General features: G+C 60.7%; 97 protein-coding genes and 1 other RNA gene (2 of these 98 cut by a window edge). 57 read left to right on the top strand and 41 right to left on the bottom strand.

The window, feature by feature from the left end:
* From OHL13_RS10930 to OHL13_RS10920, 3 genes are all read left to right on the top strand, one after another.
* Positions 1-200, top strand: partial view of a DUF2059 domain-containing protein gene (locus OHL13_RS10930; RefSeq protein ID WP_263410161.1) — the 3' portion only. 337 nt of this gene lie to the left of the window's left edge; the window shows 200 of its 537 coding nt (coding positions 338-537); its start codon lies beyond the left edge, outside the window; it ends in the stop codon at positions 198-200.
* Between the two features lie 305 nt (positions 201-505).
* Complete coding sequence (locus OHL13_RS10925; protein ID WP_263410160.1) at positions 506-913, top strand: energy transducer TonB; 408 nt, start codon at positions 506-508, stop codon at positions 911-913.
* A gap of 67 nt (positions 914-980) precedes the next feature.
* Positions 981-1,367 (top strand): energy transducer TonB, encoded by a 387-nt coding sequence (locus OHL13_RS10920; protein ID WP_263410159.1) that lies wholly within the window; start codon positions 981-983, stop codon positions 1,365-1,367.
* 15 nt (positions 1,368-1,382) lie between these two features.
* Here OHL13_RS10920 and hemG read toward each other — a convergent pair whose 3' ends face one another.
* Complete coding sequence (gene hemG, locus OHL13_RS10915) at positions 1,383-2,843, bottom strand: protoporphyrinogen oxidase (protein WP_317889920.1); 1,461 nt, start codon at positions 2,841-2,843, stop codon at positions 1,383-1,385.
* Between hemG and OHL13_RS10910 the strand changes: the two genes are divergently transcribed.
* Positions 2,842-3,621 carry a DUF6454 family protein gene (locus tag OHL13_RS10910; protein WP_263410158.1) on the top strand — a complete coding sequence of 260 codons (780 nt, stop codon included), beginning with the start codon at positions 2,842-2,844 and terminating at the stop codon, positions 3,619-3,621. The two genes, hemG and OHL13_RS10910, sit on opposite strands and share 2 nt — an antisense overlap.
* Before the next feature lie 334 nt (positions 3,622-3,955).
* On the opposite strand, the gene OHL13_RS10905 is transcribed toward OHL13_RS10910, so the two are convergent.
* From OHL13_RS10905 to OHL13_RS10895, 3 genes are all read right to left on the bottom strand, one after another.
* Positions 3,956-4,456, bottom strand: a complete 501-nt coding sequence (locus tag OHL13_RS10905; RefSeq protein WP_263410157.1) for a YybH family protein — start codon at positions 4,454-4,456, stop codon at positions 3,956-3,958.
* Positions 4,457-4,533: 77 nt separating this feature from the next.
* The gene (locus OHL13_RS10900; protein ID WP_263410156.1) at positions 4,534-4,929 is read right to left on the bottom strand and encodes a VOC family protein; all 396 of its coding nucleotides are present in this window, start codon (positions 4,927-4,929) and stop codon (positions 4,534-4,536) included.
* A gap of 162 nt (positions 4,930-5,091) precedes the next feature.
* Positions 5,092-5,820, bottom strand: coding sequence for a hypothetical protein (locus OHL13_RS10895; protein WP_263410155.1), 729 nt, complete (start codon positions 5,818-5,820; stop codon positions 5,092-5,094).
* A gap of 68 nt (positions 5,821-5,888) precedes the next feature.
* Here OHL13_RS10895 and trpE point away from each other — a divergent pair, with 68 nt between their 5' ends.
* The gene (gene trpE / locus OHL13_RS10890) at positions 5,889-7,385 is read left to right on the top strand and encodes an anthranilate synthase component I (RefSeq protein ID WP_263410154.1); all 1,497 of its coding nucleotides are present in this window, start codon (positions 5,889-5,891) and stop codon (positions 7,383-7,385) included.
* A 61-nt stretch (positions 7,386-7,446) separates the two neighbouring features.
* Here the strand turns inward: trpE and OHL13_RS10885 are convergent, their stop codons facing one another.
* The 3 genes from OHL13_RS10885 to OHL13_RS10875 form a co-directional block, all read right to left on the bottom strand.
* Entirely contained in the window at positions 7,447-7,761 is a 315-nt protein-coding gene (locus OHL13_RS10885) for a hypothetical protein (RefSeq protein ID WP_263410153.1), read from the bottom strand.
* Entirely contained in the window at positions 7,762-8,409 is a 648-nt protein-coding gene (locus tag OHL13_RS10880; RefSeq protein ID WP_263410152.1) for an RNA polymerase sigma factor, read from the bottom strand.
* Positions 8,410-8,642: 233 nt separating this feature from the next.
* A complete protein-coding gene (locus OHL13_RS10875) occupies positions 8,643-9,686 on the bottom strand; it encodes a ThiF family adenylyltransferase (RefSeq protein WP_263410151.1) in 1,044 nt (347 codons plus the stop codon).
* A 218-nt stretch (positions 9,687-9,904) separates the two neighbouring features.
* Between OHL13_RS10875 and OHL13_RS10870 the strand changes: the two genes are divergently transcribed.
* The 5 genes from OHL13_RS10870 to OHL13_RS10850 all read left to right on the top strand — a co-directional run bounded on the left by OHL13_RS10870 (position 9,905) and on the right by OHL13_RS10850 (position 19,884).
* Positions 9,905-13,033, top strand: coding sequence for a POTRA domain-containing protein (locus OHL13_RS10870; RefSeq protein WP_263410150.1), 3,129 nt, complete (start codon positions 9,905-9,907; stop codon positions 13,031-13,033).
* A complete protein-coding gene (locus OHL13_RS10865) occupies positions 13,033-13,764 on the top strand; it encodes a SurA N-terminal domain-containing protein (protein WP_263410149.1) in 732 nt (243 codons plus the stop codon). The genes OHL13_RS10870 and OHL13_RS10865 overlap by 1 nt, the downstream gene beginning before the upstream one ends.
* A complete protein-coding gene (locus tag OHL13_RS10860; protein ID WP_263410148.1) occupies positions 13,761-18,128 on the top strand; it encodes a translocation/assembly module TamB domain-containing protein in 4,368 nt (1,455 codons plus the stop codon). The genes OHL13_RS10865 and OHL13_RS10860 overlap by 4 nt, the downstream gene beginning before the upstream one ends.
* A gap of 70 nt (positions 18,129-18,198) precedes the next feature.
* Positions 18,199-18,993 (top strand): BON domain-containing protein, encoded by a 795-nt coding sequence (locus OHL13_RS10855; protein WP_263410147.1) that lies wholly within the window; start codon positions 18,199-18,201, stop codon positions 18,991-18,993.
* Positions 18,994-19,020: 27 nt separating this feature from the next.
* Positions 19,021-19,884, top strand: coding sequence for a UbiA-like polyprenyltransferase (locus OHL13_RS10850; RefSeq protein ID WP_263410146.1), 864 nt, complete (start codon positions 19,021-19,023; stop codon positions 19,882-19,884).
* 119 nt (positions 19,885-20,003) lie between these two features.
* Here the strand turns inward: OHL13_RS10850 and OHL13_RS10845 are convergent, their stop codons facing one another.
* Genes OHL13_RS10845 through OHL13_RS10835 form a run of 3 tightly spaced genes read right to left on the bottom strand, consistent with a single transcriptional unit; the run spans position 20,004 to position 20,770 of the window.
* Positions 20,004-20,354, bottom strand: coding sequence for a CsbD family protein (locus OHL13_RS10845; RefSeq protein WP_263410145.1), 351 nt, complete (start codon positions 20,352-20,354; stop codon positions 20,004-20,006).
* A gap of 54 nt (positions 20,355-20,408) precedes the next feature.
* The gene (locus OHL13_RS10840; RefSeq protein ID WP_263410144.1) at positions 20,409-20,558 is read right to left on the bottom strand and encodes a lmo0937 family membrane protein; all 150 of its coding nucleotides are present in this window, start codon (positions 20,556-20,558) and stop codon (positions 20,409-20,411) included.
* A 59-nt stretch (positions 20,559-20,617) separates the two neighbouring features.
* Positions 20,618-20,770, bottom strand: coding sequence for a lmo0937 family membrane protein (locus tag OHL13_RS10835; RefSeq protein ID WP_263410143.1), 153 nt, complete (start codon positions 20,768-20,770; stop codon positions 20,618-20,620).
* 149 nt (positions 20,771-20,919) lie between these two features.
* Between OHL13_RS10835 and OHL13_RS10830 the strand changes: the two genes are divergently transcribed.
* The gene (locus tag OHL13_RS10830; protein WP_263410142.1) at positions 20,920-21,753 is read left to right on the top strand and encodes a prephenate dehydratase; all 834 of its coding nucleotides are present in this window, start codon (positions 20,920-20,922) and stop codon (positions 21,751-21,753) included.
* Between the two features lie 25 nt (positions 21,754-21,778).
* On the opposite strand, the gene OHL13_RS10825 is transcribed toward OHL13_RS10830, so the two are convergent.
* A complete protein-coding gene (locus tag OHL13_RS10825; RefSeq protein ID WP_399255610.1) occupies positions 21,779-22,558 on the bottom strand; it encodes a TIGR03435 family protein in 780 nt (259 codons plus the stop codon).
* 138 nt (positions 22,559-22,696) lie between these two features.
* Here OHL13_RS10825 and lon point away from each other — a divergent pair, with 138 nt between their 5' ends.
* The 18 genes from lon (at position 22,697) to OHL13_RS10735 (ending at position 42,815) form a co-directional block, all read left to right on the top strand.
* A complete protein-coding gene (gene lon, locus OHL13_RS10820) occupies positions 22,697-25,144 on the top strand; it encodes an endopeptidase La (RefSeq protein ID WP_263410140.1) in 2,448 nt (815 codons plus the stop codon).
* A gap of 177 nt (positions 25,145-25,321) precedes the next feature.
* The gene (locus OHL13_RS10815) at positions 25,322-25,555 is read left to right on the top strand and encodes a MoaD/ThiS family protein (protein WP_263410139.1); all 234 of its coding nucleotides are present in this window, start codon (positions 25,322-25,324) and stop codon (positions 25,553-25,555) included.
* A gap of 124 nt (positions 25,556-25,679) precedes the next feature.
* On the top strand, positions 25,680-26,117 hold the full coding sequence (locus tag OHL13_RS10810) for a molybdenum cofactor biosynthesis protein MoaE (RefSeq protein ID WP_263410138.1): 438 nt from the start codon (positions 25,680-25,682) through the stop codon (positions 26,115-26,117).
* Positions 26,114-27,037, top strand: a complete 924-nt coding sequence (locus tag OHL13_RS10805; RefSeq protein ID WP_263410137.1) for a VWA domain-containing protein — start codon at positions 26,114-26,116, stop codon at positions 27,035-27,037. The genes OHL13_RS10810 and OHL13_RS10805 overlap by 4 nt, the downstream gene beginning before the upstream one ends.
* Before the next feature lie 56 nt (positions 27,038-27,093).
* Positions 27,094-27,378, top strand: coding sequence for an RNA chaperone Hfq (locus OHL13_RS10800; RefSeq protein WP_263410136.1), 285 nt, complete (start codon positions 27,094-27,096; stop codon positions 27,376-27,378).
* Positions 27,378-28,247 carry an inositol monophosphatase family protein gene (locus tag OHL13_RS10795; RefSeq protein WP_263410135.1) on the top strand — a complete coding sequence of 290 codons (870 nt, stop codon included), beginning with the start codon at positions 27,378-27,380 and terminating at the stop codon, positions 28,245-28,247. The genes OHL13_RS10800 and OHL13_RS10795 overlap by 1 nt, the downstream gene beginning before the upstream one ends.
* A 105-nt stretch (positions 28,248-28,352) precedes the next feature.
* Positions 28,353-28,613 (top strand): 4Fe-4S dicluster domain-containing protein, encoded by a 261-nt coding sequence (locus OHL13_RS10790; RefSeq protein WP_263410134.1) that lies wholly within the window; start codon positions 28,353-28,355, stop codon positions 28,611-28,613.
* Positions 28,614-28,798: 185 nt separating this feature from the next.
* Entirely contained in the window at positions 28,799-29,539 is a 741-nt protein-coding gene (recO, locus tag OHL13_RS10785; RefSeq protein WP_263410133.1) for a DNA repair protein RecO, read from the top strand.
* A gap of 93 nt (positions 29,540-29,632) precedes the next feature.
* Entirely contained in the window at positions 29,633-30,223 is a 591-nt protein-coding gene (locus OHL13_RS10780; RefSeq protein ID WP_263410132.1) for a YciE/YciF ferroxidase family protein, read from the top strand.
* Positions 30,224-30,304: 81 nt separating this feature from the next.
* A complete protein-coding gene (locus OHL13_RS10775) occupies positions 30,305-31,261 on the top strand; it encodes a glycine--tRNA ligase subunit alpha (RefSeq protein ID WP_263410131.1) in 957 nt (318 codons plus the stop codon).
* A complete protein-coding gene (gene glyS, locus OHL13_RS10770; RefSeq protein ID WP_263410130.1) occupies positions 31,261-33,348 on the top strand; it encodes a glycine--tRNA ligase subunit beta in 2,088 nt (695 codons plus the stop codon). Before OHL13_RS10775 ends, glyS begins: the two co-directional genes overlap by 1 nt.
* A gap of 241 nt (positions 33,349-33,589) precedes the next feature.
* Entirely contained in the window at positions 33,590-34,171 is a 582-nt protein-coding gene (locus tag OHL13_RS10765; protein ID WP_263410129.1) for a ribosome maturation factor RimP, read from the top strand.
* A 65-nt stretch (positions 34,172-34,236) separates the two neighbouring features.
* A complete protein-coding gene (gene nusA / locus OHL13_RS10760; protein WP_263410128.1) occupies positions 34,237-35,826 on the top strand; it encodes a transcription termination factor NusA in 1,590 nt (529 codons plus the stop codon).
* Positions 35,827-35,952: 126 nt separating this feature from the next.
* Positions 35,953-39,102: a translation initiation factor IF-2 gene (gene infB, locus OHL13_RS10755; RefSeq protein ID WP_263410127.1), complete on the top strand. Its 3,150-nt coding sequence runs from the start codon at positions 35,953-35,955 to the stop codon at positions 39,100-39,102.
* A gap of 82 nt (positions 39,103-39,184) precedes the next feature.
* On the top strand, positions 39,185-39,694 hold the full coding sequence (locus tag OHL13_RS10750) for a hypothetical protein (RefSeq protein ID WP_263410126.1): 510 nt from the start codon (positions 39,185-39,187) through the stop codon (positions 39,692-39,694).
* A complete protein-coding gene (locus OHL13_RS10745) occupies positions 39,694-40,899 on the top strand; it encodes a cation:proton antiporter (RefSeq protein ID WP_263410125.1) in 1,206 nt (401 codons plus the stop codon). The genes OHL13_RS10750 and OHL13_RS10745 overlap by 1 nt, the downstream gene beginning before the upstream one ends.
* Before the next feature lie 101 nt (positions 40,900-41,000).
* Positions 41,001-42,248, top strand: coding sequence for an FAD-dependent oxidoreductase (locus tag OHL13_RS10740; protein ID WP_263410124.1), 1,248 nt, complete (start codon positions 41,001-41,003; stop codon positions 42,246-42,248).
* Between the two features lie 36 nt (positions 42,249-42,284).
* Positions 42,285-42,815 (top strand): DUF2911 domain-containing protein, encoded by a 531-nt coding sequence (locus OHL13_RS10735; RefSeq protein WP_263410123.1) that lies wholly within the window; start codon positions 42,285-42,287, stop codon positions 42,813-42,815.
* Positions 42,816-42,872: 57 nt separating this feature from the next.
* On the opposite strand, the gene aqpZ is transcribed toward OHL13_RS10735, so the two are convergent.
* The gene (gene aqpZ / locus OHL13_RS10730; RefSeq protein ID WP_263410122.1) at positions 42,873-43,577 is read right to left on the bottom strand and encodes an aquaporin Z; all 705 of its coding nucleotides are present in this window, start codon (positions 43,575-43,577) and stop codon (positions 42,873-42,875) included.
* 154 nt (positions 43,578-43,731) lie between these two features.
* Here aqpZ and OHL13_RS10725 point away from each other — a divergent pair, with 154 nt between their 5' ends.
* The gene (locus OHL13_RS10725; protein WP_263410121.1) at positions 43,732-44,904 is read left to right on the top strand and encodes a M24 family metallopeptidase; all 1,173 of its coding nucleotides are present in this window, start codon (positions 43,732-43,734) and stop codon (positions 44,902-44,904) included.
* Here the strand turns inward: OHL13_RS10725 and OHL13_RS10720 are convergent.
* From OHL13_RS10720 to rbfA, 7 genes are all read right to left on the bottom strand, one after another.
* Complete coding sequence (locus OHL13_RS10720) at positions 44,901-45,464, bottom strand: DUF2238 domain-containing protein (protein WP_263410120.1); 564 nt, start codon at positions 45,462-45,464, stop codon at positions 44,901-44,903. The two genes, OHL13_RS10725 and OHL13_RS10720, sit on opposite strands and share 4 nt — an antisense overlap.
* A 67-nt stretch (positions 45,465-45,531) precedes the next feature.
* Positions 45,532-45,708: a hypothetical protein gene (locus OHL13_RS10715; RefSeq protein ID WP_263410119.1), complete on the bottom strand. Its 177-nt coding sequence runs from the start codon at positions 45,706-45,708 to the stop codon at positions 45,532-45,534.
* Entirely contained in the window at positions 45,705-46,112 is a 408-nt protein-coding gene (locus tag OHL13_RS10710; protein WP_263410118.1) for a DUF6677 family protein, read from the bottom strand. Before OHL13_RS10710 ends, OHL13_RS10715 begins: the two co-directional genes overlap by 4 nt.
* 24 nt (positions 46,113-46,136) lie before the next feature.
* Positions 46,137-47,123 (bottom strand): GNAT family N-acetyltransferase, encoded by a 987-nt coding sequence (locus OHL13_RS10705; RefSeq protein ID WP_263410117.1) that lies wholly within the window; start codon positions 47,121-47,123, stop codon positions 46,137-46,139.
* Between the two features lie 37 nt (positions 47,124-47,160).
* Positions 47,161-49,062: an ArnT family glycosyltransferase gene (locus tag OHL13_RS10700; protein ID WP_263410116.1), complete on the bottom strand. Its 1,902-nt coding sequence runs from the start codon at positions 49,060-49,062 to the stop codon at positions 47,161-47,163.
* An 11-nt stretch (positions 49,063-49,073) separates the two neighbouring features.
* Positions 49,074-50,048 carry a DHH family phosphoesterase gene (locus OHL13_RS10695; protein WP_263410115.1) on the bottom strand — a complete coding sequence of 325 codons (975 nt, stop codon included), beginning with the start codon at positions 50,046-50,048 and terminating at the stop codon, positions 49,074-49,076.
* Positions 50,045-50,422 carry a 30S ribosome-binding factor RbfA gene (gene rbfA, locus OHL13_RS10690; protein WP_263410114.1) on the bottom strand — a complete coding sequence of 126 codons (378 nt, stop codon included), beginning with the start codon at positions 50,420-50,422 and terminating at the stop codon, positions 50,045-50,047. The genes OHL13_RS10695 and rbfA overlap by 4 nt, the downstream gene beginning before the upstream one ends.
* 158 nt (positions 50,423-50,580) lie before the next feature.
* On the opposite strand from rbfA, the gene OHL13_RS10685 reads away from it, so the two are divergent.
* The 5 genes from OHL13_RS10685 to OHL13_RS10665 are packed head-to-tail and all read left to right on the top strand — an operon-like array spanning position 50,581 to position 56,226.
* A complete protein-coding gene (locus OHL13_RS10685) occupies positions 50,581-52,428 on the top strand; it encodes a heavy metal translocating P-type ATPase (protein WP_263410113.1) in 1,848 nt (615 codons plus the stop codon).
* A gap of 45 nt (positions 52,429-52,473) precedes the next feature.
* Positions 52,474-53,064, top strand: coding sequence for a TetR/AcrR family transcriptional regulator (locus OHL13_RS10680; protein WP_263410112.1), 591 nt, complete (start codon positions 52,474-52,476; stop codon positions 53,062-53,064).
* Positions 53,061-54,188 carry an HlyD family secretion protein gene (locus OHL13_RS10675; RefSeq protein WP_263410111.1) on the top strand — a complete coding sequence of 376 codons (1,128 nt, stop codon included), beginning with the start codon at positions 53,061-53,063 and terminating at the stop codon, positions 54,186-54,188. The genes OHL13_RS10680 and OHL13_RS10675 overlap by 4 nt, the downstream gene beginning before the upstream one ends.
* Positions 54,185-55,114 carry an ABC transporter ATP-binding protein gene (locus OHL13_RS10670; RefSeq protein WP_263410110.1) on the top strand — a complete coding sequence of 310 codons (930 nt, stop codon included), beginning with the start codon at positions 54,185-54,187 and terminating at the stop codon, positions 55,112-55,114. The genes OHL13_RS10675 and OHL13_RS10670 overlap by 4 nt, the downstream gene beginning before the upstream one ends.
* Positions 55,111-56,226, top strand: coding sequence for an ABC transporter permease (locus OHL13_RS10665; RefSeq protein WP_263410109.1), 1,116 nt, complete (start codon positions 55,111-55,113; stop codon positions 56,224-56,226). Before OHL13_RS10670 ends, OHL13_RS10665 begins: the two co-directional genes overlap by 4 nt.
* A 49-nt stretch (positions 56,227-56,275) precedes the next feature.
* On the opposite strand, the gene OHL13_RS10660 is transcribed toward OHL13_RS10665, so the two are convergent.
* Together OHL13_RS10660 and OHL13_RS10655 are read right to left on the bottom strand one after the other, a co-directional pair.
* Positions 56,276-57,292 carry a YncE family protein gene (locus OHL13_RS10660; protein WP_263410108.1) on the bottom strand — a complete coding sequence of 339 codons (1,017 nt, stop codon included), beginning with the start codon at positions 57,290-57,292 and terminating at the stop codon, positions 56,276-56,278.
* Positions 57,293-57,533: 241 nt separating this feature from the next.
* On the bottom strand, positions 57,534-58,754 hold the full coding sequence (locus tag OHL13_RS10655) for a pyridoxal phosphate-dependent aminotransferase (protein ID WP_263410107.1): 1,221 nt from the start codon (positions 58,752-58,754) through the stop codon (positions 57,534-57,536).
* A 540-nt stretch (positions 58,755-59,294) separates the two neighbouring features.
* Between OHL13_RS10655 and OHL13_RS10650 the strand changes: the two genes are divergently transcribed.
* The 6 genes from OHL13_RS10650 to OHL13_RS10625 all read left to right on the top strand — a co-directional run bounded on the left by OHL13_RS10650 (position 59,295) and on the right by OHL13_RS10625 (position 69,932).
* On the top strand, positions 59,295-62,783 hold the full coding sequence (locus tag OHL13_RS10650) for a TonB-dependent receptor (RefSeq protein WP_263410106.1): 3,489 nt from the start codon (positions 59,295-59,297) through the stop codon (positions 62,781-62,783).
* Between the two features lie 78 nt (positions 62,784-62,861).
* Positions 62,862-64,241, top strand: a complete 1,380-nt coding sequence (gene murC / locus OHL13_RS10645) for a UDP-N-acetylmuramate--L-alanine ligase (protein WP_263410105.1) — start codon at positions 62,862-62,864, stop codon at positions 64,239-64,241.
* A 112-nt stretch (positions 64,242-64,353) separates the two neighbouring features.
* Entirely contained in the window at positions 64,354-65,694 is a 1,341-nt protein-coding gene (locus OHL13_RS10640; protein WP_263410104.1) for a cell division protein FtsQ/DivIB, read from the top strand.
* Positions 65,691-66,920, top strand: a complete 1,230-nt coding sequence (ftsA, locus tag OHL13_RS10635) for a cell division protein FtsA (RefSeq protein WP_263410103.1) — start codon at positions 65,691-65,693, stop codon at positions 66,918-66,920. Before OHL13_RS10640 ends, ftsA begins: the two co-directional genes overlap by 4 nt.
* A 126-nt stretch (positions 66,921-67,046) precedes the next feature.
* Entirely contained in the window at positions 67,047-68,438 is a 1,392-nt protein-coding gene (gene ftsZ / locus OHL13_RS10630; RefSeq protein WP_263410102.1) for a cell division protein FtsZ, read from the top strand.
* 138 nt (positions 68,439-68,576) lie between these two features.
* Positions 68,577-69,932 (top strand): penicillin-binding transpeptidase domain-containing protein, encoded by a 1,356-nt coding sequence (locus tag OHL13_RS10625; RefSeq protein ID WP_263411645.1) that lies wholly within the window; start codon positions 68,577-68,579, stop codon positions 69,930-69,932.
* A gap of 4 nt (positions 69,933-69,936) precedes the next feature.
* Here the strand turns inward: OHL13_RS10625 and OHL13_RS10620 are convergent, their stop codons facing one another.
* Positions 69,937-70,476 (bottom strand): hypothetical protein, encoded by a 540-nt coding sequence (locus OHL13_RS10620; RefSeq protein WP_263410101.1) that lies wholly within the window; start codon positions 70,474-70,476, stop codon positions 69,937-69,939.
* A gap of 67 nt (positions 70,477-70,543) precedes the next feature.
* On the opposite strand from OHL13_RS10620, the gene OHL13_RS10615 reads away from it, so the two are divergent.
* The gene (locus OHL13_RS10615) at positions 70,544-71,200 is read left to right on the top strand and encodes an energy transducer TonB (protein ID WP_263410100.1); all 657 of its coding nucleotides are present in this window, start codon (positions 70,544-70,546) and stop codon (positions 71,198-71,200) included.
* 89 nt (positions 71,201-71,289) lie between these two features.
* Here the strand turns inward: OHL13_RS10615 and tsaE are convergent, their stop codons facing one another.
* The 5 genes from tsaE to OHL13_RS10590 all read right to left on the bottom strand — a co-directional run bounded on the left by tsaE (position 71,290) and on the right by OHL13_RS10590 (position 76,759).
* A complete protein-coding gene (gene tsaE / locus OHL13_RS10610; RefSeq protein ID WP_263410099.1) occupies positions 71,290-71,727 on the bottom strand; it encodes a tRNA (adenosine(37)-N6)-threonylcarbamoyltransferase complex ATPase subunit type 1 TsaE in 438 nt (145 codons plus the stop codon).
* Positions 71,728-71,730: 3 nt separating this feature from the next.
* Positions 71,731-73,287 carry an NAD(P)H-hydrate dehydratase gene (locus tag OHL13_RS10605; protein WP_263410098.1) on the bottom strand — a complete coding sequence of 519 codons (1,557 nt, stop codon included), beginning with the start codon at positions 73,285-73,287 and terminating at the stop codon, positions 71,731-71,733.
* 60 nt (positions 73,288-73,347) lie between these two features.
* The gene (locus tag OHL13_RS10600) at positions 73,348-74,298 is read right to left on the bottom strand and encodes an aldo/keto reductase (protein WP_263410097.1); all 951 of its coding nucleotides are present in this window, start codon (positions 74,296-74,298) and stop codon (positions 73,348-73,350) included.
* A 35-nt stretch (positions 74,299-74,333) separates the two neighbouring features.
* Positions 74,334-75,386 carry an aminopeptidase gene (locus OHL13_RS10595; RefSeq protein ID WP_263410096.1) on the bottom strand — a complete coding sequence of 351 codons (1,053 nt, stop codon included), beginning with the start codon at positions 75,384-75,386 and terminating at the stop codon, positions 74,334-74,336.
* Between the two features lie 107 nt (positions 75,387-75,493).
* Positions 75,494-76,759, bottom strand: coding sequence for a pyridoxal phosphate-dependent aminotransferase (locus tag OHL13_RS10590; RefSeq protein WP_263410095.1), 1,266 nt, complete (start codon positions 76,757-76,759; stop codon positions 75,494-75,496).
* Here OHL13_RS10590 and OHL13_RS10585 point away from each other — a divergent pair.
* Positions 76,758-77,006: a hypothetical protein gene (locus tag OHL13_RS10585; protein ID WP_263410094.1), complete on the top strand. Its 249-nt coding sequence runs from the start codon at positions 76,758-76,760 to the stop codon at positions 77,004-77,006. The genes OHL13_RS10590 and OHL13_RS10585 overlap by 2 nt on opposite strands.
* A 13-nt stretch (positions 77,007-77,019) precedes the next feature.
* Here the strand turns inward: OHL13_RS10585 and OHL13_RS10580 are convergent, their stop codons facing one another.
* The 4 genes from OHL13_RS10580 to OHL13_RS10565 all read right to left on the bottom strand — a co-directional run bounded on the left by OHL13_RS10580 (position 77,020) and on the right by OHL13_RS10565 (position 80,856).
* A complete protein-coding gene (locus OHL13_RS10580) occupies positions 77,020-78,123 on the bottom strand; it encodes a carboxylate-amine ligase (RefSeq protein WP_263410093.1) in 1,104 nt (367 codons plus the stop codon).
* Positions 78,124-78,172: 49 nt separating this feature from the next.
* Positions 78,173-78,505 (bottom strand): DUF6572 domain-containing protein, encoded by a 333-nt coding sequence (locus OHL13_RS10575; RefSeq protein ID WP_263410092.1) that lies wholly within the window; start codon positions 78,503-78,505, stop codon positions 78,173-78,175.
* Between the two features lie 3 nt (positions 78,506-78,508).
* Positions 78,509-79,513 carry an ATP-grasp domain-containing protein gene (locus OHL13_RS10570; RefSeq protein WP_263410091.1) on the bottom strand — a complete coding sequence of 335 codons (1,005 nt, stop codon included), beginning with the start codon at positions 79,511-79,513 and terminating at the stop codon, positions 78,509-78,511.
* 62 nt (positions 79,514-79,575) lie between these two features.
* Entirely contained in the window at positions 79,576-80,856 is a 1,281-nt protein-coding gene (locus OHL13_RS10565) for a pentapeptide repeat-containing protein (protein ID WP_263410090.1), read from the bottom strand.
* A gap of 151 nt (positions 80,857-81,007) precedes the next feature.
* Here OHL13_RS10565 and OHL13_RS10560 point away from each other — a divergent pair, with 151 nt between their 5' ends.
* Positions 81,008-81,511, top strand: coding sequence for an OmpA family protein (locus OHL13_RS10560; RefSeq protein WP_263410089.1), 504 nt, complete (start codon positions 81,008-81,010; stop codon positions 81,509-81,511).
* Positions 81,512-81,549: 38 nt separating this feature from the next.
* Here the strand turns inward: OHL13_RS10560 and OHL13_RS10555 are convergent, their stop codons facing one another.
* Both OHL13_RS10555 and OHL13_RS10550 read right to left on the bottom strand, forming a co-directional pair.
* Positions 81,550-82,899, bottom strand: a complete 1,350-nt coding sequence (locus OHL13_RS10555; RefSeq protein ID WP_263410088.1) for a vWA domain-containing protein — start codon at positions 82,897-82,899, stop codon at positions 81,550-81,552.
* Positions 82,900-82,996: 97 nt separating this feature from the next.
* The gene (locus OHL13_RS10550) at positions 82,997-83,314 is read right to left on the bottom strand and encodes a hypothetical protein (protein ID WP_263410087.1); all 318 of its coding nucleotides are present in this window, start codon (positions 83,312-83,314) and stop codon (positions 82,997-82,999) included.
* Positions 83,315-84,429: 1,115 nt separating this feature from the next.
* On the opposite strand from OHL13_RS10550, the gene OHL13_RS10545 reads away from it, so the two are divergent.
* The 7 genes from OHL13_RS10545 to OHL13_RS10515 all read left to right on the top strand — a co-directional run bounded on the left by OHL13_RS10545 (position 84,430) and on the right by OHL13_RS10515 (position 100,627).
* Positions 84,430-86,247 carry an ABC transporter ATP-binding protein gene (locus OHL13_RS10545; protein WP_263410086.1) on the top strand — a complete coding sequence of 606 codons (1,818 nt, stop codon included), beginning with the start codon at positions 84,430-84,432 and terminating at the stop codon, positions 86,245-86,247.
* A gap of 14 nt (positions 86,248-86,261) precedes the next feature.
* Positions 86,262-90,719, top strand: a complete 4,458-nt coding sequence (locus OHL13_RS10540) for a glucoamylase family protein (RefSeq protein WP_263410085.1) — start codon at positions 86,262-86,264, stop codon at positions 90,717-90,719.
* Between the two features lie 42 nt (positions 90,720-90,761).
* The gene (locus tag OHL13_RS10535; protein WP_399256076.1) at positions 90,762-91,205 is read left to right on the top strand and encodes a DUF2946 family protein; all 444 of its coding nucleotides are present in this window, start codon (positions 90,762-90,764) and stop codon (positions 91,203-91,205) included.
* 93 nt (positions 91,206-91,298) lie between these two features.
* On the top strand, positions 91,299-94,157 hold the full coding sequence (locus OHL13_RS10530) for a TonB-dependent receptor (protein WP_263410083.1): 2,859 nt from the start codon (positions 91,299-91,301) through the stop codon (positions 94,155-94,157).
* A 94-nt stretch (positions 94,158-94,251) separates the two neighbouring features.
* The gene (locus OHL13_RS10525; RefSeq protein WP_263410082.1) at positions 94,252-95,193 is read left to right on the top strand and encodes a DUF1175 domain-containing protein; all 942 of its coding nucleotides are present in this window, start codon (positions 94,252-94,254) and stop codon (positions 95,191-95,193) included.
* Positions 95,190-99,872 carry an alpha-2-macroglobulin family protein gene (locus OHL13_RS10520; protein ID WP_263410081.1) on the top strand — a complete coding sequence of 1,561 codons (4,683 nt, stop codon included), beginning with the start codon at positions 95,190-95,192 and terminating at the stop codon, positions 99,870-99,872. Before OHL13_RS10525 ends, OHL13_RS10520 begins: the two co-directional genes overlap by 4 nt.
* Positions 99,869-100,627 carry a hypothetical protein gene (locus OHL13_RS10515; protein ID WP_263410080.1) on the top strand — a complete coding sequence of 253 codons (759 nt, stop codon included), beginning with the start codon at positions 99,869-99,871 and terminating at the stop codon, positions 100,625-100,627. The genes OHL13_RS10520 and OHL13_RS10515 overlap by 4 nt, the downstream gene beginning before the upstream one ends.
* Here OHL13_RS10515 and OHL13_RS10510 read toward each other — a convergent pair.
* The 4 genes from OHL13_RS10510 to OHL13_RS10495 all read right to left on the bottom strand — a co-directional run bounded on the left by OHL13_RS10510 (position 100,567) and on the right by OHL13_RS10495 (position 105,843).
* Positions 100,567-102,243, bottom strand: a complete 1,677-nt coding sequence (locus OHL13_RS10510; protein ID WP_263410079.1) for a SpoIID/LytB domain-containing protein — start codon at positions 102,241-102,243, stop codon at positions 100,567-100,569. The two genes, OHL13_RS10515 and OHL13_RS10510, sit on opposite strands and share 61 nt — an antisense overlap.
* Positions 102,240-103,031: a penicillin-binding transpeptidase domain-containing protein gene (locus OHL13_RS10505; protein WP_263410078.1), complete on the bottom strand. Its 792-nt coding sequence runs from the start codon at positions 103,029-103,031 to the stop codon at positions 102,240-102,242. The genes OHL13_RS10510 and OHL13_RS10505 overlap by 4 nt, the downstream gene beginning before the upstream one ends.
* A gap of 5 nt (positions 103,032-103,036) precedes the next feature.
* On the bottom strand, positions 103,037-105,049 hold the full coding sequence (locus OHL13_RS10500) for an ATP-binding protein (RefSeq protein WP_263410077.1): 2,013 nt from the start codon (positions 105,047-105,049) through the stop codon (positions 103,037-103,039).
* Positions 105,050-105,132: 83 nt separating this feature from the next.
* Positions 105,133-105,843 (bottom strand): esterase family protein, encoded by a 711-nt coding sequence (locus tag OHL13_RS10495; protein WP_263410076.1) that lies wholly within the window; start codon positions 105,841-105,843, stop codon positions 105,133-105,135.
* Between the two features lie 48 nt (positions 105,844-105,891).
* Between OHL13_RS10495 and OHL13_RS10490 the strand changes: the two genes are divergently transcribed.
* The 3 genes from OHL13_RS10490 to OHL13_RS10480 all read left to right on the top strand — a co-directional run bounded on the left by OHL13_RS10490 (position 105,892) and on the right by OHL13_RS10480 (position 107,699).
* Positions 105,892-106,719 (top strand): alpha/beta hydrolase, encoded by an 828-nt coding sequence (locus tag OHL13_RS10490; RefSeq protein ID WP_263410075.1) that lies wholly within the window; start codon positions 105,892-105,894, stop codon positions 106,717-106,719.
* A gap of 145 nt (positions 106,720-106,864) precedes the next feature.
* A complete protein-coding gene (gene rpsP / locus OHL13_RS10485; RefSeq protein WP_263410074.1) occupies positions 106,865-107,113 on the top strand; it encodes a 30S ribosomal protein S16 in 249 nt (82 codons plus the stop codon).
* Positions 107,114-107,396: 283 nt separating this feature from the next.
* A complete protein-coding gene (locus OHL13_RS10480; RefSeq protein WP_263410073.1) occupies positions 107,397-107,699 on the top strand; it encodes a KH domain-containing protein in 303 nt (100 codons plus the stop codon).
* Between the two features lie 316 nt (positions 107,700-108,015).
* On the opposite strand, the gene OHL13_RS10475 is transcribed toward OHL13_RS10480, so the two are convergent.
* Positions 108,016-109,830 carry an ABC-F family ATP-binding cassette domain-containing protein gene (locus tag OHL13_RS10475; protein WP_263410072.1) on the bottom strand — a complete coding sequence of 605 codons (1,815 nt, stop codon included), beginning with the start codon at positions 109,828-109,830 and terminating at the stop codon, positions 108,016-108,018.
* Between the two features lie 176 nt (positions 109,831-110,006).
* A complete protein-coding gene (locus tag OHL13_RS10470; RefSeq protein WP_263410071.1) occupies positions 110,007-111,287 on the bottom strand; it encodes a hypothetical protein in 1,281 nt (426 codons plus the stop codon).
* A gap of 198 nt (positions 111,288-111,485) precedes the next feature.
* Between OHL13_RS10470 and ssrA the strand changes: the two genes are divergently transcribed.
* Positions 111,486-111,835, top strand: a transfer-messenger RNA (tmRNA) gene (gene ssrA / locus OHL13_RS10465).
* Positions 111,836-112,155: 320 nt separating this feature from the next.
* Here the strand turns inward: ssrA and OHL13_RS10460 are convergent.
* Positions 112,156-113,415 carry an acyltransferase family protein gene (locus OHL13_RS10460; protein ID WP_263410070.1) on the bottom strand — a complete coding sequence of 420 codons (1,260 nt, stop codon included), beginning with the start codon at positions 113,413-113,415 and terminating at the stop codon, positions 112,156-112,158.
* A gap of 512 nt (positions 113,416-113,927) precedes the next feature.
* On the opposite strand from OHL13_RS10460, the gene OHL13_RS10455 reads away from it, so the two are divergent.
* Positions 113,928-114,155 (top strand): hypothetical protein, encoded by a 228-nt coding sequence (locus tag OHL13_RS10455; protein ID WP_263410069.1) that lies wholly within the window; start codon positions 113,928-113,930, stop codon positions 114,153-114,155.
* Positions 114,156-114,308: 153 nt separating this feature from the next.
* Here OHL13_RS10455 and OHL13_RS10450 read toward each other — a convergent pair whose 3' ends face one another.
* Positions 114,309-114,746: a RidA family protein gene (locus OHL13_RS10450; protein ID WP_263410068.1), complete on the bottom strand. Its 438-nt coding sequence runs from the start codon at positions 114,744-114,746 to the stop codon at positions 114,309-114,311.
* Between the two features lie 185 nt (positions 114,747-114,931).
* Between OHL13_RS10450 and OHL13_RS10445 the strand changes: the two genes are divergently transcribed.
* On the top strand, positions 114,932-115,343 hold the beginning of the coding sequence (locus OHL13_RS10445; protein WP_263410067.1) for a Gfo/Idh/MocA family protein. The gene runs 902 nt beyond the window's last position; only the first 412 of its 1,314 coding nucleotides appear in the window; the start codon lies at positions 114,932-114,934; the stop codon falls past the right edge of the window.

The following is a 115,343-nucleotide window of genomic DNA, read 5'->3' as shown; positions in this document are numbered from 1 at the left end:
TAGACGGCATTCTGGCTTTCTACAAGTCGCCCGCAGGGCAGGCCATGATCGAAAAGACCCCGGAGATCATTGCGAAGTCGTCCGCAATTGCCCAGGGGCATTTCCAGCAGATGCAGCCCAAGCTGCAGACTCTGTTCATGGAGTTCAAGACCGAGGTTGAGGCGGCGCACACGCCTGCTGTCGCCAAGCCGAAGCCGTAACCCATCGACAAAAGCGCACCAAAAGCCTCGAACGCACCGTGCGCTCGAGGCTTTTGTATGTTTGGGCGGCCTACGGGTGCGCTTATGGCTCCCGAGAGGTCTGACCACTGGATTTTAATGTTCTTAAGCAGACGTATGGTGTTGAGAAAGCCGTAGTCGGCGCAGTTCCTGCTGTTTCGTAAGTGATTGATTTCAGGTGTAAATGAAACGTTTCAAATTTATTTTGAAAAATTAGTTGACAACAGTATCGCTTCTATATCATTCTGGTTTCGGCAACCAACAACCTTTTATCAGGAGTCAGTACAATGAAGAAGCTCATCGCCGCCAGCATCGCCCTCGTTTCCGTCGCCGCCAACGCCCAGTTGATGCCGATTTCGGGAGGTTTTCTGGCCCGTGTCGCTGCTCCTGAAGCCATTGCCGCGGTTACGGGCGTAGCCAAGCCGGTCACCGCCGCCATCGCCCTGGTTCCCCCGGTTCGTCAGAACCAGCTGGACGCCGCAAAGGTTGCGGCCCTGCCCGCCGCCGGTGTGGTGACGGTGCACTTCACGGTCGACACCAACGGTGTGCCGCAGAACATCTCCCTGGAGCGCTCGGTCAGCCCCTCGGCTGACGCCAAGATCATCGAAGCTGTTTCGGCTCTGCGCTATGCGCCGGGTTCGCTGCACGGTGAAAAGGTCGCGTTTCCTGTCGCTCTCTCGCTGAACCTGAAGTAAGCCGGGCCCCTGTAAGCCGGGTTCTTGTCCACCCTCAACCTTCACACCTAACCTCTTCAAGGAGATTATGATGCGTAAGCTTATTGCAGTTAGCCTGTTCGTTCTTCCCACTCTCATGCACGCCCAGCAGAGCTCGGTTCGTGCCGAGACTCCGAAGATGATGGCCGCTGCAGCGGTGGCCCCGAAGGTGCATACCTTCAGCGGAATCATCGCGCCGAAGCGCATCACGGATATCGACCGCTCGATCTTCGTCGGCCTTACCTCCGCCCAGCCGGTGGTTGCCAAGTTCACGGTGGACGAGAAGGGCATTCCGCAGAACGTCGCAGTCGAGGGCGCCAGCGCGAATGTTTCGGCCAAGGTTGCCGATGCTGTCTCCAAGCTGCGCTACCAGCCCGGTCTGCTGAACGGCGAAGCCTACTCCTTCCCGATGGTGCTGAAGATCGACCTGCGCTAAACCCAGGTTCTCTTTTCAGACAGAGGCTGCCCATTGGGCAGCCTCGTCTGCTTGGCGCACAAGATCCGGCAGTCCGACCCCGTGATAGCCGTTGCCGAGAAGCCGTAGCACGCCCAGCGTGGCAACCTTTGCTTCCAGCGTGGCGATCCGTTCGCGGTGACCAACCTCATACTGCGGCAGCGAGTCAGGCCAGCGGCGGACGAGGCTGATGGCTGGTTCCGGCAGCGGCTGGCCGAGAATCGAAGAAAGCTCGTTCAGCCCAAGCCGCACCAGCACGGAGTCCGGCAGGTCCATCATGTCCTGGTCGGCGAAAAATGCGCGCAGAACACGGCCATTGGCGGGCGCGCGGCTGGGGAACTTCTGGTCGACGAAGGTGGCGGCCAGTAAACGGCTTTCGCTGGAGCCTTCAGGCACCAGGAAACCGAAACCGTGCGGCAGGGGAAAGGGATCGCGAAAGGCGAGCGCGATGATGATGGCCGAGCTTGCGTGCTGCGGCAGGAGATGCCGGCTTTCCGGCAGCACGGGGGCGAGTAGTGATGCCGCCTGCCGGGGCGGCGTGGCCAGCAGAAGGGCGTCAAAAAGCTCTTCGGAATGCGCGGTTTTGATGCTCCACAGGGGCCCTTTCTGCTCCATTTCGAGCACTTTTTCGCGAAGTTTGATGCTCTTCTCGGGGAGCGTTGCGGCCATGCGTTCGACGATGCTGCCGAGCCCGCTGCGCAGAGAAGCGAAAAGAGAAACACCTTTGCGCTGACGCGAGGCCAGGCCGGTGATCAGTGATCCGAACTCCTGTTCCAGTGCGACAAACGGCGCCATGACGGCGTTGACCGAGAGCTTGTGAATGCTGCCGCCGAAGACGCCGGAGAGCAGGGGAGCGGCGAGCTTGTCGGCCACCTCCTGCCCGAAGTGACGGGCGACGAAGCTGGCGACGGACTCGTCGTCGTGCGTATGGGCGGCAGCATAGGACTTCAGTTCGGCGGCGCGCGAGGGCTCGTTCAGATAGGCGCGCTTGGCCTCGTCGGTGAAGAGCGGCGACGCCAGAAGGGCGTCCATGCCGGGCTGCCCTTGCGGCACCATCATACGCATGTGCTCAGGCATGGGGACCAGCGTGCCGTTCTGCAGAACATAGGTGAGCCGGTTGTGGTCGTTGGAAGAGAGGATCTCGTCGCCAAGGCCCAGTTCGACGGCCAGTTCCCGGGCCCACGGCTTTTCCGCGACCCAGGAATCTGGGCCGCATTCGATGACGAAGCCATCTTCGCGGTGGGTTTCGACAATGCCGCCAAGGCGTGGGCCGGCTTCAAAGAGCGTGCAAGGAACTCCAAGACGATGCAGACGGTAGGCGGCGGTCAGGCCGGAGATGCCTCCGCCGATGATGGCAATCTTCTTCACCAGTCCATGATAGTGAGCCTTGCCGTTGGGGGGCGTGTCCGTGGTCACCTTTCGCAGGTTGTTACAGGCATGGCATAAGCTGGGGTGCATGATGTTTCGTCTGGTTGTTGCCCTTGGTTGGGTGGCTCTTTCTGTCCCGCAGTTGATTGCGCAAAACAGCCTGCAGGTTCAGGGCATGGAGCACGCAAAACTGGTGGAGACGGTGCCGCTGGATGGCACGCTGTACCACGTGCAGGGCGTGGATGTGGATGCGGAGCACATCTGGATCACGTCCGTGGACATGGTGGAGAAGCACGGCTACCTGCACCAGTTCAGTCGCGCGGGAAAGTTTGAGCGCCGCGTGGATCTGACCGATGGAGACCGTTATCACCCCGGTGGATTTTCCATTGCTGGCGATTCCATCTGGGTGCCGGTGGCAGAGTACAAGCCGCATAGCTCCGGTGTGCTGGTGGAGCTGGATAAAAAGACGCTGGCAGTGAAGCGAAGGATTGCGGTGGCGGATCATGTCGGCTGTGTCGCGGTCACGGGCAAGGAGCTGATTGCGGGTAACTGGGGCAGCCGCCAGTTGTATGTACTGGACATGCAGGGCAGGCAGATACGTGTGATTGACACGCCTTCACACAACCAGTACCAGGACATCAAGTTTGTGGATGGAATGCTGGTGGGCGGCGGCAACCTGACCAGGACGACTGGGGCTGTGGATTGGTATAGGTGGCCGCAGATGAAGCTGGTGCGCAGCGTCCAGTCCGGCATGACGGACCGTGGACGGTTATACAGCGCTGAGGGCATGGCGCTGAAGGGAAGTGACCTGTATCTTGCGCCGGAGGATGGGCCCAGCCGGGTGTTTCATTTTGTGGTGGGGCGATAGGTGAGAACGCAGGCCCTTTGTTTTCTTGCTTTGTCATCCTGAAAGGATCTGCTTCTAGAACCACTACAACCCCGGATGTCCTATTCATGCATGTAGCGGATGAGTGGGATCATCGCGCGGAAGCGCGGCCCGCTTCGTTAAGGGCACGGCTTCAGCCGTGCCGAATAAGTCCTCATAAAAAAGATTAACGCCGGCCTCGACGACCGGCGTCCTCTATCTTTGGTTGCCATCGATGACTCAAGCTTACAGAGTAAGTCAACACAAGCCGACTTCCCGTTACTAATCAATTCTCAGAACAAATCGACTGCGGAAGATGTTTGGAAGGGCGAGGGCGCTACTGAACTTTTGGAGGGACACTTTCCGTGATGCTCGTATTGTGTCCCTCGGCGATTAGCCAAATTCCACCTGCACCGTGCTTCACAAAGGTAAGCGTCAGGATATCGCTGACCGGGGGGACGGGCTTACCATCTGATCCCGTGTACCCGTCCGTCGCGCGAATCACCGTCGCGACGATTACATTGGGGGCGACTTCGTGGAATCCCAAAGTTGTGGGATCGTGAAGCAGCCGATTCTTGAAGATGGTCTTATGGTAGCGATCCAGGGTGCTCTGAAGTTGCGCCTTACCCTTCCACCACGCACCAACAACATTGACCCATTCCACATCATCAGTCATGTGCGAGGCGTAAGCAGCCATATCATGGCGGTTCCACTCGCCCTGCATGGTCATAATGGTCCCTCGGATGTCAGTTTCGTCCGCGGTCGTGTGCTGGGCGACGACGCGACCTGTCGCGACGAGTAATGACAGGGGTATCAGAGCGCTACGCAAAATATTCATCGAATTCTCCAAGTACCGTCTGTTTCTGTAAAGCGGCTCAATCATCCGCCCTGCCAGCTACATCCCAGACACGCTCATCACTTCGCAGGCGGGCGGACTTTCAACGCATCGTTGATTTCAATCCAATAGCCATCTGGATCTTTGACAAAGATTTGCTTCACACCGTCGAAGCGTACTGCTGGTTCCGGCTTACCTTCCATGCTTGCCCACAAAATGTGCTTTGCATCCAAAGATGCCGTCATGACAGTTATGTCGGAGCACGCAATCGAAAGGTGGTCCCATTTGGTGTTGGCGACGGACTCTTTCCTTCCCGCGACAATGTGCAACATGACCCCCTTGCCCATCGATAGCCATGCGGCGAATGTCACGGGCATTGGAACCCGTTCGAAGCCGAAGGTGTCTTTGTAGAAGGCAACTCTCCGCTCCAGATCCGAGACGTAGATCGCAACATGATCGATCTGCGGCTTGACCACTTCCTGGGCAGCGGTTCCCTTGATAAATCCGAAAGCCAGTAAAAGGCAAATCCACTACCGTGATCTGAGCATGAGAATCTCCATGGATTGGCACGAATTCTAGCACGATCCTCAGTCTTGGTACCGACAAACGCTCTTCTCGCCATCCCCCAACCACCTCACCTACCCCCGCACCAACTCCGCGAACCTCATCCACACCGGCGTCATCGCCAGCGGTATCCTTACCAGGAACAACGCCAGGGTCGCGACCGCCGGAATCCACGTGGCGCGGTGGATCTTCTTCAGCGTCACCAGGTCATAGATCATCATCAGCACCATGAAGCTGAACAGCACGCCCAGTTGACCCATGGGTGTGATGTGCGGCGCAATGGTGTAGGGGAAGCGCCCGATCGCCGCGTCCAGCAGGGTGATCGACGCCAGCATGATCAGCCGTTTGTGGATCTGTGGCTTGCGCCGCGCTGCGTAGCTCCATCCCGCCAGCACACTGAAGACCACCAGGTCTGACATGGGCACCACAAAGAAGGTCAGCGGACTCAGGCCTGACCCGGGAGGGGAAAAGCCTCGCCGCAGCGAGTCGCGGGAGGCCAGTGCTCCCAGCACTACCACCAGCGCCGCCAGCCCAAAACCCCACAGGCCCACCGACATATGCAGCTTCACCTTGCGCGCGCTCACCAGGCCGATCTGTACCGCCAGGGTCATCAGCCAGAGCGTGAAAACCACGGCATGGACATGCACAATCGGGCTAGGCAGGTGGGTCGTCATCATGCCCACCGCGTAATAGGTCTTGGAAAACCCAAGCCAGACTGTTAGGAGCATCAATCCGAGTAGCACAGGGAAGAAGACGCGGTCCGGGTTCACCGGCCGTTTCACACTGACGGCAGCAGTCGCCATGGCAGAGTCCTTAAGTTTTCGGGGATTTGCCGGACCCTTCCGGCGGGGCAGATTTACCATAACCCTTGATGCCGTCCGACGCTACAACTTTCCCGTCGCTGAAGGACTTCGCGAAGCTGGCGAAGTCGCACACCCTCGTCCCGGTCTACCGCACCGTCACCGCCGACCTCGAAACCCCGGTCTCGGCCTTCCTTCGCATCGCCGAGGAAGAGCCCGAAGCCTTCCTCCTCGAATCGGTCGAAGGCGGCGAGCGCATCGGCCGCTACACCTTCATCGGCATCCAGCCCTACCGCCGCATGACCTCACGCGGAACCTCCATCACCGTCACCGAGGGCAAGCGCACCCGTAACTTCTCCGGCGACATCTTCGAGGAACTCAAGAAAGCTCTCTCCGAACAGACGCCTGCCCGGCTTCCCGGCCTCCCGCCGTTTACCGCCGGCGCCGTCGGCTTCTTCAGCTATGACGTTGTCCGTCAGATCGAAAAGCTGCCCGAGCTTGCCGCCGACGAGCTGCACGTTCCCGACGCCTGCCTCATGTTCTTTGACCAGGTTCTGGCCTTTGACCACGTCAAGAAGGCCATCCACCTCATCGTGACCGCCGATGTCACAAAGCGGCAAACCTCTGCCACCTATAAGCGCGCAGTCTCGCGTCTCAATGCGCTCGAAAAGCGCTTAAATGGGCCGCTGAAGCGCACCAGGAAGCGCAAAATCGACACCAGACTTGAGATCAAACCGCGCACCACCAAGGCGAAATTCCTCAAGGCAGTCGAAAAGACACTGGAATACATCGCCGCCGGCGACATCTTCCAGTGCGTCCTCTCCCAGCGCTTTGACTGCATCCCCGGCGTCGACGCCTTCGATATCTACCGCTCTCTTCGGATTGTTAACCCCAGTCCTTACATGTACTTCCTGCGTTTCCCCATGGAAGACACACCCGCCTACATCGTTGGCTCCAGCCCCGAATTGCTGGTGCGCGTGCATGGCGAAAAAGTGGAGTACCGCCCCATTGCAGGCACCCAGCCGCGCTCGGAAAATCCAGCGGAAGACCTTTCTTTTGAATTACATATGCGGCAGGATCCGAAGGAAGTCGCCGAGCACGTCATGCTGGTCGACCTGGGCCGCAACGACGTGGGCCGCGTCTCCGAGTTTGGGTCGGTGAAGGTGACGGACCTTATGTTCGTCGAGCGCTACTCGCACGTCATGCACATGGTCAGCTCCATCGAAGGCACTCTCAGGAAAGAACTTAGCCCCATGGATGCCTTCAAGGCCTGCTTCCCGGCCGGAACGCTTTCCGGCGCTCCGAAGATCCGGGCGATGGAAGTGATTGAGGAGCTGGAGCCTGCACGCCGCGGTGTCTACGGCGGCAGTATCTTCTACGCCGATTTCTCCGGCAATCTGGACTCCTGTATCGCCATCCGTACTTTATTCATGCACGGCAAACAAGGCCATATCCAATCCGGCGCCGGCATCGTGGCCGACTCGGTGCCCGAGAAGGAGTTCCAGGAGTGCGTGAACAAATCACGCGCCGTGGTGCGGGCCATTGAGCGGGCTCGGACGCAGGGATAAATCCACCCAACAAAAGGGGCGCGACCTAGGTCGCGCCCCTTTTGTTATCAGAAGTCCAGACTTAATGAGGCGAACTGCCGTTGGGCTTGCCGCCGCCGCCGTTGTTCTCGCTGGTGGCGAGGGCGGACTGGATGTTGGACCATACGTCGTCTGAGGGCTCGGCTTCGCTGCCCGGGTCCAGCAGCAGGCGGGCCTGCTCGGCGATGTATTCCAGGTCACGGACCAGGGCAGAGCAGTTGTCGCAGGTCCGCAGATGTTCCGCGTAGATCGGGTTATCGGAGATCTTGCCGCCCTTGGCATTGGCAAAAAGTTCCGGCAACTGTTCCTGGAACTCCGCGCAGGAGATGGTTCGGATCGATTGTGTGGATTCAGACACTTAGGCAACCTCCTGCCGCGCGGTCAACTCGCTCTGTTTGAGGAGCTCACGAAGCTTGAGGCGGGCTTTATGCAACTGTGATTTGGAGTTGCCAGTGGAGCACTCAAGCATGGCAGCAATCTCATTATGTTCGTAGCCTTCAATGTCGTGCAGAACGAAGACCAGACGGTAGCCGGGGGGAAGGGTGGCGATGGCGCGCTCCAGGGCGACGCGGTCAACCGAGCCGGAGAGCTGGGGGTCGGCGGTGCCGAAGTCGCGCTTTGGCGCATCTTCTTCGCTGGGATTGATGGTCTCTTCAAGAGAAACCAGTTGCAAACCCTTCTTGCGAAGGTGCATCAGGACCAGGTTCACGGTCAGGCGGTGCAGCCATGTGGAAAAGGCGCTCTCGCCGCGGAAGCTGCCGAGCTTGCGGAACAGGTGCAGGAAGGCCTCCTGCGTCATATCTTCTGCTTCAGAAACATTGCCGAGCATGCGGAGACAAAGCGTATATACGCGGCGCTTATGCAGAGCGTAGAGCTTGGCAAATGCATCCGGATCGCCATTTTTAGCGCGCTCCAGCGCATCAGCCTCACCGGCGATGGGCGGATTGCGCTTAAACATGCCGGGCGTCGCGTTGGTCTGGGTCATCGTCCTGCCTTGAAGTTGCATAGGGTATGTTGGGGGCTTCGTGGAGCCGGGTTGGTCAGTGCGTAGAAGTATGCGTCAGGAAACCCATCGTACAGCAGCATAGGCAGATCGGATAGGAGTTGGCTGACGCCATCGTGTGGCTATAACAGAATTGGAAGCGATTCGAAGGCGTTGAGTTGCCTTGGCAGGAGCCTGCAAATAGACAAGCAGAGTCCTTCGCTACGGCTCAGGTGGACCAGGGGAAATGCTGGTGTTCAGGAGCCGATATAGCGCGCGTAGAGGGTGCGGGCCTGGACGGGGTCTGTGGTTCCCTGGATGAGGGCGCGGCCGTCGGGGAAGACGGTAATGGTGAACGGGGCGCGCTCAAACCGCAGCAGCAACTGGTTGCTGCGAACCGTTCCGTGCGGGGCGAGGCGAGCGGTAAGCTCGGCGAAGTCCACCGGGCGGTTGTGCTCGTGAATCTGGACGGAGTTCCGTCCGCAGAGGGTGATGTGGGGCCGCGCATCACCGGAAAGATGCACGAACTGGTGTTTCCCGCAGACCTCGCACTCCGGATCGGGCTTATGGGCGCGGATTTCGCTGCGCTCGTTGGTCCACAGATCGTAGGAGAGCAGGGTGCGGCGCATTGCGGCCAGGTCGCCGGTCAGGTATTTCAGCGTCTCCGTCACCTGCAGGGAGGCGGCAAAGTTGACGGCAGTATTCAGAATTCCGGCGGTGTCGCAGGTTTCCACCGTGCCCGAGGGCGGCTTGGGGAAAAGGCAGGCGAGGCAGGCCGTTTCTCCGGGCAGAATATTCATGCTGGCCGCATACGAAGCGATGGCCGCGGCGTAGATCCACGGGGTGTTCTGCTGGACGGCGTAATCGTTGACCAGGTAGCGGGTTTCGAAGTTGTCGGTGGCGTCCAGAATAATCTGCGCGCCTGCCAGCAACTGGTGGATATTGCCGGGAACAAGATCGGCGATGTGCGCATGGACGACGACATCGCTATTGAAGGCGGCGATGCGCCGGCGGGCGGCCTCTGCCTTTGGAGTGGCGTTCCGGGCATCCTCTTCTTCAAAGAGCACCTGGCGCTGCAGGTTGGACTCTTCGACGAAGTCGCGGTCGATCAGGGTAAGTGTGCCGACTCCGGCGCGGGCGAGCAGGGCAGCGGAGGCTGCTCCGGTGGCTCCGCAGCCCACAATGGCAACGTGCGCCGAGGCAAGCTTCTGCTGTCCGGAGGCGCCGATGGGCGCAAACAGGACCTGCCGGGAATAACGCTCGGCAATGGTCTCGGAAGTAACGGAAGATACGGGTGCCACAGACCTTAGTATAGGGAAAGTTCTATGGTCCCTGCCGGTTGACTGGTGGAGCGATGCTTGCATCCAACCTGAAAACTGTGAGCAGCAGCAGGTGGCCAGCAGGTAGTCTAAGGAGCGGACGCCAGGCGTGTCCTTCTGCGGCATCACAGGAAATGGATTGAAGGGAAGCAAGGGCGCGCGTGTTTTGGACCAGGAGCAGATTGCGGTGGGAGCGGAACGTGCTTGCGTGCCTGCTGCTGGCATGTGCTGGAGCATCTGCATCCGGGCAGGCGGGACAGGCTTTTGTCACCGCGGCGGAGGCTGACCAGTCTCCGCAGGCTCCCGCGCCTCCGACGGCTGCCAGTGGCATCTGGAGCCTGCGCGGCCTGCAGGTCGACAAAATTGAATTTGAAGGTGTGACGCTGGAGCAACAGCAGGGTCTGATTGCGGACCTGCCCGTGCATGAAGGGCAGGTGCTGGATCCGGCAGGCCTGCAGGAGACGACGCGCCGTCTGTATGCCTCAGGCCTGTACCGCAATATTGAATTGCGGGGTGTGCGCCATGGTGATGCGGTAACGCTGATTTTTTACGGGTCGGCGCGCTTCTTCGTGGGCAGAATTGAGATTCTTGGCGTCAGCAACGAGCGGCTGACCAGCATTCTGGAGTACGCAACGCAACTGCAGCCGGGAACTCCGTTCCAGCAGGCGAAGGTGGCGGCAGGCGCGGACGGAATTCGCCAGTCCCTGCAGCAGAACGGCTACTACACGCCGACGGTGACGCCCCAGACGAGGGTCATTGAGGCGGAAAAGCAGGTGGACGTCTCCTACACGGTGCAGATTGGACCGCAGGCGCGCGTCGGGCAGGTGGATCTGTCCGGAGAGCCGGGCATGACGCTGGAGGAGTTCCGCAAGCGCGGCAAGCTGAAGGAAAAGACCAAGGTCAACCGCGACACGGTGTCGAATGCCTTCACGAGGCTGAGGAAGCGTTACCAGAAGAATGATCGCCTGGAAGCGACGATCGCTCTTGAAGACTCCAAATACAACGAGCAGCGGAAGCAGCTGGACTATAAATTCAACGCCAACCAAGGCCCCCTGGTGAAGGTGGAGACGGTGGGCGATAAGCTCTCCACGCGACAGTTGAAGAAGCTGGTTCCGATTTATGAAGAGAGCGCGGTCGATAACGACCTGATCAATGAAGGCTCGCACAATATTAAGGAGTCGCTGCAGCGGAAGGGGTACTTCGATGCGGAGGTGACCTCCGTGCGTACCGGCGCCGGCACCCAGCAGGAGACGGTGACCTACACCATTCATAACAACCGCAAGCACAAGGTTATTGCCGTGGATATTACCGGCAACAAGTACTTTGACCTGGACACGCTGAAGGAGCGTATGCAGGTGGTGCATGCGGACGCTTACAACCGCGTGGGCCGCTATAGCCAGCAGTTGCTGGCGGCCGATGTTGCGGCGATCCAGGCGCTGTACCGTGCGAACGGATTCAGCCAGGCGGATGTGAAGACCGATGTGCAGGATGTGGAGCAGAACAAGAAGTCTGCGCAGATTCGTGTGAAGCTGACGGTGGTGGAAGGTCCTCAGCAGAAGTTCGGAGAGGTTGCGCTGAACGGCGTAGACCCGGCACGGAAGGACGAACTGCGGGGACTGATGAACGCGCAGCAGGGACAGCCGTATTCGTTGATTACGCTTTCGGGCGACCGCGATGCGGTGCTGGGGTACTACCTGAGCCATGGTTTTGACCAGGCGCGCGTGGATGTGCACCAGGCCAAAGCCAATGAGGATGGCAGCGAGGTGAATGTCTCGCTGGATGTGACCGAGGGCGAGCAGGTTTTTGTGGACAAGGTTCTGGTCTCCGGCGCGCTGCATACAAAAGCCGCGGTGGTGCAGCGGCAGATTGAGCTGCGGCCGAATGAGCCTCTGGATCAGAGCGCGTTGCTGAACACGCAGCGCAATCTCTATAACCTTGCCCTGTTCAGTGAAGTGAACACAGCGGTGCAGAACCCGGATGGCCGCGTCGACCGCAAGAACGTGCTGGTGCAGATGAAAGAGGCCAAGCGGTGGGATGTAACCTACGGCTTCGGTTTCGAAGTGCAGACCGGTACACCGCAGACGAATTGCAACGCGCAGCTTTCGCTGAATCCGAATGCGGATTGCCGGCAGGAAGGCAAGGCCGGCGTGAGTCCTCGCGTCAGCCTGGATGTCACCCGCATCAACCTGCGCGGCACCGATCAGTCGCTGACGATGCATGTGACGTATGGACTGCTGGAGCAGATTGCGACGGCGACCTTCTCGTTGCCGCACTTCCGCAACAAGCGCAGCCTGGATGCTTCGATCTCCGGCGGCTACAGCAATGTGCGGAACATTTCGACGTATGCGTCCAAACAGCTCCAGGGCTCCACGAAGCTGACGCAGCGGCTGAGCCGCGCCGATACGGTGATCTATGACTTTACCTACCGCCGCGTTACGGTGGACCAGTCCAGCCTGCAAATTACGGCGAACCTGATTCCGCTGCTGTCGCAGCCGGTGAAGGTAGGCGGCCCGGGGTTGACCTTTCTGCATGACACACGTCAGCCTTCGCCTCTGGATGCCAGCAAAGGTCTGTTCCTGTCGGTGCAGAACTTTTTCTCCAACCACGTCTTCGGTTCAGATGTGGACTTCAACCGGACCGATATTACGAATTCGACTTACTATGCGTTCGGTAAGAAGAGCCGCTACGTGTTTGCCCGCAACACACGCTTCGGGTTTATTTCGACGCTGGGACCGAATCCCCAGCTTGAGGGCAACAGCACCTGCGCCGGGCAGGGACAGGGGCAGGTTGTCACCGATCCGAGCTGCATCGCCGTGCCTCTGCCGGAACGTCTGTATGCGGGCGGAGCAACCTCGCATCGCGGCTTCCCGATCAACGGTGCGGGACCGCGCGATCTGACCACGGGATATCCGGTGGGTGGTGATGGTGTGTTCGTCAACACCTTTGAGCTGCGCATGCCCGGACCGGTGCTGCCGATTGTGAATGACAACCTGCAGGTGGTTCTGTTCCATGACATGGGCAATGCGTTCATCAACGTTTCCGATATCTGGAAGAGCTTTGGGCGCTTTCGTCAGCCGAACGAGAGCACGTGCAAAAATTTCAGCGTGACCAAGGGCGTGTGCGACTTCAATTACTTCTCGCATGCGCTTGGCATGGGCGCACGGTACAAGACCCCGGTAGGTCCGCTGCGCGTGGACTTCAGCTACAACCTGAATCCTCCGTATTACCCCGTGATCAACGACTACTCGCTGCCGTATCCGCTGGTGCATGGATACTCCGGCCGCGCGAGCCACTTCAACTTCTTCTTCAGCATTGGACAGACCTTCTGATGGCGACGCTCTGGATCAGGACGATGGGTGCGGTGGTGCTGGCGGCCGGTATGGCCGCCATGGCGCAGCAGACACCTGCGCCTGCTCCAGCTGTTCCCGCGCCGAAGCAGGGCGAGCTGCTGGACCATGTTGTCGCCATTGTGAACAAGCAGTTGATCCTGGAGAGCGATGTGAACGAGGAGATGCGGTTTGCGGAGATTCAGCCCTTCCGCACGGCTCGCGGGGACTCCTTGCATGAGCAGGCGCTGAACCGGCTGATTGATCGCACGCTGGTGTATCAGCAGGCGCGGGAACAGCAGTTGGACCCGGTGACCGATGACGAGGTGAAGGCAGAGCTGGAGCAGTTGAAGAAGCAGCTCTCCGAGTGCCAGATTTACAAGTGCAGCGCCTCCCCGGACGGCTGGAAAGAGTTTCTGTCGCAGTTCGGTATTACCGAGCAGGAGATGTTTGAGCACTGGCGCGAGCGCATGACGGTGCTGCGGTTTATTGAGCAGAGGTTCCGCTCCGGCGCCACCATTACCGAGCAGCAGATTGAGGACTACTACAACAACACGCTGACGCCGCAGGTGAAGGCGCGCGGTGGAACACCGCCGCCGCTGGAACGTATCTCCTCGCGTATTGAGGAGGTGCTGTTGCAACAGCAGGTTTCCGCCATGCTGCAGGACTGGCTGAAGAGCCTGCGTGACCAGGGCAGTGTGCGCATCTTCAAGCAGGGGGAGATGGCTCCATGAGCGAGATGCTTCCCCTGAACCAGTCGCCGGAGAAGAATGAGCCGGAGGTCGTCGAGAGCCCCCTGCACCGCAAGCTGATGCGTTCCGCGGCATGGATCTTTGCGGGCTTTGGTGTGCTGCTTGTGCTGTTGACCGGCGCTCTGACCTGGTACACGCATACGGAGGATTTTCAGCGCCGCGCGGCCAGCCAGGTGGTCTCCATTCTGGAGGACGCAACCGGCGGCCATGTTGAGATTGGCGCGGTGAAGTTCAACCTGTGGCACCTGGCAGCGGAGGTGGATCACCTGGTGATCCATGGCACAGAGGCCGCGGGCGAGGCTCCGTATCTTTCCGTGGACCGCGTCCTGGTGCGCATTACCATCGGCAACCTACTGGAGCGTGCGGCTGGCGGATTCGCGTCGAAGGTGCGCCTGGGGCTGCTGCGCGTGGAGCATCCGCAGTTTCACATGATTGTGAACGCTGACGGCTCAACGAACCAGCCGGTTCCTAAAACGAAGAGCACCAGCACGACACCGATCCAGGACACGCTGCTGGACCTGAAGGCGGCGACGGCGGAGGTGACGGACGGCGTTGTGTTGATGAACGACAAGCCGATTCCGTTTGACCTGGCGGCACGGCAGCTTGGCGTCAACCTGAAGTACCTTTCTTCGAGCGACCGCTATGGCATCTCCATCGGGCTGAACGACCTGACGACGAAGATGCAGAAGATGCCGGAGGCGAAGTCGCGTATTACAGCCGAGTTGGAGCTGGGCCGCAAGATGGTGGCGCTGAAGAGCCTGCACCTGGAGACGGGCGAGAGCTCGAAGCTGGATGTGACGGCGCAGCTTGAGAATTTCGATAAGCCGGTGTGGCAGGCGACGGTGAAGGGCAATATCGAGATCAAACAGATCTCTGTGCTGAGCGGTTTCCCGGGTCTGAATGCTGGCAATGCCGTGCTGGACGTGAGCGGGCATAGCTGCGCGGTGGCTCCTGAAGAGGCCCAGAAACGGCCGCGGTTCTGGCAGCGTTCGAATCCTTCGAAGAACAAAGCGACTGTGAAGGTGCTGCCGCCGGACCCCGAGTGCGAGAAAGGCTATCTGCTGGCGGGCACGGTGAAGGCGCGCAGCGCCGGGTACACCGATGAGTATGTACGTGTGCGTGGCGTCGACCTGGATACGAAGCTGCACATTACGCCGGCCGACTTGCTGTTGAATGCGCTGCTGATCGATCTGCCGGATGGCGGGCATATCGCCGGTGACATGCGTATCAACAACTGGCTTGGACAGATTCCGCAGGATGCCGCCGAGGCATCGCCGACGATTGCCGCCGGACAGAAGACCGCGAACACCACGGCAAAGGCCATCAATGCGAAGCCTCCTTTGGAAGGCGACCGCAAGCTGCCGAAGGTGGAGCCTTCGCACGCGTATGTGAATGTGACGCTGACGCGGGTGACGCTGCGCGCCATTGAAGAGATCACGCAGCCGCGAGGCTTCAGCGATCTTGGCCTGGATGTCGCGGTGAGCGGACCGGCGAAGGCGGAGTGGGGTGGCGACTTTGCGCATATCGAGGACTCGGTGATTGTGAGCGCCGACCTGAAGATGGCGCCGACAGGCCGCCAGGTCAAGGGCAGGCAGAATGTTCCGGTAAGCGGTTCGGTTGTGGCGGAATATCGTGGCCAGGGCGAGGTGGTGAATATTCAGCAAGTGACGGCCAAGACACCGTACACCACGCTGGAGGCCAGCGGCGTGCTGGGTGTTGCCAAGGGCGAAGCAGCCACGGCTCTGCGAGTGAATGTGGTGATGGGGAACCTTGCCGAACTGGATTCGGTGTTGACCGCCATTGGGTTTGATTCGCAGGAAAAGCGCGGCGCGAGCGCCCTGCCGGTGGACCTGCAGGGCGCTGCGACCTTCCGTGGCACGGCTTCTGGCGCGCTGGCGCAGCTGGATATCAAGGGACATCTTGAAGCGACCGGCGTGGAGGCGAAGATTTCGTCGGACTCGACGATTCTTGTGGATTCGCTGGTGGCGGATGCGGAGTACACGCCGCAGGGGCTGGCGGTGGCGGAGTCAACCATCAAGCGCGGCAACTCGGTACTGCATGCGCATGGAGCAGTGAAGGCGCATCGCGTTGCGGTGCGGCGCAGTGTGACGTACGAGTGGGACAAGGAGTCAGAGGTAGACGCGCAGGTGCAGCTGGTGGACGCCAGCGCGGCGGAAGCGCTGCAGATGGCGGGTCAGCAGAGCCTGCAGGTGACCGGAACACTGAACGTGAATGCGCACCTGAGGGGAACGATCGGGAACCTGAAGGGCGATGGCGTGGTGGCGCTGCGCGATGGTGTGGCGTATGGCGAACCCTTCCAACTGGTGCAGACCAACCTGAACGTTCATGACCAGACGATCGACGCCAACGACCTGCTGATCCGAGCGCACAATGTGCAGGTGCTGACCGGCAGCGCGGGATATGACATTGACACCAAGCAGGTGCATGCCCACCTGCAGGCGCGCGACCTGCGCCTCTCCGGCTTTGAGACGGTGAAGAGCAAAGGGCTTCCGGTGGATGGTGTGGTGTCCGCGGTGGTGGATGCGCAGGGAACGCTGGAGCAGCCCAACCTGAAGGCCAACCTGCGTGTGACCAATGTGACGCTGCAGGGCTCGCCGGTGGGCGAGCTGACGGCGGATGTCCACAGCCAGGGCTCGACCGTGTTTCTACAGGGCCGCTCCACACTGTTGAATGCCGGCATGAATATGGACGCGCAGGCGCAGCTTACCGGCAATTATGAGTCGCAGGGCAAGCTGGAGTTCAGCAACCTGAACGTGGACAACGTTCTGAAGTCGCTGGGCAACACGAAGCTGAAGGCGACCTCAAACCTGGCCGGGACGGTGAACTTTGCCGGTCCGCTGAAGACGCCGCAACAGTTGCGTGGCAATGCCGAGGTCCGCAATGTGGATGTGACGGTGGCGGGGCTTAGCTTCAAAACCGATGCCCCGGTTCGCGCGTCGCTGGACAACGGTATTGTGCGCCTGCAGCCGGTGCATGTGACGGGATCAGACACAGACCTGCGTGCCGAGGGAAGCGTGCAGGTGCTGGGTGTCACGGATCCGAAGGGTGGCAAGCTGGACGTGAAGGCCAGCGGCAGTGCCAACCTTGCCGTGCTGCACACGGTGCAGCCAAGCCTGCTCTCAAGCGGTGGCATTACCTTTACGGTGGGTGCTTCCGGAACGATGAGTTCGCCCTCGCTGACCGGACGCGTGGAGATGAAGAACGCCAACCTGGCGTATGAGGACATTCCCAACGGGTTGAGCAATATGAACGGCACGCTGGTCTTCAACCAGGACCGCCTGGAGGTGCAGTCGGTAACGGCCACCACGGGCGGCGGCCAGTTGAAGCTGGGTGGATTTATTACCTATCGCCACGGCCTGTATGCGGATCTGACGGCAACGGCGAATGCGGCGCGTATCCGGCTGTATGGTGTCAGCACGACTGCCAATGCAAACATCCATCTGATCGGCAATGGAAACTCCATGCAGTTAAGCGGCGATATCCTGATCACCCGCTTTGGCCTGAGCGAGGAGTTTGACTTCGCGCAGTTTGCGGGAAGCGGTGGCATTGCGGCACCTCCGGATCCGGATGATTTCCTGAACAAGGTGCATCTGAATGTCCGCGTGACTTCGTCACCGCAGCTCGATTTCCAGAACTCGTATGCCAAGCTGGCGGGCAAGGTCGACCTGAGGGTGGTGGGAACGCTGGCTGTGCCCTCGGTGCTTGGCCGGGTGTCCATTACCGACGGCAGCGCGAGCTTCGCCGGGGTGCAGTACCAGTTGCAGCGTGGCGATGTGTACTTCAATAACCCGGTCCGGATTGACCCGGTGATTGACCTGGATGCGACGGCGCGTGTCGGCACGTATGACATCACGATCGGCCTGCATGGCACCTCGACCAGCCTGAAGCCGACCTATCGTTCCGAGCCTCCGCTGAGCGAGGCCGATATCTTCGCCCTGCTGGCGCTGGGCCGCACGCAGGAGCAGGCGCAGATTTACCAGGAACAGCAGCTGCGCAGCGGAACCGATCCGACGACCTCCGCGCTGCTGGGCAGCGCCCTGAATGCGACGGTCAGCAGCCGCGTCTCCAAGTTGTTTGGCGGCCAGAGCAGCGTGAAGATTGACCCGTCCTACACCGGTGCGGTCGGTAACTCGTCGGCCCGCATCACGGTGGAACAGCAGTTCTCCCGCCAGTTGACGATGGTGTTTGCCACCAACGTCAACTCGTCCGCGCGGCAGTTGATCCAGCTGCAGTACCAGGTGAACCGGAACAACTCGATTGTGGCGACACGGGATGAAAATGGTGTTTTCAGCATCGTTTACAAAATCCGTAAGCGCTACAAGTAGAATTGCGTACATCTTGAAGAGGGCAGGCAGCCTCTAACTGAATATGAGCACGTCAGCGTTTTTGAAGAGGATGCGGTTTGCGAACGTTGTCAGCGCCCTTGGACTTGCGCTGGCGTTAGCCATGGGGATTGCCGGGGTTTCGGCGCATGCGCAAGGCAAGAAGGACTCGGCCAGCGGCGTCAACGATGCGCAGATTCAGCTCGATCTGAAGGAAAAGCTCGGCAGCAAGCGCTTCAGCGGTGTAAAGCCTGAGGTCAAGCGCGGCGTGGTGACGCTGAGCGGTACGGTTGAGCTGTACAGCGCCAAGGCAGATGCGGATAACCGCGCACACCATATCAAGAACGTGCTTTCCGTACGCAATATGATCGATGTGGCCAGCGCGACCGAGCTGACCGATGTGCAATTGCGCGACAAGCTGGCGGAAAAGCTCTCCTACGACCGCGTCGGGTATGGCACCAATGCTTTCAATTCCTTCACCATCGGCGTGCAGGATGGCGTGGTGACCCTGGGCGGCGTGGCCTATGGCCCCATGGATCGCGACTCCGCTGTGAGCCTGGTGGCGAATTTTCCCGGGGTGAAGGATGTGGTCGACAATATCGAGGTCGCCCCACTTTCGCCGAACGACGATCGTATCCGGCTGGCCGTAGCGCGGTCAGTGTATGGTTTCCCATCGCTGAACAAATACGCAATTGACCCGGCGAAGCCTATCCGCATTGTGGTGGTGAACGGCAATGTGACGTTGGCCGGCGTGGTGGATAACCAGGCCGACAAGGACGCGGCGGGCATTCGTGCAAATGGAGTTTCAGGCGTCTTCAAGGTGACCAACGACCTGCAGGTGGCCGGCGCGGTCACGTCCGAACGCTAAGAACCCTCGACCCACTACAATCGAAGGATGCAGGGAATCTGGCGCAATACGGCGGTCACGCTGGAGATGATCAAGTGGGAACACTCGATCTTCGCGCTGCCGTTCGCTTTAACGGCAGCGGTACTGGCCGCAGGCGGCATTCCGCCGCTGGCCAAGCTTGGCTGGATTGTGGTGTGCATGGTCGCGGCGCGATCGGCGGCCATGGCTTTCAACCGTCTGGTGGATGCCGACATTGATGGCAAAAACCCGCGCACGGCGATGCGTGCAATTCCGGCCGGACTTCTGAGCGCAAAGTTTGTCGCAGGTTTCGTGATCGTAAGCTGCGCTCTGTTTGTCTTCAGCGCGGCGATGCTGAACCGGCTGACGCTGCTGCTGTCGCCGGTCGCTCTGGCGGTGGTGCTCTCCTACAGCTACATGAAGCGGCTGACGCGCTGGAGCCACATGGTTCTGGGCTTGGCGCTGGGGATTGCTCCGTCGGCTGCTTGGATTGCGGTGCGCGGTACGCTGGACCCGCGGATTCTCGTGCTGACCGGCGCGGTGCTGTTGTGGGTCGGCGGCTTCGATGTACTGTACGCCTGCCAGGATTTTGACTACGACCGCAAGGTCGGGCTGAACTCGGTTCCGGCTGCGTTTGGTATCGAGGGCGCCTTCTGGATAGCACGCCTGATGCACCTGGGTATGCTGGCCATGCTGGTGTGGCTGGGGACGCTGTTCGGATTTGGCGTGGTGGCGTGGATCGGGATTGGCGTGGTGGCGCTGCTGCTGGGTTATGAGCACGCGATCATTTCGCCGAAAGATATGCGCCGTATGAACGCCGCCTTCTTTACCCTGAACGGGATTATCGCGGTGCTGTTCATGGCGTTTGTTGTGGCGGATGTGCTGCGGCGGTAGAACGGGAAGGACAGAAGCAGCTCCCTTCGCGACGCCCAGGATGACAAATAAGAAAAGCTAAAAAGAAGAGGCCCGGTTTTCACCGGGCCTTGAAGGGAGATGCTGCTTCTGGTTGAACTTCAGGCGGAGCGGCGCAGGTGGTCGCGCTTCTCGCGTTGATCTTCCTTGACGCTGTCGAGCTTGTCGTTGAGCTTGTCCTTCATGTTCTCGGCGGCGTTGGTGATCTTGTCACGCATGCTGGAGGTGTGGGATTCGGCCTGTTCGCGGCGGACATCGGCTTCCGTGTGCGTGGTCTTCTTGAGCTCGTTCGCCGTATCCTTGGCGTTTCCCCAGGCTTCCTTGGCATGGCCCTTGAGCTGGTCTGCGACGCCGGAGTTGGCCAGACGCTCATTGCCAATAGCTTCCCCAACACCTTCCTTGACCTTGCCTACAACCTGGTCGATCTTTCCGCTGACATTGCTCTTGTTCATGACAGTTACTCCTTGGTGAGTGGTGCGTTTGTGGAGGGAGGCGCAACCCGCTGTTTAGAGCGGATTGCGTCCCTGAATCAACCGGATGAGCAGCGCGGCGACGGCCAGGAAGAGGAGCAGATGAATCCATCCGCCGAGAGTGTAGGTACTGACCATGCCGACCAGCCAGAGGACGAACAACACAACGGTGATGAACAGCAGCATTCATGGCTCCTTGTTGATGGCTTACGCGATGCGTTCCGCAGGTTGACTTCGGGCTATCTTCAGAGGGCTGAGCGGCGGCCGGCCAGCAGGTTGAAGATCAGCGAGATGACGGCGAGAATCAGCAGCAGATGGATCCAGCCGCCGAGGGTGTAGCTGGAGACCAGACCGACGAGCCACGCGATAACGAGAATGACAGTGATTGTCCAAAGCATTGAGGGATGCCTCCTGAATGTGTTCCCGCAAACGGTGCGGGTAAAAGCGGTGTGACGATTCATCTGTCACGAGAGAGTAAGTTGCCGGATAGACTTGGAACGTTGCCAGATTTACTGGGGAAATTTCGCCACAGGCGAGAGTGGGCTGAATGGAAAAGGTTGCTTTGCGGGTTGCAATTCAAGGAGAGCGTGGATCGAACAGCCACGCTGCCGCAGTGAAGATGCTGGGCGAAGAGGTAACCATCGTGCCGTGTGCGTTGTCGGCTGAGGTGGTGGAACGGCTGGCCGCAGCGGACGGCGTCGATGTCGCGGTGCTGCCGATTGAGAATACGCTGCATGGTTCGGTAGCCGACCATTACGACCTGCTGTTCAACCATGACCTGCGCGTGGAAGGCGAGCTGCTGCTGCGCATTCAGCACAACGTGATGGCGGCTCCCGGCGTGAAGCTGAGCGAGGTGAAGCGCGTTCTGTCGCACCCGGTGGCGTTGAGCCAGTGCCGCCGCTGGCTGGCGGCGCACCGTGAGATTGAGGCGGTGCCGTTCTACGACACCGCGGGCAGTGTGAAGCACCTGATGGCCACGGAAGACCGCGCGGCTGCGGCGATTGCCAGCGCTCCGGCGGCGCCGGAGTATGGGGCGGAGATCCTCGAAGCCGCGATCGAGGACAATCCGGAGAACTACACGCGCTTTCTGCTGGTGAAACGCAAGGCGGATGCGGTGAAGGTGCCGGGAGCGAACAAGATTTCGCTGGCCTTCTCCATCGCGCATCGTCCGGGAACGCTGGTGGAGGCGCTGCGGGGACTGGCTGCCGCAGGAGTGGATCTGACGAAGATTGAGTCACGCCCGGTGCCTGGAAAACCGTGGGAGTACCTGTTCTACGTCGATCTGCGGTTTACGAACGAGGAGCAGGCGGAGAAGGCCGTGGCGAGTCTGGCGGCCTCCTGCGACATGGTGCGGGAGATGGGGCGGTATCTCGCGGCGTAGGCTTCCTTGAGACGACAGGACTGGGTTAGTTCTCTGTCGGCATCTCGACGTGGTCGATGACCAGTACCTCGACCGGGCCCTTGCGTTTTTCGAGCTTCAGGCCGAGCTGTTCCTGTATGGCGGTGAAGATGGAGGGCGGTGGGTCCGGGACGGGCTGGCCATTCAGGCGCATGGGGCCTTCCGGTGGAGTGAAGTTCAGCTCCATGTCGAAGCGGCCGTCGATGCCGGTAGTGTCCACGACAGGTTCGCCAAGGCGCTGGGCTATCTGGCGGGCAAGCCTGTCCAGGGTGGAGCCCTGCGCCGTGATGTGTCCGTAGGAGGCTCCCAGCTTCAGACCGCCGCCTTGCGTGGGCTTCAGCTGGGCTGCTCCCCTCGGAGCGGTCAGGGCGTAGCTCTGCATCTCCCGCGTTTCCTTGTGGCAGGTCAGATGGAAGCGCTCGGCCAGCAGTGCCTGCAGCATCTCGCTCTTTCGTCGTTGGCGTGCTTCTTTCTCCAGGGCTTCATAACGGATCTCAGCGTCCTCGTCCAGCTTGGCGTCGATATCGAAGGTGGCTCCGTTGACGCTCTCCAGTGAGCCGGCGATCTGGGACTGCGGCAAGCCGTAGGCGAATTCCAGAAGCATCTTCATGGGGACGTTCCGGGTGCGGAAGGAGCCGTTGGCGGAGTCGCTGTAGATGTGCGAGCGGCCGTCACCGATCACCTTGTTCAGCTTGACGGAGGCGACGTCGAAAGCAGGCGACTGAGCCGGCAGCCAGGCAGCGGGAAACGCCAGAATTGCGGACAGGAGGAGGGGCAAAGGCCTCATGGGAGGGAACTTTAGCAGAGAAGGGGCTCAGGCGGATCACCTTGGATGCCGATAAGCCATCCAACAGAGAGAACCGGTTTGCGACCAAAGTAGTTCTGCTGCATCTGATATGAGAAGATCTGATAGAGGTTCACTCACATGGGCGATTTTGTAAGCGTGATCCGGCCCAATGCCGGCGAAAAGAAGGAAGAAACGCAGATCAGGCGGTCGTTACCGGTTCTCCCGGTACGGGATACCGTGCTGTTTCCGCATGCGGTGCTTCCGTTGACGGTGGGTCGCGAGAGCTCGATCCAATTGATTCAGTCACTTGGCGAGGAGAAAACCATTGTTGTGGTGGCCCAGCGGGATGCACGCAACGATACTCCGGAGCCGGGGGATTTGTATGAAATCGGCACCCTCGCGACGGTTCACAAGGTCGTGAAGATGCCCAACCAGAGCCTGTTTGTCTTTACAGAAGGCAACGAGCGGGTGCGTCTGGGCGAGTTCAGCCAGCTGCAGCCGTTTATGACGGCCGAGGTGGAGATGATTGCCGAGGCGGAGCCGGAGCAGACGGCCGAGCTGGAGGCCCTGCAGCGCAATGTCGTCAGCCAGTTCCAGCAGGTGGTGCAGTCTTCGCCGACGCTGTCAGACGACCTGCAGACTATTGCTCTGAATATTGAGGAGCCGGGCCGGCTGGCCGACTTTATCGGCAGCTCGCTGCCTTTCCTGACGACCGGCGACAAGCAGGAGCTGTTGGATTCCAATGACATTTCGGCACGCCTGGAGCGTTTGAACAAGCACCTGGTGAAGGAAGCCGAGGTGCAGAGTCTGCGTAACAAGATCCAGAACGAGGTGCAGGACTCGGTTCAGCAGAGCCAGCGCGAGTACTACCTGCGTGAGCAGATGAAGGCGATCCAGAAGGAGTTGGGCGACGCCGACGACACGCAGAAGGACATCCAGGAGCTGAAGGAGAAGATTGAAGCCGCCGGCATGCCCGAGGAGACGAAGAAGGACGCGCTGAAGGAGCTTGGCCGCTTGTCGCGGATGAGCCCGATGGCGGCGGACTACTCGTTGACGCGCAACTACGTGGAGTGGCTGGCCGTGCTGCCGTGGTCTAAGACCAGTGGCGGCGAGGTGGATATCAAGAAGGCTGAGGAGATTCTGAATGAGGATCACTATGGCCTGAAGAAGGTGAAGGACCGCATTCTGGACTACCTGGCGGTGCGCCGGTTGAAGCCTGATATGAAGGGGCCGATCCTGTGCTTTGTCGGACCCCCGGGCGTGGGTAAGACCTCGCTTGGCCGTTCGATTGCCAAGTCGCTGGGCCGGAAGTTCTCGCGTATCTCGCTGGGCGGCATGCATGACGAGGCGGAGATCCGCGGACATCGCCGGACATACATTGGCGCTCTTCCTGGCCAGATTATTCAGCACCTGAAGCGGGTGGAAGTGAAGGACCCGGTCTTCATGCTGGATGAGATCGACAAGCTTGGCCGCGACTTCCGTGGCGACCCGGCTTCGGCCCTTTTGGAGACACTTGATCCGGAACAGAACAATACGTTCCGGGACAACTACCTGGACCAGCCATTTGACCTGAGCAAGGTACTGTTTATTGCCACGGCCAACCAGCTGGATACGATTCCGGGCCCGCTGCTCGACCGTATGGAGATCATCGACCTGACCGGTTATACGGAGGAGGAGAAGGTCCGCATCGCGGAGAAGTACCTGATTCCGCGGCAGGCGAAGGAGAACGGTCTGAAGGAAGGCCAGCTTGAGATTCCGACCGAGTCGGTAGGGATTGTGGCTCGCCATTACACGCGGGAGGCGGGTGTACGCCGTCTGGAACAGCTTGTAGGCACTATTGCGAGAAAAACGGCTCGCAAGATTGCCGAGGGCAGCGTGGAGAAGCTGGTGGTCACGCCGGAGGTCGTTCGGGAGATGCTGGGCGGCTACAAGGTGAAAGTGGACACCGAGCTGGCGGAGCGCACCAAGCGCGCCGGCGTTGCGGTGGGCCTGGCCTGGACCCCGGTGGGCGGCGACACGCTGTTCATCGAGGCCAACAAGATGAAGGGCAAGGGCCACTTCCACATCACCGGCCAGATTGGCGACGTGATGAAGGAGAGCATGCAGGCAGCGATGACCTGGGTGCGCTCGAATGCGGTCTCGCTGGGGCTGGATGAGGATGTGCTGAAGGACATCGATGTCCATCTGCACGTTCCGGCCGGCGCCATTCCGAAGGATGGACCTTCGGCCGGCGTGACCATGGCGACGGCGATCATCAGCCTGCTGACGGGCAAACCAGTCCGTCCGCTGCTGGCGATGACCGGCGAGATCACGCTGAGCGGCGATGTGCTGCCGGTGGGTGGAATCAAGGAGAAGTTCCTCGCGGCCAAACGGGCCGGGGTGAAGGATGTGATTCTGCCGGTGGATGTGAAGACCAATGTCGATGAGGACCTGACCAAGGAACAGGTCGACGGTGTCAGCATTCACTACGCGCGGCGCATTGAAGATGTCCTGGCAATTGCGCTTCCTGCCAGCTGGAAGGAGGCGCAGATCGACGAGGCTCTGCGCGAGGCCGTTGTGGCGCAGGAAGGTGTGCTGCACGCGTAAGAGGTGGAAGTTTGCCCGAACCCACCCTAGCGTTGCGCGGGTAGGCACCCGGGTGAAGTTGGAAAGGGCGGCTCCTTTGGGAGCCGCCCTTTTTCTTTCCCGGAAAGAGGGATCGGCGGGTGCCCTTACGGGGGAGGGAGGCCCGGGTGGGGTTCGTGTAGGCTCATGCCTATGCAGGTGAAGGTTTTGTATTTCGGCGTGTTGCGGGATGTCTTCTGCTGCCCGGCAGAGGAGCTTGAGGTGGGCGACCGGTGCACGGTTGGCGGGTTGCGGCAGGTCTTCCACGGCCGTATGCCGGAAGGCGCATGGAAGTCGATGGCCATAGCCGTCAACCAGGAGTATGCGGGCGAAGAGGTAGAGCTGCAGGAGGGGGATGAGGTCGCCCTGCTGCCGCCGGTGAGTGGCGGGTAACTCAGCCCATCCGAAACGCAGAGCCTTCGTTTCTCTCGAGATGGCAACGTGAGAGCGCGCGGGATGACAAAGGTAGGAAGGGATAAGCCTGACGGACAAAAGTACCGTCTAAGATGCAGGAACGATGCAGATAGCCATAGTTCAGGACGTGATTGATGCAGGGGCCGTTACCGGCAGCCTTAAGGCTGGGTCAGACGGCGCCATGTGCGTGTTTGACGGCGTGGTGCGCGACAACACGCGTGGCCGCAGGACGCTGTACCTGGATTACGAGGCCTATGAGCAGATGGCGTTGAGCCAGATGCGTGTGCTGGCCGAGGAGGCCATTGCGAAGTTCGGCGTGCGGGATGTGGCGATCATCCATCGCCTGGGGCGGCTGTATGTGGGTGAGACCAGTGTGCTGATTGCCGTGGCCAGCGCGCATCGCGGAGCATCCTTCGACGCCTGCCGCTGGGTCATCGACACGCTGAAGAAGACTGTGCCGATCTGGAAGAAAGAGCAGTTTGAGGACGGCGCGGTGTGGGCCGACGGGGAGCCTTTTCCCGAGGAGATTGTGCGCGGGTGAAGCTGGCCGCTGCGGTATCGCTTGGGGCAATGTTGATGCTGGGAGCGCAGGAGCCTGCGCAGCGTCCGGGGGATGTTCCGGTGCTGCGGGTGAACACGCGCCTGGTGAACGTCGCGGTGAACGTGGTGGACCAGCATGGCGCGCTGATCGGGGGGCTGGAGCAGGACCAGTTCCGTGTACTGGAAGATGGCCAGCCGCAGAAGATTGCGATCTTTGAGCGCGAGAGCGGAACTCCACTGAGCATGGTGCTGGCGCTGGATACCAGCGAAAGTATGTCGCGGGATGACAAACTGGCGCGTGACGCGGCCAAGCGTTTTGCGAAGACCATGCTGCGGCCGCAGGATGAGATGGCGGTCGAGGAGTTCTCCGATACGGTCAGCGAGATTGTCCCGTTTACCAACGATGTGAAGCGTGTGGAGCGCGGGTTGGGCAGCCTGGATTACGGGCCGTCGACGGCGCTGTATGACGCGGTGTATCTCTCGGCCCAGCGGCTGGAGGATGCGAAACGCGATGCCACGCGGCGCCGCGTGATTGTGCTGGTGACCGATGGCGGCGACACGGTCAAGGGATCGACCTACGCGCAGGCCATGGAGCAGGTGCAGCGCGCCGGGGCGATGGTCTATTGCCTGATCATTGTGCCGATCTATGCGGATGCGGGACGGAACGTGGGCGGCGAACATGCTCTGATCCAGATGACCGAAGACTCGGGCGGGCGGTATTACTACGTCAATGATCCGAAGGACCTGCAGAGGGCGCTGGATAAGGTGTCAGACGATCTGCGGTCGCAATACGTGGTGGGTTACTACGCTCCGCAGGGCAAACCGGGCGGGGAGCGGCTGCGGTCCATCAAGGTGGAGATGACGCAGCGGGAGATGGCTGCGATGTACAGCCTGCGGTATAGGACCGGGTATTACCGGTAGGGAATGCGCGGGGGATGACAATCCAGGCTTTGCGACGGCGCAGGTAGTATTAGGGCATGGCGTTGGTTAACGGAAAGCGTCGTCACAAGTCGCCGCCACCCGGCGAGACCGGGCAGGAGGCGCTGTACCTGCGGAGCCTGAGCGAACGTCAGGTTCCCGTGGTGGTGAAGCTGCGTGATGGCGAACGTGTGGCTGGCTGGATTGAATACTTCGATGACACCATGATCCGGTTGACGCGTGACGGTAAGCCCAATCTTTTCATCTACAAACAACAGATTCGTACGATTGCCGAAGAGCGGCGCACAAGGTCGCGGAGCGGGAACCGTGAGGTAGCCGAGTAATGTATCTGGACGTTGCGCTGAAGGCCGCGGAGATTGCGAAGGAAGCCGGGGCGCTGCTCCGGAGCTACTACGAGAGCGGAGTTGCCGCCGAGTACAAGGGTGATGTCGACCTGGTGACGGTGGCCGACCGGGCCAGTGAAAAGCTGATCGGCGAGCGGCTGCGGGCGATGTTTCCCGACCACGGCATCTACGGCGAAGAAGGCACACGGCAGGCGCTGGACGCCGAGTACCGCTGGTACGTGGATCCGCTGGATGGCACGACCAACTTTGCGCACGGGTTTCCGTACTTCTGTGTCTCGATGGGACTGGAGCGCCGCCCTGCCGGGCTGAAACCGGAGGAAGACGGCGAACTGGTGGCCGGGGTGATCTACGAACCCTTGCGGGATGAGTGCTTTGTTGCCGGAAAGGGCGAGGGCGCGTGGTTAAACGGCCGCCGTATTCATGTCTCGAAGACTGAGCTGATGCAGGAGAGCCTGCTGGCAACCGGTTTCCCCAGCGTGAAGCGCCACGAGAATCCGAATATCCACTTCTACCACCAGATCACGCTGCGGACGCATGGCGTGCGTCGTGCCGGAGCGGCGGCGGTGGACCTGGCCTACACGGCGTGCGGACGCCTGGAAGGCTTCTGGGAGTTCAACCTGAATCCCTGGGATACGGCTGCGGGCGTTCTGCTGGTGTATGAGGCGGGCGGCACGGTGACGGGCTTTGACGGATCTCCGTTCAAGCTGGACAGCCGCGAGGTTCTGGCGACGAATGGACGCATTACGGCAGAGGTGCAGGCGGTGTTTGCAGACCTGTTTGCTGGGCGGAACCTGACACCGATTCCGACGCCGGCGGAGTTCCGCGAGAAGCGGGAAGCGGCAAAATAGCACTGGTTTAGTCCGATATAAAATTCGAAATCGCCTTTGTTGACGCGGGGAATTGGCTGTTATGATGAAACTCACGCGAGACAATCTGGAGGCTTTTAGAATCACATGGCATACGTAATTGCAGAACCCTGCATCGGGACCAAGGACACGGCTTGTACGGACGCCTGCCCCGTAGATTGCATTCACCCGAAGAAGGACGAGAACGGCTACGACGGAGCCGATCAGCTCTTTATCGACCCGGTGGAGTGCATCGACTGCGGTGCCTGCGTTCCGGTCTGCCCGGTATCGGCGATCTACGCCGGTGACGACCTGCCCGAGAACTTCGCGATCTACGCGGACAAGGCCAAGACGCACTTCGGCCGCTAGACGCTAACTGCCGTTGAGGGACGGCACAGATTTCTGAAACGCGCAGCCCGCATGGGTTGCGCGTTTTGCTTTTAAAGCAAAAAAGCAGATCCCTGCGGGATGACACCAGGAAAAGCAACGGCAAAGGCAGTTCCTTCGCTTTGCGAAGGATGATACCGAGGGAGATTGTTCTAGTCTGAACAGGAGTGACGACCCACCAGACAGAGGCGATTGTGCTGCGGACCTGGCCGTTTGAAGAGGCGGATCTGCTGGTGAGCCTGTTTACCCGCGAACAGGGCGTGGTGAAGGGTGTGGCGCGGCACGCGATGAGGTCGCGCAAGCGGTTCGGGGGCGCCCTGGAGCCGATGACGGTGGTGCGCGCTACCTATGCGGAGAAGCCGAAGCAGGACCTGGTCCGTCTGGATGCATTTGAGATTGTGTGGTCGCCGATGCGTGACCCGGTGGATTACGCCCGGGTGGCGGCGCTGGAGTTTCTGGCCGAGGCTCTGGCCGAGGCTCTTCCGGAGCGGGCCGTGGAGGATGACGTCTTCCGGCTGACGGCGACGGTGCTGGCCGAGTTGCAGGTGGGGCAGGTGTGGATGCCGGTGAGCTACTTTGCGCTGTGGATGACGCGGCTGATGGGCTGGATGCCGGAGCTGGGGGCATGCGTGGTCTGTGGAGAAAGCCTGCGCGGCGGCGGAGTATGGTTTTCCCCGGCGGACGATGGTGTCACCTGCGGCCTGCACAAGCGGCCTGGCTCCCTGCAACTGAGCGCGGAGGCGGTGGTGCTGGCGGAGCGGATGCTGCGGCGTCCGCTGGCGGAACTGGTGAAGGAAGAGTGGGGTAAGGCAGGACCGCTGGCGATGGTGCGGAGGTTTGCCGTGGAGATGCTGGAGCGGCACCTGGAGCGGCAGATGCGGAGTGTACGGGTGCTGGCCAGGTTGTAATTTCATAGGGCAACCCTAAGGGCGGACTAGACCTCTCATCGTCTGCGATCGTCAGAAAAAAGCGCGTTCTGACGACGCCCAAGGAGACATACGATGAGTTTGAAAGAAGTCTTAGTCGACGAACTGAAGGACCTGTACAGCGCTGAAAACCAGTTGGTGAAGGCGCTGCCGAAGATTGTGAAGGCGTGTGAGGATGAGGAGCTGGCGGAGTCGATCTCGTCTCACCTGGAAGAGACCAAGGGCCACGTGGAGCGGCTGAAGCAGGCTTTTGAACTGCTGGGCAAGAAGGCTGTGGCCAAGCACTGCAACGGCATGGAAGGTCTGCTGAAGGAGGGCAAGGAGGCGATCGAGGAGGATGAGGACGCTCCGTTTGGCGACCTGATGATTACGGGCGCTGCCTCGCGCGTGGAGCACTACGAGATCGCGGGCTACTCGGCGGTGATTGCTATTGCCGAGGGGCTGGGCGAGGACGAGGTGGTGCAGTTGCTGACCGAAACGCTGGAAGAGGAGCAGGCGGCCAGCGAGAAGCTGTCGGCCAAGGCGAAGGAACTGATCGCGCAGGCGGTGGCTGAGTCAGAGGACGATGCTGTCTCCGAAGAAGACGAAGAGGGCGAGGCGGCGATCTCCAAGACGTCGACGGCGTCCGCGAAGAAACCGGTACGCGGACGCACCAAGGCTGCTTAGCCGTAGACCGAAGACGAAGATCAGGACCGGAGAGGAATAACCTCTCCGGTCTTCTTTTTGTTGCTCGGGTAAACTTGAAAAATGCCGTTTGTTGCGAATGGAAAAGAGGCGCTGACCTTTCAGGAGCTGCTGTTCCGCCTGCAGAGCTTCTGGGCGGAGCGGGGTTGCGTGTTGCAGCAGCCGTATGACGTGGAAGTTGGCGCGGGAACGATGTCTCCGGACACGTTTTTGCGCGTTCTGGGGCCGAAGCCGGTGCGGATTGCGTACGCGCAGCCCTCGCGCAGACCCGCCGATGGCCGTTATGGCGAGAACCCGAACCGCCTGTACAAGCACACGCAGTTCCAGGTGATTCTGAAGCCGCCGCCGGCGGACGTGCAGGAGGTCTACCTGGACAGCCTGCGGGCCATCGGGATTGACCTGAAGAAGCACGACCTGAAGTTTGAAGAGGACAACTGGGAGTGGCCTGTGGGTGGCGCGTGGGGTGTTGGCTGGCAGATGATGCTGGACGGCCAGGAGATTACGCAGTTCACCTACTTCCAGCAGTGCGGCGGCATGGACCTGGAGCCGATGTGCGGCGAGATCACCTACGGCCTGGAGCGCATTGCGCAGTTCCTGCAGGGCGTGGACTCGATTTACGACATCGTGTGGGCGGTTGAGCCGGATACAGGCAAGAAGACCACGTATGGCGAGATTCGTTTGTACGAGGAAGAGCAGCTTTCCGCCTTCAGCTTTGACTACGCCGATGTCAGCAAGCTGTGGGAGCACCTGAACGCGTATGAGGCCGAGTGTCTGGCCCTGCTGGACCGCGCGAAGAGCATGGACAAGCTGGAGACGGAGAAGGACAAGCGCCGCTTCCCGGTATTGGGAGCCTATGAGCTGGCGCTGAAGTGCTCGCATGCCTTCAACCTGCTGGACGCTCGCGGAGCGATCAGCGTGACCGAGCGCGTGGGCGTGATGGCGCGGATTCGCGCGCTGGTGGTGGGCGTGGCGAAAGCCTATGCACAACAGCAAGAATTAGTAGGAGCCACGGTTTCGTAATGGCAGACTTTCTATTTGAGATTGGTTTGGAAGAGGTTCCGGCGCGCATGATCGCCTCGGCCGAGGCGGAGCTGACAAAGCGCGTGAATGACCTGCTGGGGCGGGAACGGTTGCTGGAAGAGGGCTCGTCGGTGACCAGCTACTCGACGCCGCGGCGTCTGGCGGTGGTTGTCTCTGGTGTGCTGAGGCAGCAGCCGGATGCTGTGGAAGAGCTTCTTGGGCCGTCGTTGAAGGTAGCTTTCAAAGATGGCCAGCCGACCGCTGCCGCCGAGGCCTTTGCGAAGAAGGCTGGGGTCTCCGTGACTGACCTGAGCACGGTGACCAACGCCAAGGGCGAGTACCTCGGAGCGACGGTGAAGCGTGCGGGTAAGTCTGCCAGCGATGTAATTGCCGCCGAGCTGCCGAAAGAGATCGCGGGCATCTACTGGGCGAAGAATATGTTCTGGCGTGCTGGTAAGCCGGAGCGGTTTGTGCGTCCCGTAAAGTGGATGGTCGCGCTGCTGGACGAGGCCGTGGTGCCGGTGGAGTTTGCCGGTGTGACTGCCGGAAACACGACGCGTGGACACCGCATTCTGCATGGCAGCGGGACGATCACGATTGCCAAGCCCGTGGAATATGTCGCGGCTCTGGAGAAGGCGTTTGTGATTGCCGATGTCGCGGTGCGGCGTCAGAAGATTCGCAAAGATCTGGATAAGGTGACGCGCACGGTTGCGGGTGCCCGCTGGCGCGAAGACGAAGAGCTGGTCGAGACCGTCACCCATCTGACCGAGTGGCCTTACGTGATCCTGGGCGGCTTTGAGCAGGAGTACCTGGAGCTTCCTGAGGAAGTCCTGGTCACCGTGATGCGCGACCACCAGAAGTACTTTGCCGTGGAAGATGCCGGGCATAAGCTGGCCGCGCACTTTCTGGCGGTGCTGAATATTGAGCCCGATGCCGAAGGGCTGGAGATTATCCGCACCGGCAACGAGCGCGTTCTGCGCGCGCGGTTCAACGATGCGCGATTCTTCTGGGAGTTCGACCAGAAGACTCCGCTGGTGGATCGCGTGGAGAGCTTGAAGAATGTCACCTTCCAGAAGGAGCTGGGCAGCTACTTTGCCAAGGCGGAGCGTGTGCGCAAGGTGGCGTCGTCGCTGGCCCGTCTGAGCGATGAGCGCAAAACGGCGGTGGATGCCGCGGCTCTGGAAGAAGCGGCAACGATTGCGAAGACCGACCTGACCAGTGAACTGGTGAAGGAGTTCACGGAGCTGCAGGGCATCGTGGGCGGCCTGTATGCGCGGGCGCAGGGGCTCAGCGAGACGGTGGCGCTGGCGGTGTATGACCAGTATCTGCCGGCGTCGATGGAAGATGCGATTCCGCGGACGGTGGAGGGCCTGCTGCTCTCAATCGCGGACAAGGCGGACACCATCGGCGGCATGTTTGGCCTGGGGCTGGAGCCGACGGGTTCGAAGGACCCGTTCGGTCTGCGGCGTGCGGCGAATGGCATTGTGAAGATGCTGGCCGAGGCGAAGCTGCCGGTCCTGCTGAGCGAGATCGCCGGGCTGGGATCAGAACACGCAGCGACTGCGACCAAGGTGGAAGGCTTCTTCGCCGAACGCGTGGAGTTCTACCTGAAGGACGTGAAGGGTTACGCTTACGACGTGGTGAAGGCGGTGCTGGCGGCCGGTGCGGATGATGTTCCGGACGCGGTAGCGCGGGCGCAGGCGGTCACCGATGTCCGTGGCTCGGAGGACTTTGCTGCGGTGTCGGCGGCGTTCAAGCGGATGCGCAATATCCTGACGCAGGCCAGGGAGAAGGGCGAGGCCGCAGCCTGGACGCCGGACTTCCTGGTGGAGCCTGCCGAGCGCACGCTGGCCGAGGAAAGTGGACGGCTGGCGGCGTGGGTGGAAGGTCAGCGTCGTGAGAAGCACTACGTGGAGGCGCTGCAGTCGATTGCGACGCTGCGCCCGCATGTGGATGACTTCTTTGAGAAGGTGATGGTGATGGCTCCGGAGGAGAAGCTGCGGGCGGCTCGCCTGGGACTGCTGAACCGCGTGCTGCAGGATTTCTCGCGGGTGGCGGACTTTTCGGAGATTGTGGTGAGTTCGTAGGGACGAGGGGGTGAGTTCCGGGATGCTGACGCCCGGGACTCGCAACCGCACCGCCGAGGGTTGCATTTCCGGATACCTGTTTGAGTTTTGGGGTTTTCGGGCGTACCATAAATAGAGCGACGCGTTTATCTTGCGCGGGACCGTGGGTAGACCGGCCGTTGGCGAGAGAGATGAGTGGGCGATAAGCCCACTTTTTATTTGCTCTGAAAACCGTCCCCGCGGTGGAAAGAGGGTTTGGCGTATGGCATTACAGATTGACCAGATTCGGGCAGTGGCGGAGCGGGTAGCGGCTTCGCATCATCTGGAGGTGGTAGAGATCACCTTCCAGGGAGCGGGCAAGCACCGCGCTCTGGCCGTGTATCTGGAGAAGGACGCCGAGGGCCGCGCAGCGCTGGTCGCAGCAGCCAGGGCGGGTGAGATGGAAGACCTGCCGAGCGGTATCCCCGTGGAGGCGCTTTCGGGCATCACACATGAGGACTGCGCGGCGTTTGCGACGGACTTCGGTACGGTTCTGGACGTGGAAGACCTGATTCCCGGAGCCGAGTACACGCTGGAGGTTTCTTCGCCGGGGCTGGAGCGCAAGCTGCGTGGCGCCGTGGATTATGAGCGGTTTGCCGGAAGCCTGGTAAAGGCGCAGACCTTTGAGCCGGTGAACGGGAACCGCCACTGGACGGGCCGTATGAGTTTTGCCGAGGGTGTTGTGACGCTGGACCTGTCGGCGGTGAAGCAGAAGGGTAAGGCCAAGAAGGCGTCCGCCGGAATTGAGACGGTGGAGATTGCGCTCTCGAACGTGGAGAAGGCGCAACTGGTAGCAGAAATTTAGTTAGGCGCGCACGGTGCCTGGTGGCACGGTGCGAGGAAACACAGGGAAGTTGAGGAATAGCAGAGATGGCAAGTGCACTGTACGAGTCGATTCAGATTCTGAGCCGCGAAAAAGGCATTGATGCGGAGATTGTCGTTGCCGCCGTTGAGGACGCGATTGCGCTGGCGACCCGCAAGTACTACCGCACGCAGGAGAACATGCGCGCGGAGCTGGATCGTGAGACGGGCGAGATTCGCGCGTATGTGTACAAGACGGTGGTGGAACCGACCGAAGAGCAGCCGATTGAGGACGAACTGAACCAGCTGACGCTGGAGCAGGCCCGCGAACTGGCGCCGGAGGTTGAGGTAGGCGCGGAGCTGCGCTTCTACAAGGACACCAGCCCGCTGGGCCGTATTGCCGCGCAGATGGCCAAGCAGGTCATCTTCCAGAAGGTGCGTGAGGCAGAGCGTGACACGGTCTACAACGAGTACAACCACCGCATCGGCGAGATTATTACGGCGACCGTAAAGCGCCAGGAGCCGATGGACGTGATCTTTGACATTGGCAAGGCCGAGGCCCGCATGCCGAAGCGCGAGCAGAGCCGCCTGGAGCAGTTTGCCGTGGGCGAGCGCGTGCGCGTGGTGCTGCTGCGCGTGGACCGCGCCGCCAAGGGACCGCAGGTGATTGTCAGCCGTGCCGCTCCGGCACTGGTGCAGAGCCTGTTCCAGGCGGAAGTGCCTGAAATCTATGACAACACCGTCATGATCAAGGCCATTGCCCGCGAGGCCGGTGAGCGTACCAAGATTGCCGTGCAGAGCCGTGACAAGGATGTGGATCCGGTCGGCGCCTGCGTCGGTATGAAGGGCATGCGCGTGCAGTCGATCATCCGTGAGTTGCGCGGCGAGAAGATCGACATTATCGAGTACTCGGACGAGATTACGACCTTTGCGGAGAAGGCTCTGCAACCGGCCAAGGTTTCGCGCGTCTCGATTGCAGACCTTACGGAAAAGCAGCTTGAGGTGATTGTTGACGACACGCAGCTTTCGCTGGCGATCGGCAAGAAGGGCCAGAATGTTCGCCTGGCGGCGAAGCTGCTGGGCTGGAAGATCGACATCAAGAGCGAGGAAGAGAAGCGCCAGGAGGTCGAGCAGCAGATGCAGGCCATGACCGGCGGACCCTCCACTCCGATTGAGCAGGTAACGGAGCTGGGCGAGACGATCCTGGAGAAGCTGATTGCCGCCGGAATTACGACGGTGGAGTCTCTGGCGGACATGACGCCGGAGCAGCTGGAAGAGGTTCCGGGCATTGGCGAGAAGACGGTGGAGAAGATTTCTGTCGCTGTTCGGCACTACTTTGGCCAGTACGAAGAGGGCGAAGTGCGACCTGTGACGGCACCGGCAGCATCTGAAGCTGCAGAGGAGGAATCATCTGTGGCGAAGACACCGGAAGAGATTCTTGCAGGGAATGCGGGTTCGGGGCTGAAGGCCGAGGAGGCTGAGGAGTCGACCGAGGAGATCCTGGACGCGGAAGAGGCGGAATCGGAGAGCGATGCCTACTCCGACGCGGATGCCCGCGAAGAGCAGATTGAGTTTGATAACGACGCGGTCGACACGCTTGTGGCCGAGTCGGAAGAACTTGCAACGGACACGATCGATGATGAGACGGATCGTGGCTAGCGGATTGACGCCGTTCGGGAAGGCCCGAACGGCGGTAAGATGGTGTGTTGACGGTGTGAACAATCCCGAAGGGTTGAGGCTGCGTATGAACGGCTGAGTCTGCAAGGGGTAGCGAATAGGGGACGGATGAGTAAAGTTCGAATCAATGATCTGGCGCGCGAACTGGAGGTCAAGAGCAAGTCGATTCTCGACGCTTTGACTGTGGTTGGTGTGACCGAAAAGAAGACGCACTCAAGCTCGCTGGAAGAAGACGAAGCGGAGCGTGTGCGCGTGTACCTTAAGGGCGGCTCGTCGTCGTCCGGGTCGCGCCAGGCTTCGGCCAGCGGCGAGCCGAAGATTGATCTGTCGAAAATTTCCAAGCCTGGCGATGCGCTGAAGGCGATTCTTGAGCGTAAGCAGGCCGAGCAGCAGGCGCAGTCGCGCCCGGCTGTGGTGGCTCCTCCTCCGCAGCGTCCGGCAGTGGCAGCACCGCCGCGTCCTGGCGTGGTAGTCACGCGTCCCGCAGCAGCTCCGCCGGTGGCAACGCCTCCGGCAGTCTCTGCTCCGAGCGCCCCGGCAGCGCCGCAGGCACCTGTGCTGAACCGGCCGGCTGCAACCTCTCCTTCACAACAACCGCAGGCTCCGCGGCGTATCATGCCGCAGATGGAGCGTCGCGGACCCCAGATTATTGCGCCTCGTGCAACGCCTCCGGCCATTGCCGGCCGTCCTCCGGCTGGCCCGGTGGTGGCGGCGCCGCGTCCGGCGATCGCAGGTGCTCCTCCGTCGGGTCCCGTGGTGGCAAAGCCGCCTGTTGCGGCTCCTGCCGCTCCGGTGGCAACGCCTTCCGCGGCAGCGCCCGCGGTTCTGGCAACGCCGGCTTCCGCGACTCCCGCTCCTCCGATGGAAACTCCTGAGACTCCGGTTGCCGCGGCTCCTGCCGCACCGGCAGCTCCCGCAGCGCCTGTGCGCCGCGTGATCATGCCGCAGACCGGCCCACGCCCGACCTATACCGCTCCCGTGGGAGCGGCGAATCTTGGGATTCAGCGTGGCCGTCCGATCTTTGAACGTCCGCGTCCTGGCGCGCCGGGCAGTGGCCCTGGCGGTCCAGGGGGACCAGGTGGTCCTGGTGGACGTCCGCTGCGTCCTGGCGAGCGCCGTCCGATGCATCCGACGCGCACGCATCCGACCGGTGGACCTGGCGGACGCCCTGGCTTCCCGCCGCGTCCTGGCTTTGGTGGACCGCGCCCGGGTGGACCGGGTGGCATGCTGCCGCCTCCGGGTGAGGGTGGAGCACCGCCGACGGGTCAGCGTCCGGGACAGCGTCCTGGCCAGCGCCGTGGCGGACAGCAGTATCCGAAGACCAAAGAAGGCCCGATGAAGGGCTTCAACGCGCCACGCTTCGGCGGTATGCCGATTGTGCGTGAACCGTTGCCGATCACGAAGAACATCACCGTGACGGAAGGCATCAGCGTAAAGGACCTGGCTGAGAAGCTGGAAGTCCGCGGTAAAGACCTGATCGCATCCCTCCTGATGAAGGGTGTGATGGTTACCGTGAACCAGTCGCTGGACAACGAGCTGGTGAAGGACATCTCGCGTCAGTTTGGCGCCGAGACGACCGTCATCTCCGTGGAAGAGCAGCTGGAGAACGAGGCGATTGAAGGCCTGCTGGAAGATACGACCGGCATGGTGGAGATCGTTCGTCCGCCGGTGGTCACCATCATGGGTCACGTTGACCACGGTAAGACGAGCCTGCTGGATGCTCTGCGTGAGACTGACGTCGCCGGTGGCGAAGCCGGTGGCATTACGCAGCACATCGGTGCGTACAAGGTTCACGTCACCAAGGAAGGCTCGCCGGCCTTTGGCCGCGAGATCGTCTTCCTGGATACACCGGGTCACGAGGCCTTTACCCGTATGCGTGCGCGTGGCGCCAAGGTGACGGATATCGTCGTCATCGTGGTGGCAGCCGACGACGGTGTGATGCCGCAGACGCTGGAAGCTATTGATCACGCACGTGCGGCGAAGGTGCCGATCATCGTGGCGGTGAACAAGATCGATAAGCCTGAGGCGAATCCGGATCGCGTAATGCAGCAGCTTGCGGACCGTGGTCTGCAGCCTGATTCGTGGGGTGGCGATACGCCGTTCGTACAGGTCTCGGCGAAGAAGCGCATCAACCTGGACGGCCTGGAAGAGATGATCTGCCTGGTGGCCGATACGAACGAGCAGAAGGCTACGCCGGATCGTGCCGCAGTCGGTACGGTCATCGAAGCCAAGCTCGACCGTGGCCGCGGTGCGGTGGCGTCGATCCTGGTGCAGAACGGTACGCTGCATATCAACGACAGCTATATCGTCGGCAACACCTTCGGTAAGATCCGCGCCATGTTCGATGACCGCGGACGTCCTGTTACGGAAGCTGGTCCGTCGACCCCGGTTGAAATTCTGGGTCTCGAGGGCATTCCGGATGCAGGCGATACCTTCCTGGTGATGGCGGACCGCGACAAGGCCAAGGGCATTGCGCAGTACCGCAAGCTGAAGGAGCGCGAAGCGCAGCTGGCGAAGTCCAGCCGCGTGTCTCTGGAAGGCCTTGCCGAGCAGATCAAGCAGGCCGGCATGAAGGACCTGAACATCATCCTGAAGGGCGATGTGCAGGGTTCGGTCGAGGTACTGGCCGACTCGCTGCAGCGTATGTCGACCGAGAAGGTTCGTGTTCGTGTCCTGCACTCCGGTGTGGGTTCCATCACGGAAAGCGATGTTCTGCTGGCCACCGCGTCGAACGCCGTTATCATCGGCTTCAACGTACGGCCGGAGCGCAAGGCTGGCGAACTGGCCGAGCAGGAGAACGTCGAGATCCGCATGCACTCGATCATTTACGAGCTGCAGGATGAGATCACCAAGGCGATGTTCGGATTGCTGGAGCCGGTCTTCAAGGAGCAGTACCAGGGCCGCGCCGAAGTGCTCAGCGTCTTCAAGATCACCAAGGTCGGCCAGATTGCCGGCTGCATGGTGCGCGACGGCGTCATCTACCGCAACTCCCAGGTTCGCGTTCTGCGCGATGGCCAGGAGCTGTGGAAGGGCAAGCTCACCAACCTCAAGCGCTTCAAGGACGATGTCAGCGATGTCCGCGAAGGGTACGAGTGCGGTATCGATGTCAACTTCAAGGACATCAAGGCGGGCGACATCATCGAGGCCTTCACGACCGAGAAGATGGCTGCCGAGCTTGGCGCAAACACTGCCCAGAAGAAGGCAGAAGCCGCGGCAGCGGCTGCCGCAGCGGCCAACACCGACTCACCGAGCGCATAACAACGAACTGCAGCAGGAACTACGAAGGGCAGGCCACTACGGCCTGCCCTTTTCCGTTGCGCCGATATACTTGTACCCGGATATGAGCACGCTTCGCATTCTCCCCCTGTACGACTCGTCTCATCAACCCGCGAACTGGAATGAGCGGATGGCGGATGGTGAAGCGGCCGTGTTGTTTACGGGAGACCGCCCGGAAGAACTGAATGGCACGGAGACCCCGGACGCCGGTTTCTGTGTGGTTGCCGGAAGCCTGGCAGAGGGCGAGCAGTATGCGCGCGAGGCGGTTGCGGCGCAGCCGAAGATGATTGCGCGCATCTATGACCGGCGCGGCATGGTGGGTGCTCCGCTGGCGGAGTTTGCCGGGTCCCAGGCAAACCGCAGCGAGATCTCCGCGAAGTTCCGGCGATGGGGCGGAGGCAGTCTGTTCGTTGTGGGTGTGCTTCTGGGTGCGGCGGAGCTGATCAGCGGGATGCGCATCAACTGGGCCGGTATGCTGGCGGCGCGACTGATTCCTGTGGGCGTGATCCTGTTGCTGACCGAGCTTGGGCTGGTGCTGGGCGCTCGCCGCGAACGGAAGCGGAAGCAGGCCTGATGACGATCCTGCGTTTGCTGCCGCTGCAACTTGCAGTGGTGATGGTGGCTACATGGTTTTGCGGCTGGGTGGCGCAGCGGCTGCGGCAGCCGCGTGTGATCGGCGAGATTGCAGGAGGCATCCTGCTGGGGCCGGTAGCGCTGGGTCGCCTGCTGCCCGCAATGACCACGATATTGTTTCGACCTGACCGACTGCAGGGGATGGAGTACGTCAGCAATGTTGGCCTGGTAGCGTTTCTCTTTCTTGTAGGGTCGGAGCTTGAGCTGCGTGAGCTTGCCCGCGATGTGCGGCGGGTTGCCGCAACGACAGCGGGAAGCATGTTGCTGCCCTTCGCCCTGGGGGCTCTGATCTCTCCCTTGCTGCTGCGGCACTATGGCGTGGAGCCAGCGAAGACCGGCGTCTTCGTGATCTTTCTGGCGGTGGCGATGAGCATTACGGCATTGCCGGTGCTGGCCCGGATTCTGAGCGATCGTGAGGCGATGGGGCGGCCAGTGGATGCGGAGGTGGCGCAACAGTCGTTGCTGAGCGCCGCCATGAATGATGCCCTGGCATGGTGTGTGCTGGCCGCGTTGCTGGCGGTGCTGCATGGCGGTGGGGCCGCAGAGATCATGGTGCGGCTTGGCCTGCTGCTTGCGTTCACCTTGCTGATGACCGAAGTTGTGCGGCCGCAGTTGCGGCGCGTCTCGCTGCCGGATGGGCTGTGGTGGGTGGTGCTGATTGTGCTGCCTGCGGCCAGTGCATGGGTGACGAATGCATTGGGTATTCATCTTTTCTTCGGGGCGTTTCTTGCGGGCATGTGTGTGCCGCGCGAACGCGTGCAAGGCAAGGTGGAACATCTCTTCCGTGGCGTCTCCGCGTGGACGCTTCCTGCGTTCTTTGCGTTGACCGGTCTGCGGATGCGGCCGGAGCTGTTCCATGCAGGAGGATGGGGTGATCTTCTGCTGGTGCTGGCCGCTGCCGTGACGGGTAAGGTTGCCGGAGCGATGCTGGGGGCGCGTGCGATGGGGACAGCGTGGCCCGCGGCGTTGCGTATCGGAGTGCTGCTGAATACCCGTGGCCTGGTGGAGTTGATTGTGCTGAATGCGGGCTATCGCGAAGGAATTTTGAATGCTCCGGTCTTTACGTTGCTGGTGTGCATGGCGGTGATAACCACTGCGATGACCGGCCCGTTGCTGGACCTCACCACCCGGAGGAATGTGATGTAATCGGGGTGGGAATCTTCCTCGATCTTCAACAAGCTGATGTTGGAATCCAGGCGCTATGCGTTGAGCCTGAAGTGTCTTTCTTTCGATAGGAGCGGATAGAGATGAAGCGTCGTGAATTTTTGCGGCAGTCGGGTGCGTTTGCGGGGTTTGGCATGATGGGGTTGGCCGGGTGTGCGAAGAAGCCGGTGACCGCGGCAACCGGCGCTACGGCTCCGACGCTTCCTTTCTATGACCGTCTTCCGGAGCTGGTGCCGATCCGCGCGCACGAGAACAGGATCTTCCGCACGACGGTGTGCCTGCGCCCGTTCCGCGCGGCTGGTCCAAGGCTTGAGGTGGAGAAGGTAGGCGACAAGATTGTGTCGCACAACTATGGACATGGCGGCAGCGGCTGGTCCTTGAGCTGGGGCTCGGCGGCTGTGGCTGTTGAAAACGCCATGAAGGCCAGCAACGGCGACAAGGACATTGCCGTGATTGGCTGCGGCGCGCTTGGCCTGACGGCAGCGATTACGGCGCAGCGCGAAGGCGCCAGGGTGACCATCTATGCGAAGGAGCGGCCACCGTATGTGCGTTCGGCACGCGCGACGGGAAGCTGGACTCCGGACTCGCGCATTGCGCTGGCCAACGCGGCCGCGCCGAACTTCGGCGACACGTGGGAGAAGATGGCACGCACCAGCTGGTCCATGTACCAGAGCTACCTGGGTATGCCGGGCAATCCGATTGAGTACTTTGACCAGTACTACATGCGCGATTTCCTGATGGATGAGCCGGAGGAGCTGAAGATGAAGCCGGTGCCGGAGAGCCAGCATCGCGAGTTTGCGCGCTATGCCGACCGTATCAGCGACATTGCCGCAGCGAGCGAGGATATGCCTGCGGGATCACATCCATTCCCGGCGAAGACGGTGCGCCGCAGCAGCACGCTGCTGTTCAATGTGGCCGATTACTCGCGCCAGTTGATGAATGATTTTCTGATTGCAGGCGGCAAGATTGAGACGGTGGAGTTCCATTCGCCCGCGGACCTGGCTGCACTGCCGCAGAAGACGATCATCAACTGCCCGGGCTATGGCGGCCGCGCGCTGTGGAAGGACGAGTCGATTACGCCGGTGCGCGGTCAGATTGCGTGGCTGATTCCGCAGCCCTGCCAGCCGTATGCCATGTACTTCAGTGGCGTGAATGTGCTGGCACGCCGCGACGGCATCGTGGTGCAGTCGAGCATGCTGGGCGAGGCTTCCGGCTGGAATGAGACGGATGAGACGCCGCACATGGACGAGGCTCTGTGGGGTGTCCACAAGCTGCAGTGGCTGTATGCCGGTATGGAAAAAATGAAGACAGGCCGCGGCAAGACGGCGTAGCTCTGGCGCATATAGAGTGGTTGCGAAGGAGTTCTTATGAATCGTCGTTCGATGTTGCTTGGATTGGTGGCAGGGCTTTGTTGTAGCCCGTTGATGGCGCAGACGGGAGAGGCGATGGCCAGCCCTCCGGCAAAGGCCGAGGTGGCTCTTGGGCCGGTGAAGGTTACGGTGGACTATCACACGCCCCTGATGCGCGGCCGAAAGATCATGGGCGGCCTGGTGCCGTATGGCCAGGTGTGGCGCACGGGAGCGAATGAGGCGACTACCTTTGTGGTGAGTGGCGGCGATGTCTCCATTGCCGGCAAGCCGGTAGCGGCCGGCAGCTATACGATCTATACCTTGCCCAGCGAGACGGGTTGGAAGCTGATTATCAGCATGGAGACCGGCCAGTGGGGCACGGAGTACCACGCGGATCGCGACCTGGTGCGCGTCGATATGGATGTGCATAAGCTGCCTGCGCCGCAGGAGAAGATGAGCATCAGCTTTGAGAGCACGGTGGGCAAGCGCACGGACATGCACGTGAAGTGGGAGACGACGGATGTCTCCGTGCCGATCCTGGCGAAGTAAGCGAAGAGTTGCAGATCAAGCAAAGGGAGCGCACGGTATCGGCGCTCCCTTTGTGCTTTAAGCGGCTTGCTTCGGTGTGCAGAGCATGGGGTAGACCAGGCCTGCGAGCGCTGCTCCAACGATTGGTGCAACCCAGAAGGCCCATAGCTGTTGCAAGGCCCATCCACCTGCGAAGAGAGCGACGCCGGTGCTGCGTGCCGGGTTGACCGAGGTGTTGGTGACCGGAATGCTGATGAGATGAATCAGCGTGAGGCACAGCCCGATGGCGATGGGCGCGAAGTGCGCGGGCGCGTTGTTGTGTGTAGAGCCGAGGATGATGAACAGGAAGAAGAAGGTCAACACGACCTCACACAGCAGGGCCGAGGTGAGTGAGAAGCCTCCGGGTGAGTGCAAACCGTAGCCGTTGGAAGCAAAGCCTGCGTGGACGTCAAAGCCTGCCTTGCCGCTGGCGATGGCGTAGAGTGTCGCTGCTCCCGCGGTGGCTCCGGCGACCTGTGCGACAACATAGGCGGGCAGGTCTTTCCAGGCGAAGCGGCCACCCACTGCAAGACCCACGCTGACGGCAGGGTTCAGGTGGCAGCCTGAGATGTGGCCGATGGCATAGGCCATGGTGAGCACGGTGAGTCCGAAGGCGAACGATACGCCAACAAAGCCAATGCCGAGCTGAGGAAAAGCCGCAGCCAATACTGCCGAACCACATCCTCCCAGGACAAGCCAGAAGGTTCCGAAAAATTCCGCAACGGTGCTTTTGACGATCGACATTCCAAATTCCTTTCATTTGAAAATCTGACGCGGTGCTGCATGGGCCGAAGAACCTGATGGATCAGGGGAGGGCTTTACCTTACTACAGATGGGTGACTGGTTTGGATAAATTGCAAGGCCGGGTCTTTTACAATCGCAGGGTTGGCAGGTGCTTATGCAGATTGAAGCAATCCAGGAAGCGCTGCGCGAGAGCGGTGCGGACGCGTGGCTGTTCTATGACCATCACTACCGCGATCCGATCGCGTACCGCATCCTCGGCATGGCGGAGGGGCTGCACGTCACGCGGCGCTGGTACTACCTGGTGCCTGCACATGGTGAGCCGAGGAAGCTGGTGCATCGTATTGAGTCGCTGCGCCTGGACGCTTTGCCAGGCACGAAGGATGAGTACAGCAGCTGGCAGGAGCTGGAAGCGAAGCTTGAAGTCATGCTGGGCGGCGTGACGAAGATCGCCATGCAGTACTCGCCGCGCAACGCGATCATGTACGTGTCGCTGGTGGATGCGGGCACGGTGGAGCTGCTGCGGAGCTGGGGCAAGAACATTATTTCGTCAGCTGACATGGTCAGCCATTTTGAAGCGGTGTTGAGTGAGGAGCAGGTGGCCTCGCACTTCAAGGCGCAGGTGCTGCTGGATGAAATTCTTGCTGCCGGCTGGAAGCAGATGGGCGACCGCGTGCGCGCGGTCGGGACGGATGAGTTCGCCATGGTGCAGTGGCTGGCGGAGAAGATTGAGCAGGCCGGCATGGTGACCGAGCATGGACCGAATGTGAGCGTGGGGCCGAACGCGGCCGATTCGCACTATGAGCCGAAGCTTGAGAGCTCGCATGCGATCCGCAAGGGCGACTTTGTGCTGATCGATATCTGGTCGAAGATGGCCGGCGACCAGAAGGCTGTCTGGTACGACATTACCTGGACCGGCGTGGTGGGCCGCGAACCTACGGAGCGCGAGCAGCAGACCTTTGCGACTGTCGTTGCAGCGCGGGATGCTGCGATCAAAGCGGTAGAGGATGCCTTTGCCGCGAACCGCCCCATTGCGGGCTGGGAGGCCGATCAGGCGGCTCGCGATGTGATTGTGGCGGCAGGGCAGGGTGCGTGGTTCACGCATCGCACTGGACACAACATTGCGACCGAGCTGCATGGCAACGGCGCTCACCTGGATAACCTGGAGACGCATGACGAGCGGCTGATTCTGCCAAGGACGTGCTTTTCGGTGGAGCCGGGGTTGTACTATCCGGGCGAGTTCGGCATCCGCAGCGAGGTGAACATGATTACGCGGCCGGGTAAGGCGGTTGTGACGGGCAAAGTGCAGCGGGAGCTGGTGCGGATCTAGACCCTGGATGCTTGTTTGATTTGCCTGTTATGCAGGCGGGAAAGCAGAAGCTGGGCGGCGGTTGCTCCAATCAGTGCGCAGAACATATCGTTCTGTGTGTCGAACGGGTCGCCCTGTGTGCCGAGAAAGGCATCCGCACCACTGCCTTCCAGTACTGCTACGAACCACTCCAGGAGTTCGTAGCAGGCGCTGATGGCAAGGCAGACACTTAGCACCAGGAAGACGCGCCACCAGCTCCCGTTGACAATCTGTTTCCGGATGAAGATTTCACGGGCGATGATAGCTGGCACGAAACCCTGTGCCAGGTGGCCCACCTTGTCATAGTCGTTGCGCTGCAGGTGGAAGCGGTCGCGAATCCAGTCAAACAGGGGAACATTGGCATAGGTGTAATGCGCACCCACCAGAAGAATGCACATGTGCACCGCGATGAGTGTGTAGGCCAAACGTGTGAGCGGGAAGCTCCTGTAGGTAAGTGCAAGAACTGGTGCGGCGAGGAAGATGGGAAACGATTCCAGCCACCAGGTTATGCGGTCTGACGCGCCGATCCAGGACCAGACCATAACCGCCACAACCGCAGCAAGTAAGAATCCAAGCCATCTGCGGTCGTGCGGTGTTTGCATAGTCGATTTAGTGCTTGATGAAGTACATCAGCCAGCTGGCGACGATGACGCCGCCGACGAAGAGGGCGAAGCAGTAACCGCCAAACCTGATCATGGCTTTGGGTTCGCTGCGCTGGGTGATGCCGAAGACCACCGATGTGAACAGCGAGAAGAGCAGCACGGCAGAGAAGTGGGAGAGGTTCACAGCGGCTTCCTCCCATTCGCGAGCGAGTGCGCGTCGACGGCGGACATGATGTTCAGCAGTCCGGCCACCACGATGAAGCGGGTGCCGTAGTCGGCGATGGCGATCTGGACGGAGGCGTGGCCCCAGTCAAGAAGCCGTGCCAGCACATAGAGCACGCCAGCGCCGAGGTCTCCGGCGAAGTTCAGCATGTCCAGCAGGTCGCCGGTGTTGGGCTGATAGATCTTGCCCTGCAGGCCGATGCCGATGAAGAACATGCTCGTGATGGAGACGAAGAGCAGTGCCGCACGGATGGGCTTTTTGACGAGCAGGTGACCCGCACCGGGGATCAGCCAGCCGGCCAATAGCGCCATGATGGGGAGTGTCTTGGATTCGCCGGCGAGTGCGGCCTGTGAGCGCGTTGCCATTCCGTCTCTGATGATAGCAGCCGCCTAACGCGAATCGCGCTTATCCCACACCATGGCGTCAAAACGATGGTGCTGGCGGAAGCCCAGATCCTGGTACAGGCGTACAGCGTGGGTGTTTTCTTCGGTAACGGTGAGGGTAATCGCCTCAAACCCGCGCTTGCGCAGGCCGGCGGCCGCCTGCTGGATCAGCATACGTCCGTAGCCGCGTCCGCGAAGCTGAGGAGCGACGCAGAGCTGGGTGATGTGGGCGACGTGGTCGCAGACGCGGGAGCAGAGCACCATACCCTCCAGAACACCGCTGGCGGGGTCGGCGATGACCCAGGAGGAGTCAGTATCGAAAGCTCCGCAGCCGGGGAAGCGGACGATGTTGTGCAGAAAGCGCAGCGAACCATGCAGCGAGCGGTACTGGTCGTTGATGGAGGAGTCCAGGTGGCCGCGATAGGTGCGATGGATGAGTTCTCCGGCAGGCTGGAAGTGGGCGTTGACCCAGGGGCGCAGCACGAGCGGCTCGGGAAGAGCGGGGCCTGGGGGAATCTCAGGCAGCGCCGGGTTATGGTCCAGATCGCAGTGCAGGAAAAGCCGCGGGTAAATGCGGAAGCCAGCGGCGAGGAAAGGCGCGCTGAGCGAGCCTGCGGGATGCAGGAGAAGCTGTGACTCAATGCGCTGAGACTGCGGTGAGTTCTGCAGCATCTCGATCAGGTGCGTGAGCAGGCGCTGCTCAATCTGTTGTGCGGACTCAGACTCGGTGGGCTGTGCGAAGGCGTCGCCGACCACGGCCTTGTCGCCTTCGTAAACGCTGAAGGTGTAGCCGCTGACGTTGCCATTGTCGAGCGCCACATATCCCGGCAGGATGCGTGCATCCAGATACTGCAGCAGGAGCTCGACGGATGTGTTGTAGTCCCACTCGAGGAGCGCTTTCCACTGCCGTGCTTCTTCTTCGAGCAGGGCACGAAGCTGCCGTCCGGAGTAATGACGGAGGTCCAGCAGGTCGATTTGGGCGACAGCGCTCACTTGGGTCTTCAGGGGCCTGAAGAGCAGCTTAGCGGAGTTAGCGGCGCTTGTGTGCGGAAGGTTGGGGTGTAAGGTTTGCGGTCTGGGTTCCCACAGCGGCTACGCGGTAGACCGCCAGCCCCTGCCAGGGGTACAGAAACAGCGGCGTGTAGACGCGTCCGGCCAGGATTTCCGGCAGCTTGGAGGCATCTTTCTCACGCAGGACGAGGATGTGCTCCTCCTGCGGAATCTCGGCGATGACATTGACCTTTTCGGTGGCGCTGTCTTCCTGGAAGTAGTGGCGCAGCGGCTGGTTGCGATAGAAGGCCAGGCCATAGTCGATGTCGCGGCGGATGCGGTAGGTGGCCAGTGTGGAAACGTCCGGAGCCTGTTCCGTGATGCGCTGAGCCAGCGGGCGGGCGGAGTAGCTGGCGTCCAACAGCCAGCCGTTCATGCCCAGCAGGAAGAAGAGCAGGAGGAGCACCGGCGCCAGGGTGACGGTGCGCAGGCGCTTGGTTCCCCAGCGACGGATGGTGTAGTAGATGACAACACCGGTCAGGATGGCCCAGAATGCTGCCCAGAAAAAGGTCTTTGCGGGCGGCACCATGCGCTCGTAGATCATGTACTGCGGGCACAGCAGAAGGACGAAGGTCATCAACGAGACCAGGGCTGCGTGAGAGCCCAGCATCCACCACTTCAGCTTGAAGTAGCGTACGCGGTGTAGATAGTCGCCGGTCAGGATGGTGATGGGCGTGATGGCGGGCAGAATGTAGCCCGGCAGTTTGGAACCGGAGAAAGAGAAGAAGACAACCGGGAAGATGGCCCACAGCACGAGAAACTCGGGGAAGGCGTCTCCCGGGCGGGTGTTGCCAAGGTAACGGACGCGGTTGTGGCGAACTTTCCACTCGGCGACTGCGATCTGGATGGAATCGACCATGGCGCGAAGGCTCATGACCGTCCAGGGCATCAGGCCGAGGATGAGTACGACCAGGTAGTAATAGATGGGCTGATGGTGCTGGTAGCGGTCGGTGGCGAAGCGCTCCAGGTTGTGCTGCAGGAAAAAGAGCCGGTAGAAGTCCGGGTTGCGGAGCTGGACGGCGATGAACCAGGGCAGCACCATCGCCAGGTAGAGGACTACTCCCGGCAACCAGATTGTGCGGCGGACGATGTTCCACTCGCGGCGCAGGCCTGCAAACAGCAGCAGGATGCAGAGAATCATGAACGGAGCGACAGGGCCTTTGGCCAGTGTCGCCAGACCGCCGAAGAAGTAGAGGTCAAAGAGCCAGAACTTCTTGCCAGTCTCGTACCAGGCGTACCAGCCCAGCATGCCGATGGAAAATGGCGCGGCCAGTTGCATGTCCGTGGAGGCTCCGCGGGAGAAGGCAACCATGGCGACGGCAGAGGCGGTGATCAGGGCTGCGTCCAGGTGTCCACCTGGACGGAAGCGCCGCATGTGCAGATAAATCAGAAGGATGAGCGCAAAGGTAGCGGTGGTGGAGGGCAGGCGGGCGGACCAGTCCGAGACGCCGAACTCCTTGAAGAAGCTCATGGCGCGCCAGTAATAGAGCGCCGGTTTCTCCAGCCACGGTACGCCGTACAGAATGGGGGTAATGGCTCCGGCGGTCAGGCAATGGTAGCTTGCCGACAAATCCTGCCAGGCCAGGCTATGCGGACGCACGGTGGTATGCAGCGCGTGGCACTCGGCGGAGTGCACCTCGAGCATTTCGCGGGCGACCTGCGCGTAGCGTGGTTCATCGGCGCCCACCAGGCCAAGCTCTGTGCGGCTGATGTGCAGGCTGCCAATCGTGAGCGGAACCAGGCCAAAGGCCAGCAGCCAGCTGGTGACCAGGAACAGAACGACCAGTTCCTGTGTGGCGGAAAAAGCCTCGCCCGAACGCAGCCGGTGAAGCCACTGGCGCGCGCCATTCGGGGACGATTTGCTCTGGTCGTGGTTGTGCAACGGAGATTAGGCTAACAGAGTTCCGCCCGCAGGCGTTTGATGGTAAGGTCAATCGCCGTTTCCAGACTGCCGCTGATGGTGCAGCCGCTGGCGTTGACGTGGCCACCGCCGCCGAAGTGTTCCGCTACGAGCGCCACGTTGATACCACCCTTGCTGCGGATGCTGAGGCGGAACTGCGGCGTACCCGTCACAAAGGGGCGGGGCAGTTCGCGCAGGAAAACGGCGCAGTCAATGCCGGCGATGGAGATCAGGTAGTTGACCACGCCTTCGCAGTCTTCTTCCTCAGCGGCGCTCTCGATCATGTCCTGCAGGGTGATCCACGCCCATGCGATCTTGCCCTCAAGATGCAGATTCGAAAGGGCGGAGCCGAGGATGCGGATGCGCGGCGCGGGGTTGGTGAAGTAGACCTCCCGAGCGATCCATGCGGCATCGGCCCCGGCAAGCACCAGCTCGCGGGCCAGAGCGAAGGTATCGGCATTAGTGCCGGGGTAGGTGAAGGAGCCGGTGTCCGTAAGAATGGCCGCGTACAGGCAGGTTGCCATCTCCGGCGTAATGGTCACGTCGGCGGTCACCGCCAGGTGGTAAACCATGGCGGCGACGGCGCAGGCGTCCTGATCAATCCAGTTGCAGTTGCCGAACTCGCGGCCGCTGGAGTGGTGATCAATGTTGATGAGGAACATGCCCTCGGTGCCATGGATACCGGAACGCTCCACCGAGTCACACTCCAGCAGAATGACGGCATCGTAGCTGCCTTCGATGCGCGGTGCGACACGAATGCGATCCACCTGCGGCAGGTTGCGGTAGATGAAGGGAACCGGATCGGCCACCACGACCTCGCACGTCTTGCCAAGCTGATCCAGCAGCATCGCCATGGCGAGAAGGGAGCCGACGGCGTCGCCGTCAGGACGGGAGTGCGAGGTCAACAGAAAATGTTGCCGGCTGCGGATATGGTTCAGCAGCTCGGAGGTGGCGGCGAAGTAGGTCACTGCTCCGCCTTCCGAACACGCTTTCTGGTACGCGTCAGAAGTTCATCTACGCGGGCGGTGAGTTTCTCGGAACGATCAATGACAAAGCTGAGCTCCGGAATGTGGCGTACACCCATGCGATCCCGGATCTCGGTGCGGATGTAGGCGCGGGCGGCCATCAGGCCTTCCCGGGTGGAGATCTCCGTCTCTTCATCGCCTTCGACGGAGACGAAGACTTTGGCGGATTTGCCACCGGGGGCGAGGACGACCTCGGTGACATGGCACAGGCCAATACGTGGGTCGGAGAGTTCGCCTTCAATCATGATGGCGATCTCGTCGCGGAGGGTACCGATGACTCGGTTGCGGTGGTGGACTTTGGCGCGCGGCTCAGGCATTAAAACTCCAGGGAACCAGTGAGAATACCAGACTTCGGACAGTAAGCCTACAGGCAAGCGCAGGGGAGGTCCTGAACCTTCGTGTCCGCCGTCATAGCTGGAAGACCTCAGCCGTGCGATGATTCTCAGCGATGTGATGCGCGGTGAGGGGCGTACGCATGTTGAAAACCTGGAAGAAATGCAGTGTGTATGTAGCAGCTGCCGGCATCGCCGCATCCCTGGCCCTGCGCTTTCTGCTACACACGGGTGGTTGGGGAGCGGTTATCCCGTTGTGGTGCGTGGTCGGTTTTGGCGGCACGCCGCTGATCGTGGACCTGCTGCGGCAGCTATGGCGGCGCGAGTTTGGCGCGGACTTCCTGGCGGCATTGTCCATCGTCACCGCGGCGGCGATGGGACAGTGGCTGGTGGCGGCCATCATTGTGCTGATGCTGGCCGGTGGCCAGGCGCTGGAGGAATATGCCACGGCGCGCGCATCGTCAGTCCTGAGTGCGCTGGCCAGGCGAACACCGAGCATTGCCCATCGTTGGAGCGCAGGCAAGATGCAGGAGATTGGTGTCGCCGAGATTGCCATCGGCGACCGCCTGACGGTGCTGCCGCACGAGATCTGCCCGGTGGATGGAAGCGTGCTGGAAGGGACCGGCTCGATGGATGAATCGTTCCTGACGGGCGAGCCCTTCCGTATCCGCAAAACGGTGGGGTCCCAGGTGATCTCCGGTGCGTTGAATGAGGATGCTGCGCTGACGATTGTGGCGGAGAAATTGCCGCAGGACTCGCGGTATGCCCGCATTATGCAGGTGATGGTGCAGGCGGAGAAGAGCCCACCGCATCTTCGGCGCCTGGGCGATACGCTGGGCGCGATCTATACGCCGGTGGCGGTGGCGATTGCCCTGGCCGGCTGGGGCTTCAGTGGAGATGCGACGCGCTTTCTTGCCGTGCTGGTGATTGCCACGCCATGCCCGCTGTTGCTGGCCATTCCCACGGCGGTGATTGGAGCGGTGTCCCTGGCAGCGCGGCGGAGTATCGTGATTCGCAAACCCGTGGTGCTGGAGCAGGTCGGCAGCATCCGCACCATGCTGTTCGACAAGACAGGCACCCTGACGCATGGGGAGCCGGTGTTGAGCGATATCGTCAGCCTGTTGCCGGGGCTGGCGGAGCACCAGCTGTTGCAGCTTGCGGCGAGCCTGGAGCAGTTCTCCAAGCATCCGCTATCGCTGGCGATTCTTGAGGCAGCCAAAGAGCAGCGGGTGGAAGCCCTGCCAGTCGAAAACATCAGCGAGCGGCCCGGCGCCGGCATGACCGGTGTGGTCGAGGGCAGGCAGGTAAAGATCACGGGGCGCAGAAAGCTGCCGTCTGCGATGGTGGCGCAGCTTCCGCAAGAAGCGCCCGGCATGGAGTGCGTATTGCTGGTGGACGACGTGCTTGCCGGGCTGATGCGGTTTGAGGACAAACCCCGCAAGGAGGGCCGGGCGTTCATGGACCACCTGCGCCCACGGCACCAGGTATCGCGGCTGATGATTCTCTCCGGAGACCGTGATGCGGAGGTACAGCATCTTGCCTCGATCATGGGTATCCACGAGGTGCATGCTGGATTGTTGCCGGAAGAGAAGCTGCAGATTGTGCGCGAGGAGACGGCGAAGGCTCCGACGCTGTTCCTGGGCGATGGCGTTAATGATGCCCCGGCGATGATGGCCGCGACGGTTGGCATCGCCTTTGGCCAGAGCAATGACATTACCGCCGAGGCCGCCGGTGCGGTGATTCTGGACACTACGCTGGAGCGCGTGGACGAACTGCTGCATATAGGACGGCGCATGCGAAGGATCGCGCTCCAAAGCGCTGTTGGCGGCATGGCGTTGAGCACCTGCGGCATGATCGCCGCTGCGATGGGATATCTGCCGCCGCTGGCCGGAGCCCTTGGCCAGGAGGGGATTGACCTGCTGGCCGTGTTGAATGCCCTGCGGGCATCCCTGCCGGGGAGAGAGTTGCAGGACTTTGAGGAATTCGATTGATATTTATACTCAAGTCTAAAAAGTGGACTATAGTGTTTAACGAAAATGCCTACCTCACTTCGCGAACGGCAGAAGGAACAAACCCGACTGGAGATGGTGCGCTCGGCGTATGACCTGTTTGTGCGGGATGGATATGACGAGGTCTCGATGGACGCCATCAGCGAGGCGGCAGGCGTCTCTCGCGCGACCTTGTTCAACTACTTCCCGCGCAAGGAACTGATCCTTCCCGAGATTGCGCGGTTGCGCGTGGAGCGGCTGAAAGAGTTTGCGCGGCAGCGGACCGATGAGCGGCCGGCGACGGTGGAAGAGGTGCTTGCGTTCATCCTGCAGATTGCGCGGGAGCACGAACGGATTGCGAAGGGGCATCGCAGGCTGATGATGCAGGTGTGGTTTCAGCAGGCGACGCATGGCTACCTGCTGGAGCGCAGGGCGGAAGCTGTCGAGGCACTGGGCAGCATGATCGAGCGGATGCCCCGCCGGAAGAAGCTGTTCCCGGCACGGGTCGCCGCGGAGATGGTTTTTGCGGTTGTGATGGCGACGGCGCTTGAGTGGATGATGAACGAAAAGCATCCGGTGAACTGGCTTTCATTGGCAATGGAACAGCGGCTGAGTGTGGCGTTTGCGGGGGTGGCATGAAACGGAACGCAGTCATGGCGGGCGGTGTGGTGGTGCTGGCGGTGGCAGGCGCAGTGGCGTACTGGTTGCTGCGTGAGCCGAAGACGCTGGTCTACTCCGGCACGGTGGAGACACGCGAGATCGAAGTGGGATCGAAGGTGGGTGGGCGTGTGACCGAGGTCGGCGTGGAGGAAGGCCAGGTGGTGAAAGCCGGTGCCATGCTGGTGCGGTTTGAAGCCGATGAGCTGAAGGCACAGCTTGCGCAGGCGCAGGCGTCGGTAGCCCAGGCAGAGGCTGACCTAGCCAAGATGGAGCACGGCAACCGTCCGGAAGAGATTGCGCAGGCAGAGGCGACGGCTCGTGCGCAACAGGCAGCATATGAGGCGGCAAAGAACGGGCCTCGCACGCAGGAACTGGCGCAGGCGCAGGCCGATTATGACGCGGCGCAGGCCGATGCCGTGAATGCGGAGGCGACCTTCAAGCGCATGGCCATGCTGGTGCGCGGTGAGACAATATCGCGGCAGCAGTATGACGACTCCCTGGCCAAGAGGGATGGAATGGCGCAGAAGGCGGAGTCTGCACGGCAGCGGTTGAAGCTGCTGCAGGCAGGTACACGCACGGAAGACCTGGACGCGGCGCGGCAGAGGTACCTGCAGGCCAGGGCTGCGGCTGACCTGGCGCAGCGTGGCTTCCGCAAGGAAGATATTCAGGCGGCGCGGGGTGTGCTGGCTCAGGCCAGGGCCCACGTGGAGGAGCTGCAGGCTCGCCTGCGCGAGGCTGAGCTGGCCGCGCCCGCCGATGGGTTGATTGAGACGGTGAGCGTCCGCAGTGGCGACCTTGTGCCTGCCGGACGCATCGTGTTGACGATGCTCGAAAGCTCACAGCTTTGGGTGAGGATCTACATCCCGGAGACGGAGATGGCGAAGGTGAAGCTGGGGCAGCAGGCAACAGTCACGGTGGACTCCTTCGGGAGCAGGACCTTTGCCGGGCACCTGGCGCAGGTGAATGCATCATCTGAATTTTTGCCGCGCAATGTGCAGACACGCGACGATCGTCAGCATCAGGTTTTTGGCGCGAAGGTGATGATCGATAACCCGGACGGCGTGTTGAAGTCCGGCATGGCGGCGACGGTGCATCTGCCATGACGCCGGTGATTACGGCCGATGGGCTGACGATCCGCTTCGGCAGCTTTACCGCCGTGGAGAATGTTAGCTTCGAGGTCGGCAAGGGGGAGCTCTTCGGGTTTCTGGGACCGAACGGTTCCGGGAAGACAACGATCATCAAGGCGCTGTGCGGCCTGCTGACGCCGACCGAAGGCACAGGCACGATTCTTGGGATGGATATCCGCAGGCATGCGGCGGAGATTCGCCAGCATGTCGGCTACATGTCACAGAAGTTCGGCCTGTATGAAGACCTGACGGTTGCCGAGAATCTTCTGTTTTATGCCGGGGTGTATGGCATCAAGGGAACGCAGGCGGAGCAGCGCACGAAAGAGATTCTTGCGCTGACGGGGTTGGAGCCGTATCTGCAGCGTCGCGTCGGTGCGCTTTCCGGTGGATGGAAGCAGCGGCTCTCCCTGGGCTGCGCGATCATTCATTCGCCGCAGGTGGTCTTTCTGGATGAGCCGACGGCGGGCATTGATCCGGTGGCGCGGCGGTCATTGTGGGACTTGTTCTTCCAACTCTCAGGGCAGGGTGTGACCTTCTTTGTGACGACGCACTACATGGATGAGGCAGAGCGCTGCGGCCGTGTGGGCTATATCTACCTGTCGAAGCTGGCGGCAATTGGAACGATTGAAGAGCTGCAGCAGTTGCCCGCGGCGAACCCGGCGGGAACGGTGCGTGTACAGATTGAGTCGCCCGATGCCTCGACCGTGCTGGCGCGGTTGCGTGCGATGACCGGCGTGCGCGAGGCGACGATCTTTGGCCGTTCGATTCACGCCCTGGTCGAGCAGAATCACCTGGAAGCGATCCGGCAGCAGTTGAGCGGAGCCACGGTGGAGCCGATTATTCCGTCGCTGGAGGATGTCTTCGTCACGCTGACCTACGAGATTATGAAGGAGCGGCGATGAAGGACCTGTTCTATGGACTGTGGCCTATCTGCCGCAAAGAGTTCACGCACATTCGCCGCGACCAGACGACGTTGTTCTTCACGCTGGCTGTGCCGCTGATGCAGTTGTTCATCCTGGGCCTGGCGGTGGATACGAATGTGCGTCAGATTGCGACGGTTGTCTTGGATGAATCGCACACACAGCAGAGCCGCCAGTTTATCGACAAGCTGTCTGCTTCGGACTCGTTTCACGTTGTGGGGTATGTAGACTCCGCGGCCAGGCTGGACAGCGCCATACGTGCGGGCGAGGCCAAGGCCGGTGTGCGAATTCCGTATGACTACGCGCGGCGCCTGCAGGATGGCAGCACGGCCACGGTGCTGGTGCTGGTGGATGGTTCGGACTCGTCCGTCGCAGGGCAGGCGACGAATGCTTCCAGCGGCGTGGCGATGCAATTATCGCTGGCGCAGTTGCTGGGCAATTCTCCCATGCCGGTGGAGGTGCGGCCCTCGGTGCTCTACAACCCCAGCACGCGGTCAGCCAACTTCTTTATCCCCGGTCTGATTGCGGTGTTGCTGCAGATGATGGTGATCCTGATGGTGGCGCTGAGCCTGGTGCGCGAACGCGAGCGCGGAACGCTGGAGCAGTTGACCATGACGCCGGTGGCTCCGCTGGGCCTGATGGTTGGCAAGATGATTCCGTATGGCGTGATGGCCTTCGCGGAGTTGTGCGTGATTCTGACGGTGATGCGGGTTGTCTTCCAGGTGCCGGTGCATGGCAATGTGCTGACGTTGCTACTGCTGTCGGTCCCGTTCCTGCTGACGGTGCTCGGGATCGGGCTGATCATCTCGACCAAGGCACAGACGCAGGCTGAGGCCTTTCAGCTTGCGATGGCGACGATTCTGCCGTCGGTCTTTCTCTCTGGCTACATCTTCCTGATTGAGAACATGCCGCCGTTTTTTGCGGCGCTCAGCAAGGTGATTCCCACGACGTATTACATCCGCATTGTGCGCGGTATTGTGCTGCGCGGCGCGGGGATGGGAGACCTGTGGGTGAATGGCGTGATTCTGCTGGTGATGGGCTGCGGAACGACCGGCTTTGCCGCATGGTTGTTTGTGCGCCAGCGACACACGTAGTCCGGAAAGAAGGGAGCGCCCTGTGCAGAAGGCGCTCCACAGGGAAGCGTTATCGGCTGACGACGATGACTTCGAAGCTGTCCGGCAGAACGGTCGGGCGCGGCTTCGGTGTCGCGGCGGTGGGAGCAGCAGCCGGGGCGTACTTCGCTGCTCCAAGGAAGATCTTTCCAGTGGCGGAATCGAAAGCCATTGTCTTTGCGCCACGTGCGGTTGCGAGAGATTGGATCTTCGGGAAGCCGGGCTTGCCGGTGTCAATCACGCTGAGTGTGCCATCGCCTCCATTGGAGGAGAAGGCATAACCGGTCTTCGGATCGAAGCCCGCGGCATCGGGCGAGTCGCCGATCGAGGCCAGGCCCAGCAGCTTTCCAGTGGAGTAATCCAGCACGGACATCTTGTTGCCATCACAGACGGAGAAGAGACGCTTCTTCGCGTGATCAATCGTCATGCCGGAAGGAGACTCGCAGCCAGTCAGCGACCATGTTGCTGTCATCTTCTTCTCCCGCGCGTCCAGCCTGACGATGGAGTTCTTGTCTTCAATATTCACGAAGACATTGCCCTTGCCATCCACCTGCGGGAACTCCGGTTTGCCGGGCAGAGCGATGGTTGCAACGACTTTGTTGGTCGCGGCGTCCAGTACGGACACATCCTTACTGCGGCCATTGAAGGCCCACACCGTGTTGGTAACAGGTTCGTAGGCGATGCCGTCGGGATTTGTGCCAGCGGGTACGGTCTCTTTGACGGCAAGCGTAGCGCGGTCAAAGACGATGATGGCGTTGCCTGCTCCGTCACTGGCATAACCGGTTTTGCCATCGGGGTTCAGGGCAACACCATGCGTGCTCTTCAGGCCGGTGATTGCGCCGACCGGCTTGCCGGTGGAGGTGTCGATCACCTCAACCCGCGCGTTGTGGGCAATGTACAGGCGATGCGCGGCATCGTCGCTGAGCAGATAATCCCAGCCACCCGTGCCACCCACCTTCCAGTGGTCCACGATCTTGTAGCTCTGTGCGGGAGAGAGGGAAGCGAAGGAAAGAAGGGCGGCTCCAGCCGCGATCTGGTACAGGCGCATAAGAGTTGACTCCGAAGAAAGAGCTCGGGGATGAGCCGGCATTCCCAAGTCTGCTCGCGGCAGCTTAAGCAGTCCTGAAGTGCTGTGAACGAGGGGTGAAAAAGAAAACGGGCCACCCTGCTGAGGGTTGCCCGTCGATATGCGGATGGAAAGAAGACTTTTCCGATTCTTCCTGTAGGATGCGGTTCAAAGATCGACGGCTCCGGAGTGACCGGAGCCGCTGGTTGAAAGCGATTGCAGCTTAGGAGAAGTGCACCGGAACAGCGATGCGCTGCATCTGTTCCAGCGATGCCTTGGCCGGAGTGTCCATTACCTCCTTGAAGGCAGTGCGGAACTTGGCCATGTCCTCCTTGGTACCGACCGAGATGCGAACGACATTCGGCCAGATGGGCCAGGTGCGGCCGATGATGACCTTCTTCTGCGCCATGGCGCCCATTACCTGGCGTCCGTTGCGACCGGTGTCGACCATGAAGCAGTTGGACTGCGAGTCGCCGATGACCTTATAGCCGTTCTGCTTCAGGAAGGCGAGGGTCTCCGTGCGGGCTTCACCGATGTACTTCTTACGAGTGGGGACAAGGTCCTTGTCCTCGAGCGAGACGCGTGCTGCGATGGAACCGGTGATGGCCATGGGATTTTCGCCGCAGTCGGTCAGCTTCTTCAGTACGTCAGGGTGTGCCACGGCGAGCCCGGCACGGATGCCGGCCATGCCGTAGATCTTCGAAAAGGTCCGCAGGATGATGATGTCCTTGCGCGTGTTCACCTGGTCGACCACTGACTTGGCATCGGAGAGATGGATGTAGGCTTCGTCCACCAGCAGCATGGTGTCCTTGGGTTTGTTGTCGAGCAGCCACAGGATCTCTTCGCGCGCGGTGATGGTGCCGGTGGGGTTGTTCGGATTGCAGAGATAGATAACGCCTGCGTTGGGAGCCGCTGCGGCAAGCGCCTTTACATCGTGCGCGTAGGTGCTGGTCAGTTCTTTGGTAATGGTCTTCGCGCCGGAGATGGCGGCGGCGCGCTGTGCGGCTTCATAGGTCGGGTTGGCGGTGACCAGCGGCTTGTCGGGGCCGGTGTACTTCAACACAGAGTAGTGCAGCGGCTCGCTCGATCCGCCATAGACGGCAACGTAGTCGGTCTCAATACCGTTCTGCCTGGCGAAGACATCCATCAGGTTGAACATTTCCAGGAAGTCGTAGCGTCCGCCCTTGGCTGCAACCTGTGCGATGGCTGCACGTGCGCCATCGCAAGGGCCGAGAGGGTTTTCGTTCGCATTGATGAACACGGCGTCCTTCGGCATGGACTCCATCATCTTCTTCATCATTTCCATCTGCGATGGCTGCTTGGCGGGTGCTGTACCGGTTTGCTGTGCAGCCCAGGCGAAGTGCGATTCGGTAAGGACCGGGATGCTGGCGGCGGCAGCACCCACACTACAAAGGAAGGAACGGCGGGAAACGCGAGAGGACATGGGTGGATCTCCTTGTGGGAAAAACGTGCAACGAGGGGCCGGAAGTGTCTTCAATCTAGCGGGAATGAGCAGGAATCATCAAGCGAATGCAAATACTTTGCGTCAGTAATATAAAAATTCGTTGACACGCCGCGGTGGTGCTGGCAGACTCAAACCAATCTCACCAACTCACCGAGTGCCAATCGAGAGCCCAACGACTCTCGAGAAGCTATCGGAGTATCCCAATGTGGTTTCATCCCGCGCCCAACAATGCGGGGTCTCACAGCAGTCTCGTAAGTCCAGGTTTGTTCTTTTGCAGTAGCAGAGCAGATTCGCAGAGATGGTTGTAAGCAGTACGGTCTCTTTTTAGTAGCGAAATAGACAGTTAGGGCGAAAACGCCAAGGGAGTCGTGTCGGCATCATCGGCATACGTCGATGCATAGCCGTATCTCGCCATCCCTCAAGTTCACTCAAAGAACTGCCGCGGCAGTGTACCCACACGTGTCTCTGCTGACGGTTTACGGCATGTGCAGAAAAAAGAAGTACTCCAGGGAGGTTGTAGTGGCTTTTATCCGTACCCGATTTCAATGGCTGATGGGGCTGTTGGCGGTGGTAGCACTGGTTAGTTCCACCGTCCTAGGTCAATCCAACTACGGTTCGATTCGTGGCATTGTCAAAGATCCTCAGGGCGCAGTGATTGCGAACTCGACGGTGGTCCTGACAGACGAAGCAACCAAAATCGAACGCCAGACTGTTTCGAATGCGGCTGGCGAATACTCATTCAGTGCAGTTTCTCCAGGCGTTTATACGGTTCGCATTTCCAGCGATGGTTTTTCGGCCGCACAAAACAAGGGTGTTCGTGTTGAAGCCGGCAACACTCTGACTCTCGACGTTGCTCTTGCACTCGGATCCTCTTCGCAGACGGTCGAGGTGAGTGCAGTCGAGCCGCTGGTCGATAACGGTACTTCCTATGGCGGTCAGACGATTGATTCGCAGAAGCTGACTACTCTGCCGAACCCGGGCCGTAACCCCTTCCTGTTCTCCAAGCTTGATAACTCGGTGACGCCGGTTGGCGATCCCCGCTTCGTCCGTTTCCAGGACCAGTCCGGTTCTTCGACGATCTCCATTGCCGGCGGCCCGCTCAGCTCGAACAACTACTCTGTTGACGGTATTCCGATCACGGATTCGACCAACCGCGCTGTGATTATTCCGTCGGTTGAGTCGGTGGAAGAAGTCAAGATCCAGTCCAACACCTATGACGCTGAAGTGGGCCGCACCTCGGGTGGTATGTTCAACACCACGCTGAAGTCCGGCACTTCCACACTCCATGGTGTTCTGAACGGCCAGACGCGCCAGACCAACTGGGGCGCCAACCTGTTCTTCAACAACCGTACTCCTCTTACTGATCCGATCACCAAGGCTGTGCTCTCTCCGACGACGCCTCGTGGCGCGGCGGAGTTTTACAGCTATGCCGGTTCACTTGGCGGACCGATTCCGCTGCCTCGCTGGCTTGGCGGGAAGGACAAGACCTTCTTCCAGATCACCGAAGAAGGCTATCGTCAGCGCTCTCCGTATGTTTCGGGAAACCTGTTTATTGTTCCAACAGTCAAGCAGCGTTCGGGCGACTTCTCTGAAATTGGAACGGTAACGGGCGGCGTCTGCGTTACGGGCCGCTGCATTTATGATCCGACGTCTGCAACACGCACTCCGTTTGAAGGGAACGTGATTCCGACGAGCCGGATCAATACCATTGGTCGCAATATCATCAACACTTATCCGACCCCGAATACCTCGGTCACTGCGTACGGCGCGAACAACTTCAACGGTGGCGATACGCTGGGCGATCGCGCGGATGAGTTCATCGGCAAGTTGACCCACTCGTTTGGCAGCCGCTGGCTGGCAGACCTCTACTACATGCACTATGGTTCGAAGGAACCGGGTGGCAATCCGCTGCAGAACTTCGCGGGTAGCTCGGGTTCTTACCTGCTGTACCGTAAGGTCGATGCGGTAGGTATCCAGAACACGATTACGCTGAACCCGACCACGATCCTGACGGTTGGCTTCGGTTTCAACCGCTTCCCGAACGACACCCAGGACATTTCGGCTGGCTACAACCAGGCGAATCTCGGCTTCCCCTCGAACTACCTGGGCGCCCTGTCTAAGACTGGTTTCCCGGCGATCACGGGTGATGCGGGCATGGCGAGCGAAGGAACCTCGAACTCCGGTCCGGCGGTCTTCTTCTCGCGTAACTTCGTAACGGGCATTGCCAAGAGCCTTGGCAAGCACAACATCAAGGCTGGCTATGTCTTCCGCGTGGTCAGTGTCACGTTCACCTCGCTGAGCAACACCAGCGGCGCCTTTACCTTTGACAGCACGTTGACCAACTCCGGCGGTTCCACTGCATCCTCGACGGGCGCAGCCGCAGCCAGCCTTTTGCTGGGCTACCCAACCACCGGTACGCTGGTGATCCCGGCCCGCCTGGGCTTCACCACCGGCTACAACTCGGTTTATCTGCAGGACGACTGGCGTATCACGTCGAAGCTGACCGTGAATGCTGGTATCCGTTATGAGCACGAGCGTGGCATCCACGAGCGTGACAACAAGCTGGCGGTAGGTTTTGACCGTGCAGCCCAGTACTCTGTTGGTGGAGTTGCTGCTCAGGGTGGCGTTATGTTCGCCAATCAGAACGGCTACGGAACGACGAGCGGAACCACTCCGAATAAAATTTCGCCTCGTCTCGGCATGGCCTACCAGGTCGACTCGAAGACGGTTGTTCGCGGTGGCTACGGTGTGTTCTATCAGCCGATCGTTTACTCCAACACGGCAGCGTATGCTCCGGGTTATGTTGTGACCAACTCGATTGCATCGCAGTCCGGTGTCCCATCCATCAGCCTCAGCAATCCGTTCCCGAACCTGCAGACGGTTGCAAGTGGCAACTCGCAGGGGTTGGCTACCAGCGTAGGCAGCACGCTTACGCTGATTGACCAATACCGCAAGGCGCCGTTCTATCAATCCTTCTCGGCCAGCCTGGAGCGCGAGCTTCCGTATGGTTTTGCTGTCAAGGTGGGCTACATCGGCGGTCATGGACGTAATCAGCAGAACACCATGAACATTAACCAGCTGCCTGACCAGTATTATTCGCTGGGCAGCACAGTACTGAATGCAAATCAGCCCTTCAAATATGCTGGCGTAGGCGCCTGGAATTCGGCCACCCGTGCCTATCATCAGAGTCTGCGTCCGTTCGCCCAGTATCAGGGCATCACGATGACGGTGGGCAATGGTGCAACTAACTACAACGCTCTTGCGCTGAAGGTGCAGAAGCGCTTCAACCAGGGGCTGACGATCCTGACCTCGTTCACCTGGGCTTCGAACTGGGATAGCATCTGGAGCCAGACCAGCACACTCAACTCGGGCAATACCGGTCCGCAGGATACCTACAATCCGAAGGCAGAGTACGCCCGTTCGATCAATGACATCCCCAAGCGCCTGACGATTGCCGGTACCTACGAGCTGCCGTTCGGTCGTGGCAAGTGGATCGGTGGCAACGTCAACAAGATCGTTGACTTGGCAATTGGTGGATGGAAGTTCAATGACGTGATGATCGTGCAGGACGGTTCTCCTCTGGCCATTACTCAGACGAACAACCTATCTCCATATGGCAACACAACGCAGCGTCCGAACCGTATCGCCAGTGGTTGCAAATCGGGCCGTCCTCAGGACCGTCTCAATCAGTACTTTGATCCGAGCGCCTGGACTGCTCTGAATGCACCTTCTGCCGGTGCGGCTGCCTCCAGCTACTACGGCAACTCCACTCGTACGGTGGACTGCTACGGTCCTGGTTACCTGAACTCCGATATATCTCTCTTCAAGACCTTCAGCATTGGAGAGAAGGTAAAGGCTGAGTTCCGTGCGGAGGCTCTGAACGCCTTCAACACGCCGCAGTTTGCTACCCCGAACCGCACCATCGGCGGCGGTTCTTCCACCGGCCAGATCTCGGGTACGCTTGGCTTCCCGCGCCTGGTAGCTCTCGGTGGTCGAATCCAATTCTGACGCTCTCCTAACCCTGAAAGGGCCGCGACCTCGGTCGCGGCCCTTTTTCTTTTAGCTGCACTTGATAGATTGAAGAGTATGTTTGCACCGACACAGCGGGTTCACTTTATTGGCATTGGCGGCATTGGCATGAGCGGGATTGCGGAGATCCTGTTGACGATGGGGTATTCGGTCTCCGGCTCTGACCTGCGGCGGTCGCCTGTGACGGACCGTCTGGAGAAGCTTGGTGCTGTGATCTTTGAAGGGCACCGTGCGGAGAATGCCACCGGGGCTGATGTGGTGGTGACCAGCTCCGCCGTCGCAAAGGACAATCCCGAGGTACTGGAGGCCAAGGCTCGCAAGGTTCCGGTGATTCAGCGGGCCGAGATGCTGGCGGAGCTGATGCGTCTGAAGTACGGCATCGCCGTGGCCGGGATGCATGGCAAAACGACGACGACTTCGATGGTTGCGTCCGTGCTTGCTTCCGGTGGGCTGGACCCGACGGTTGTGGTCGGTGGCCGAGTGGCGGCGCTGGGGTCGAACGCGCGCCTGGGCAACTCGCAGTATTTGGTGGCGGAAGCCGACGAAAGCGACCGCTCCTTTCTGAAGCTGCCCAGCGTGCTGGCCATTGTGACCAATCTGGACCGCGAGCACATGGACTGCTACCGCGATATGGAGGATGTGGAGGGAGCCTTCCTCACCTTCATGGACCGCGTTCCGTTCTACGGCGCGGTAACGGCCTGCATTGACAACGAACAACTGCGGAAGCTGCTGCCACGCGCCAGCCGTCGCATCCATACCTATGGCGAGCGCGCGGAGGCTGACTTCCGGGTGGAACTGCTGCCCCGTGTTGCAGGAACCCATCAGCGCTTCCAGGTGGCCTACCAGGGCCGCCGCATCGGTCCGCTGGAACTGCATGTGCCGGGCAAGCACAATGTGCTGAACGCGACGGCGGCGGTGGCGATTGGCGTGCAACTCGGCGTGCCGGACGAGAAGATTGTAGAGGGAGTTGCCGCCTTCCGCGGTGTGGACCGCCGCTTCCAGATTAAGGGTGTGGCCCGTGGAGTGACGGTGGTGGATGATTACGGGCACCATCCTACCGAGGTGCAGGCGACGCTGCGCGCCGCGCGGGAGTGCGGCTATGGGCGTGTCCTGGTGCTCTTTCAACCGCATCGTTACACACGCACGCGCGACCTGATGGCGGAGTTTGCGGCGTCGTTCCGCGATTCGGATGTGCTGCGGGTGCTGGACATCTACGCGGCCAGCGAGCAGCCGATTCCCGGCGTCAACACGCCTGCGCTGGTGGAAGAGATTCGCCGCAACGGGCATCCGTCGGTTGCCCATGCAGAAAGCATGGACGCGGCGGTGAATGCCCTGGCGGCTGAGGCGCGGGAGGGGGACGTGATCCTGACTCTGGGCGCTGGAAATGTCTTCCAGGCCGGGCCCCAGCTTTTGGCCAGACTGGAAGAGAAGGCTTAAAGAGGTATCTTCCCGGATACGCACGCGGCTGAAATGGGCCGCCGTCAATTTATAGTCGAAGCGGATTCGCGAGCACGTTTGCGGTATTCCCTCCTGCATTTCGCTTTGCCCGATGCCAGAATTTCTTTCAAAACGCGCTCTGGAACACGCTGATCCCGTACCGGATTCGTACCCCAACCAGGAGGTCGACCGCAGCCGGCGACGTCGTCGTGCCGAGGATGAGTACGCCGAGGACGAGGCTGAGTTCTTCCGTTCCAGCCAGCGTGTGCGCGTGCGCAAGGGACTGCTGCCGCAGACCCGGTGGGGTCGCATCGCCGCTGCGTCCGGACTGGTGCTTGGGCTGGCCGGGCTGACGGGTGGGTTCCTGCTTGCCCGCAACTACCTGATGAAGGATGAGCGTTTCCGCATCGCGAGTTCGGCCTCCATTGAGATTGCAGGCAATACGCACGTAACGCGGCCGCAGATGCTCAGCATTTTTGGCGAGGACGTGGAGCGGAACATCTTCCACGTGCCGCTGGCCGACCGTCGCCAGGAGCTGGAGAGCCTGCCCTGGGTGGAACATGCCACGGTCATGCGCCTGCTGCCAAACAAGCTGCGCGTCGCGGTGGTGGAGCGTACACCGGTGGCCTACCTGCGCCAGAATGACGGCATTCGCCTGGTGGATGCCGATGGCGTCATTCTTGATCTGCCTGCCGATGCCGCGGGCGATCCTCGTTATTCCTTCCCGGTAGTGACCGGCATTGCCGCCAACGACCCGGCGGGTACTCGTGCGGCGCGGATGAAGCTTTACCAGCGCTTTATCGCAGAGATTGATGGGGGCGGAACGAAGATCAGTGACCAGCTCAGCGAGGTGGATGTCCACAACCCCGAGGATGTGAAGGCGCTGATTCCGGATCACAGCACTGAGGTTTTGGTGCACTTCGGTGACGACAAGTTCCTGGACCGCTACCAGAAGTTCCAGCAGCATCTGCCGGAGTGGAAGCAACAGTATCCGAAGCTGGCCTCCGCGGATATGCGGTATGAGACACAGGTGGTGCTGGAGATGGCCAAGGATGGCGGAGCGGCCGCGCCTGCGTCGACGGCTGTCAGCACCGCGGGCAATGCGCCCGCTCCTGCACCTGCTGCGCCGGTTGCCCCTGCAGCGGCGGTAGCTGCGCCAAAGCCGGAGCCTGCTGTAAAGCCGGTGGTGAAGGCTGCGGTGGTTCCGAAAACGGTTGCCAGGCCAAAGCCGACGGTGGCGACCGCGGCTCCGGTCAAGGACACGAGCTCCGGTATCCCGGAGGATGTTGCCAGCCGCCTGGCCGGGCCTGCTGCGGCACCTAGACCGGCTGCGGTGAAGCCGGCTGCAAAGCCTGCGGCGAAGTGGAAGATGCCGATTGCGAAGCCGGGGCAGGTGGCGCGTCCTCCAAAGGCTCTGCTTGAGAAGCCTGCGGCAGCGGGGGTGCAACCATGAAGCAGCCCCAGGAAAACCTGATTACAGTGCTCGATGCCGGCAACTCAAAGAGTTGCGTCCTGGTGGGTGAGGTGCTGGACGGCGTGCTGCGCTATCGCGGCCATGGCATTGAAATCTCAAAGGGCATGCGCAAGGGGTTGATTGCCGACCTTGGGCCGGCGGCGGACGCCATCAACAAGGCCGCGCTGGCGGCAGAACGTACGGCCAAGGCCGGCATTGAGACGGCGGTTGTCGGTGTGGGCGGGATGCATGTTCGTGGCGTCAACAGCCGTGGCGGCATCAGCATGGGCAGCCGCATGCGCGAGATTACGCGCGAAGAGGTGAAGGCGGCCGTGGATCGGGCGCGCTCCGTCGCACTGCCTGCCGATCGCGAGATTCTGCACCTGTTGCCGCAGGAGTTCATCCTGGACGACCAGCCGGGCATTCACGATCCGGTGGGCATGGTGGGCACCAAGCTTGAGGTCAACCTGCATCTGTCCACCTGCTCCGGCGGTGTGGCGCAGTCGGTGGTTACCTGCGCGAACAGGGCGGGCCTGGAAGTTCTGGACACGGTCTACGAGGGCATTGCGGCCGCCGAGGCTGTGCTGAGCGCGGACGAGCGCGAGCTGGGTGTCTGCATTGCGGACATCGGCGCCAGTACGACGGAGATGGTGGTCTACTTCGAGGGCGCCGTGGCGCACACGGCGGTACTGCCCATCGGTGGCGACCACTTCAGCAATGATCTTGCCGTGGGTCTGCATGTGCCGGTGGAAGAGGCTGAGCAGTTGAAGCAGCTGTGGGGCAACTGTGTGGTGACCAGTGTTCCGCAGTTGAACGAGATTGAGATTGGCGGCAACCTGGCGCTAAGCGGCGGACAGCCCGCACGCATTGTGCGTCACCGTTATCTGGCGGAGATTCTGGAGCCACGCGCGCGGGAGCTGATGCAGATGCTGCGGGATAATCTGCGGCAGGGCGGCGTTCTGGAGGCACTGGGAGCAGGATTAGTCTTCACTGGCGGATCGGCCAAGCTGACTGGCCTGCTGGATGTGGCGGAGTCCATGCTGCGTGTGCCGGCGCGTGTCGGGTACCCGGTACCTTTGTCACGGATGCCGGAGGAGCTGGCGCAGCCGGAGTTTGCCGCGGCGATCGGGATGCTGCTCTATACGCATCGCACACAGGTGCGCCGTGCCAGTGAAGAGATGGGCCTGCGCGCCAAGCTGAAGGCCATCTTTGCGGGCACCATGTAGAGGCTAAAAGCTGAGAGCTTTCTGGTTCCAGGAATCGAACTTGATAACCGTCATTTGAACTTCCGCATTTCCTTGCACAATCGGGGGTGACAGAATGACCATTAACGCAGGAGTCAACACACCCCCATGTCTTATATGCCTGAAGACCCAATCCGCATCCACTACAACGACGAGACCCGCACGGGCGCCAAGATCAAGGTGATTGGTGTAGGCGGAGGCGGCAACAATGCGGTGAACCGCATGATTGCCGCCCGGGTAGAGGGTGTTGAGTTTATCGCCGCGAACACGGATGCGCAGGCCCTGGAAGGCTCGCTGGCACCGGTGAAGCTGCAACTGGGTGTGAAGCTGACGGCCGGGCTGGGTGCGGGTGCGAATCCTGATGTGGGTCGCCGCGCGGCCCTGGAAGACTCCGACAAGATTATTGAGGCGCTGGAAGGCGCGGACATGGTGTTTGTCACTGCTGGTCTTGGCGGTGGAACAGGAACCGGAGCTGCCCCGGTGATCGCCTCGCTGGCCAGCGAGATGGGCGCCCTGACGGTTGCCGTGGTCACGCGGCCTTTCGGCTTTGAAGGCAAGCGTCGCATGACGCAGGCCGAGCGTGGCCTGCAGGAGCTGCTGGATGCTGTCGACACGGTCATCGTGATTCCGAATGAAAAGCTGCTGGCCGTGGCCAAGGATGCGGGCTTCTTTGAGAGCTTCCGGATTGCCGATGATGTTCTGCGCCAGGGTGTCCAGGGCATCTCGGACATCATTACCATCCCCGGCATCATCAACCGCGACTTTGCCGACGTGAAGACGACGATGGCGGGCATGGGCTATGCCGTGATGGGAACGGCGGTCCGCAGCGGCCAGAGCCGTGCCGTGGATGCGGCCATGGCGGCCATGGCGTCGCCTCTGCTGGAGGCCGGCGCCATCGACGGAGCGCGCGGCATCCTGATCAACATCACGGGTTCCAGCTCCATCAAGCTGAGCGAGGTCAACGAGGCTTCGACGATCATCCAGAACGCGGCGCACGAGGACGCAAATATCATCTTCGGTGCTGTGCTGGACGAAACAATGGGCGAGGATCTGAAGATCACCGTTATCGCCACCGGCTTCAAGCAGGAGATGCCACAGCGGCGCGAGCGCATGCTGAATGAGGCCCTGGAGCCTTCCACGCGTTACGACGCACGTCCGCCGGCAATGCCGCGTTTCGCAAGCGAAACTCCCGCAGCGCCCAAGATGGAGATTCCCATCGCGCAGCGGCCGGAGCCCTCGTCTTCTGTGTTCGACGACGACTTTTTCCGTACCGGACGGGAGCGCCGTGACGCTGGCGCCATGCCGCAGCAGCCGGAGGAACCGGCCGGTGAGGCGGTGGAAGAGATTGCCGTATCGCAGCCCAGCGCGGAACCGGCGATGGCCGAGCCTGTCGCGCAGGAGCCGGTGAATCTGTTCGCTTCCGCACAGCAGACGGCAGCGCCCCGCCAGGAGCAGGACGAGCTGGATATTCCGGCGTTTCTGCGTCGCGGTGGCATGTAGCCAGGAAATGGATCTTTACCGGTCCGGTACACGTCTAAAGTTGTACCTGGCCGGGCCGATAATTCCGGCCAGGCGGGGTAGGATAGACCTATTCAAGATCGGCGCTTAGCACGCATTTGGCGCAGGGATGTGCGACGCATGATTCAGGGCTTCAAGAAGTATTTGCCAGGGCTGGTTGCAGGCAGCCTGCTGGCCGTTTCCACCTTTGCCGCGGTCGCGGCAGATCCCACGCCTGCGAGTGCAAAGCGCTCCCACAGCAGCAAGGTGCAGGAGAGCCCGCGCGGTAAGGCACATCTGTCCGGTTTGCAACATAGCCGCCGCGCGACGAAGTCCGCTGTAGCCAAAGAAGCGCCTGCTAAATCTTCCAGATCCAGGGCGGTTGCCGTCAAAGGCAAGCGCGGAGCTGCTCCCAAGCTCGCCGTCAAGCGCACGCGCAGCCGCTACTCTGAACGGTTTACCGCGAGTTCCTTTGCCGATAACCTGACGCTGGGTGACGTGACCACCGGGGAAGATCCGGTCGTTCGCGAGTCGCTGATCCAGGCGCTGGGCAGCATGAACGGTACGGCGCTGGCGATTGACCCCGCCAATGGCCGCATCCTTGCCATGGTGAACCAGAAGCTGGCGCTCTCACGCGGAGCCGAGCCCTGCTCGACCATCAAGCTGAGCGTGGCCCTGGCGGCGCTGTCCGAGGGGCTGATCAAGCACGATACGCCGGTGAACCTGGGCGGCCATTACAACGTGGACCTGGACTATGCGCTGGCGAAGTCCGTGAACCCATACTTTGAAGTGCTGGGCCGCCGCATGGGCTTTGAGCGGGTGAAGCACTACGCCAACCAGTTTGGCCTGGGCGAGCTTGCCGGCTATCAGATTGAAGGCGAACAGCTTGGCATCTATCCCGACGAGGAACTGCCGGAGAAGCTGGGTGGCGTGGGCCGCATGTGCTCGTTTGGTGAGAGCATCTCGATGACCCCGCTGCAGCTTGGCGCTCTGGTCTCCTCCATTGCCAACGGTGGCACGCTTTACTACCTGCAGCATCCCACCACGGCGGATGGCGTCGCCAATTTTCAGCCGAAGGTGAAGCGCACTCTTGACATCGGTCCGCTGATTCCGGAGATGCTGCCGGGCATGGCCGGCGCGGTGAATGCCCGCTATGGCACGGCCCGCTCGCTGCGTGCGAACTTCACCGAGTTCCCGGTGCTGGGCAAGACAGGAACCTGTTCCAACAACGGGACACGCTTTGGCTGGTTCGCCAGCTATGCGGATACGCCCAGCGGACGCATGGTCACGGTTTTCTTCCTGGAAGGCGGTCGCCCAACCTTCGGGCCGAAGGCCGCCGAGCTGACCGGACTGTTCTATCGTGCGATGGCCGACAAGAGCTACTTCCTGCAGAAGACGGCGCCGGCGACAACTCCGGTTGCCGCTGACGAGCCGAAACAGGTAGCAGGGGATGGACCCAAGCAGGTTGCCGGCGGCGCAACGGGAGCGGCCCAGTAAGCCGTTACTTCACCCGGGCTCCGGTTTCGTCCACGCGTTCCAGAACATAGACATTCCGCACCGGTCCCAGCGGGCCGACGGAAACCTCTGTCTGCACCAGCGTATTGTTGTTGTCTTCCAGCGTGTAGCGGACGGTGTTGTGGATCTTCTGCCCGTGGCCGGTGGTGCCCCACTCCTCCAGCAACATGGCATTGCCCTGCTGGCGGATGCGCGAGCGGAAGGTGATCTCCTCGCCCGGTTCAACATGCAGTTTGGGGGAATTGACCGGCATGGTGACCTGCCATGCCTCGGGCTCGGCGTTGATGTTCTCCTGGTGCGAGTGGATGTAGTGCCAGCTCTTGCCGTCGTACTGGATGACGGCCTTGCTCTCGCCTTCAATCGGCCTGGCCAGCTTGCTGCGCTTCGGGTTCAGCATCCATGTTCCGGAGAAAGGCGGAAGCGCCTTTGTCACGGTGGTTTTACTGGTCGCCTTCTGGGGTTGTGCGACCAAAACAGGGCAGGCAAGCGTGACCACAAATGCGGCGGAAAGAGTGAGGATTTTCACCGCAGCAGTCTACCGTGCGCATTGCACCGCAGGAAAGCATCGCGTGTGCAGGAGGAGCTGCGGTACGATGGGCCGCATGGGAGAGCAGTTTCGCATCCGCGTACGTCCGTTCCGGCTGTGGCTGCAGACGCAGCAGGGCAGGGTCGCCGTGTCGACCGCGGTGCATCTGCTGGCGCTCTTCCTGGTGACGAATGCGTGGTGGATTGGTGCGCATCGTCTGCGCCCCGCGGGAACCAGGCAGGGCGTTCGTCCCCTGATGACCTACAACCCCGGTAAGCTTTCGCAGACACACGAGATGAAGCGTCCGCTGAGGCATCGGCTGCCGCCCAGGAAGGTTGTGGAGGCGCCAAAGACCATCGAGGCTCGGGTCGATCCGCCGGGAGAGCGTGGGAACGAGGCCCTGGGAGAGGGCAATGTCAGCCTTGCCTACGTGCAGGCGTTTCCGGCCGAGCGGCCTGACCTGTCCGATGCGGGGGCTACTGCCGATATCTACGTCGATCTGCAGATTGACGACACCGGCCACATCATTCGCGTGCACGCCCGCCGCGGCATTGGCCGCCAGGTGGACCAGATGGTAGTGGCCACGGTGGAGCAGTGGGTCTTTCATCCGGCGGTGAAGAACGGCAGGCCGGTGAGCAGCGAGCAGGAGCTGCACTTTCACTTCGACCGCCGCCGCAATCCCGGCGGATGCGGATGGGAATGCATCACGCTGGAAGCGGACTAGTTGGGTGGATGACTGGATGGCTGGTTCGTGCTCTTGTAGAGAGTTCTTTAACGAGCCATCCAGTGATCTAGCCAACCAGCCAGCCGCTTTTACAGCACTTCCAGAAAGATCTCGCGCTCGTCCAGTTCGTTGGCACGCATCATGATCTGTCCGCTGGCCATGTTGATCACGCTCTGGAACTTGTCGCCCCATTCCACCAGCACCAGAGCGTCTGGTTGCGAGACCATCTCTTCAATGCCCAGTGCGGCGAGTTCTTCTTCTTTCTCCAGGCGGTAAAGGTCAAGGTGATACAGGTGGGCCTTCGTCCCCTGGTACTCGTGCACCAGCGTGAAGGTGGGGCTGGTAACCTCTTCCGGGTCCACGCCGGTCAGCGCGTTGGCAATGCCTTTGACCAGCGTGGTCTTGCCCGCGCCGAGTTCCCCGCGCAGAAGAATAAGCTTCGGCGTCGGCATCAGCTTTTCGACCATGTTGGGGCCAAGGTTCAGGGTGCCTTCGACGGAACGGGTTTTGAAGCGCTTCACGAGCATGGTCTAACGAAGTCCTCCTACCCACGTCAGGCCGTCTTCGTCCGCTGTGCGGTAGCGGAAGGCGGCGGAGAGGTGGGCCAGTGTGTCGGTGGCCAGAACGGTATGCTCGTCCTGGTCACGTGCGGCCATCATGCCGGCCAGGCCGTGCAGGTACACCGCGGTGTTGACCGCGTCTTTCACGCGGCTGGGATGTTGCCCGAGGAGCGCCGCGACGATGCCGGTCAGGATATCGCCGCTGCCGCCCTTGGACATGGCCGGATGGCCCGTGGTGTTCACAGAGATCTCTCCGTCCGGATGCGCGACCAGCGTCCGCCAGCCCTTCAGTACAAGGGTGACGTTGCGTTCCGTGGCGTAGCGCCGGGCAAGGGGAATGCGGTCGGCTTCCACATCCTTGACGGTCATGCCCAGAAGGCGAGCCATCTCACCGGGATGTGGTGTCAGCACCAGCGTACGTCCGGGAGCAGCGCGGAGCAGTTCAGGCTTCTCGGAAAAAGCATTCAGCGCGTCAGCGTCGATGACGGCGGGAAGGGTCGTTTCCAGCACCAGTCTGCGGACAAACCCGGTGGTTTCGGGTTCGGTGCCAAGGCCGGGTCCGATGGCCAGAACGCTGATCTTATCGAGCCATTCCGAACGCGTGTCGAGATTGCTGAGCGCGACGTGGCCGGCGTTCTCCTTGAGCGAGAGCGTCATCAACTCCGGCGCGATGCGGGCTACGGCTTCCAGCACGGAATCCGGCACGGCAGCCGTGACCAGCCCAGCACCGGATCGCAGCGCGGCCAGCGAGGCCATGGCGGCTGCTCCCGATTTGCCGCGAGAACCGGCCAGCACCATGACGTGGCCGAAGCGGCCCTTGTTGCTGTTCAGCGGACGCGGCGTTTCGGTGATGGCTTTGGACGATCCGGTCCAGGTGAGATTTGTGGCGGGCAGCGCCTCCGCGGGCGATCCGATATCGGCCACGGCGACCGCGCCAAAGGCGGCATCGCGATTCAGTTGGCCAAAGACATGCGCCAGCTTGGGCGAGGTGAAGGTCACGACCGCGTCCGCGGGAAACGCGCTGTCGGCGAAAGGCTTCTCGGAGTCCGCATCCCAGCCCGAGGGCACATCGACAGCCACGACTGGTTGCGTGACAGCAAGCAACTGCTCGCGCAGGCTGAGAGCCAAACCGCGTAGCGGCGGCTTGAAGCCGGTGCCGAGAACGGCATCGAGGTAGAGATCAGTCTCGGGCAGGGCGATGCTTTCCGTGGCAAAGGTGACCGGCGCATCGAGCGCGGCGAAGGCATTGGCGGCATCGCCGCGCAGGGCCTCTTTGCCTTCCGCGAGAACGATGACCTGAACATTTTTGCCGGCGGAACGAAGGCGGCGCGCCGCCACAAAGCCGTCCCCGCCATTGTTGCCCTTGCCGCAGAAGACGACGATGCGTTTTGCCTCGGGATAGCGGCGCAGCACAAAACGCGCGACCGCGGTTCCGGCGTTGTCCATCAGTTGTTGCATAGAAACGCCGAACTCCGTGGCGGTATGCCGGTCGGTTTCGCCCATCTGTTGTGCGGTCAGAATTTTCATGCGTGCTCGCGGTCCCCACCCACCCTGGCGCTGCGAGGGTGGGGCACCCGGGTTGGTGAACTACGCCTGCTTTGCCAGGAAGTCGTTGATCTGCTGGAAGTCATCGTCCGAGAGCACAAAGTCCAGAGCGGCGGAGGTCTCTTCCGTCTGCTGCGGGTTGCGTCCGCCGACAATGGCCGCGGTGATGGCCGGGTTCTTCAGCGTCCAGGCAATGGCAACAACGCCGGCAGTGACGCCATATTTTGCGCCAATCTCCTTCAGCTTGTCTGCAACGGCCAGGTTCTTTGAGAGCTGCGGCTCCTGGTAGGCGACGGCGCGCTTGCGGAAATCATCCTCCGGCATCTGCGCGACGCGCTCCTTGCTCATCTTGCCGGTCAGCATGCCGCTCAGCATGGGGGCGTAGTTGATGACGCCGATGTTGTTCTCAAGGCAGAAGGGAAGAATCTCCTTCTCGACGTCGCGGCGCAGCATGGAGTAGGGCGGCTGGTTGCTGGTGACGGGAGCAATCTTCTGGGCGCGCTTCAACTGGTCCACGGAGAAATTGCTGACGCCGATCCAGCGCACCTTGCCCTCACGCTGCAACTGGGCCATCGCCTCCCATCCTTCTTCCAGCTCTTCGTCCGGCTTAGGCCAGTGGATCTGGTAGAGGTCGATGACATCCAGCTTCAGACGGCGCAGCGAATCCTCGCACTCCCGCTTGATCTGCTTCATGGTGTTGGTGATGTTGCCCTGGTCGTCCCACACCATGGTGGACTTGGTGAAGACCCACGGCTTATGGGTGCTTGCCTTCAGAGCTTTATGGACAACCTCTTCCGAGTGGCCAAGGCCGTAGACAGCGGCCGTGTCGATCCAGTTCACGCCCAGGTCAAGGGCGCGTACGATGGCGTCGACCGAATCCTGATCGTCCTGCGCTCCCCAGCCGAAAGCCCAACCGCCCCCTCCGATGGCCCAGGCGCCGAATCCGATGGGGGAAAGCTGCATGTCAGAGTTGCCGAGTGTCTTGAAGTTCATGAATTGCTCCTCGGGTATAGGATGCGCCAGTAGCGTTATGGTTCGATGAGGAAGACGCCGTCCCGCATGATCTGGGTTTTGCCGTCGGCGTTGCCCAGCCAGATATTGAAGTGCAGGCCAACCACGTCGATATGTGTGGATGACTTCCACGGCGCGCCGGTATGCGCCCCGTAGGGGTCGCCGAAAGCAATATGGATGCCGGGGAACTTCTCGTCCTGCAGTATGTTGCCGATCACGTTCTTTACGCCGATATTAGTGCCGATGGCGAACTCACCCACGCGGTCAGAGTTTGCGTCCGTGTGCGTGTAGTTCCAGAAATCTTCTTCCAGCAGCTTGTTATCGCAGGCGATGCGGCGGATTCGGTTGTTCTCAATCCAGAGGGTGAGCGGCGTGTGTTCCAGGATGCCGTAGCGGGCGCAGAGGTAATCGCCGACCACGCCGTCGACCACGAAGACCCCGTTGACCTCTTCCGGTGCGGTGAAACACTCGCCTCCAGGCAGGTTGCCCCATTTTTCCGGTGAGATGATGCCGGAGGTCTTGAACCACTTGTAGTCGGGCGTCAGCTTCACATGCAGGTCCGTGCCGGCCGGTGTAGTGGCTCGCACGTAGGTGGCCTGCTGCGCCAGGGTAAGCACCTTCTGCGAAAGGGCGTCGACGGCCAGATAGTCGGCCTGCATGCCCTGCATCATGATCTGGGGGGTGATGTTGACCATGTGCGCGTGGCGCATACGGCGGCGGTTCACCACGTCGGTCATCTGCATGCGGCTGCGCAGCTCGTTCGGCTGCACCTCCACCGCAAAAATGGAGACCTGCGAACTCTCCATATCCTCCAGCACGGCCTGCGGCATGTTCTGCAGGGGGCGCGGCGCAAGCTGTTCCAGCACAAAACCGGTCCACGAGCATCCAAGGGATTCCAGCTCCGCCGCAATGGAGGCAGCAATAGGCAGGCACTTCTGATCGGTAATAAGAGTGACCTTCTCCGTGGGCTGAATGCGCAGGCAGGTATGCACCGCCGAGCGCGCGCCGGGAGTGAAGCCGGCAGGAAAGGCTGTGGCGAGGAGGAGGGGCTGGTTGGCCGTTTGATTCATGACTTCTGCTTTCAAGTTTAAGCCATTGTGAACGGCGCTGCGTCCCCGGAGAAAAAAGAAGGGCCCCAGCCGAAGCCGGGGCCCTTGCAGGTATTACGCGGAAAGGGTTATGCGCGGTGCAGCTCGCTCGGGATGTAGATCTCCGAGTGCAGCGATGCGCTGGTGGCGCCAGGAGCGATGTCCATGCACTTGACGAAGGCAACCTGGAACTTGTCCATCTCTTCCTTGGTACCGACGGTGACGCGAACGTAGTTCGGCATCGCGGACCAGCTACGGCCGATGGCGATCTTCTCCTTCATCATGAGCTGGGAGAATTCGCGGCCCGGACGCTTGACGTCGACCATGAACATGTTGGCCTGGGAGCCGGGCACAATCTTGTAGCCCTTCTTGTCCAGGAACTCCAGCGTGGACTCACGGATGTCGGTGTTGATCTTGCGGCGCAGCGGAACCAGTTCGGGGTCGCGCAGGCTGGCGCCGGCAGCGGCGGCGGCAAGCAGCGAAACCGAAGCGGCCTGACGCAGGCTGACCGAAGGCGACAGGGTGTCGAACTTGGCCAGCAGGTCCGGACGGGCGATGGCGAAGCCAGCGCGAACACCGGCCATGCCGTAGATCTTCGAGAAGGTGCGCAGAACAATGACGTCCTTGTCGGCGGCAACCTGGTCAATGATCGACTCGTGCGTCGAGAAGTGGTGGTAGGCCTCATCGACGATCACAACCGAGCCCTTGGGCTTGTGGTCGATCAGCCAGATGATGTCTTCCTTTGGCGTCATGGTGCCGGTCGGGTTGTTCGGGTTCACGATGTAGTAGGCGCCGGCGTTCGGATCCGCAGCCAGCATGGCCTTTACGTCGTGCTCGTACTTCGCGTTCAGCGCAACCTGCTTCAGCGGAGCCTTCATCTTCATGGCAGCGCGCGAGCCCTGCTCATAGGAAGGATCAGCCGTAACCAGACCCTTCTCCGTGCTGATGTTCGACATCAGAGCCATGTCCAGCGGGCCGCCGGAACCGGGATAGAGCTGCACGTAGCCAGGCTTCAGGCCAAACTGCTCGGAGAGCGTCTTCACAACGCCAGGGCCAACGCCGTACTTGTCATAACGTCCGCCGGTCGGGCCAGCCTTGGCAACGGCTTCCAGAGCCGAAGGAGCCGGTCCAAGCGGGTTCTCGTTCGAAGAGATGACAATGACGCTCGGATCCATCGTCGGGCGCTCGCCCATGGCCATGCCAGGTCCGCGACGACCGGCAGCCTGGCCAGCCGCCTGCGCGAAGGCAGACTGCGAGAAGTTAGGAAGCGTGGCTGCGGCCGCTGCTCCCGCGCCAAACAGGCGCACGAAGTTACGGCGGGAGACTGCGGAATTGACGTCGAAGATCGAGCTCATGGGTGTTTCCCTCACACAAAAAATGACTGCAGGTTGGGTACAGCGACACTACGGCGACTACAAGGATGATTGCGAATACACATCGGCGACAGCTTCGCCGGAGACTGCAAAAACTTGTTACAACCCGAAAAGGGAAAGAAAATTTAAATCGGAACTTGTTGAGCAGCAGATTACAGGAACAGCTCTTCTGAAGACAAATGTACGCCGGATTAAAATTTCTGGAAAGAGGAGTGAACAGAAAATTTGATTGGTCAGCGGCGTTACAGACCGGCCCTGGTCTCGGCGGCCATGTAATCCACCACAGCGCGCAGATCGCCGGTCTGCCGGTACACGGCAAGTTGCCGGTCCGCTCCGGAGCCGCCTTCCAGAATGCAATTCAGGGTCTGTATCGCTTGCCGCGAACCCAGTTCGTCCAGCACATCCTCAACAAAAGAAAGGTACTCGCGGATCAGGTCACGCTCGTCGACTTCCGTCTCCTTGCCGAAGTCGATCAGCTTGCCATCCAGGCCATACCGCACGGCGCGGAACTTGTTTTCCATCAGCAGGGCGCGACTGTACTGGCGAAAATCCACGTTGGCCTCGTGCAGTTTGTAGAGTTTTGCCGCCGTGGCCTGGATCAGAGCTGCGATAGCGATTGATTCCTCTGCTCTCAGGGGAATATCGCAGATGCGAACCTCTACCGTGTTGAAGAACGGGTGCGGACGGATGTCCCACCAGATTTTCTTCGCATTGTCGATGGTGTTGGTCTTGATCAGCAGGTTGACGTAGTTTTCAAACTCCGAATAACTGGCGAAGCTGTCCGGCAGGTTTGTCCGCGGAAAGTTCTCAAAGACCTTGGCGCGATAGCTCTTGTAGCCGGTCTCCATGCCAAGCCAGAAGGGCGAGTTGGTGCTCAGCGCCAGGATGTGCGGCAGAAAGTACCGCATCGAGTTCATGATGCGGATGGCCGCCTCGCGATCCTCAATGCCGATGTGAACGTGCAGGCCGAAGATCAGGTTGGCGCGTGCCACCAGCTGCAGGTCAGCGACCACGCGATGGTAGCGGTCGTCCGGATAGATCTCCTGCGTGCGCCAGTCGGCGAAGGGATGGGTTGCGCCGGCCACCAGCAGCAGGCCGTGCTCCTCGGCCAGGCGGATCATGTTGCGGCGCAGGTCGTACAGGTCTTCGCGGGCGTCTTCGATATTGCGGCAGACGCGTGTTCCCACCTCGACGACCGACTGGTGCATCTCGGCCTTCACACGCTCTTCCAGGCGCATGCGGCCCTTTGCCAGCATCTCGGTGGCGATATGCGATCGCAGGTCCCGTGTCTCGGGATCGACGGTCTGGTACTCCTCTTCAATGCCAAGCGTGAACGATGGACGCATGTATGAGTTTGAAGGTAGCAGCCCGCAAAATAGTTGTCAGTAAATCGCGTTAAGCGTTGGCCTGCGTGGCGATGTTCCAGGTGAGCTTGTAGCCGCCGCTTTCAATCGTCTGCTTTGCGGCTTCAAGAAACTGCAGGCCGAGCTCGCTGGGGGCAAACTCAAAATGGATGTCGATCTCCGTCGGCAGCTGCTGCGAGGCAGGATAGTGCTCGGCCATCTCGCCGCTTTCAATAAAGCCCAGGTACGCGTTCAGCTTGTCTTCCAGTACCTGTACATGGTCAAAGTCCACCACCCAGTCCCAGTGGTCCTTGATGGTGAGGACGTAAGCGCCGTCCTCGGTAACGGAGACCTGATCTACCTTGTTGGGTTCATCGACTGCCATGCTTCAACCTTTCTTTGGGACCGCAGCTTTCTTCACTGCCTTCTTCGCCGGAGCCTTCGTCGCCGGCCTGGCCGCGGGAAGTGCTCCCAGCATTGCGTCCCACTTCCATTCTGACGGCTTTTTGCCCGTCTTGCATTTTGCAATGGCCAGGTCAGCAACGGCGTTCACAATCCAGTCGAAGTTTGCTTTGCCCACCGAGTGCAGGTCAGCGTCCGGCGCAGGGTTCATGAAATCGATGGCATACGGTACGCCGTTCTCGCAGGCGAACTCCACCGTGTTCAGGTCATAGCCAAGCGCTTTGCATAACGTGATGGCATCTTTCTCCACGCGTTTGAGCAATGCTTTCGAAACCGGCGGCCCGTCCTGCATATAGCGCTCGTGGTGCGGCCGCCGAGGGTCATAGGGCATGATGTGGACCTTCTGCTGGCCGACAACATAGCAGCGAAAGTACTCCTTGAAGTGCACCGCTTCCTGCAGCACCATGCACAGGTCCCGTGTCTGATCGTAGGCGTGGAAAAACTCTTCCGCGTTGTGAACGTGATGCACATCCCGCCATCCGCCGCCGTCATGCGGTTTAAAGAAGGCCGGGAAACCGACGTAGCTGAAGACCGCGTCCCAGTCGAGCGGATACTCCAGGTTGCGCATGGATCGTTCCGTCGTATTGGGCGGCAGCTCCTTGCTGGGCAGCAACACCGTGCGTGGGACGGCGACACCCAGTTTGGCGGCCAAAGCATAGTTGAAGAACTTATCGTCGGCCGACCACCAGAAGGGATTGTTGATGACCACCGTTCCGTTGAGCGCGGCGTTCTTCAGGTAGCTGCGATAAAACGGCACATCGTGCGAGATGCGGTCGACGATCACGTCGTAGCCAGAAGGAGAGGCCATCTCCACACCGCCGGTCTGTACAAACTCCGCCCGGATGCCGTCCAGGCCGCGCGCGTTGATGTTTTCCACCAGCGCGCCGGGGAAGGTGTTTTCCATGCCGAAGAGAACGCCGATCGTCTTCACAAGTAGGGGCCTCCTGTGGGGTTGAAGACTCTCCCTTCACGATACCCCTGCCGCCGTGGGGCTCAGCCGGTTAAAGCTCCGGTCAGGAAGTTGAGTGCCCATAGCGTAAACAGGTAGAACGACAGGAGTGTGAGGATTCCTAAAAATGTGCGTATGCTGCCGCGCGTCTGGAACTCATACTCGCGACGGCTGACCATGCGAAGCCACTTGCTGACCTCAATCTGCTGAAATGGCATATTGAAGATGGCTGCAACCACCAGTGCCATGGCGTATTTCATGTTGCCGGGCAGACGTCGGCCTGACGCATAGCTGCGCCGGATGATGAGCCGCAAAGGAACCGTGCGTGTTGCGCCGGCCAGCGTTTTGAAACTGAACATGACGCCCTTTTGTGCCGATGGAAGCCATCCGCACAGCACGACCCACCAGACAGTTCCCAACAGAAAGACAAGGCCGATAGGGCGCCACGGGCGTCTGCCGAACTGCGATGTCGCATCCAGGGCAATCGCACGCACGCCGAACAGGAAGCAGGCGTTGACCCGCCGGGGAAGCGGATAGTCCGTAAATTTCTGTTGCTCAATCTGCAAGCCGGTGCGGCACTGGTAGCTGTAGTAACGCTGATAGGCTCGTTGCAGCGCAAACCCGACGTCGCGCATTTTGCTGTCAAAATGCTGTGACCGGAAGGCTTCCTTCAGGTTCTGCAACGCGTCAAAGCCGCGGTGGCCACCCAGCGTTTGAAGATTAATCGCACCTGCCATGTTCTGGATATCCGGCAGCTTGGATGGGTGAAATTCCACGCGTATCATACGGGCGGCGATAAAGTCGGCATCTTTCAGGTCGGCTCCATCGATGATCGCCTCAGTGAGGTCTGCGGCCTCAAAGGATGCACCTTCCAGGTCCATTCTGCTTCCGGTAAACCGGGCGCCTTTCAGCGTCACAAAGTTGAACGTCGCACCCCGGAGGTTGGAGTCCGTGAAAACCGCATTCTTCAGGTTGGTATCTGGCGCAAAAAGAATCGACGGAGCCTGTACATTGACGAAGCTGGCATGCTCCAGATTTAGTGCGGGGCTGGATGTAAGGGTGCAGCGATAGAAGATTGCATCGCGAAAGAATCCGTCGGCATGATCGTCGGTCAGCAGCTTCTCCAGCGCGGGCTGCCCGAAAACAGTCGTTCCTGGATGCGCCAGGACGAGCCTGCACTCATCAGGCTTTGTTTTCGCCTCAGGCGTAACCGCTTGACATACCGCTGCGGGCAGGAGATAAAGCAGCAGCAACAATACAGCCAGAGATGACGACCGGAGACGGCGAGACGGAGGCGGAGTGTTAGCAGCCTTGTTAATGCTCATGACGGCAGCTCCTATGCAGGGGAATAGTGCGTGTTTTGCGACGCAAACAACGCTGTTTCCGGGGGATCGTGTGCAGATTGTATGTACTTGTAACCCAGTTCAGGCATGGACTACAACTTCCGGAAATATTAGCTCTTCCGGAGCTCAGGCTGTGCTCGACAGCGCAGGCAGCCCGCCAGGACAGATTCTTGTGCAGGCATTCTGCGCCGGAAAATCCGTTCCGGAGAAGGTGTATCTCGCGGTCAGCGCTCCGCCGTCTCCTCCTCCTGCGTCGCGGCCCTTATGCACCCTTCCGTTTGACCGGGACAAGAAGCGCCCGGTCCGGGTGGGCAATGAGGCGCTGGCCTGCCTCGACGAGGCCGCGCTCAGCCTCGCACGCGAGGCCAGCTTCCGGCTCGTCATAACCGGGGTCGTCAACCTGCCCGGCATCAAGGGAAGCCAGTTGGCATCGCAGCGTGCCGTGAATGCGAAGGCCTATCTGGTCGAAGACAAGGGGATTGATTCCGCCCGCATTCTTGTCATGCAGCAGCCTGGAGACCGGCCCGTGGTGCAGATGTATGTGCTGCCCGCAGGAGCGGCTCTTGATACCTCCGCCGGTGCGGTTCCTGTGGATGAAAAGAAAGTGAAGCCGCAGCCCCGAAGAGTAGCGCGATAAACCGGGGAGTGCCCCGCTTGGCGGCACTCCCCGGTGTTCTATGGCATCACGGCCTCTGATGAGCGGATGTACTCGACGATCGACTCCGAGAAGCCGTCGATGTGCGTCCATGCACCATAGCCAACGCCATTGTGGTAGCTGGCGACATTGATCATGTACCCCTTGCCCGCGGGTTCAGGTACATGGTCGTGCGACTGTTCGTCGGTGATCACGATCAGCCGGTCATAGCGCTCCCGCAGCCGTTCCAGAGCGAAGCCCAGCATCGTGCTCTGGTGCGGCTGGCTGTGAACGATGGCATCGCGCAGAGCAAAGCCACGGCGCGGCGGTACCTTCACCAGGCCGGAGGAGAAGGTGTACACCACTACCTCATCCGCCAGCTCGCGCAGCAGCACGGCCAGACCGCAGGCTGCATCCAGCCGCAGCATCTGCGAACGGACGCTCATCGCGGCATCCATCGAACCGGAGACGTCCACCAGCATGACGGTCCGGCCCTTCAGCCGCTCAGCACCGGCAATGCTCTGGAACATGGCCGACTCCAGCCCCGGCTCCCACTGCGGAGCATGACGCGCCGCAGCCAGGAAGCGGAAGGGAAGCACACGCTCGGTCTTCATTGCAGCCAGTGACTCCGCAATCAGACCACGCTCCACACCTGCCTGCTCCAGGTTCCGCAGGTTGCGCAGCAGTGCCAGCGCACCCAGACGCTTCTCCAGCAGAAGCGAAGACCACGCCTCACGCTTGCTCTCCGCATCCGCTCCAGCTGCGGAGATACGGACCTCCCACGTCGCCGGCGTCGGCAGTTCACCATCGATCAGCTGCTTCCACAGCGCGGCCTGTTCCGCCGTACGCGGCTTCGCATGCGATAGAAAGAGCACGTCACGCAGACGCACCGTCTTCGCGCGGTCATACTTGGCCAGCGCATAGCCGTCGAACTTCACGAACGCAGCAGCCAGCCCCTTCTTCACCTGTGCCGACAGCGGACGGCGCCCGTCCTTCCAGTAAATGGCGACGAACTCGCTCAACTCGTCCGCACGCTGGATCACGCGCTCCAGCGTCTCGGCTACCAGGGCGCGATGTGACGGATAACGCGCCATCTCACGCACCAGCAGCAGTGGAACATGGCGCAGCTTCATACGCTCGCGCGCCTCTACGGCAAGCGCGGCGACCGTGTTTGCCTTCACCTGCGGAACCAGCGCGGCGATGCGTGCGGCTGCGCTCTCGCCCTGCTCGTAGAAGGTTTCCTCCCACAGCATGCAGGCCATGACTGAGCGGCGCAAAGCCTGCTCCGGAGTAAGAGTTGCGGCCGGCGCCCCCTCATACGTGCGCGGAGCGCTCAGCGGCAGCGTGCGGCGGATGAATCCGCTCAATTTCAGGATGTTCAGTTGTGCCATGACGGCACCTCCTTGTTTCTCCGGGCCAGGGAGCAAGCGCTGCCAGCCCGGAGGAACAAGGGCGGCGCTATCGTTGGCCGCCCACAAAGGGATCGACTTAGTCGTCGTCCTCCTCAGGTTTGGGCGGCGAAAATACTGCCTTCGTGGTGAAGCCAAGCGGGTGGGTGGAACGGCGGAAGTTCAGCTCCCACGCGATTTTTTCCATCTTCGTAAGGTCAGGCAGTGTCCGGTTGCTGTAGTTGCTGCAATCGCGCACGGGGAATGGCACCTCAAAGGGCGCACTCCAGCTTTCCATGCAGCGCACAAGACGCTCGCTGTCCGCAAATCCGGTCTGGATGTGCGCAGAGGAGCAGGTATCGCACAGCGACTGGTTGCCCTTGGGCGTCGCGTTGCGAATGGTAATCGTCGAGCTCATAGACATCACTTTCTAAAGCGGAAGTTATCCGCGGTGAGTAAGTGGGAGGTAACTCCACGGGGAATAATTCGAGACAGGTATATATGACAGCCGCTCTTCCATCTGAGCTACACCGGCTTTTGGGCCGTGACAGGATTCGAACCTGTGACGCGCTGTTCCGAAGGAACCCATCTCATCGCCACCGTAAAGCCGGGAGCATGGCAGGCAGAGAACAAACGGCGCGGGTATCTGTTAACACGGACGAATCCGTGCGGCGGGCCTCCTGGTTATCCCCGCCCTGGCGGTGGAAGAAGGAACCCGAACCTGCGCTACTGCCTGCCGTACTCCCATTCCCACACGTGCCAGGGAAGAGATCGCTCAGGGGCTTGCGGATTCGAACCGCTACTCCTGAAGGAGATTCAACCGATGAAGTATCCCTGAACTGCACCACTGGCGCGGTGCTTTCTATACTGCTTCGGGGAAGAGGTGCTCCGGCCACATAGGATCGAGTGACAGTCGAAGTATCCGGAGGCTGCGCCACCGAAGCGATACAGAAAGAGCGTGAGAACGATTGTGTGCTGAGGATCTTAGCCTGTGATCCGGCCGCCCAGATGAGCCGGAGTGCTTAGGCGAAAGAGAAGTCGAGGCCCGTAAACCAGTCGCCTGCCTGCACGCACACATTCGCCAGCCGTGGATACGGCGTGCTCTGCGTGTCGAGTTGGATCAGGTGCAACATGGGAGTCATCCTCTGGGCTAACTACTGAGTGAGAATGCCACAGGTCTAACTCTTATTGCAAGTAAAAATAAGTGAAATAAGTTAGATTTTGCGCCACGCCCGGAGCGTTCCCTCCTTTGTTTGTCATCCCGTGGCAGATCCTTCCGGCTACGACTTCATAGCGCCTGCGCGAAACGAGAAACAAAGCAGCGGAAGAGTTCCGATCGTATTTTTGCGGTGCGACCAGTTGCCCTGTTGGAGCATCCTGCACTACGGACACCTGCAAATTCAGAGACCTCCGGGGTGCACAACCTCTCTGGCAAGTCTGTGCATCCTAAAGAGAAGGTCCCCGTGTGGCGTGTGTGGTCTTCCGCGTCCGCCTATTGTTTTGATTGCAGTTTTAACCCCGGATCGAGTGTGGATGAGCGAGACGACCACCAACCAGAATCCCTGGCGCGAACGCGTCACGGCATTGCGCAATGTTCCGCTGGTGCTCGGCATCATGTGGAAGTCCAGCCGTGCGGCTGTCCTATGGGGCGTGTTCCTTCGCCTGATCGTGGCTGTTCTGCCGTTTGCCGCCGCGAAGGTGGTGCAGTACATCATCAATGACATTGCCGATTCGCTGCGCGGCAAGCCGCTGGAAGCCCGCTTCTGGCATCTGGTTGCAGCTGAGATTGGCATCAATGTGCTGCTCGGCCTGATGATGCGTGCCATCGATTACAGCGATGCGCTACTGGCTAACAGCTATACCCATTACGCTTCCGTAAAGGTGATGGAGCAGGCCGCGCGGCTTGACCTGACCACCTATGAAAATCCCATCTTCTATGACCGGCTGGAGCGTGCCCGCGTGCAGGCCACCGACCGGCTGGTGATGATCCAGCAGATGGGCCGCCTGTTGCAGCAGGTCATCACGACCATTGTCTTTTCCGCCGCACTGGTGCTGGCTTCGCCGTGGCTGGTTCTGCTGATGCTGGTGGGTGTTTTGCCGTCGTTCCTAGGCGAAACGCACTTTGCCTTCCTGGGCTACGCGAAGAACTTCCGCCAGACACCCGCCAAGCGGCAGATGGATTATCTGCGGCAGGTGGCAGGCAGCCGCGATGGCGCCAAAGAGATCAAGCTCTTTGGACTGAGCCAGTACTTCACGAAGAAGTTTGATGTGCTGGCACGCGGCATCTACGTGGAAGACACGGCCTTTGCGCGGAAGAAGCTGGTAGTGGGTGGTCTTTTGAATATTGTCAGCACCCTGGGTTACTACGGAGCGTATGTCTACGTTATCTGGCGGACGATCCACGGTGATTACTCGATCGGCTATTTCACCTTCCTTACGGCGTCGATCCAGCAGGCAAACTCAAACCTGCAGCAGGTCTTCTCCACTGCCTCCGGTATCGCGGACCAGGCGCTGTTCCTTACGGACCTGATCGAGTTCTTCAAGATGGAGCCGACGGTTCGCTCCGACCCCAAGGGCCTGCCGGCTCCGCGGCCTATCCGCACCGGCTTCGAGTTCCGCAACGTTTCGTTCACCTATCCGGGCACCAATCGCACGGTGCTGAAGAACTTTACCTTCACGCTGAGCCCTGGGGAACGGGTAGCGCTGATTGGCGAGAACGGGCAGGGCAAGACGACCATCGTCAAGCTGATCACACGTCTCTACGATCCGACCGAAGGGCAGATTCTGCTGGATGGCCGCGACCTGCGCGAGTACAAGCTGGAAGAGCTGCACCACGAGATTGGTGTCATCTTCCAGGACTTCATGCGCTATGAGATGACAGCGCGTGAGAACATCGGCGTAGGCCGCGTGGACCGTGAGCTGCAGCAGGGTGAGATTGAGTACGCCGCGAACAAGAGCCTTGCGGACTCGGTCGTTGCCAAGCTGGAGCATGGCTATGACCAGATTCTGGGTCGTCGCTTCGAGGGCGGTGTTGAGCTTTCCGGCGGCGAATGGCAGCGCATTGCACTGGCGCGTGCGTATCTGCGCGATGCCCAGCTGCTGATCCTCGATGAGCCGACGGCGGCGCTGGATGCACGCAGCGAGCTTGAGGTCTTTGAGCGTTTCGCGGAACTGACACAGGGCAAGATGGCGCTTCTGATCTCGCACCGCTTCTCCACCGTCCGCATGGCCGACCGCATTGTGGTGCTGAGCGGCGGCCGCCTGATCGAAGAGGGCAATCACCAGAAACTGATGGAGGCCGGAGGTCTCTACGCTGAGATGTTTGAGATGCAGGCCGCAAGCTACCGCTAGGGATTGAAAGAAGGATGATGACTGAAGTTCAGGGCCATACGGAACTCGAGCATTTGCCACTGACCGCTCCTGTCTTTGAGACAGAAGGTCTGCCGGAGAAGCCTTCCGTCAGTGAGGATGTGCTGCGCCAGCGTGCGCAGGAGCTTACTGCAACATGGCGCCCGTTGAGGCGCGACGCAAAAGCGCCGGATGAGCTGGGATTACGCCTTGAAAAGATCACGGCGCGCTTGAGCGAGGTATTGCGGCGCTGCGAAGCGGTGGTCGACCTGCGCCAGTTGACGCCTCCGCTGGAGCTGCTGGAGAGTTCGCGGATGCTGCGCGGCGTCCTGATGGAAGCCGAAAGCGGCAAGAAGAATACGCGTGAGCTGCCGCGTGTCGCTCTCCCTGGAGATGTTGCATTGCCCCGCGTGATGCGCGTGGCCGAGACATATCTTGACGCGGCTGGGGGCATCTGGTCGCCGGAGTCCCTGGTCGTCTTCGTGTCTGCTGTTCAGTCCGATGAAGCCATGCGTCTGCGCGAAATCATCGCATTGTCTTTCTTCCTGCGGCTGGCGGAGGTGGAGTTTATTCTGGACCGCGCCGAAGAGGCTTTTGCCGGCGAGATGCCGTCGATTGAAGAGTCTCCCTTCTCCGCGGCCCTGCATTCGCTGCGACGTCTGCAGCAGTACGAGTGGTCGAAGCTGACACCGGAGCTGGTTGCGTTTTATCCCGTGCTGGCGCGCGACCCGAACGGTATCTTCCCGGCCATGGACGAAGAGACGCGCTCCGGCTACCTGGAACGTGTCGCCACGCTTGCCGCGCGGTCTGACTGCAACGAGGTGCAGGTGGCGCATATCGCTGTCGATCTTGCACGCCAGGCGGAGATCAACCCGCCCGCGGACCCGCGCCTTGCGCGTCGCATTGCGCATGTTGGCTATTACCTGTTTGAAGAGGGATTCCCGGAACTTGAACATCGCATCGGCTATCATCCGACTGCCGGTGACCGCGCGCGCAGCGTGCTTGCCGCGCACCGTGAAGACGCCTACATCCTCAGCATCTTTATCGTCTCGGTCGTCTCGATTGCGGCCTTCATTATTCCCCTGGTGCCACATCATGCGTTCCTGCCGCTGATGGGTACGTTGCTGCTGGCGCTGCTGCCGGCAACCCAGGGAGCCAGCGACCTGGTCAATAACTCGGTCACGGCTTTTCTGCGTCCGCGCGCCCTGCCCAAGCTTGACTTCACCAAGGGCATCCCTGTGGAGGCTGCCACGCTGGTGTGCGTGCCCACGCTGCTGCTGAGCGAAGAGCAGGTGATTGACCTGTTCGATGAACTGGAGGCGCGCTACCTTTCCAACACCGATCCCAATCTGCATTTCGGCCTGCTGACCGATCTTCCCGATTCCGATACGCGCCCGCGCACCGAAGACCGCAACGAGCTGGTGGACCTGGCCGTACGTATGACGGACCAGTTGAATGCGCGGTATGGAAAGGAGAATGGCGGAAGCTTTCTCCTGCTGCATCGTCATAGGGTTTTCAACGCTCGCCAGGGTGTATGGATGGGTTGGGAGCGCAAGCGCGGCAAGCTGCTGGACCTGAACAAGTACCTGCGCGGAGAGTTCGACGGATTTCCCGTCAAGGCCGGCCCGGTCAACGTTCTGAAGCAGGTGCGGTACATCATCACGCTGGACTCCGACACGCAGCTTCCGCGCAACACCGCGGCACGCATGATCGGCACCATGGCGCATCCGCTCAACCAGGCCATCATCGATCCTCGCCGCCGCATTGTTACCAAGGGGTACGGTATTCTTCAGCCGCGTGTCGGCGTAAGCGTTTCTTCCGCATCGCGCTCCCGCCTTGCGGCGCTCTACTCGGGTGAGACAGGGTTTGACATCTACACGCGCGCGGTCAGCGATGTGTACCAGGATCTTTTCGGCGAAGGCATCTTCACCGGCAAGGGGATTTATGAGGTGTCGGTACTGCACCAGGTGCTGGATCGCCGCTTCCCCCGCAACACGCTGCTCTCGCACGACCTGATTGAAGGTGCGTATGTGCGCGCCGGTCTGGTGACGGACATCGAGGTCATCGACGACTACCCGTCGCACTATTCCGCGCACACCCGCCGCAAGCATCGCTGGGTTCGTGGCGACTGGCAGATCCTGCGCTGGCTTTCCAGCCGTGTTCCGGATGAGTCGGGCAAGACGGTTGAAAACCCCATCAGCATGATCTCGCAGTGGAAGATCTTCGATAACCTGCGCCGCAGCCTGGTGGAACCCATCACCTTCATCCTTCTGGTATGCGGCTGGCTCTTCCTTCCCGGCGGGGCGCGGTACTGGACCTTTGTCACGCTGACCCTGCTGCTCTTCCCGGTCTTCGTGCAGCTTGCTTTCAATCTTGGCCGTGCGCTTGCCCGCCGCAGTGGCGAGGCTGTGCTGGAAAGCTTTCGCGGCTTCTGGTCGTCGCTCGGCTTCCACCTGCTGAACCTTGCCTTCCTGCCGCACCATGCGCTGCTGTCGATTGACGCCATTGTGCGCTCGTTGGTACGCAGCCTGATGACTGGCCGCAAGCTACTGGAGTGGGAGACGGCCGCGCAGGCTGAAGCCACGCGCACGCGAAGCTCGCTGGACCAGTATTTGCAGGCTTCTCCGATTCTGGCTATTGCCATCGGCATCATCATCGTTCTGCATCATTGGCCTGACCTGTTTGCGGCTGGCCCCATCCTGTTGCTATGGGCGCTGACCTCGGCCATTACAGGCTGGCTGAACTCTCCACCGCGCAAGCTGGACGCTCCGCTGGCGACCGACGAGCGCAGCTTCCTGGAGCGGCAGGCGCTGCTCACATGGCGGTATTACGCCGAGTTTGGCGACGAGCGCAACCAGTGGCTGATCCCGGATAACGTGACCGAAGCGAACCTGCATCAGACGCTCACGCTGTCTCCCACGAATCTGGGCATGCTGCTCAACGCACGGCAGGCCGCGCTGCAGCTCGGCTTTGTCACGTTGCCGGAGTTTACCCGCGCCACGCTGGGAACCCTGGCCACCTATGACAAGCTCGAAAAAGTCAATGGCCACATCTACAACTGGATCGATATTCCCACGCTGCGGCCTATCCCGCCGTTCACCATTTCTTCCGTCGACAGCGGCAACCTGGCTGCAAGCTTCTATGCGCTGAACGGTGGCGCGCTGGACACGCTGAAGCAGCCTCTGCTCGCTCAGACGAAATTTTCGGCCATTCGCAAGATGATGGGGCATGAGGGCTTTGCGGCCTCGCGTTCTGTCGCAGCGCTTCGCGAAAGCATCCAGTGGCTGATGGATATGCCTCCGATTGAAGCGCAGAACGAGTGGGTTCTGCAGGAAGCAGAACGCCGCCGGCAGCATCTGCTTGCCTATGTCGAACGGTATCTGCCGTGGCTGTTGCCGCGCTTTGGCTCTCTCTTTCACCTGACCGTCTTTGCGGACCCGGAGAATGAGGTGGTGCCCACGCTGCAGAACGCCGTGGACTATGTGCATGCACTCGATGAGCGGCTGGCGCACCTGGCCAATGCCGCGACCGGTCCGGAGCGTGAGCTGGCCATTGAGCTGCGTGTGCTTCTTCCGGGCACCATGGAGTCGCTTGGCGCCCTGGTGCATGAGGTGCAGCACATCGCGAACCTGAGCAGTTGGCACGCCAACGCTATGCGGTTTGACTTCATGCTGGAGCCGCAGCGGCAGTTGCTTTCCATCGGCTACGATGGCGCGGGCAAGGAACTCTTCCCGGCCTGCTATGACCTGGTCGCCTCCGAGGCGCGTATCGCCACCTTCCTGGCCATCGCCAAGGGAGACATTCCGCAGCAGGCATGGTTCCGTCTTGGCCGTACGCATGTCATTGTGAACGGCCGCGCCGCATTGCTATCGTGGACCGGCACCATGTTCGAGTACCTGATGCCCGCGCTGTGGATGCGGCACTACCCGGACACGTTGATCACGCGTTCCATGGAGTCCGCCATCGCGGTGCAGCAGCAGCACGTGAAGGGAATGCCGTGGGGTATCTCTGAGAGCGGCATGGCGACGCGCGATCCGGATGGCCGCTACCAGTACCAGGCATGGGGCATTCCGGCGCTGGCGCTGAAGTATGGCGCGGAAGATGGCCCGGTCATCTCACCCTACTCCACCTTCCTCACCCTGCCCTTCATCCGGCAGGACGCCATCGCCAACCTGCGCCTGATGGCACAGATGGGATGGATCGGCGACTACGGTTTCTACGAGGCGGCGGACTATCGCCAGGCAGGCGAGCCCGAGCTGGTGCGCAGCTGGATGGCACACCACCAGGGCATGTGCCTGCTGGCGGTCACTAATCTGCTGTGCGACAACGTCTTCCAGCAGTGGTTCCATTCCAACGCCAAGGTGCGCGCGGCGGAGTTGCTGTTGCATGAGCGTCCGTTGAGCAAGCCAGCACTGCGTGAGCTGGAGCGGCTGCAGCCGCAGCTTCCTTCCGTTCCGGCAAAGGTGACGGCGTAGCGGCGAATACCGCACTGTTTCTTCGATAACCGCTTGCGCTCCATGCTCCACGGTGTTGCAATCGGTGTATTGCGGAAGCTCTTCTCCATCCTGTTGCTGCTGGCCATCGGCCTGCCGCTCGCCACACCTCTGCTTGCGGCGGTGCAGGATGATGACGCGCATCTGCCGCCCTGCTGCCGCAGGCACGGCAAGCATCGCTGCTTCATGGGAACAGCGATGATGGGTGGTGCCATGGCCAGGCTGGGGATGGCGCAGGACCCGGAACCGAATCATCCGCATGTCACAACCCCGGTAGAGAAGTGCCCTTACTGCCCGGCATCCATGGATGCCCCGGCGCAGCCCACGGCGTCGCTGCCATTCTTTGCCAGTCTGCCACCGGTTCGCGCCACGTATGACCACGTCTATGTGCGTCCGCCTGCCCAGCAGGCCGCGCTGCATACGCTCGACGACACAGAGCGTGGACCTCCCGTCTTTCTTCACTCCTAAGCCAACGGTTTCAAGTTCGTTTGCTGCATTGTTGCCGCTGTCGTTTTTTCGATGGCGTGCCGTGCTGCAGCCCTATCCCGTATGGAGGAAGAAATGTTTACCCGGAGAGCGGCCCTTGCCGCCCTGTCCCTGTTTGCCGGCTCAGTCATGTACGCGCAGGAGACGCTGACCAGCGCCTCTGTGACCGGCCGCGTGCTCGACCCCTCGGGTGCGCTGATTGCGCACACCGCTGTTACAGCTCGTTCCGTTGCGACCAACCAGTCTTACGCCGTTACCACTGATGACCGCGGGCGCTTTCGCCTGCCGTTTCTGCCCATCGGCGAATACATCTTTACAACGCAGCCCAGCGGCTTTCAGGCTGGCAGCGTGAAGGTGCAGCTCGGCGTGGGTTCGGCCTTCGACCTCACGCTCAAAGTCTCGCTTGCAGGCGCGGGCGTTACGGTCGATGTGGTCGATGAAGATCTCGTTCCTCTCGAAGCCAACCGCAGCCAGATCTCGGAGACGGTCCATCAGGCCGAGATCACCGAACTGCCCTACAGCGGACGCAACTATCTTGACCTTGCGCTTCTGACACCCGGTGTAAGCCCCACCAACACCGCCAGCACGCAGACCTTTGCCGAGACCTCGCCGGTCATTGGCCAGGGCTACTCCATCAACAGCCAGCGTAATTTTTCCAACAGCTTTGTCGTGGATGGTCTTTCGGCCAACGACGATGCAGCGGGCCTCGCAGGTAACTCCTACGGCATGGATGTGGTGCAGGAGTTCCAGGTGGTTACTTCCGGCGGTCAGGCTGAGTTTGGCCGGGCGATGGGTGGCTATTTCAACATCGTTACGCGCAGTGGTGCCAACAATCTGCACGGAACCGCGTATGGCTTTCTGCGTAACCAGCGCCTGAACGCCATGAACGCACTCTCACGGAATAAGCTGCCGCTGACGCAGGGCCAGTATGGCGCCAGCCTCGGCGGACCTGTCCGTCGCGATCGCACCTTCCTGTTCGGCAACTATGAGGGGCGTCGCCTGAATACCAACGGCATCGTGACCATCACTCCGGCAAATGCCGCCGCGATCAACTCACGGCTGAATACGCTCGGTTTCACGGGGCCTCGCTTGTCGGTCGGCAATAGTGCTACGACGCTCTATCCCACCACCGTGCATACGGACAACGCTTTTATCCGTGGCGATCACCGCTTCAGCGACCGCGACCAGTTTTCGCTGCGCTACAGCTACTACGGCCTGAACAGTGTGAATGCCCGCGGTGCCGGCGCCCTGGCGGATGTCAGTTACGCGACGGCGGTGCGTGACACCAACCACACGGTGGCGGTCAGCAACGTGGCCACGCTGTCGCCGCGTACCTTCAATGAGACGCGCGGGCAGTTCACCTACGACAGCCTGAACGCTCCCTCAAACACGCAGAACAGCCCGGCCATTACCATCAGCGGCGTCGCCAGCTTTGGCCGCTTCTCCTCGTCGCCCACGGCGCGGCTGAACTACCTGTATGAGGTGGTGGACAACTTGGTGATGCAGCGCGGTGCGCACACCGTGAAGACCGGTGTGGACTTCCTGTTCAATCGCGACACCATTACCTTCCCGCAGTCCATCGCGGGGAACTACACCTTCCCGTCGCTGTCGGCGTTTCTCAATAGCACCACCGGGTACGCCAGCTACGCGCAGAACTTCGGCACGCCCGCCATCACGCAGAACAACCCGAACATCGGCTTCTATGTGCAGGATGAATGGAAGCTGACATCCGCGCTGACCATCAACGCAGGTCTGCGTTACGACCTTCAGTTCCTGAAGACGATCAACACGGATACCAACAATGTTTCTCCGCGCGTCGGCTTTGCGTGGTCTCCCTTTGCCAATCATCGTACGGTGGTGCGTGGCAGCTTTGGACTGTTCTATGACCGTGTTCCCATGCGCGCTCTGGCCAATGCTCTGCTTTCAGCCAATAACACGCAGGACCCCGTGCAGGGCAGGCTGCTGCAGTACACCTATGTGCCGGGAGATGTAGGAGCACCGTCTTTCCCCAACGTCTCCACCACACCCAATCCCGCGGCGCTGATCAGCTACTCCCTGATGAACCGCAATATTCAGAATGCCTATTCTGAGCAGGTAAACCTTGGTGTGGAGCAGCAGCTTGCCCGCGCCACCACGCTGGGCATCAGCTATCAGCACACGCGCGGTCTGCACCTGCTGTCGTCCATCAATCGCAACATCAACGCCAACGGCACGCGGCCGGATGCCACGCGCGGCAACGTGCGTGCCTACGATTCGCTGTTTGATTCGTATTACGACGGCCTGGCCGTCTCGCTGGTACAGCGGCCCACTTCCTGGGCCTCTGCGCGTGTGTCGTACACGTGGTCCAAGGCGATCAACAACGTGGGCGAGTTTTTCTTCTCCGCGCCGATCAATAACTTTGACCTTAAGGTGGACCGTGGCCGCTCCGACGACGACCAGCGTCACCGCATGGTCTTCGACTTCAACGCACACACCCCCACGGCCCACACCAGCACAGTGATGGGGCACGTGACGCATGGCTGGCAATTCGGAGGCATTCTGCAGTACTACTCCCGGCTGCCGTTCAATGTTGTTACCGGCGGACAGACCCGGCAGCAGACCACGCAAAGGCCATGCGTCGCAGGCTACACTCTGGCAACGACCAACCCCTGCACGCAGGGCTTTGCCGGAGCTGTATTAGGCCGCAACACGGGCATCGGCTTTGACTTCTTCAACCTGAACGCCCGCCTCAGCCGGACGATTGCCTTAAGTGACCGTGTCAAGCTGCAGGGCATGGCCGAGGCCTTCAACCTGCTGAACCACCGCAATGACGTGATTCCCAACGGCACCTGGGGCACAGGAGCTTATCCCTCCACGCCGAGCGCCACCTTTGGTTCGGCGAACGGAGTGGGCGATCCGCGCAGCATCCAATTGGCGGCGCGCCTTAGCTTCTAACGAAACGAATCCACAAACCCGGCCCTGCTATCCTCTGGCTCACGTGAGCCGAGCATTGCAGGGCCGACTTCTTCTTCTGGTTGCCGCGCTTCTTATGGCGGGGGCCATTGCATGGCGTGCCTGGCCGCGCCCGCACATCCGCCTGCAGCAGGTGCAGCACACTCTGCCTGCCGACGGCGGGGAACATCGCGCGGCTCTGCTGCAAGGGAAAGGATCCGGTGAGCTTCGCCTTGGCGGGCTTGCCGCACGCGTGCTGACGGATGGCAGCGTGCTGGTACAGTCGCCCGTGCTGCCCGGCCGTCATACGTTGCAGGTAAGTGATGGCTCCAGCCACGCCAGCGCCGTACTCGACTTCACACCGGACTCCTCGGACCGCTTCGGAGATGGAACGCCGGAGTACCTTCGGCTGCATCGTTCAGCAGACCGTGCCGCCTTCCGGCGGTGGTTCTCCGCGCTTGCGGATATCGCCGCTGCTACGCCCCCGGCGAAGCTACCGGCAGAGATCAACGACTGTGCCGCGCTGCTGCGCTGGTGCTACCGTGGAGCTCTGCATGCGCATAACGAGGCATGGCTGGCGACGCTGCCCATGGAGGTCGCCTTGCCGTCCTCCTCGGTCAGCCAGTATGTGTACCCGCTCACCCCGCTGGGGGCCAACCTCTTCCGCGTGCGCGAGGGCGGCTATACCGCCGGCGATCCGGCGAACGAAAGCTTTGCCCAGTTTGCCGATGCAAAGACGCTGTGGCAGCGAAACACCTTCTTCGTCTCGCGGGATATCCATGCCGCCCGGGAGGGTGACCTTCTCTTCTACCGCCAACTGGAACAGAACTCGCCCTACCATTCCATGATTGTGACCGGCGAGGCTCATGACTGGGCGGTCTACCATACCGGCCCCATCGGAGCGGGGCCGGGTGAGATGCGTCGCGTTGCGCTGGACGACCTGCTTAATCACCCTGATCCCCGCTGGAGACCGGTTTCATACAATACCAACTTCCTTGGAGTGTATCGTTGGTCTATCCTCCGAGAGGACCCTCAATGAGACCGCGCCCCCTCGCTCTCTTTTTCCTGTTCCTCGCCGCCTCTGTCTGCGCCCACGCGCAGAGTTTCAACCTGAGCACCAGTAAGACCTTTGCTCCGGGGGAAAAGCCCGCCATCCACCTGTACACGCACGATGTGGAATCACTCGAATTCCGCGTCTATCGCATCCAGGACCCTGTAAAGTTTGTCGAAAACCTGCGCGAGCTGCACTCCTTCAGCTCCGGCAACATCGGCAGCTACGGCCCGGAGTACATCGACGAGCGCACATGGCTGGAACGATTCCATGACTGGAAGCAGCAGCTGTGGGAGAGCATTCGTTTCTTCTTCCGGCGCCAGTTCTCGCGCCAGGCACGTCATTCCATCCGGGCCAAACAGACAGCGCTTTCGAAAAGCAGCCGCATTGTCAGCGAAGCCGAGTTCGCCCAGATTCCCATCCTGAACCAGCGACAGCTTGTCGCGCGTTGGCGGCAGGTCGTGCCCGCCACCTACGTTTCGGATAACAACGATCTTCCCATCGAACAGAAGCTGGACGCGGGGCTGTACCTGCTGGAGGCCACCGACGGCCATCTGAAGGCCTACACGCTGGTGACGGTTACGCCCATGGCGCTGGTCACACGCACCAGCAACGGCCAGGTGCTGGCGTATGCGACCGACCGCATCTCCGGCCAGCCGATGGAAGGCGTGAAGGTCGATGCAGGCTTCGGACAGAAGGCGGCGGCCTCGGCGACGACGGATGCAAGCGGTATGGCTCTACTGCCTATTACGGCGGACAAAGCGCATGAAGACGCTTTCTGGGTGGTCGGTGCAAAGGACAAGGCAATTGCTGTCTCCACCCCCGGAACATGGACGCTGAGCAACACCTGGGAGAGCAAATACGTTGGCTATGTCTACACCGAGCGTCCGGTTTACCGCCCCACGCATACCGTTCACTGGAAGGCGATTGTGCGGGAACACGCGGGGAACGTGCTTACTCCGCCGAAGCCCGGCAACCTGCATGTCACCATCTCCGACGCCACCGACAAGGTCATCTTCGACAAGCAGATGCCCGTGTCGGCGACAGGAACCGTAGCCGGTGAGATGGATCTTCCCCGCGATGCCGCGCTTGGCTACTACAACATCCGCGTGGGGGACGCCCCCAGCCAGGTCTTCGGCAGCTTCCACGTGGAGGAGTATCGCAAGCCGGAGTATCGTGTGACCGTCACCGCCGGGCAACGCCGCGTTCTGCAGGGCGCCACCATGCCGGTCACCATTGACTCCCGCTACTTCTTTGGCGAGCCGGTGGCCAACGCGAAGGTGAAGTATCGTGTTTACCACGAGCGCCACTACTGGTGGGGCGAGAGCGATGACTCCAGCGATGGCCCAGGCGAGTCTGACGGCGGCGACAACAGCTACGTTGGCTACGCCGACGAAGAAGCCGAGAAAACCGGCAAGCTGGACGCCAATGGCCTGCTTACGATCCAGGTGCCCACGCAGGTGGACGAGAAGAAACATGGCGACTACGACTATGTTGTCGAAGCCGGCGTGACCGACGCAGCCAACCGCGAGATCACCGGCCGTGGCCGCTTCCTGGCCACCTACAGCACCTTCCGTGTGAATGTAGAACCGCTCAGCTATGCGGTTCGCGCGGGCGAACCGGCCCGCTTCCGCGTGACGGCGATGGATTACGACAACCGTCCGCTGGCGACCCGGACACACGTGCAGCTTGTCTACCGTCATTACGACCGTGGCAAGGTGGAGACGACCCCTGGTCCTGCCGTGGATGTAACCACGGATGCGGGCGGCCAGGCCTCCGGCCAACTGCCGGTAATCTCTCCTCCATACAGTTCCGCCACGCTGCAGGCCACGGCGACTGCCGTGCAGCCTGGCACTCGCAATCCGGAGAACGAAACCTATCTCTGGATCATGGGTGTTGGCGAACAAAGCTGGGGAGACAGCTCGCAGAACACGCAGATCGTCGCCGACAAGAAGAGCTATGCCCCCGGTGAAACCGCGCACCTGAGCCTTATCTCCGAACAGCCGGATTTCTATGCGCTGGTGCTGGTGGAAGGCGATTCGCTAGTTCGCCGCCAGGTGCTGCACAGCGAAGGCAAGACGCTCAGCTTCGACGTCCCCATCACTCCGGAGTCGCAGCCGAACCTGAACATCAGCGCTATCTTCATCAAGAACAACGTGCTGTACCAGGCCAGCAGGATGCTGAAGGTTCCGCCTTCGCAACAGCAGTTACAGGTGGAAGTGACGCCGTCGAAGGAGGTCTTCCAGCCGCAGCAGCAGGCCACCTACAATGTCACCACGCGAGACTTTGCGGGCAAGCCGGTCAGCGCCGAGGTCAGTGTGGGCGTTGTCGATGAGGCCATCTACTCGCTCTACCCGGACTCGAACGGCGACATTGTTCGTGCGCTCTATCCACAGCGTTACAGCTCGTCGCAGCTGGACTCTTCCCTGGACTATTACTTTAGCGGCTCGGCCGGAGAGAAGTCGCCCATGCTCGCCATGCGCGCCAATCGCTACCGTCCGCAACTGGCGCAGGTGAAGCCAGGCAATGAATCCAAGCCCCGTGTTCGCAAGGCCTTCCCGGACACAGCGTACTGGCAGCCCAGCGTGCATACGGATGCGAATGGCCATGCCACCGTCACACTTACTTTCCCGGACTCGCTGACGACATGGCGAGCCACGGCGCGCGCCATCACCACGGACTCGAAGGCAGGCTCGGCCATCAGCCGCGTGCTGGTACGCAAGAACGTCCTCGTTCGCATGGGCAGCCCTCGTTTCCTTCTGAAGGGCGATGAACTCACGCTGCCGGTCATTGTGCATAACTACCTTGACGTTCCGAAGGAAGCGACCATCTCGCTTGCTGTCGAGGGCCTCGACAATGTGCTCGGCAACCAGCAGAAGCTCACCATTCCCAGTAAGGGCGAGGTCACCGCGCTGTGGCGTTTGCGCGCCTCGCGTGTGGGCATGGCGAAGCTGACGGCCACGGCTATTACGGATGCCGAGTCGGACGCCCTGGAGATCAGCTTCCCTATTCAGCCCAACGGTGTGGCCCGCAGCATCGCCCCCAGCGGGGTACTGACCGGCAACACTGCCAGCGTCCCCATCAATTTCCCCGCGAACACAGATGTTGCCGCGCATTCCCTGCGAATCGACGTGAGTCCCACCATCGCGGGCTCGCTCTTCTCCGCGCTCGACTACCTCACCAGTTATCCCTACGGTTGCACCGAACAGACGATGTCGAGCTTCCTTCCAAACGTCATCGTCGCGGACACACTCAACAAGCTGAAGGTTTCTTCCGATATCAACATGGAAGACCTGCACGCGAAGATGAACGCGGGTCTTGAGCGGCTGAAGGACTACCAGCATCAGGATGGCGGCTGGGGCTGGTGGAAAGAAGATGACAGCCGCATCTATATGACGGCCTATGTTGTCGCCGGTCTTGGCGCGGCGGCAGAGGTTGCGCCGGTCTCGCAGGACCACCGGTACATGCTGAACATGGGCTCCAGCTACCTGCGGCAGCAACTGCAGCAGCACCCGCGCATGCGGCCTGAGCTGCGAGCCTCGGTGGTCTATGCGCTTGCCATGGCCAACGAGAGCGACCTGAAGGCCGCGCTCGACGCGCAGTATGAACGCCGCAAAGACCTTGATCCTGAGCCGCTGGCCATGACCGGCCTCGCAATGCTGCGCACCGGCGACAAGCGTGCCAGTGAGCTTGCCGCACTGCTGAAGTCGAAGGCGCAGCACCAGGGCGACCTGGTCTTCTGGAGCAGCAACTACGTTCCCACGCTCGACACCGAGTACAGTAACAACGCCGAGGCCACGGCCTATGCCGTTCGCCTGCTGGCGAAGGTGGACGCGAATGACGCGATGCTCTCCAGCGCGGCCCAGTGGCTGATGCTGGCGCGCAACAGCGGCGGATGGTGGGACTCCACCGAGCAGACCGCCACAGCGCTCTTCGGCCTGACCGAGTATCTGGCTGCGACGAAGGAACTCACCGCAGACTCTTCGGTGGAGGTTCTACTCAACGGCAAGTCCATTGCGCAGCGCAGCTTCAAGGCGGGCGCTTCGCTTACAGACAACACGCTGACACTGAACCTGGATGCTGCCCAGTTAGCGCCGAACGCAAACAACCTGCAGATCGTGCGCAAGGGCGGTGGACGTCTCTACTGGTCGGCACGCGGACGCTACTTCTCAACCGAGAAGAAGGACTACCAGTCCGGCAGCATGACGTTGAACCTGACGCGTGACTACTTCAAGCTGCAGCCCGTACAGAAGGATGGCAAAGTGGTCTACATGCTGGTGCCGCTCTCGGGCACAGCACAGGTGGGCGATGTGCTGGCCGTGCATGAGGCCATCGGCGGCGCTCCAATGAAGTACCTGATGCTGGAAGATCCTATCCCGGCGGGCACCGAGTTCATCAAGAACGAGGATAGCTACACCATCGAGAAGAAGCCCGGTGGCTGGTACTGGTGGTACACGCGCAGCGAGTTCCGTGACGATCGCGCTGTCTTCTTCTCCACGGACTTCAACGGACGGCAGGAGGTCTTCTACCTCATCCGTGTCGTCAACCCCGGCGTCTTCCAGATCAGCCCGGCGCACGTTGAGGCCATGTATCAACCCAACGTATCTGCATCGAGTGACGCACTGCGGCTTGAGGTGCCACAGCCATCCACCGGAGGTCCGCAATGAGCCTGCTCCGCGGCGCGCTTCGCCGCTTCTCTCTGAAACTGCTCCTTCTGCAAATCGGCCTTGCGTTGGTGGTCTTTCTCATGGCACTGCTCTGGCTGCGCCTTCCAGACGCAAGCGTGCTGTGGGTCATCGTCTCATTCGTCTTCGGCCTGCTGATTGCCGCCGTTGCGGGCGCCGGGCAGTCATGGATTGCGTTGTGGGTGGCAAGACAGACCTGCAAGCGCAAACGTCTGCTGGCGGGTTCGATTGCCATTGTTGCCGCCGTAGCTGTCTGGCTTCTGGCAACGCATTGGATTGAGCCGCTGCATAGCAATGATTTTCAGCGCGCCAGTTATCTGAATTCGCAAACGCCGCGCAGCCTGCGCTACTTCTTCACCTTCGACCGCATTTACAAGATGCTGGACTGGCTCTGGTCGACGCTCAGCTGGATCATCGTGAGTGTACTCACTGTGTTCAGCTTCGCGGTCATCCTTGGCCGCGTTCGTGGTGCGCTGCGCAGCCTCTTCAGCCTGACGTGGTGGGTCGTTTTCCTTGCGCTCACCTGGCTGGCGAGTGCTGTGACCGGGTGGATCCTCGGCTGGGTACCCGGTCGTGGCTTAAAGGTGGAAGCCCTCAGCCTGGTGGCCCGGCTTCTCTTCGTGGTGCTGTTCGACGGACTAGTCGCTTCATTCCTACTCGCCCTGCTGGCAGAGACTCAGGCAACACCGGGCGGTATGCCGGAGACAAGCCAGCCGCGCACTGAAGCGAACCCGTAGCGCTGCACCAGCGATCGTACCTTAGCCCCAGCGGCCTCATGCGCCTGTTGATTTGCACTCAGGTCAGACGCACTGCGCAGCGCCGCGTCCATCGCGGCTGCCGGCATGGACGTGTTGCCCTGCGTATCTCCCGCGAGATACTCCACCATCCCCTCGCGCAGCCACAGCGGAGCATTGCTGCCCGCCTCGGCTTCCACACGCAGATGCAGGAACTCATGCAGCAGTACACGTTCTGCCTGTGCCTGCAACACGGACCAGGGTTGCAGCACAATGCTCTGGCCGCGGGTTGTGGCCAGCAGCCAGCCCGGGGCAGAGGTTAACTGTCGGAAGATCTCAACCGACGGAGCGAGGGTGACATCCGGCGACATGGCGCGCTGCGAAGGAAATCGCTTTGCAGCCTCGGCCCATGCCCGCTGCAGCATCGCATCGTGCGTCGTGTCCTTGTTGACAGAGCGCGTATGCAGTGGTCCGGCCGTGTTCTGCTGCCAGCCCGCATCTCTGGGCGTTATGCCGATGCTCACACCGGTGAAGTAGAAGCCGGCAATCTCCCGTGCGGTCTTGCCTTCGGAGGCCATCTGGCCGGCGCCCACCTGGCACAGGCCAACACCGTGGCCATGGCCGCGTCCATCGAAGACGATTGCACCGTGCCGCACGGCCACGTCATACAGGTCGCTGCGCACCTGGTTCCACCCAAGCGCCCGGCCAATGGCCAGCCGCAGCGAACTTGCGGCGACAGGGAAGCGAGTGCCATCCGTGCCAACCATTGCCAGCTTTAACGCACGCTGCGAGGGGCTGCGCTGGATGATTTCAACAGCCACAATCTGCGCGGGTACCTTCCATCCCTCGGTGTGGGCAATTTCCTCCATCTGCGTCAACGGAACCTCGGCGTGCCACGCGGCTTTATCCTTGCGCAGGCAGAAGTTATCCGGATGCGCGTTGAGATACGTCGCGCGCCGCAGCGTTGGCCACACGGCCCCGGCTGTCTCCGTCGTTCCGCCGCAGTGCTGGCTGAAGAAGACCTCGGCACGGCGTCCGTGGAACCACATGGTCTCGCCCGCGGTGGCGCGTACAGCCGCGTCAATCACGGCGGGCACGCGCCCCAGCCGCATCGCCTGGCACTGCGTGCTGTCGCACAGCGGTGCAGGCAGGTGCCCGGAACGCGGCTTCCAGTGTCTTCCGTTCAACGCATAGGTGCGAGCCACAATCGCCAGCGCTTCCAGCGCCTGCGGCCTCTCTCCCGGCGAGGCTTCCCCCGCAACCACGGCCGCAACGTAGTGCTCGCTTGGGATCGTCAACACGATATCCACATCGCCCGCTGTAACGCGCAGGTGCCATAGTCCGGTGGCGGTGCGGAAGTCCTTCGGGTTGGCGTTGTTGCTGACGCGCACCGGACCTCCGGCAAACAGCTCGCCTTTGGCAAACGTTACTGGCACGGTCAGGGGCTTATGGGCGCAGCCCGCACAGCTTGCCGTCCACGCGCCTTCACCCGCCGGAGCGAGCGTTACGGCATGAACGGCATGCGTTGAAAACATCGCGACGGAAACATCCCGGCCTCCGCCGTCGCTTTGCGCCAGAGCAAGCGATGGCAGCAAAGCCAGCAGCCATGCGGCCCTCAACGAGCCATCTCCGTAAAGAACCCATGGGCCAGCCGCGCCGCCGTTCCGCCATCGCCCCTGGGGACATACATCACGATGACCAGCCGCCCGGGTACGACACCGGCAAACCATCCGTGCGTCCAGCTTTCACCCGGGTTCTGCGCGGTTCCGGTCTTACCCAGGATCGTCACACCGCGCGTTGCTGCAGGATTCGCCATGCCATGTTCCACTGACTCTCGCAGACTGCGGGCCACAACGCTGTCCTGCGGCAGGCGCTGCACCAGTGCGCGGTAGGCCTGCGCCAGCTCCAGCGGAGAGGCCGTGCTTCCCCACACTCCCAGCACGGCAAGCTGACGCTGATCCATGCTGGCAAAACGAAGGCTTTCATGCGGCAGCAGGGTCGCGGCAACCGCCTGCTCAAGTTCCTGTGGAGGCATGCGTCGCGCCAGGGCGGCAAACCATGTATTGCACGACTCCGCCAGCGCTGTCTCCGCATCAACGACCGGAAGGCTTGCCGGATGCGTGCAGGCAAAGTCCCGTCCCGCAATGCGGAGGTTCCTGCGGCAGTACACCTGCGTCTCCGCCTTCACCAGGCCATGCTGCAGGGCGTACTCCAGTACAAAGGGCTTTATGGTTGAGCCCGGTGTACCTCGCCGCGCTACACCTTCCTGCGCGATGACCTTTCCGGTAGCGAAATCCACCACCACGGCCGTGGCCTGCGTGTGTGCCACGGCATGGTGCAGGGCTTCACGCGGCGTCTCCGCAGATAAGGGCAACACAGCAACCATCGCAAAAACAGCAAGCCTCAAATGCATCATCCATACCGCGGCAGGAAGAGGGAAAAAGCCGTGCCGCTGCGGCCCTGCAGTGTGCTGGAGTAGAACCTCAACTCGCCCTCATGCTTATCCACGATACCGCGCGAGATCCATAGCCCCAGCCCGGTTCCGTTGATTCCCTTGGTGGTGTAGAAGGCCGTGAATATATTCTTGCGCGTCGCTTCTGACATACCGCTGCCGCTGTCTATCACCGTAATGCGCAGCCCCTTGCGGCCTGTCTTCCAGTCGGTCGCCTCGCGGCTTACGATCATCACTCTTCCGCCAATGCCTTTCATTGCATCAATCGCATTGCCGATCAGGTTGTTCAGCACCTGGCGGATATCGTTCTCAAAACATTGCACCGGCTGCGCTCCGCGATGCTGCTCGATCAGGCGGATGTTGGAGTTCGTCAGGCGTCCCTGGTACAGCGCAACCACAGGCTTCAGCAGCTCTTCCGCGGTTACCCATGTGGGGCGCGTGGCCTGGCGATGGAAGCGTAGTGTCTGAGATGCAATCTGTGAGACGCGTTGCAGCTCCTTCTCCGCAAGAGCCAGGGCATCGGCAGCCTCCTGCGGCAGCCCCGGGGTGTGCTGCGCAATGTACAGCAGGTTCGTTGTCGCTTCCAGCGGGTTGTTGATCTCGTGCGAGATCGAGCTTGCCAGCCTTCCCACCGCCGCCAGCTTTTCGCTCTGGATCAGCGCCTGCTCGGCGCGTTTCTGCGCGGTGGTCTCCAGAATCACCGCGGCGACGGCGCGCACCGTGCCATCCTCGCCCCGCACCGGCATGTAGCTCACGGTCCAGTAACGGTGTTGCCCCGGACGCGACGGTAACTCGCCTTCCAGGTTTACATTGCGAATCGTCTCTCCCGTTGCGGCGCGGCGCATCAGTGGCTCACACTGCGGCCATAGCCCCACGGCAATCTCGCGAAAGGGCTGGCCGATAATCTGTTCGCGCGGCAGCCCAATCACACCGCTCTGCAGATCGTTGACGCGCAGGTAGCGGAAGTCATCCAGCGAGAACAGCGACAGGCCGATAGGGGCTGTCTGGTAGATCGTCTCCAGCTCCGCCCACTGGCGGTAGACCTCGCGCCGGCTGGCTTCCAGCGCCGCCTCGGCCTGCTTGCGCTCGGTGATATCGGCAAGCACGCCAAAGCGGTAGCGGCGGCCATCTTCACGGTGGGAGTAGCGGGCCCGCAGCCATACCCAGCGCGCGTTCTGTTCGACGCGCTCCACGCCGGCAGGGAAGACACGCGATTCATATTCAATGTCGCTGCCTGTCGGTTCTGAAGCGAGCACCTGCGTGAGCACCCGTTCCCGGTCCTCCGGGTGCAGATGATCGGCCCAGCGATCAAAGCTCCAGTCTTCGGGAATCTGCTCATATCCGAAGATGTTCGCGAACCGTTGCGAGATCTTCATCGCCGGGGCGCCAAGCTCATAGGAGTAGTAGCCGAAGTCGCCGGCTTCCATGGCGAGCCGCAGGTTTTCTTCGCTGCCGCGCAACTCCTCCAGCGTGGCCAGGTGCGAGGCAGCCTCCCAGCAACGCACGGCCACCTGTTCCACCAGGTCAATCTCCTGGGGCGTCCATGCCCGAGGAGTATGGCTGTGAACCGCCAGGGCCGCCCGCAGCGGCTGATTCTTGGGTACAGGCACACACACCAGCGCATGCACGTTGGCCTGGCGGTACGCTTCGCGGGAAGCAGCAACACGTGCGTCCGTCTCCATGTTCTCCACCACGAAGGTCAAGCCCTCGCGCAGGGTGGCCATGGCTGTTTCAGAGAACTCGCGCGCCCGCAGCACAGGCGAAGGCAGAGTGTACCGTCTGTCGCTTTCCTGGAGGTCTGCCTTTTGGCCAATCTCGGCGTAGATACAGCGTGCAACCCGCAACTCGTCGCGCAGCAGGTTGCTGGCAATCTGCGTGACTTCGGCCGCGCCGGTAATTCCGTTCAGAGCGCGGTCCAGGCGGTCAAGGAAACGCATACGTTGTGACGGCGGACTTTGGGGGGTGTGGCTCATCACGGAGGCGCTTCCTGACGATCATACGCACCCTTCTTGATGAAGCAAGTGGGTGCCGCGGCAAAATTCAGCGTCTCATTCCCTCAAAGATACTGGGCTGCCATGCGCCGCCACCATGGCCAGTCATGGCCCGCATTGTCGCCCCATACATCCAGCCGCACGGGGATTCCTTTCTGCCGCATCACGGCAGCCAGCTTCTCGTTCTGGTCCCAGCACTGGTCATGCACGCCGGTGGCCAGCACGTACACATTCTTACGGTAGCGATCCAGGTACCAGGGGTCGTACAGGTTGGGCAGAAAGTACGTTGGAAACAGCAGGTAGCTGTCCTCGTCGGAGTAGCCGTTCAGCAGGCACGAAAGGTCAAAGGCTCCGCTGATGGAAAGCATGCCGGTAAATGTCTCCGGGTGCCGCAGCGCCATGCTGGCTGCGTGGAAGCCGCCGAAGCTGCAGCCGGCAAGCGTCAGTTGCGGAGCATGGTTCTTCTGCCGGACAAGCGGCGTGACCTCATTCAGGATGTACTGCTCATACTGCAGGTGGCGGCCAATGCGCCAGCGTGGCGGAGCCTCGCGGTTGTACCAGCTCTCGCTATCGACAGAGTCCACGCAGAAAAGCTGCAGCTGGCCATGGTCGATCTGCCGTTGCACAGCCTGCACCATGCCGTTGTTCTCAAAGTCATAGAACCGGCCCTGCGAGGTGGGAAAGACAAGGGTGGGGATGCCCGCATGGCCAAAGACCAGCAGCTCCATCTCCCGTCCAAGCGCCGGGGACAGCCATGTATGGTATTCGCGATTCATTCTGCCCTCCCCGCTCTGCTAGGCTTGAAGCCATCCTAACCGGGAGCCTTGCGTATCGCTGTGTCGTACCAGCCGGAGAACCATTTCGAACAAGAGGCTGCCGCGCTCGATATCCATCCGCGCCTTCACCGCTACCCTGGCTTTCACTCCAGCTTTCTTCCGGATGACCGCGAGGTGATGGTCTATCTTCCGCCCCGGTATTTTGACGAGCCGGAGCGGCGGTTCGCTACCTTCTATCTGCACGACGGGCAGAACCTGATCGATCCACGTACCTCGTTCATCCCTGGCCAGACCTGGCGCGTCCACTCCACCTCAGACCTGCTGACCGTGCAGGGAGTAACGGAGCCGGTCATCCTGGTCGGCATCGCCAACACCGGCCTCCGCCGCATGGCCGAGTACACCCCCACGGCCGATCCAAAGCTTGGCGGCGGGGAAGGGACGCAGTACGCTCGCCTTCTGGTGGAGGAGTTGAAGCCCTTCATCGACCAGAGCTATCGCACCCTGGCAGGGCCGCAGCATACCGGTCTTGGCGGTTCCTCGCTGGGGGGCCTTATCTCGCTTTGGACCGGTTTCCACTATCCGGATGTCTTCGGAAGGCTGGCCGCGTTGTCACCCTCGCTCTGGTGGGACCGCCGCAGCCTTTTTACCGAGGTGGAAAGGCTCTCTCCTGAGCCAAGACCGCGCATCTGGCTTGATATGGGGTTGCTGGAAGGTGGAAAGCACCTGCGCAACGCTGCCGCCATGGCCCGCCTGCTCCGGCGTAAAGGCTGGAATGACCAGAATCTGCGTTTTCTGCGGGCTGAGGGCGGGGTTCATGCCGAATCTGCCTGGGCGGAGCGGTTTGGAGAGGTCCTCCGTTTCCTGTTTCCTGCCTGAAAACATTGCACCGCGGCGTGAAATTGGGCGATACTTAGATGTTGGGAAATGAAGGGCCATGCCCTGTAGCTCCCGCGTGGGCCCGCGACCGGCACTGCCGGCTTGCCCAACATCATTGAAGAGAGATTGAGGAATTCCTGTGCTGATGATTCGTCTCGCGCGTTTCGGCGCGCGTAAGCAGCCCTACTATCGTGTCGTTGTGATCGAAAAGGACCGCGCCCGTAACGGCCGTTCGGTCGAGGTTGTGGGCACCTACAACCCGCGTACCAACCCTGCCTCCGTGAGCCTGAACCGTGAGCGCATTGAGTACTGGACAAGCAAGGGCGCACAGATGTCTGAGATCGTGGCGAAGCTGTTCGCCAAGACTCCGGCTGCCGAAACCGCGGCTGCCTAGGTTACCTCGGGATGGCCGGAAGTAACGGCCTCCGGTGCCTAAAAATAAAACATTCGCACCATTTCGCTTGTTCGTTGGGCGGCCTGCTCACGTAAACTTCTCCCAACAGTTCCTTCCATTTGGAAGCGATCTGGTAACAGCGGGCCGGCCGTGTCATTCCCACTCGGTTGGTTCGTGTCGCTGCCGGGACTCTGTAGTAGCAGTGTGTTCCAAAGATCCCATAGAGGGACAAGAACCACTGTGAAGGGTTTCGGGAGCGTTTTACTCCCAAGAGGTGTGTGTGATGAGTCAGGCAGTTCAATCGGAGCCAACTGGCCCCGTGGAAAGTATGCGTAACCTTGTCTTGGAGATAGCACGTGCTCTGGTCGACAAGCCCGAAGATGTGGTCGTTGATGCCCTGGAAGATGGCGGTACAACGGTTCTTCAGCTCCGGGTTGCAGTCGGAGACGTAGGAAAAGTGATCGGCAAACAGGGCCGTACAGCACGATCGTTACGGACCATCCTCGGCGCCGCCAGCATGAAACTTCAGCACAGGTTCGCCCTGGACATCGTCGAAGAAGATGACGAAGAGGGCGGCGAGGAATAAAACGGACGCTTCGATCTGAATCGTAAGTGTGAAACGGCGTGCATACCCTGCGCGCCGTTTCCATTTTCCCAGAGTCTTGTGTTCGCTGCAAGACACAAGATCGTGCGGCTTTTTCTCTTCCACTGAGCGGACGCTACTGCTTCTGCAGCCACTGGCCCTACTGCTTCTGCAGCCACTGGCCAAAGACGTAGCCGTGATGCATCACGGCTACGACGAGCGCAGCGAAAAGAATGTGCCAGGCGAGGCGCCGTGCCTTCTGATGAAACTCAGATTTTGGGTACATTTGTCCCCAAAATAACATAGGCCCCAGCCCGGTTTAGCCTGCTTTTTCGGTCAATTCTGCCCAGCGGACATAGAGTCCATCCAGATGAGACTGAGCGGTCTCAAGCTCCGCCAGCGTCTTCTGCAGCTCTTCCGCGTTGGTGGCGACAGCTGGGTCCTCCAGCTTCTCGTGCAGGGCCACGACGATGGCATCCGCCTCGTCCACGCGCTGCTCGATGGTGGCAAACTCCCGTGCCTCCAGGTAAGACAATTTCTTCTTGGAAGACGTGTTGGAGGTGCTTCCGGAGGCGCTTTTTGCGTCACTTTGCGCGCTTCTCGACGCGTTATCGAACTCATTTTCGTCGCGCCACTGCTCCCACTGGCCGTAGTCGGCGAACTGGCCGGCGTTCCCTTTTCCATCCAGTCCCAGCACGGTCGTCGATACCCGGTCCAGCAGGTAACGGTCGTGCGTGACCAGGATGAGAGCCCCGGGAAACTCCAACAGCGACTCTTCCAGGATCTCCAGCGTCGGAATGTCGAGGTCGTTGGTCGGCTCGTCCAACAGCAGAAGGTCAGCGGGCTGCAGCATCAGCCGGGCGATCAACACACGCGCGCGCTCTCCGCCGGAGAGGCGATGGACGGGCTGGAAGAGCTGCTCACCGGTGAACAGGAAGCGGTTGGCCCAGCTGGCAACGTGGATCTGCCGGCCGTTGAAGATCACCGAGTCGCCACCGTCTGGGGTGAGCGCTTCCTTCAGCGTAAGCGACGGGTCGATCTCGCGCAGCTGCGAGAAGTAGACCGTGCGCAGGAACTCGGCACGCTTGATGGCTCCGGAAGTAGGCTGGATCTCGTCGCGCAGCAGACGTAGCAACGTGGTTTTGCCGCTGCCGTTTGGACCCACCAGTCCGACGCGGGTGCCGGCGGTGAAGGTAAAGTTCAGGCTGTTGAAGATGGTCTTGCCGCCGACCTCGTAATGGAGATCGGTGAGTTCCACCAGGCGCTTGGTCTTTCGATCGCTGGCGGTGAAGTCGATGTCGGTGGAGCGTGTGGTGGTGCGCGAATTGACATCGGCCAGCTTGCCGATCAGCTCATGTGCGCTGTCGATGCGGGCCTTGCTCTTGGTGGTGCGCGCCTTGGGGCCGCGGCGCAGCCAGTCAATCTCGGTCTTCACGCGGTTCTTCAGAGCTTCCTGCTCTTTTGACTGCGCCGCGAGATACGCCTGCTTCTCTTCCAGGAACTTCGAGTAGGAGCCGCGGACGCGCAGCAGGCCTTCGGCATAGACGCGGTTGAGCTCAATGATGTCGGTGGCGATGTTTTCGAGGAAGTAGCGGTCGTGCGAGATGGTGACGACGGCGTAGGGCGCCTGCTTGAGCACCTCTTCCAGCCACTCGATACCGGAGAGGTCGAGATGGTTGGTGGGCTCGTCCAGCATCAGCACGTCGGGGTGGGTGATGGTGGCCTCGGCGATGGCCAGACGCTTGCGCCAGCCGCCCGAGAGCGATGCGGCCTCGGTGTCCATGGACGGGAAGTCGGCGCGGCCTACAGTCTCATGCAGGCGGCCGTCGTGCTCTGCGTCGGAGACATTGGCGGCCTTCATGGCGTCTTCCAGTACCTGGCGGACAGTGCGTCCTGGCGCGAAGTTGGATTCCTGGTGCACGTACGCGGTGCGGGCGCGCTTGCGGGTAGCCACCTCGCCGGAGTCGGGCTCCTGCTGACCGCCGAGAATGGCAAGCAGTGTCGATTTTCCGGCACCGTTGGGGCCGATCAGGCCGATGCGGTCGCCGTCAGAGACGGTGACCGAGATATCGCGAAAAAGCGGCTGCGCGCCGAAGGCTTTGCTGATGGTACGTGCGTTGAGGATAGGAGGCATTCACTACTAGGATACCGGGTGGGGTTGGATGGTGTGATGGGTGGCTGGTTGAAATGCAGGTCCCTCCACTGCGCTGCGCTCCGGTCGGGATGACACTCACTAAGTGTAGTGGGCTGTCCTTCCCACCCATCCGCTGCGCGTATGGATGGGGCACCTGGCTTTGATGAGACGCCGGTTCAGATGTCCGGGACGAAGACGAGTGTGTCTCTATATGCGATAAGGCGGTCCATCAGGGCATGCTGTTGGCGGCCGAGTTCGATAAGGCGGCGGCTTTCTTCGTTACGGGGTGCGAGGCGGCAGGACCATGTTGGCTCGTCGATGGTCTTGTCTGACGAGTCGGCCAGGACGTAGACCCCGGTGCCGGTTTTTGGGGTGATACCGAGGTGCTGCAGAGAACGGTCGTTCGTTCCAGCAGCGGAGAAGCGAATGGATGGCTGGGTGGTGAGGGCGCCGACAGGCTGTATGGGATCTGGCGTGATAGTTATGGTCAGCTTGGGTGCGGCACCTGGCTGGGATTGCTGATTGACTGCGGTGACGGTACCGGCAAGATAGCCATCGTAGCCACGCGTACGGGTATTGAGGGGAACGACGCAGTCGAGCAGGTCGCCTGAGATGGCTGGGCGGTCCTGGTCGTAGGCGGCAGCGGTTGGCATGACGTCTTTTGCTTCAGAGCACTGGCTGCTTTTATGCATGCATTCCAGACGGAAGTCGAGCAGACGGGAGATGGTGGCTGAGTCAGCAAACGGGGTGTAATGCAGCCAGGAGCGGACGAAATACCCGTAGTCTTCATTCTCGTCTGGGCGAAGAAAAACAAACTCGGGATGATCCGCCATGTGGGGGAAACCAGTGAAGGGCATGTCTGCGGTTCTGGCTTCGATTGCGAGCGCGGAATGTGGCCCCTGACTTTTCTGGAAAATGGTCAAGCCGTATCCCCGGCTCCAGATATGTCCATCGAAGACGCCTATTTCTCCTCGCACCATGGTCGGGTAGTCACCGCCGAGAAAGTGGCTCCCCAAAGCGTTGAGCAGTTCCAGTCCAAGCTGAGCCCGGGTTTCCGGCGCAGGAAGAATATGGCCCAGGGTCACCATAAAGTCGCATTTCTTTTCCGTGCAGGAAGAGGATACTTCTCCCCAGTTCTTCCAGCGAGCCACGAATGCCTGAGCGTCAGAGAAGCTGGATTTGCCGGTTTCGATGGAGCGGATGTCGCTGAGCAGGCGTTCGGCGCGGTGGTAGAGGAGGTACTCCTGCACGCGGATAGTTACTGTTGCTGCGAGGAGCAGCAGGAGAGCGGTGGCCAGCGTGATCTTCAGGGTGCGAACGAGTGTCTTGCGCATGGTTGAAAGGTCCGAAGCAGATCCGCTCAGGATGATAACTATTACGTAAATAAATATAAATAAACGAGATAATTTCTTGCTATTATCTGTACGAATCCTGCACAGATACGAAGATTCAAGCACTTACGAAAAAATCCTACACGGAATCTGCACAGAACGAGTCAAACGATGGAGGCGAATTATGGCATTCGTCACCGGAAAAGAGGAACTGAAGCCGGGCCTTATCATCTTCCGGCGTGGCGACGTGGATCATCGCATGTGGTATTGCCAGTAGATCCATGAAGGCTCTTTAGAGAGCCGATGTCATGTTCTTTGAGATGTGGGGCGTCACAGTTTCGACGGGATTGCGTGCGGTAGAGAGGCATGCCGGAGTGTGGACACCCGTAATCGCTCACAAAACTATAAGTGCCGAACCTCAATTCGCGCTTGCTGCTTAATTAACTAAGTAGCCGATCGCTCAGGCTTCGCCTACGGGCCTGTACCGATCGTCGCACAGTAGTCTGGTCTTCCCTGCTTCGCCTGGGCAGGGTGGACGAGATCCACAGGCTGGTTTCGAGCGTATCTTCGTCCGTTCTAAGCGCTCGAAACGAGACTATAGAATCGGAAAAAGCATGAAAGCTCTCTCCCGGCCGTGATTTCGGACGTGGGTTCGACTCCCACCGCCTCCACCATTCCTAATTGATCAGTGACATAGCAAAACTCCCCTGATTTTGTCGGAGAACACGGCCCGTTCCGTTAGTCCACTATTTAATAGCCTGATCTTCGTCCGCAGCCTGCTTGATCGAAGCAGGCTGCTGCGAGAAGAGCTAACCGGCTAGAACATCCATTGCCGATATCCATCAAGATATAGGAGGCATGGCCCACGCAGTTTTCGGAAGGCCGACACGGTATTGCATGGATACTCGATGACCTTCCGCGTCTTGTCTACACGTGCAAAGGGAGAGCCTGGAGGCCCGAACGGCCTCACACGGTGGCAACCTTCGGCCACCGACTATGTATGGAGTGCGGACGATATCTTCCGGCCAAGCCGAATGCCTGGTTCCTCAACAGCATTCCGTAAGAGTATTGCGAATGGAATACTTACCGCCAAGGTAATGAGAATGATCAAAGCAAGGGTTAGAAGGTCAGGAATAGACCTTAAAATCGGAAGTTTGAATTCAACCATACCAACGAAATTCAGCACCGCAAAGTGGATGATGTAAATACTGTAGCTCAATCTCCCGAGCCACACAGCCATTCGATTGGTGACAGCTGACCGTAGCGGACCACGCGCGAGAATAGCAACGCCAGAGAACGAAACACCCAAAAGAAGCGGTGCAAATGCATCGTCCCAGTGCAGCAGCGGCCCACAACAAGCAGCCAAAACAAACGCTATGGGACTCACGGCCTGCGCAGTCACAGTTGCGCCGTGCGGATTCGATTTTTCTGTAAAGATCCACGATGCGCAAATCTGGCATAACACTAAACCACACAGAATGACAGGAAGCTGGGTCGGGAACCAGTAGTAGAAATACGTGTTATTGGCAATAGCTCCATGTGCCAGAACTAGACTTATGCCGACAGACGCAACGGCAAGAACTGAAAGGAAGTAAGGACCCCATCCGCGTTGTTTCACCATGAAGCAACAGAGAGGTGCAATGAGATAGAACATCATCTCCACACCAATTGACCAGCCGCCAGGAACGACATTATTATTCGCATGCTCAACCCAAGTCTGGATAAACAGGAAGTTGGCGATTGCATCTGTTGGTGTAAAAATTGGCAAAACTGCCTTATGGCTGTGGGAGCGAAGAAAGTTTCCAAGAAGACCAAGCAACAGGTAGCCAGCAATGGCGATGTAGTACAGCGGAGCTATTCTAAAATAGCGTTTGATCAGCCAGCCGCCAAACTCCCCGGGGCGAAAATCAAAGCGACCAAGCGTATAAAAAACGGTAATTGCGCTAATTACGAAGAATAGCTGAACCCCGTACTGCCCCAGTTCTGAAATCCGTTCCAGCCAAATGGATGCGCCGGTTGCGTAGCCATCTACCCAGACCCGCTGTCCTGAGTGAACCAGTATCACCCCGATAATGGCGTAGGCGCGAAGCCCATCAAGCCATTCGAAACGCGGAGCGGTCCGGGCTGAAGCCCCGATTGTTGCAGTCTCAAGCTGAGAGCGTTGCGACACCGATTCACTCTCTCTAGAAGCACTCATCACGGTCGGAGATGAACCTTTCATGTCTATTTTGAAGGCAAGACGGACTTTCTTCAATCCAGATCCGCTACTGTTATTTGCTCACTGGGAGCAGCTTATTAAGTTTTCTGCCCTGGATGCATTGCTTGCTCAGTCTCGCATACTGGTATAGAGGTTTCAACGATCGTTTCAGCCGTCGACAGATACGGAAGGTGCCGCTTTAGATCCAGGATCGTTGCCGACCCAGTACGCCTACACAATCGTTACTGGCGCCGTAGGATGCCTTACCGACCAAAGGCCACAACACTGAAGCCGGTGCGTTTTGCGGCGACTCTCTTCTTCGCCACTGTGGTCTCTATGTGCGCTGAGACTAAGATCCTTATACTGACTCAGCTCATGCGGGCTGGACAACACCGCCGTTCTGGTAATGATAACGTTTCGAGAGGCGCCGGTCGCCGTGCTCGAACCGGCGGAGACGTAGTTTCCGTGGCATAGGTAAATGATTCTTTCAAGCCACGATGTGAGGAGTGACTCGCCCGGCAAGCAGTCTACGAAGCGACAAGCACTACGAGGAAAAGAATAAGGCCCGCGTGGCTGGTTCCTTCACCGTCGAGACTCTCTCCCCGCATCGCGTGCTGGCCGTGGATGAGAACGAGGAACTGATTGAGACTCCGGGCCAGAGCGACAGCAATATACGCGACGCGCAGGACTTCGTACAAATCATTCTGGACAACCTGAAGATGGCAGGGGTGCAGCAGGCGCACAAGGAAGACAAGATCGTCTTCACCTCCTTCCAGGATGACAAAAGACAAGAATGACAAAGGCGAAAGCGGATCCTTCGCTGTGCTCTGGATGACAACGAAAAAACAGAAGCAAAGGCCGTCTCGTTCTGAGAGATAACCCCACCCTTCGCTTCGCGAAGAATGGGGCAACAGCAGAAGCCTTCGTTAGAATGACCGTCCGTGGGGCTGTTACAGCGCGGCGATGACGTCGATCTCCACAAGACTGTCGCGCGGGATGATGGCGGCGACGGTGGTGCGGGCCGGTGGATTGGTGGCGAAGCGCGCTGAGAAGATCTCGTTCATGGCGGCGTAGTCGTCCATGTTGCGGAGGAAGACCTGCACCTTCAGCACTTTGTCCATGGAGGAGCCGGCGTTCTTCAGCTCGGCTTCGACCTGATCGAAGGCATAGGTGACGCAGGAACGGATGTCTTTCGGATTCGGTGCGTTGTAGGAGGCTTTGCCCGAGACGTACAGCACATCGCCATAGGCCACGGCCGGCGAGTAGGGCGGCTTGGGTGTGGCGTTGGGGTTGGCGGCGAAGATACGCTTGCCGGCCTTGACGGCGGCACGGCTCACGGGGGCAAGGACGGCGGTTCCTGCAAGGGCTGCAAACCAGCGACGAGTCATTGGGAGTCCTGTCTTTTTTGTGAATGTATGGGAACAGCAAGGAAGCTGGCGTCGCGACTGCGGCGCTTTGCTTCACTATAAAGGCTCAGCATAGGACATACGCCAGTTGCTCTTTGACGCCTGTTCCTCGTATACCTTTCTGGACTTGAAAAAGTGAGGTTTGTTGGATGGAAATGGATCGCCGGTTGTTTCTTCGTTCTTCTGCCATGGCTGCCGCGGGAGCGGTGACATTGCGTTCGCTGCACGCACAGACGGCGCGCATCAAGTCGCCAAACGACACGATTCAGCTTGCGCTGATTGGCGCTGGAAGCCAGGGGCAGGGCGACACGCGCTGGGCCGTGCAGGTTCCTGGAGTGAAGCTGGTGGCCGTGGCTGACTGCTATGACGGCCGCCTGGCGCACAGCAAAGAGGTGTGGGGCAATGACCTGTTCACCACGCGCGACTACCGCGAGATCCTGGCGCGTCCTGACATTGACGCTGTCCTGATCGCAACGCCCGACCACTGGCACAAGCAGGCCGCGGTGGACGCCATGAAGGCGGGCAAAGATGTGTATCTCGAGAAGCCGATGATCCACATTTACGAAGACGGTCCGGAGA

The organism is Terriglobus tenax (genome assembly GCF_025685395.1).
Lineage (GTDB): Bacteria > Acidobacteriota > Terriglobia > Terriglobales > Acidobacteriaceae > Terriglobus > Terriglobus tenax.
Note: the sequence above shows the minus strand (reverse complement) of the source record. Positions and strands in the feature narration are given on the sequence as shown.

Bases quoted from the DNA above. Each gene is read 5' to 3' on its own strand.
- OHL13_RS10925 (WP_263410160.1), top strand. From the start codon at position 506: ATGAAGAAGCTCATCGCCGCCAGCATCGCCCTCGTTTCCGTCGCCGCC.
- OHL13_RS10920 (WP_263410159.1), top strand. From the start codon at position 981: ATGATGCGTAAGCTTATTGCAGTTAGCCTGTTCGTTCTTCCCACTCTC.
- OHL13_RS10910 (WP_263410158.1), top strand. From the start codon at position 2,842: ATGATGTTTCGTCTGGTTGTTGCCCTTGGTTGGGTGGCTCTTTCTGTC.
- hemG (WP_317889920.1), bottom strand. From the start codon at position 2,843: ATGCACCCCAGCTTATGCCATGCCTGTAACAACCTGCGAAAGGTGACC.
- OHL13_RS10905 (WP_263410157.1), bottom strand. From the start codon at position 4,456: ATGAATATTTTGCGTAGCGCTCTGATACCCCTGTCATTACTCGTCGCG.
- OHL13_RS10895 (WP_263410155.1), bottom strand. From the start codon at position 5,820: ATGGCGACTGCTGCCGTCAGTGTGAAACGGCCGGTGAACCCGGACCGC.
- trpE (WP_263410154.1), top strand. From the start codon at position 5,889: ATGCCGTCCGACGCTACAACTTTCCCGTCGCTGAAGGACTTCGCGAAG.
- OHL13_RS10880 (WP_263410152.1), bottom strand. From the start codon at position 8,409: ATGCAACTTCAAGGCAGGACGATGACCCAGACCAACGCGACGCCCGGC.
- OHL13_RS10865 (WP_263410149.1), top strand. From the start codon at position 13,033: ATGGCGACGCTCTGGATCAGGACGATGGGTGCGGTGGTGCTGGCGGCC.
- OHL13_RS10860 (WP_263410148.1), top strand. From the start codon at position 13,761: ATGAGCGAGATGCTTCCCCTGAACCAGTCGCCGGAGAAGAATGAGCCG.
- OHL13_RS10855 (WP_263410147.1), top strand. From the start codon at position 18,199: ATGCGGTTTGCGAACGTTGTCAGCGCCCTTGGACTTGCGCTGGCGTTA.
- OHL13_RS10850 (WP_263410146.1), top strand. From the start codon at position 19,021: ATGCAGGGAATCTGGCGCAATACGGCGGTCACGCTGGAGATGATCAAG.
- OHL13_RS10845 (WP_263410145.1), bottom strand. From the start codon at position 20,354: ATGAACAAGAGCAATGTCAGCGGAAAGATCGACCAGGTTGTAGGCAAG.
- OHL13_RS10840 (WP_263410144.1), bottom strand. From the start codon at position 20,558: ATGCTGCTGTTCATCACCGTTGTGTTGTTCGTCCTCTGGCTGGTCGGC.
- OHL13_RS10835 (WP_263410143.1), bottom strand. From the start codon at position 20,770: ATGCTTTGGACAATCACTGTCATTCTCGTTATCGCGTGGCTCGTCGGT.
- OHL13_RS10830 (WP_263410142.1), top strand. From the start codon at position 20,920: ATGGAAAAGGTTGCTTTGCGGGTTGCAATTCAAGGAGAGCGTGGATCG.
- OHL13_RS10825 (WP_399255610.1), bottom strand. From the start codon at position 22,558: ATGAGGCCTTTGCCCCTCCTCCTGTCCGCAATTCTGGCGTTTCCCGCT.
- lon (WP_263410140.1), top strand. From the start codon at position 22,697: ATGGGCGATTTTGTAAGCGTGATCCGGCCCAATGCCGGCGAAAAGAAG.
- OHL13_RS10810 (WP_263410138.1), top strand. From the start codon at position 25,680: ATGCAGATAGCCATAGTTCAGGACGTGATTGATGCAGGGGCCGTTACC.
- OHL13_RS10800 (WP_263410136.1), top strand. From the start codon at position 27,094: ATGGCGTTGGTTAACGGAAAGCGTCGTCACAAGTCGCCGCCACCCGGC.
- OHL13_RS10795 (WP_263410135.1), top strand. From the start codon at position 27,378: ATGTATCTGGACGTTGCGCTGAAGGCCGCGGAGATTGCGAAGGAAGCC.
- OHL13_RS10790 (WP_263410134.1), top strand. From the start codon at position 28,353: ATGGCATACGTAATTGCAGAACCCTGCATCGGGACCAAGGACACGGCT.
- OHL13_RS10780 (WP_263410132.1), top strand. From the start codon at position 29,633: ATGAGTTTGAAAGAAGTCTTAGTCGACGAACTGAAGGACCTGTACAGC.
- OHL13_RS10775 (WP_263410131.1), top strand. From the start codon at position 30,305: ATGCCGTTTGTTGCGAATGGAAAAGAGGCGCTGACCTTTCAGGAGCTG.
- glyS (WP_263410130.1), top strand. From the start codon at position 31,261: ATGGCAGACTTTCTATTTGAGATTGGTTTGGAAGAGGTTCCGGCGCGC.
- OHL13_RS10765 (WP_263410129.1), top strand. From the start codon at position 33,590: ATGGCATTACAGATTGACCAGATTCGGGCAGTGGCGGAGCGGGTAGCG.
- nusA (WP_263410128.1), top strand. From the start codon at position 34,237: ATGGCAAGTGCACTGTACGAGTCGATTCAGATTCTGAGCCGCGAAAAA.
- infB (WP_263410127.1), top strand. From the start codon at position 35,953: ATGAGTAAAGTTCGAATCAATGATCTGGCGCGCGAACTGGAGGTCAAG.
- OHL13_RS10750 (WP_263410126.1), top strand. From the start codon at position 39,185: ATGAGCACGCTTCGCATTCTCCCCCTGTACGACTCGTCTCATCAACCC.
- OHL13_RS10745 (WP_263410125.1), top strand. From the start codon at position 39,694: ATGACGATCCTGCGTTTGCTGCCGCTGCAACTTGCAGTGGTGATGGTG.
- OHL13_RS10740 (WP_263410124.1), top strand. From the start codon at position 41,001: ATGAAGCGTCGTGAATTTTTGCGGCAGTCGGGTGCGTTTGCGGGGTTT.
- OHL13_RS10735 (WP_263410123.1), top strand. From the start codon at position 42,285: ATGAATCGTCGTTCGATGTTGCTTGGATTGGTGGCAGGGCTTTGTTGT.
- aqpZ (WP_263410122.1), bottom strand. From the start codon at position 43,577: ATGTCGATCGTCAAAAGCACCGTTGCGGAATTTTTCGGAACCTTCTGG.
- OHL13_RS10725 (WP_263410121.1), top strand. From the start codon at position 43,732: ATGCAGATTGAAGCAATCCAGGAAGCGCTGCGCGAGAGCGGTGCGGAC.
- OHL13_RS10720 (WP_263410120.1), bottom strand. From the start codon at position 45,464: ATGGTCTGGTCCTGGATCGGCGCGTCAGACCGCATAACCTGGTGGCTG.
- OHL13_RS10710 (WP_263410118.1), bottom strand. From the start codon at position 46,112: ATGGCAACGCGCTCACAGGCCGCACTCGCCGGCGAATCCAAGACACTC.
- rbfA (WP_263410114.1), bottom strand. From the start codon at position 50,422: ATGCCTGAGCCGCGCGCCAAAGTCCACCACCGCAACCGAGTCATCGGT.
- OHL13_RS10685 (WP_263410113.1), top strand. From the start codon at position 50,581: ATGTTGAAAACCTGGAAGAAATGCAGTGTGTATGTAGCAGCTGCCGGC.
- OHL13_RS10680 (WP_263410112.1), top strand. From the start codon at position 52,474: ATGCCTACCTCACTTCGCGAACGGCAGAAGGAACAAACCCGACTGGAG.
- OHL13_RS10675 (WP_263410111.1), top strand. From the start codon at position 53,061: ATGAAACGGAACGCAGTCATGGCGGGCGGTGTGGTGGTGCTGGCGGTG.
- OHL13_RS10670 (WP_263410110.1), top strand. From the start codon at position 54,185: ATGACGCCGGTGATTACGGCCGATGGGCTGACGATCCGCTTCGGCAGC.
- OHL13_RS10665 (WP_263410109.1), top strand. From the start codon at position 55,111: ATGAAGGACCTGTTCTATGGACTGTGGCCTATCTGCCGCAAAGAGTTC.
- OHL13_RS10660 (WP_263410108.1), bottom strand. From the start codon at position 57,292: ATGCGCCTGTACCAGATCGCGGCTGGAGCCGCCCTTCTTTCCTTCGCT.
- OHL13_RS10655 (WP_263410107.1), bottom strand. From the start codon at position 58,754: ATGTCCTCTCGCGTTTCCCGCCGTTCCTTCCTTTGTAGTGTGGGTGCT.
- murC (WP_263410105.1), top strand. From the start codon at position 62,862: ATGTTTGCACCGACACAGCGGGTTCACTTTATTGGCATTGGCGGCATT.
- OHL13_RS10640 (WP_263410104.1), top strand. From the start codon at position 64,354: ATGCCAGAATTTCTTTCAAAACGCGCTCTGGAACACGCTGATCCCGTA.
- ftsA (WP_263410103.1), top strand. From the start codon at position 65,691: ATGAAGCAGCCCCAGGAAAACCTGATTACAGTGCTCGATGCCGGCAAC.
- ftsZ (WP_263410102.1), top strand. From the start codon at position 67,047: ATGTCTTATATGCCTGAAGACCCAATCCGCATCCACTACAACGACGAG.
- OHL13_RS10625 (WP_263411645.1), top strand. From the start codon at position 68,577: ATGATTCAGGGCTTCAAGAAGTATTTGCCAGGGCTGGTTGCAGGCAGC.
- OHL13_RS10615 (WP_263410100.1), top strand. From the start codon at position 70,544: ATGGGCCGCATGGGAGAGCAGTTTCGCATCCGCGTACGTCCGTTCCGG.
- tsaE (WP_263410099.1), bottom strand. From the start codon at position 71,727: ATGCTCGTGAAGCGCTTCAAAACCCGTTCCGTCGAAGGCACCCTGAAC.
- OHL13_RS10605 (WP_263410098.1), bottom strand. From the start codon at position 73,287: ATGAAAATTCTGACCGCACAACAGATGGGCGAAACCGACCGGCATACC.
- OHL13_RS10600 (WP_263410097.1), bottom strand. From the start codon at position 74,298: ATGAACTTCAAGACACTCGGCAACTCTGACATGCAGCTTTCCCCCATC.
- OHL13_RS10595 (WP_263410096.1), bottom strand. From the start codon at position 75,386: ATGAATCAAACGGCCAACCAGCCCCTCCTCCTCGCCACAGCCTTTCCT.
- OHL13_RS10585 (WP_263410094.1), top strand. From the start codon at position 76,758: ATGGGTGTTTCCCTCACACAAAAAATGACTGCAGGTTGGGTACAGCGA.
- OHL13_RS10590 (WP_263410095.1), bottom strand. From the start codon at position 76,759: ATGAGCTCGATCTTCGACGTCAATTCCGCAGTCTCCCGCCGTAACTTC.
- OHL13_RS10580 (WP_263410093.1), bottom strand. From the start codon at position 78,123: ATGCGTCCATCGTTCACGCTTGGCATTGAAGAGGAGTACCAGACCGTC.
- OHL13_RS10575 (WP_263410092.1), bottom strand. From the start codon at position 78,505: ATGGCAGTCGATGAACCCAACAAGGTAGATCAGGTCTCCGTTACCGAG.
- OHL13_RS10565 (WP_263410090.1), bottom strand. From the start codon at position 80,856: ATGAGCATTAACAAGGCTGCTAACACTCCGCCTCCGTCTCGCCGTCTC.
- OHL13_RS10555 (WP_263410088.1), bottom strand. From the start codon at position 82,899: ATGGCACAACTGAACATCCTGAAATTGAGCGGATTCATCCGCCGCACG.
- OHL13_RS10550 (WP_263410087.1), bottom strand. From the start codon at position 83,314: ATGAGCTCGACGATTACCATTCGCAACGCGACGCCCAAGGGCAACCAG.
- OHL13_RS10545 (WP_263410086.1), top strand. From the start codon at position 84,430: ATGAGCGAGACGACCACCAACCAGAATCCCTGGCGCGAACGCGTCACG.
- OHL13_RS10540 (WP_263410085.1), top strand. From the start codon at position 86,262: ATGATGACTGAAGTTCAGGGCCATACGGAACTCGAGCATTTGCCACTG.
- OHL13_RS10535 (WP_399256076.1), top strand. From the start codon at position 90,762: ATGCTCCACGGTGTTGCAATCGGTGTATTGCGGAAGCTCTTCTCCATC.
- OHL13_RS10530 (WP_263410083.1), top strand. From the start codon at position 91,299: ATGTTTACCCGGAGAGCGGCCCTTGCCGCCCTGTCCCTGTTTGCCGGC.
- OHL13_RS10525 (WP_263410082.1), top strand. From the start codon at position 94,252: ATGGCGGGGGCCATTGCATGGCGTGCCTGGCCGCGCCCGCACATCCGC.
- OHL13_RS10520 (WP_263410081.1), top strand. From the start codon at position 95,190: ATGAGACCGCGCCCCCTCGCTCTCTTTTTCCTGTTCCTCGCCGCCTCT.
- OHL13_RS10515 (WP_263410080.1), top strand. From the start codon at position 99,869: ATGAGCCTGCTCCGCGGCGCGCTTCGCCGCTTCTCTCTGAAACTGCTC.
- OHL13_RS10500 (WP_263410077.1), bottom strand. From the start codon at position 105,049: ATGAGCCACACCCCCCAAAGTCCGCCGTCACAACGTATGCGTTTCCTT.
- OHL13_RS10495 (WP_263410076.1), bottom strand. From the start codon at position 105,843: ATGAATCGCGAATACCATACATGGCTGTCCCCGGCGCTTGGACGGGAG.
- rpsP (WP_263410074.1), top strand. From the start codon at position 106,865: ATGATTCGTCTCGCGCGTTTCGGCGCGCGTAAGCAGCCCTACTATCGT.
- OHL13_RS10480 (WP_263410073.1), top strand. From the start codon at position 107,397: ATGAGTCAGGCAGTTCAATCGGAGCCAACTGGCCCCGTGGAAAGTATG.
- OHL13_RS10475 (WP_263410072.1), bottom strand. From the start codon at position 109,830: ATGCCTCCTATCCTCAACGCACGTACCATCAGCAAAGCCTTCGGCGCG.
- OHL13_RS10450 (WP_263410068.1), bottom strand. From the start codon at position 114,746: ATGACTCGTCGCTGGTTTGCAGCCCTTGCAGGAACCGCCGTCCTTGCC.